Annotated in this window: 81 protein-coding genes; 40 read left to right on the top strand and 41 right to left on the bottom strand. The window is 59.3% G+C overall.

What is annotated here, in order from left to right; genetic code table 11:
- Positions 1–410 precede the first annotated feature (410 nt).
- Together ACIOWE_RS13240 and ACIOWE_RS13235 are read left to right on the top strand one after the other, a co-directional pair.
- Positions 411–734 (top strand): hypothetical protein, encoded by a 324-nt coding sequence (locus tag ACIOWE_RS13240; RefSeq protein WP_201236680.1) that lies wholly within the window; start codon positions 411–413, stop codon positions 732–734.
- Positions 735–839: 105 nt separating this feature from the next.
- Positions 840–1,619, top strand: coding sequence for a YdcF family protein (locus ACIOWE_RS13235; protein ID WP_401391860.1), 780 nt, complete (start codon positions 840–842; stop codon positions 1,617–1,619).
- 106 nt (positions 1,620–1,725) lie between these two features.
- On the opposite strand, the gene lnt is transcribed toward ACIOWE_RS13235, so the two are convergent.
- From lnt to miaB, 5 genes are all read right to left on the bottom strand, one after another.
- Positions 1,726–3,249 carry an apolipoprotein N-acyltransferase gene (gene lnt / locus ACIOWE_RS13230; protein WP_401391857.1) on the bottom strand — a complete coding sequence of 508 codons (1,524 nt, stop codon included), beginning with the start codon at positions 3,247–3,249 and terminating at the stop codon, positions 1,726–1,728.
- Positions 3,250–3,266: 17 nt separating this feature from the next.
- Positions 3,267–4,106 carry an HlyC/CorC family transporter gene (locus tag ACIOWE_RS13225; protein WP_007909641.1) on the bottom strand — a complete coding sequence of 280 codons (840 nt, stop codon included), beginning with the start codon at positions 4,104–4,106 and terminating at the stop codon, positions 3,267–3,269.
- A gap of 5 nt (positions 4,107–4,111) precedes the next feature.
- On the bottom strand, positions 4,112–4,606 hold the full coding sequence (ybeY, locus tag ACIOWE_RS13220; protein ID WP_179693633.1) for an rRNA maturation RNase YbeY: 495 nt from the start codon (positions 4,604–4,606) through the stop codon (positions 4,112–4,114).
- Entirely contained in the window at positions 4,599–5,597 is a 999-nt protein-coding gene (locus ACIOWE_RS13215) for a PhoH family protein (RefSeq protein ID WP_401391853.1), read from the bottom strand. Before ACIOWE_RS13215 ends, ybeY begins: the two co-directional genes overlap by 8 nt.
- Before the next feature lie 257 nt (positions 5,598–5,854).
- Positions 5,855–7,183, bottom strand: coding sequence for a tRNA (N6-isopentenyl adenosine(37)-C2)-methylthiotransferase MiaB (miaB, locus tag ACIOWE_RS13210; protein WP_095190302.1), 1,329 nt, complete (start codon positions 7,181–7,183; stop codon positions 5,855–5,857).
- Positions 7,184–7,316: 133 nt separating this feature from the next.
- On the opposite strand from miaB, the gene ACIOWE_RS13205 reads away from it, so the two are divergent.
- Complete coding sequence (locus tag ACIOWE_RS13205) at positions 7,317–7,646, top strand: DUF1820 family protein (protein WP_003185742.1); 330 nt, start codon at positions 7,317–7,319, stop codon at positions 7,644–7,646.
- Positions 7,647–7,811: 165 nt separating this feature from the next.
- On the opposite strand, the gene ACIOWE_RS13200 is transcribed toward ACIOWE_RS13205, so the two are convergent.
- The 4 genes from ACIOWE_RS13200 to ACIOWE_RS13185 form a co-directional block, all read right to left on the bottom strand.
- Positions 7,812–8,366, bottom strand: a complete 555-nt coding sequence (locus ACIOWE_RS13200) for a tetratricopeptide repeat protein (RefSeq protein ID WP_003228518.1) — start codon at positions 8,364–8,366, stop codon at positions 7,812–7,814.
- A 225-nt stretch (positions 8,367–8,591) separates the two neighbouring features.
- Positions 8,592–9,875: a glutamate-1-semialdehyde 2,1-aminomutase gene (gene hemL / locus ACIOWE_RS13195; protein ID WP_401391850.1), complete on the bottom strand. Its 1,284-nt coding sequence runs from the start codon at positions 9,873–9,875 to the stop codon at positions 8,592–8,594.
- 17 nt (positions 9,876–9,892) lie between these two features.
- Positions 9,893–10,516, bottom strand: a complete 624-nt coding sequence (gene thiE, locus ACIOWE_RS13190) for a thiamine phosphate synthase (RefSeq protein WP_401391847.1) — start codon at positions 10,514–10,516, stop codon at positions 9,893–9,895.
- Between the two features lie 17 nt (positions 10,517–10,533).
- Positions 10,534–11,331, bottom strand: coding sequence for a hydroxymethylpyrimidine/phosphomethylpyrimidine kinase (locus ACIOWE_RS13185; RefSeq protein ID WP_047303578.1), 798 nt, complete (start codon positions 11,329–11,331; stop codon positions 10,534–10,536).
- Between the two features lie 347 nt (positions 11,332–11,678).
- Between ACIOWE_RS13185 and ACIOWE_RS13180 the strand changes: the two genes are divergently transcribed.
- From ACIOWE_RS13180 to ACIOWE_RS13165, 4 genes are all read left to right on the top strand, one after another.
- Positions 11,679–14,033 carry a 7TM diverse intracellular signaling domain-containing protein gene (locus tag ACIOWE_RS13180; protein ID WP_401391844.1) on the top strand — a complete coding sequence of 785 codons (2,355 nt, stop codon included), beginning with the start codon at positions 11,679–11,681 and terminating at the stop codon, positions 14,031–14,033.
- A gap of 94 nt (positions 14,034–14,127) precedes the next feature.
- Positions 14,128–15,777, top strand: a complete 1,650-nt coding sequence (locus ACIOWE_RS13175) for an acyl-CoA dehydrogenase family protein (protein WP_401391842.1) — start codon at positions 14,128–14,130, stop codon at positions 15,775–15,777.
- 180 nt (positions 15,778–15,957) lie between these two features.
- Positions 15,958–17,457, top strand: a complete 1,500-nt coding sequence (amn, locus tag ACIOWE_RS13170) for an AMP nucleosidase (RefSeq protein ID WP_401391839.1) — start codon at positions 15,958–15,960, stop codon at positions 17,455–17,457.
- A 72-nt stretch (positions 17,458–17,529) separates the two neighbouring features.
- A complete protein-coding gene (locus tag ACIOWE_RS13165) occupies positions 17,530–18,165 on the top strand; it encodes a pseudouridine synthase (RefSeq protein WP_401391836.1) in 636 nt (211 codons plus the stop codon).
- On the opposite strand, the gene ACIOWE_RS13160 is transcribed toward ACIOWE_RS13165, so the two are convergent.
- Both ACIOWE_RS13160 and ACIOWE_RS13155 read right to left on the bottom strand, forming a co-directional pair.
- Positions 18,160–18,369, bottom strand: coding sequence for a DUF2788 domain-containing protein (locus ACIOWE_RS13160; RefSeq protein ID WP_003228500.1), 210 nt, complete (start codon positions 18,367–18,369; stop codon positions 18,160–18,162). The genes ACIOWE_RS13165 and ACIOWE_RS13160 overlap by 6 nt on opposite strands.
- 231 nt (positions 18,370–18,600) lie before the next feature.
- The gene (locus ACIOWE_RS13155; protein WP_007909658.1) at positions 18,601–19,080 is read right to left on the bottom strand and encodes an Lrp/AsnC family transcriptional regulator; all 480 of its coding nucleotides are present in this window, start codon (positions 19,078–19,080) and stop codon (positions 18,601–18,603) included.
- A gap of 461 nt (positions 19,081–19,541) precedes the next feature.
- Between ACIOWE_RS13155 and ACIOWE_RS13150 the strand changes: the two genes are divergently transcribed.
- Positions 19,542–20,639: a DUF6515 family protein gene (locus ACIOWE_RS13150; protein WP_401391833.1), complete on the top strand. Its 1,098-nt coding sequence runs from the start codon at positions 19,542–19,544 to the stop codon at positions 20,637–20,639.
- Here the strand turns inward: ACIOWE_RS13150 and ACIOWE_RS13145 are convergent.
- Positions 20,633–21,529, bottom strand: coding sequence for a cation diffusion facilitator family transporter (locus ACIOWE_RS13145; RefSeq protein WP_401391830.1), 897 nt, complete (start codon positions 21,527–21,529; stop codon positions 20,633–20,635). The genes ACIOWE_RS13150 and ACIOWE_RS13145 overlap by 7 nt on opposite strands.
- Before the next feature lie 12 nt (positions 21,530–21,541).
- Positions 21,542–21,961 (bottom strand): polyribonucleotide nucleotidyltransferase, encoded by a 420-nt coding sequence (locus ACIOWE_RS13140; RefSeq protein WP_401391827.1) that lies wholly within the window; start codon positions 21,959–21,961, stop codon positions 21,542–21,544.
- A gap of 110 nt (positions 21,962–22,071) precedes the next feature.
- Between ACIOWE_RS13140 and hrpB the strand changes: the two genes are divergently transcribed.
- Positions 22,072–24,591 carry an ATP-dependent helicase HrpB gene (gene hrpB / locus ACIOWE_RS13135; protein WP_401391824.1) on the top strand — a complete coding sequence of 840 codons (2,520 nt, stop codon included), beginning with the start codon at positions 22,072–22,074 and terminating at the stop codon, positions 24,589–24,591.
- Between the two features lie 178 nt (positions 24,592–24,769).
- Here the strand turns inward: hrpB and ACIOWE_RS13130 are convergent, their stop codons facing one another.
- Positions 24,770–25,684 carry a LysR substrate-binding domain-containing protein gene (locus tag ACIOWE_RS13130; RefSeq protein ID WP_201231420.1) on the bottom strand — a complete coding sequence of 305 codons (915 nt, stop codon included), beginning with the start codon at positions 25,682–25,684 and terminating at the stop codon, positions 24,770–24,772.
- A gap of 222 nt (positions 25,685–25,906) precedes the next feature.
- On the opposite strand from ACIOWE_RS13130, the gene ACIOWE_RS13125 reads away from it, so the two are divergent.
- From ACIOWE_RS13125 to ACIOWE_RS13110, 4 genes are all read left to right on the top strand, one after another.
- The gene (locus ACIOWE_RS13125; protein ID WP_401391820.1) at positions 25,907–27,397 is read left to right on the top strand and encodes an aldehyde dehydrogenase; all 1,491 of its coding nucleotides are present in this window, start codon (positions 25,907–25,909) and stop codon (positions 27,395–27,397) included.
- A 763-nt stretch (positions 27,398–28,160) separates the two neighbouring features.
- Positions 28,161–29,147 carry an ABC transporter substrate-binding protein gene (locus ACIOWE_RS13120; protein WP_401391817.1) on the top strand — a complete coding sequence of 329 codons (987 nt, stop codon included), beginning with the start codon at positions 28,161–28,163 and terminating at the stop codon, positions 29,145–29,147.
- Positions 29,148–29,157: 10 nt separating this feature from the next.
- Positions 29,158–29,961: an ABC transporter permease gene (locus ACIOWE_RS13115; RefSeq protein WP_103303657.1), complete on the top strand. Its 804-nt coding sequence runs from the start codon at positions 29,158–29,160 to the stop codon at positions 29,959–29,961.
- Positions 29,949–30,785 (top strand): ABC transporter ATP-binding protein, encoded by an 837-nt coding sequence (locus ACIOWE_RS13110; RefSeq protein ID WP_401391814.1) that lies wholly within the window; start codon positions 29,949–29,951, stop codon positions 30,783–30,785. The genes ACIOWE_RS13115 and ACIOWE_RS13110 overlap by 13 nt, the downstream gene beginning before the upstream one ends.
- Before the next feature lie 131 nt (positions 30,786–30,916).
- Here ACIOWE_RS13110 and ACIOWE_RS13105 read toward each other — a convergent pair whose 3' ends face one another.
- Both ACIOWE_RS13105 and ACIOWE_RS13100 read right to left on the bottom strand, forming a co-directional pair.
- Positions 30,917–31,996, bottom strand: a complete 1,080-nt coding sequence (locus ACIOWE_RS13105) for an endonuclease/exonuclease/phosphatase family protein (protein WP_401391811.1) — start codon at positions 31,994–31,996, stop codon at positions 30,917–30,919.
- 75 nt (positions 31,997–32,071) lie between these two features.
- Positions 32,072–32,746, bottom strand: a complete 675-nt coding sequence (locus tag ACIOWE_RS13100) for a YciC family protein (protein WP_201236695.1) — start codon at positions 32,744–32,746, stop codon at positions 32,072–32,074.
- A gap of 178 nt (positions 32,747–32,924) precedes the next feature.
- Here ACIOWE_RS13100 and ACIOWE_RS13095 point away from each other — a divergent pair, with 178 nt between their 5' ends.
- From ACIOWE_RS13095 to ACIOWE_RS13085, 3 genes are all read left to right on the top strand, one after another.
- Positions 32,925–33,665 carry a DUF2076 domain-containing protein gene (locus tag ACIOWE_RS13095; RefSeq protein ID WP_401391808.1) on the top strand — a complete coding sequence of 247 codons (741 nt, stop codon included), beginning with the start codon at positions 32,925–32,927 and terminating at the stop codon, positions 33,663–33,665.
- Between the two features lie 216 nt (positions 33,666–33,881).
- The gene (locus ACIOWE_RS13090; protein ID WP_007949802.1) at positions 33,882–34,361 is read left to right on the top strand and encodes an NYN domain-containing protein; all 480 of its coding nucleotides are present in this window, start codon (positions 33,882–33,884) and stop codon (positions 34,359–34,361) included.
- Between the two features lie 37 nt (positions 34,362–34,398).
- Positions 34,399–35,004: a PolC-type DNA polymerase III gene (locus tag ACIOWE_RS13085; protein WP_401391805.1), complete on the top strand. Its 606-nt coding sequence runs from the start codon at positions 34,399–34,401 to the stop codon at positions 35,002–35,004.
- Positions 35,005–35,245: 241 nt separating this feature from the next.
- On the opposite strand, the gene ACIOWE_RS13080 is transcribed toward ACIOWE_RS13085, so the two are convergent.
- Entirely contained in the window at positions 35,246–36,250 is a 1,005-nt protein-coding gene (locus tag ACIOWE_RS13080; RefSeq protein WP_401391802.1) for a hypothetical protein, read from the bottom strand.
- 452 nt (positions 36,251–36,702) lie between these two features.
- Here ACIOWE_RS13080 and ACIOWE_RS13075 point away from each other — a divergent pair, with 452 nt between their 5' ends.
- Entirely contained in the window at positions 36,703–37,215 is a 513-nt protein-coding gene (locus ACIOWE_RS13075) for a Bro-N domain-containing protein (protein WP_401391799.1), read from the top strand.
- Positions 37,216–37,369: 154 nt separating this feature from the next.
- Here ACIOWE_RS13075 and ACIOWE_RS13070 read toward each other — a convergent pair whose 3' ends face one another.
- Positions 37,370–37,825: an Lrp/AsnC family transcriptional regulator gene (locus ACIOWE_RS13070; RefSeq protein ID WP_401391796.1), complete on the bottom strand. Its 456-nt coding sequence runs from the start codon at positions 37,823–37,825 to the stop codon at positions 37,370–37,372.
- 163 nt (positions 37,826–37,988) lie between these two features.
- Here ACIOWE_RS13070 and yedA point away from each other — a divergent pair, with 163 nt between their 5' ends.
- Together yedA and ACIOWE_RS13060 are read left to right on the top strand one after the other, a co-directional pair.
- Positions 37,989–38,924 carry a drug/metabolite exporter YedA gene (gene yedA / locus ACIOWE_RS13065; RefSeq protein WP_401391793.1) on the top strand — a complete coding sequence of 312 codons (936 nt, stop codon included), beginning with the start codon at positions 37,989–37,991 and terminating at the stop codon, positions 38,922–38,924.
- A 65-nt stretch (positions 38,925–38,989) separates the two neighbouring features.
- Positions 38,990–40,327: a DEAD/DEAH box helicase gene (locus tag ACIOWE_RS13060; protein WP_401391790.1), complete on the top strand. Its 1,338-nt coding sequence runs from the start codon at positions 38,990–38,992 to the stop codon at positions 40,325–40,327.
- 230 nt (positions 40,328–40,557) lie between these two features.
- Here the strand turns inward: ACIOWE_RS13060 and ACIOWE_RS13055 are convergent, their stop codons facing one another.
- Positions 40,558–41,805: a TIGR03862 family flavoprotein gene (locus ACIOWE_RS13055; protein ID WP_401391787.1), complete on the bottom strand. Its 1,248-nt coding sequence runs from the start codon at positions 41,803–41,805 to the stop codon at positions 40,558–40,560.
- A 294-nt stretch (positions 41,806–42,099) separates the two neighbouring features.
- The gene (locus ACIOWE_RS13050) at positions 42,100–43,020 is read right to left on the bottom strand and encodes a histone deacetylase (RefSeq protein ID WP_401391784.1); all 921 of its coding nucleotides are present in this window, start codon (positions 43,018–43,020) and stop codon (positions 42,100–42,102) included.
- A gap of 83 nt (positions 43,021–43,103) precedes the next feature.
- Between ACIOWE_RS13050 and ACIOWE_RS13045 the strand changes: the two genes are divergently transcribed.
- From ACIOWE_RS13045 to ACIOWE_RS13035, 3 genes are all read left to right on the top strand, one after another.
- Positions 43,104–43,673 carry a GNAT family N-acetyltransferase gene (locus ACIOWE_RS13045; RefSeq protein WP_401391781.1) on the top strand — a complete coding sequence of 190 codons (570 nt, stop codon included), beginning with the start codon at positions 43,104–43,106 and terminating at the stop codon, positions 43,671–43,673.
- A gap of 109 nt (positions 43,674–43,782) precedes the next feature.
- Positions 43,783–44,652 carry an acyl-CoA thioesterase II gene (gene tesB / locus ACIOWE_RS13040; RefSeq protein ID WP_401391778.1) on the top strand — a complete coding sequence of 290 codons (870 nt, stop codon included), beginning with the start codon at positions 43,783–43,785 and terminating at the stop codon, positions 44,650–44,652.
- Entirely contained in the window at positions 44,649–45,242 is a 594-nt protein-coding gene (locus tag ACIOWE_RS13035; RefSeq protein WP_401391775.1) for an HAD family hydrolase, read from the top strand. Before tesB ends, ACIOWE_RS13035 begins: the two co-directional genes overlap by 4 nt.
- Before the next feature lie 206 nt (positions 45,243–45,448).
- On the opposite strand, the gene ACIOWE_RS13030 is transcribed toward ACIOWE_RS13035, so the two are convergent.
- From ACIOWE_RS13030 to ACIOWE_RS13020, 3 genes are all read right to left on the bottom strand, one after another.
- Positions 45,449–46,402 carry an alpha/beta hydrolase gene (locus ACIOWE_RS13030; RefSeq protein WP_401391772.1) on the bottom strand — a complete coding sequence of 318 codons (954 nt, stop codon included), beginning with the start codon at positions 46,400–46,402 and terminating at the stop codon, positions 45,449–45,451.
- A complete protein-coding gene (locus ACIOWE_RS13025; RefSeq protein WP_201236705.1) occupies positions 46,403–47,293 on the bottom strand; it encodes a neutral zinc metallopeptidase in 891 nt (296 codons plus the stop codon).
- 298 nt (positions 47,294–47,591) lie between these two features.
- On the bottom strand, positions 47,592–48,260 hold the full coding sequence (locus ACIOWE_RS13020) for a neutral zinc metallopeptidase (protein WP_401391864.1): 669 nt from the start codon (positions 48,258–48,260) through the stop codon (positions 47,592–47,594).
- Positions 48,261–48,807: 547 nt separating this feature from the next.
- Here ACIOWE_RS13020 and ACIOWE_RS13015 point away from each other — a divergent pair.
- Positions 48,808–49,686, top strand: a complete 879-nt coding sequence (locus ACIOWE_RS13015; RefSeq protein ID WP_401391769.1) for a DMT family transporter — start codon at positions 48,808–48,810, stop codon at positions 49,684–49,686.
- A 130-nt stretch (positions 49,687–49,816) separates the two neighbouring features.
- On the opposite strand, the gene ACIOWE_RS13010 is transcribed toward ACIOWE_RS13015, so the two are convergent.
- Positions 49,817–51,154: an MFS transporter gene (locus ACIOWE_RS13010; RefSeq protein WP_401391766.1), complete on the bottom strand. Its 1,338-nt coding sequence runs from the start codon at positions 51,152–51,154 to the stop codon at positions 49,817–49,819.
- 269 nt (positions 51,155–51,423) lie between these two features.
- Here ACIOWE_RS13010 and quiC point away from each other — a divergent pair, with 269 nt between their 5' ends.
- Positions 51,424–53,325, top strand: a complete 1,902-nt coding sequence (quiC, locus tag ACIOWE_RS13005; RefSeq protein WP_401391763.1) for a 3-dehydroshikimate dehydratase QuiC — start codon at positions 51,424–51,426, stop codon at positions 53,323–53,325.
- Positions 53,326–53,427: 102 nt separating this feature from the next.
- Positions 53,428–54,105: a TetR family transcriptional regulator gene (locus ACIOWE_RS13000; RefSeq protein ID WP_201236709.1), complete on the top strand. Its 678-nt coding sequence runs from the start codon at positions 53,428–53,430 to the stop codon at positions 54,103–54,105.
- Between the two features lie 116 nt (positions 54,106–54,221).
- On the opposite strand, the gene ACIOWE_RS12995 is transcribed toward ACIOWE_RS13000, so the two are convergent.
- Together ACIOWE_RS12995 and aroQ are read right to left on the bottom strand one after the other, a co-directional pair.
- A complete protein-coding gene (locus tag ACIOWE_RS12995) occupies positions 54,222–55,076 on the bottom strand; it encodes a shikimate dehydrogenase (protein WP_401391760.1) in 855 nt (284 codons plus the stop codon).
- Positions 55,073–55,522: a type II 3-dehydroquinate dehydratase gene (aroQ, locus tag ACIOWE_RS12990; protein WP_401391757.1), complete on the bottom strand. Its 450-nt coding sequence runs from the start codon at positions 55,520–55,522 to the stop codon at positions 55,073–55,075. Before aroQ ends, ACIOWE_RS12995 begins: the two co-directional genes overlap by 4 nt.
- A gap of 329 nt (positions 55,523–55,851) precedes the next feature.
- Between aroQ and ACIOWE_RS12985 the strand changes: the two genes are divergently transcribed.
- Together ACIOWE_RS12985 and ACIOWE_RS12980 are read left to right on the top strand one after the other, a co-directional pair.
- Positions 55,852–56,280, top strand: a complete 429-nt coding sequence (locus ACIOWE_RS12985; RefSeq protein ID WP_401391754.1) for a DUF4160 domain-containing protein — start codon at positions 55,852–55,854, stop codon at positions 56,278–56,280.
- Complete coding sequence (locus tag ACIOWE_RS12980) at positions 56,277–56,723, top strand: DUF2442 domain-containing protein (protein ID WP_401391751.1); 447 nt, start codon at positions 56,277–56,279, stop codon at positions 56,721–56,723. The genes ACIOWE_RS12985 and ACIOWE_RS12980 overlap by 4 nt, the downstream gene beginning before the upstream one ends.
- A gap of 55 nt (positions 56,724–56,778) precedes the next feature.
- On the opposite strand, the gene trmA is transcribed toward ACIOWE_RS12980, so the two are convergent.
- Positions 56,779–57,858, bottom strand: a complete 1,080-nt coding sequence (gene trmA / locus ACIOWE_RS12975; RefSeq protein WP_401391748.1) for a tRNA (uridine(54)-C5)-methyltransferase TrmA — start codon at positions 57,856–57,858, stop codon at positions 56,779–56,781.
- Positions 57,855–59,150 carry an NCS2 family permease gene (locus ACIOWE_RS12970; RefSeq protein ID WP_401391745.1) on the bottom strand — a complete coding sequence of 432 codons (1,296 nt, stop codon included), beginning with the start codon at positions 59,148–59,150 and terminating at the stop codon, positions 57,855–57,857. The genes trmA and ACIOWE_RS12970 overlap by 4 nt, the downstream gene beginning before the upstream one ends.
- Before the next feature lie 222 nt (positions 59,151–59,372).
- Here ACIOWE_RS12970 and ACIOWE_RS12965 point away from each other — a divergent pair, with 222 nt between their 5' ends.
- Complete coding sequence (locus tag ACIOWE_RS12965) at positions 59,373–59,822, top strand: DUF4879 domain-containing protein (RefSeq protein WP_401391742.1); 450 nt, start codon at positions 59,373–59,375, stop codon at positions 59,820–59,822.
- Between the two features lie 66 nt (positions 59,823–59,888).
- Positions 59,889–60,440 (top strand): DJ-1 family glyoxalase III, encoded by a 552-nt coding sequence (locus ACIOWE_RS12960; RefSeq protein ID WP_401391739.1) that lies wholly within the window; start codon positions 59,889–59,891, stop codon positions 60,438–60,440.
- A gap of 6 nt (positions 60,441–60,446) precedes the next feature.
- On the opposite strand, the gene ACIOWE_RS12955 is transcribed toward ACIOWE_RS12960, so the two are convergent.
- The 3 genes from ACIOWE_RS12955 to ACIOWE_RS12945 form a co-directional block, all read right to left on the bottom strand.
- Positions 60,447–60,734 (bottom strand): HigA family addiction module antitoxin, encoded by a 288-nt coding sequence (locus ACIOWE_RS12955; RefSeq protein ID WP_401391736.1) that lies wholly within the window; start codon positions 60,732–60,734, stop codon positions 60,447–60,449.
- Positions 60,735–60,748: 14 nt separating this feature from the next.
- Positions 60,749–61,027: a type II toxin-antitoxin system RelE/ParE family toxin gene (locus tag ACIOWE_RS12950; RefSeq protein ID WP_401391733.1), complete on the bottom strand. Its 279-nt coding sequence runs from the start codon at positions 61,025–61,027 to the stop codon at positions 60,749–60,751.
- 99 nt (positions 61,028–61,126) lie between these two features.
- The gene (locus ACIOWE_RS12945; RefSeq protein WP_401391730.1) at positions 61,127–62,365 is read right to left on the bottom strand and encodes an MFS transporter; all 1,239 of its coding nucleotides are present in this window, start codon (positions 62,363–62,365) and stop codon (positions 61,127–61,129) included.
- Between the two features lie 551 nt (positions 62,366–62,916).
- Here ACIOWE_RS12945 and ACIOWE_RS12940 point away from each other — a divergent pair.
- The 3 genes from ACIOWE_RS12940 to ACIOWE_RS12930 all read left to right on the top strand — a co-directional run bounded on the left by ACIOWE_RS12940 (position 62,917) and on the right by ACIOWE_RS12930 (position 65,620).
- Positions 62,917–64,359 (top strand): cytochrome ubiquinol oxidase subunit I, encoded by a 1,443-nt coding sequence (locus ACIOWE_RS12940; RefSeq protein ID WP_401391727.1) that lies wholly within the window; start codon positions 62,917–62,919, stop codon positions 64,357–64,359.
- Positions 64,360–64,362: 3 nt separating this feature from the next.
- The gene (gene cydB, locus ACIOWE_RS12935) at positions 64,363–65,370 is read left to right on the top strand and encodes a cytochrome d ubiquinol oxidase subunit II (RefSeq protein WP_401391724.1); all 1,008 of its coding nucleotides are present in this window, start codon (positions 64,363–64,365) and stop codon (positions 65,368–65,370) included.
- A gap of 82 nt (positions 65,371–65,452) precedes the next feature.
- The gene (locus ACIOWE_RS12930; protein WP_401391721.1) at positions 65,453–65,620 is read left to right on the top strand and encodes a DUF2474 domain-containing protein; all 168 of its coding nucleotides are present in this window, start codon (positions 65,453–65,455) and stop codon (positions 65,618–65,620) included.
- Between the two features lie 71 nt (positions 65,621–65,691).
- Here the strand turns inward: ACIOWE_RS12930 and ACIOWE_RS12925 are convergent, their stop codons facing one another.
- Entirely contained in the window at positions 65,692–66,816 is a 1,125-nt protein-coding gene (locus ACIOWE_RS12925) for a methyltransferase (protein ID WP_401391718.1), read from the bottom strand.
- Positions 66,817–66,990: 174 nt separating this feature from the next.
- Positions 66,991–67,704, bottom strand: a complete 714-nt coding sequence (locus ACIOWE_RS12920; RefSeq protein ID WP_401391715.1) for an autoinducer binding domain-containing protein — start codon at positions 67,702–67,704, stop codon at positions 66,991–66,993.
- Between the two features lie 321 nt (positions 67,705–68,025).
- On the opposite strand from ACIOWE_RS12920, the gene ACIOWE_RS12915 reads away from it, so the two are divergent.
- Positions 68,026–68,802, top strand: a complete 777-nt coding sequence (locus tag ACIOWE_RS12915) for a ferredoxin--NADP reductase (protein ID WP_401391713.1) — start codon at positions 68,026–68,028, stop codon at positions 68,800–68,802.
- Between the two features lie 44 nt (positions 68,803–68,846).
- Here the strand turns inward: ACIOWE_RS12915 and mscL are convergent, their stop codons facing one another.
- The gene (mscL, locus tag ACIOWE_RS12910) at positions 68,847–69,260 is read right to left on the bottom strand and encodes a large-conductance mechanosensitive channel protein MscL (RefSeq protein WP_103303624.1); all 414 of its coding nucleotides are present in this window, start codon (positions 69,258–69,260) and stop codon (positions 68,847–68,849) included.
- A gap of 285 nt (positions 69,261–69,545) precedes the next feature.
- On the opposite strand from mscL, the gene katB reads away from it, so the two are divergent.
- Genes katB through radA form a run of 3 tightly spaced genes read left to right on the top strand, consistent with a single transcriptional unit; the run spans position 69,546 to position 73,106 of the window.
- Positions 69,546–71,087 (top strand): catalase KatB, encoded by a 1,542-nt coding sequence (gene katB / locus ACIOWE_RS12905; RefSeq protein ID WP_401391710.1) that lies wholly within the window; start codon positions 69,546–69,548, stop codon positions 71,085–71,087.
- A gap of 60 nt (positions 71,088–71,147) precedes the next feature.
- A complete protein-coding gene (locus ACIOWE_RS12900; protein WP_401391707.1) occupies positions 71,148–71,693 on the top strand; it encodes an ankyrin repeat domain-containing protein in 546 nt (181 codons plus the stop codon).
- Positions 71,694–71,738: 45 nt separating this feature from the next.
- On the top strand, positions 71,739–73,106 hold the full coding sequence (radA, locus tag ACIOWE_RS12895) for a DNA repair protein RadA (RefSeq protein ID WP_007963764.1): 1,368 nt from the start codon (positions 71,739–71,741) through the stop codon (positions 73,104–73,106).
- A 149-nt stretch (positions 73,107–73,255) separates the two neighbouring features.
- Here the strand turns inward: radA and ACIOWE_RS12890 are convergent, their stop codons facing one another.
- Positions 73,256–73,624 carry a PilZ domain-containing protein gene (locus tag ACIOWE_RS12890; RefSeq protein WP_401391704.1) on the bottom strand — a complete coding sequence of 123 codons (369 nt, stop codon included), beginning with the start codon at positions 73,622–73,624 and terminating at the stop codon, positions 73,256–73,258.
- 159 nt (positions 73,625–73,783) lie between these two features.
- Between ACIOWE_RS12890 and ACIOWE_RS12885 the strand changes: the two genes are divergently transcribed.
- The 3 genes from ACIOWE_RS12885 (at position 73,784) to yjiA (ending at position 77,195) form a co-directional block, all read left to right on the top strand.
- Complete coding sequence (locus ACIOWE_RS12885; RefSeq protein ID WP_201236724.1) at positions 73,784–75,850, top strand: carbon starvation CstA family protein; 2,067 nt, start codon at positions 73,784–73,786, stop codon at positions 75,848–75,850.
- 15 nt (positions 75,851–75,865) lie between these two features.
- Positions 75,866–76,063, top strand: coding sequence for a YbdD/YjiX family protein (locus ACIOWE_RS12880; protein WP_003228401.1), 198 nt, complete (start codon positions 75,866–75,868; stop codon positions 76,061–76,063).
- Positions 76,064–76,223: 160 nt separating this feature from the next.
- Positions 76,224–77,195: a GTPase gene (gene yjiA, locus ACIOWE_RS12875; protein ID WP_401391700.1), complete on the top strand. Its 972-nt coding sequence runs from the start codon at positions 76,224–76,226 to the stop codon at positions 77,193–77,195.
- 98 nt (positions 77,196–77,293) lie between these two features.
- Here the strand turns inward: yjiA and ACIOWE_RS12870 are convergent, their stop codons facing one another.
- The 6 genes from ACIOWE_RS12870 to morA form a co-directional block, all read right to left on the bottom strand.
- The gene (locus ACIOWE_RS12870) at positions 77,294–78,004 is read right to left on the bottom strand and encodes a GntR family transcriptional regulator (RefSeq protein ID WP_401391697.1); all 711 of its coding nucleotides are present in this window, start codon (positions 78,002–78,004) and stop codon (positions 77,294–77,296) included.
- Between the two features lie 24 nt (positions 78,005–78,028).
- Entirely contained in the window at positions 78,029–78,733 is a 705-nt protein-coding gene (locus tag ACIOWE_RS12865) for a FadR/GntR family transcriptional regulator (protein WP_401391694.1), read from the bottom strand.
- Positions 78,734–78,817: 84 nt separating this feature from the next.
- A complete protein-coding gene (locus tag ACIOWE_RS12860) occupies positions 78,818–80,131 on the bottom strand; it encodes a C4-dicarboxylate transporter DctA (RefSeq protein WP_103303615.1) in 1,314 nt (437 codons plus the stop codon).
- Positions 80,132–80,505: 374 nt separating this feature from the next.
- A complete protein-coding gene (locus tag ACIOWE_RS12855) occupies positions 80,506–81,036 on the bottom strand; it encodes a hypothetical protein (RefSeq protein ID WP_401391690.1) in 531 nt (176 codons plus the stop codon).
- Between the two features lie 227 nt (positions 81,037–81,263).
- On the bottom strand, positions 81,264–82,517 hold the full coding sequence (gene glyA / locus ACIOWE_RS12850) for a serine hydroxymethyltransferase (protein WP_401391687.1): 1,254 nt from the start codon (positions 82,515–82,517) through the stop codon (positions 81,264–81,266).
- Between the two features lie 240 nt (positions 82,518–82,757).
- Positions 82,758–86,606 carry a cyclic di-GMP receptor MorA gene (morA, locus tag ACIOWE_RS12845; RefSeq protein WP_401391684.1) on the bottom strand — a complete coding sequence of 1,283 codons (3,849 nt, stop codon included), beginning with the start codon at positions 86,604–86,606 and terminating at the stop codon, positions 82,758–82,760.
- A gap of 285 nt (positions 86,607–86,891) precedes the next feature.
- On the opposite strand from morA, the gene ettA reads away from it, so the two are divergent.
- The coding region (ettA, locus tag ACIOWE_RS12840) for an energy-dependent translational throttle protein EttA (RefSeq protein ID WP_401391681.1) at positions 86,892–88,291 on the top strand (1,400 nt) is incomplete at its 3' end.

Genomic DNA, 88,291 nt, shown 5'->3' with positions numbered 1-88,291 from the left:
GTGCCCCATTTGTAGATTGCCGCTTGGGTAATGGAACATCGACAGGAAGTAGAAAGTCTCCTTTCCTGGCTGTTCACTGACTTCAAAGGACTTTTGCTCGTCCCAGAACGACTGGGCGGCGGCTTCGATTTCACGGGGCTGATATTGTTCGTGCATGGCTACTTTTGTACTGGATAGGGGTGGCCTAATCCTCTTCAACGCAGGTTTCGGGATGGCCCGGACGAGCTGGAAGTGGAATTACAGGAAGCGCCGTAGCATACATGACCGCGCTTGGCCTAGGGAAACCCTGATTACAGCTGTTTGGCCCGGTCAATCCGTGGCGAGGGCCGTTGGTCGCGGCGTGCAGCCGGTTTGTGCAGCGAAGCTAAGCTCTAACTGGGGAGTGAGTCTTATCTTCAATGAGGTGAGGGATGGTGGAGCAACAGCAAAGAAACGTCACGAAACCTGAGTTGTACGAGCGGTTGATGAACCGTCTGGGCATGGCCCTGGATGCCGCAAAAACCGCTGACCGGCTGCGCGATGAGCGCCCCCTGGAACTGGAATTGCGTGGCTTGAGCCCCGCCGAGTTCAAACTGGTCAAGGCCTATCTGGATCGCAGTGAACGTGAAACGCACGGATGCTTGTCGCAAGCAGTGAAGCAACTCGATGCAGCACATTCGGCCAAGGTCATCTGGCTCAAGGACAAGGCGCCCCGCAAAGACACCGTCAAGGTGCGGGCTTTGCAGGCCAAGTAAGCGCATGGCAGGTCAAGAAACGGATCTTTTTCAACAGGATCCCACCCTATCGGTTGTCGCGTTGTATTAACCCACTTAGGCTTCGGGCATCTTTGGAGATGCCCGATGCCTTTTCGTTATTTCATCAAACAACTTTTATTGCCGCCCGGCATTCTTTTACTGCTGTTGCTGCTGGCCTGGTGGCTGCGCCGCTCACGGCCGCGCCTGGCTGGACTGTGTTTTGCCCTTGGTTTTGGCGGGTTCTGGCTGATGAGCTTGCCGGTGGTTGTGCAGTGGGGCGCCAAGGCGCTGGAGCGCGAGCCGCCGCTGGCCCGTGAAGAGTGGGCGATGCTGGCGCAACGGGCCGATGCCATTGTGGTGCTGGGTTCCGGGCGCGAGCGTGGTGATCTGGCCTGGGGTGAGGATCAGCCGACCGGTGTGGGACTTGAGCGTCAGCGCTATGCGGCGCGGTTGGCCAAGGCCTCGGGATTGCCGATTCTGACCAGTGGCGGCCTGCATTACGGTACGCCGCCGACCGAAGCGAAGTTGATGGCGGATTCGTTGCTGGATGATTTCGGCGTGAGCGTGCGTTGGCAGGAAGGCGAAAGCCGCACCACGTGGGAAAACGCGAAGTTCAGCGCCGACATGCTGTTGCCGCAAGGGGTCAAGCGTGTGGTCGTGGTGACGCAGGCGTGGCACATGCCGCGCGCAGTGTGGTGTTTCGAGCAGGCCGGATTCGAAGTGGTGCCGGCGCCGGTAGGTTTTCTCGGCACTGACAATGCGCGGCCATTTGGTGGCTGGCTGCCGGAGTTCAAGTCGATCTGGCAGAGCGGGCAGTTGCTGAATGAAGCGGTGGGGCAGGTGGGGTACTCGTTGTTCTATCGAGGTGACGCCACACCGGATTGATTTGGTGCTTTTTGATGCCCTCTTCGCGAGCAGGCTCGCTCCCACATTGAAGTCCATTCCAAATGTGGGAGCGACGGTGCGACGATTCGACCTGCTCGCGAAGCTTTTAAAGGGTCTTGGACATCCGGCTGGCCATCAGTGCCCAGCCAAACAGCAGTAAGCACACAATGATCAGCGGCCACGAACGCCATTGCAGATACGGCGTCAGGTTATGCATCGGCACCACTTCGCCGTACAGAATGCCTTGTTCGAACTGTGGAATCTGCTCGGTGATCTGCCCGAACGGGCTGATCAGTCCGGTCACACCGTTGTTGGTGGCGCGGATCATCCAGCGTCCGGCCTCCAGTGCACGCATCTGTGCCATCTGCAAATGTTGCAGCGGGCCGATCGAGGTGCCGAACCAGGTGTCGTTGCTGATCGTCAGCAACAGATCGCTACGCGCCGACAGGCTGGCGGCGAACTCGGGGTACACCACTTCGTAGCAGATAAACGGCGCAATCTGATAACCCTTGGCTTGCAACAGCGCCTGATCGGCCGGGCCACGGGCAAAGTCGGACATCGGCAGGTCGAAGAACGCGATCAGCCCACGCAACACGTCCTGCAATGGCACGTATTCGCCGAACGGCACCAGTTTTTGCTTCAGGTAAGTACCGTCGCCTTCGCCCACGACAGTGATACCGTTGAAAAAGCGTTTTTCGTGGCGCACCGTTTCGCGGATTGGCACGCCAGTGATCAGCGCCGATTTACGCTCGGCGGCGAAGTTGCCCATCATGCTCAGGTAGCCCTCGGCGGACTCCTTGAGCACCGGCACGGCGGTTTCCGGCCAGATCAGCAGGTCCACCGGTTTCGAACGGAAACTCAGGTCGCGATAAAGCGCCAGTTGCGCGTTGAGCTGCGCCGGGTCCCACTTCATGCTTTGTTCGACATTGCCCTGGATCGCGGCAACGGTCAGCGGCGCGCCGGACGGGCTGGTCCAGGCGTGGCCCTTGAGTGCAATGCCCGCCACCCATGGCCCGACCAGCAACAATAGACCCACTGCAACAAAAACTTTGCGGCCGGTTTGCAGCAGACGCGGCGCGTTGTAGATCAGTGCCGCGGTCAGTGCCAGAACAAATGACACCAACCACATGCCGCCGACTGGCGCGAGACCGGCCAGTGGGCCGTCGAGTTGACTATAGCCGGAATACAGCCACGGGAATCCGGTGAGGAACCAGCCGCGAAACGCTTCCTGGCCCACCCACAACGCAGCAAACGCCAGAGCGTCGGCCAGTGGCGCCTCGTTGCGACGCAGCCAGCGCGCCCAGAGCCAGGCGGGCAGGGCGAAGAACCAGGCAATCGCCGCCGTGAACAGCAGCATCAGGAACCCGGCCAGCAGAACCGAAGCGCCGCCGAAGTGGTGGATGCTGTAGTAGATCCAGCTGGTCCCGGCGCCGAACAGACCGAAACCGAAGCACCAGCCACGGCCGAGTGCCTGACGTGGACTCAGCTCGCGCAAACCGGCATAGAACAAGCCGACCGCCAGCAAAGCCAGCGGCCAGATATCGAACGGTGCCAGCGCGAAAGTGGTGATTGCACCGGCCGCCACGGCCAGCAGGTTACCGGGCCAGCCGGGGCGGGTTGTCCAGCGCATTTCAGTCCTTAGATTTTTTACCGGGCGATTGGGGTCAGTCGCAGCAAATGAATCCGACGGCTGTCGGCATTCAGGATGCGGAAACGATAGGCGCCGATTTCAGTGATTTCATTGCGTTTTGGCAAGTGCCCGAACGCGCTCATCACCAGGCCGCCGACGGTATCGAACTCGTCGTCGGAGAATTCGCTGTCGAAAAACTCGTTGAAGTTCTCGATCGGCGTCAGGGCCTTGATCAGGAAGTCACCGCTTGGCAGCGGCTTGATGTAGCTGTCTTCTTCGACGTCGTGCTCGTCTTCGATGTCGCCGACGATCTGTTCCAGCACGTCTTCGATGGTCACCAGACCCGCCACACCACCGTATTCGTCGATGACGATGGCCATGTGATTGTGGTTGGCGCGGAACTCACGCAACAACACGTTCAGACGCTTGGACTCCGGCACGAAAGTGGCCGGGCGCAGCAGATCCTTGATGTTGAAGCTGTCGCCATTCTCTTTAAGGATCAGCGGCAGCAGATCCTTGGCCAGCAGCACGCCCATCACGTCATCGTGGCTTTCGCCGATGACCGGGTAGCGCGAGTGGGCCGAGTCGACCACGGCGGGGAGGAATTCACGGGGTGTCTGGGTCGCCTTGATGCTGATCATCTGCGAACGCGGCACCATGATGTCGCGTACTTGCAGATCAGCCACCTGAATGGCGCCTTCGACGATGGCCAGCGCTTCGCTGTCCAGCAGCTTGTTTTGATGTGCATCGCGCAGCAGCTCAAGCAGCTCCTGACGGTTCTTCGGCTCGTGGGCAAAAGCCTGGGTCAGTTTACCCAGCCAGGACTTCTGCCCGTTGCTCGATCGATCTTCGCTCATAGCGATTACTCTGAATCCTTTGTTGTAACGATAGGGGATGTTTCGGTTTCGTCGTCCGCGTACGGATCGGGATACCCGAGTTCAGCAAGCAACTCGCGTTCCAGTGCTTCCATTTCTTCGGCTTCTTCGTCATCTATATGGTCGTAACCCAGCAGATGCAAGCAGCCGTGAATGACCAGATGTGCCCAGTGCGCCTTTAGTTCCTTGCCTTGTTCAGCGGCTTCGCGCTCGACCACGGCCACGCAGATCACCAGATCGCCCAGCAGCGGGATGTCGAGAAACTCGTCGGGTACTTCGGCGGGGAACGACAGGACGTTGGTCGCGTAATCCTTGTGACGCCAGGTGTGATTGAGCTCGCGACCTTCTTCCTCGTCGACCAGGCGAATGGTCATTTCCGAGTCGGCGGTGCGTTGGCGCAGCGCCAGTTCGCACCATTGGCGGAACTCGGCTTCACTCGGGGCGCTCGCTTCAGTGGCGATTTGCAGGTCTAGCTCAAGCATTTCGCGAAGTGTCCTTGGGCGCGTCGTCACGGTTTTCGAAGCGCTCGTAAGCTTCGACAATTCGCTGCACCAACGGGTGGCGCACAACGTCTTTGGGCATGAAATGCGTGAAGCTGATGCCCGGTACGTCCTTGAGCACTTCGATCACATGGTGCAGACCGGACTTGGTGCCTTTCGGCAGGTCGACCTGGGTGATGTCACCGGTGATGACCGCTGTTGAGCCGAAGCCGATCCGGGTCAGGAACATCTTCATTTGCTCGACGGTGGTGTTCTGGCTTTCGTCGAGAATGATGAAGCTGTTGTTCAGCGTACGGCCGCGCATGTAGGCCAGCGGTGCGACTTCGATCACCTGACGTTCGATCAGCTTGGCGACGTATTCGAAGCCGAGCATTTCGTAAAGTGCGTCGTAGAGCGGGCGCAGGTACGGGTCGATTTTCTGCGACAGGTCACCGGGCAGGAAACCGAGTTTTTCACCCGCTTCAACCGCCGGACGCACCAGCAGGATACGGCGGATCTGCTCGCGCTCTAGGGCATCGACGGCGCAAGCCACGGCCAGATAGGTCTTGCCGGTACCGGCCGGGCCAATGCCGAAGTTGATGTCGTTGCCGAGGATTTCCTTCACGTAGCGCAGCTGATTCAAGCCGCGAGGGCGAATCATGCCTTTCTTGGTACGCAGGGCGACGGAAGCTTCGGCGGGGGCATGGTTGTCCAGTTCGACGACGGCCGATTCCTGGAGGAACAGGTGCACCATGTCTGGCGACAGCTCGGTACCCTTGGTTTCCCGGTACAGGCGGCGCAGCAGGTTTTCCGCAGACGTGGTGTGCTTGGGGTCGCCGATCAGCTCGAACTGGTTTCCGCGGTTGCGGATCTCGATGGTCAGGCGCTGTTCGATCAAGCGCAGATGCTCGTCGAACTGCCCGCACAGATTGGCGAAGCGGCGAGCCTCAAAGGGCTCGAGGATAAAACGATGTGGTTCTATGGGTGCGTTCAAGGTCGTATTTAGCCGCCCTGGGGCAATTAAGATGAAATCAAGGATAACGCCAGAGGCTTGGGTGCGAAAGCTCTTAAAACAGTCTCACCAGATAACTGTGGCGAGGGAGCTTGCTCCCGCTGGAGTGCGAAGCACTCCCAAATCCTCCAGCCTCAATCTTTCAGGATGATTGCGGCGTCTGGTTTGCGGCTGCTGCGCAACCGAGCGGGAGCAAGCTCCCTCGCCACAAAAGCGATCTATCCCCGCATGTTCCTGTGTTACTGGATCAGCGAGCCGCGCAGCGAGTGCGGTTGTGCCGCGTCGATGTGCACGTCGGCGAACTGACCGATCAGGGTTGGATTGTCGCAGCGGAAGTTGACGATTCGATTATTCTCGGTGCGCCCTTGTAACTCGCCCGGGTCTTTCTTCGAGTAATCTGTCACCAGAATGCGCTGGATCGAACCGACCATTTGTCGGCTGATCTCGAAACCTTGCTGATTCAAGCGATGCTGCAGCGCGTTCAGACGTTCTTTCTTCAGCTCTTCCGGCGTGTCGTCCGCCAGATCGGCAGCCGGGGTGCCCGGGCGCTGGCTGTAAACGAACGAGTAGGAAAAGTCGAAACCGACGTCGGCAATCAGCTTCATGGTCTGTTCGAAATCTTTCTCGGTCTCGCCGGGGAAGCCGACGATGAAGTCCGAACTGATGCAGATGCCCGGCACCGCCGCGCGCAGTTTGCGTAGCTTGGATTTGTACTCAAGTGCCGTGTGGTTGCGTTTCATCGCCGCCAGAATCCGGTCCGAACCCGATTGCACCGGCAAGTGCAGGTGCTTGACCAGTTCCGGCACGTCGGCGTGGGCCTGGATCAGGCTGTCGGAGAACTCCAGCGGGTGCGAGGTGGTGTAGCGGATGCGGTCGATGCCATCGACGGCGGCAACCACGCGGATCAGTTCGGCGAGATCCGCCAGGCGACCGTCGTGGGTGGTGCCGCGATAGCCGTTGACGTTCTGCCCCAGCAGGGTCACTTCACGCACACCGTTTTCGGCGAGGTGAATAATTTCGGCGATCACGTCGTCGAACGGCCGGCTGACTTCTTCGCCACGGGTATAAGGGACCACGCAGAACGTGCAGTACTTGCTGCAGCCTTCCATCACCGACACATAGGCGCTCGGGCCGTCGATGCGCGGTTCGGGCAAGTGGTCGAATTTTTCGATTTCAGGGAATGACACGTCGACCTGCGGCAGCTTGGTGCTGCGCGCGGCGTCGATCATTTCCGGCAAGCGGTGCAGGGTCTGCGGGCCGAACACCACGTCGACGTACGGGGCGCGATCACGGATCGCCGCGCCTTCCTGGCTGGCCACGCAACCGCCGACCGCGATTACCATCTCCGGGTTGGCCAGTTTCAGTTCGCGCCAGCGGCCGAGCTGTGAGTACACGCGATCCTGTGCGCGCTCGCGGATCGAGCAGGTGTTGAGCAGAATCACGTCGGCGTCTTCCGCACGCGCGGTGACTTCCAGGGCCTGATGTTCACCCAGCAGATCGACCATGCGCGAGCTGTCGTACTCGTTCATCTGGCAACCGTGGGTTTCGATGTAAAGCTTCTTGGCCATGGATTAGTGTCGTCACGTGATTCAAAGAACCGCGCATTATAGGGAACAAGCCCTCAGGTTCCTACCGCTGTGCGTCCGGTGGCTATGCTATAGTTTGCGCCCTCATTTTTATCCCCGACGTTATCCCCCCGCCATGACCAAACGCGAAGCTCCAATCTATAAGGTGATTTTCCTCAACCAGGGCCAGGTGTTCGAAATGTACGCCAAGCAGATCTATCAAAGTGATCTGTGGGGTTTTCTGGAAGTGGAAGAGTTCGTCTTTGGCGAGCGCACGCAAGTGGTCGTCGATCCGAGCGAAGAAAAGCTCAAGGCGCAGTTCGAAGGCGTGGTGCGCAGCTTTGTGCCGATGCATTCGATTGTGCGCATCGACGAAGTGGAACGTCTGGGCACCCCGAAAATCAGCGAAGCCCGCGGCGCGGTCGGCAACGTCATGCCGTTCCCGATGCCGATGCCTGAGAAGTAACAGCAGATTCTGGATTGGAATCAATCTGTGGCGAGGGAGCTTGCTCCCGCTCGGCTGCGCAGCAGTCGCAAAGCCAGGCTCTGCGGTCTATCAGGAAAAGGTGATTGCATGGTTTAGGGCTGCTTCGCACCCCAGCGGGAGCAAGCTCCCTCGCCACAAAGGCCCTTAAGGCAATGGCGAGAACGGCGTACGCCCATCGGCGCTCTGCAATTCCATCAGGTATTTACGGAAAATTTGCCCGAGCACCTGAGTAGCGGTTTCGAGATCTTCGCGGGACATTTTCTCGGAGACTTCGTCGGCCGTATCCAGCGCATCTTCGGCGCCGTTGACCGCGGCCATCTTCAGCACGATGTACGCCTGAATATTGTTGGCCTGCACGCCTTCGCCGTGGAAGAACATGGTGCCGAGCTTGAATTGCGCCTGAGCGTGGCCTTGCAGCGAGGCCTTTTCGAAATAGCTCAGGGCTTGATTGAGGTCGCGCGGCGCGTTCTTGCCGTCGTAGTAGAACTCACCCAACTCGTATTGCGCTTGCGCATCCCCTTCGTCCGCCGCTTTCTGGCAGGCGGCCAGTGCCTGCGTGACGTCTTGCGGCTGAGTATTGAGGGTGCAACGACCCATCGCCGGGATCAACAACGAGTTGCCGCCTGCTTGTGCATGCGCGAGCAGGGGCTGAAGGAGCAACAGGCAGCCCAAGGCAAGGGTGCGGCCGGTGCGGTTCATGGGAATCGACTTACCTCTGAAGGGCACGCGGACCCATCGAGGGATCCAATAAGCGCGCATTATGAAATAAGCAGGGCCAACCTTACAAAGTCTTTACTCGTTTTTCTGCTGCGCGGGGAATATATCGCCCACTTTCTGGCGGTTTCCTGGCAGAGGCGTGGGAAAAACGGCGTGGACGTAGGTAAAAGCTGACGCTGGCGATAGCCAACGTCAGCGGTACGGCAATTACTTCAGTGCCGCGAAGGCGCGCTCGGCAGCGTCCAGGGTGATTTTCAACTCAGCCTCGCCATGAGCGATCGAGGTGAAACCGGCTTCGAAAGCGCTCGGTGCCAGGTACACGCCGCCTTCCAGCATCAGGTGGAAGAAACGCCCGAACAGGGCTGCGTCGCTGGCCATCACGTCTTCAAAAGTGACGATGTCGTCAGCGCCGCTGAAGTACAAACCGAACATGCCGCCCGCCTGCGTGGTCACGAACGGAATGCCTGCGGCATCAGCACGTTGTTGCAGGCCGTCGAGCAGGCGCGTGGTGTAGTCGGTCAGCTCGGCGTGGAAACCCGGGCGGCTGATCAGGCGCAGGGTGGTCAAACCGGCAGCCATGGCCAGCGGGTTACCCGACAGCGTGCCGGCCTGATACACCGGGCCCAGTGGCGCGATGCGCTCCATGATTTCGCGTTTGCCGCCGAAGCAGCCGACCGGCATGCCGCCACCGATGATCTTGCCAAACGTGGTCAGGTCAGGGTTGACGCCGTAGTGCGCCTGGGCACCGCCGAGGGCAACGCGAAAACCGGTCATCACTTCGTCGAAAATCAGCACCACGCCGTGCTTGTCGCACAGCGAGCGCAGGCCTTCGAGGAAACCTGGCGCCGGTGGCACGCAGTTCATGTTGCCGGCCACTGGCTCGACGATGATGCATGCCACGTCCTGGCCGACTTCACCGAGCATTTTCTCAACGGCATCGATGTCGTTGAACGGCAGGGTCAGGGTGTGTTTGGCGAATGCCGCCGGTACGCCTGCCGAACTCGGCACGCCTTGAGTCAGTGCGCCGGAACCGGCCTTGACCAGCAGGCTGTCGGAGTGGCCGTGGTAGCAGCCTTCGAACTTGATGATGCTGTCGCGGCCGGTGTAACCACGGGCCAGACGGATTGCACTCATGGTCGCTTCGGTGCCGGAGCTGACCATGCGTACCATGTCCATCGATGGCACCAGCGAGCAGACCAGGTCGGCCATCTCGGTTTCCATCGCAGTCGGCGCGCCGTACGACAAGCCGTGTTGCAGCTGATTGCGCACCGCGTCCAGCACGTCCGGGTGGCTGTGGCCGAGGATCATCGGACCCCACGAGCCCACGTAATCGACATAACGCTTGTCGTCTTCGTCAGTGACGTAGGCGCCTTCGGCGTGTTTGAAGAATAGCGGCGTGCCGCCAACGCTCTTGAATGCGCGAACCGGCGAGTTCACGCCACCGGGAATGTGTTTCTGGGCATTGGCAAACAGGGTTTCGGAACGAGACATGATCGGGCTCTCAAAAATCAGGATTTGAACAATTCGTTGAATGCGCGGGCGCGGCGCGTCACTTCGGCGGTGCTTTCAGCGCCGAACAGGCCATGCACGACGGCCAGCAGATCAACGCCGTGGGCGACTAATGGCGCCGCGTTGTCGAGGGTGATGCCGCCGATCGCGCAGATTGGCAGGTGCAGCGTGCGCTTGGCTTCGTCGAGCAGATCAAGGCTGCACGTCGGCGCGCCGGGTTTGGTGTTGGAGTTGAAGAAGCGACCGAAGGCGACGTAACTCGCACCTTCCTTGGCCGCTTGTTCGGCCAGGGCGATTTGTGCGTGGCAGGTCGAACCGATGATCGCTTTTGAGCCGAGCAGGGCGCGGGTCGGCGACAGCGGGCCGTCGGACTGGCCAAGGTGCACGCCGACGTTGAGGCGTGCAGCCAGTTCGGCGTCATCGTTGATGATCAACTGCGTCTTGTAGCGCTCGCACAGATCGCGCAGCGCTTCGGCCTCACGCAAGCGGCGGGCTTCGTCACTGCTCTTGTCGCGGTATTGCAGCAGAGTGACGCCGCCTTCCAGCGCCGCCTCCACGTAAGACAGAAACTTGCCGGCCAGCAATTCGCTGTCGGTGATGGCATACAGGCCACGTAGTTTCATGGGCAGACCTCACGACGTCACGAGCAGAAATCCAGCGGCAGGCGACGCGGCACGAACTGGCCTTTGCCCAGTTGTTCGGCATCGCGCAGGGTGCGCCAGGTGTAATCCAGAGCAGAGCGCACGGCGCTTGCGAGGTTTTCGCCTTGTGCCAGACGACCGGCCAGCGCACTGGCCAGGGTACAACCGGAACCGTGATAACTGCCCGGCAAACGCTGGCAGTAGAAGGTTTCACGCAAGCCATCACGGCTGTACAGGCGATTGTGGATTTCAGTTTCGTCGCCGTGGCCGCCAGTGATCAGCAGGTTTTTGACGAACGGCAGGAGTTTTTCAGCGCACTCGTCCGCGGTGCCTTCGGGCAGTTCTGCGAGGATGCGGGCTTCGGGAAGGTTAGGGGTGGCAATGATCGACAGCGGCAGCAGACGCTCGCGCATCGCATAACCGACTTCGTCCTTGCCCAGTCGTCCGCCGCCACCGGCGCGCAGCACCGGGTCGCAGACCACCGGCAAGTGCGGGTGCGCAGAAAGCAGTTCGACAACGGTGTCGACCATCTCCAGCGAACCGAGCATGCCCAGTTTGACTGCAGCGACTTCGGAGTCGTTGAGCACGGCATTGGCCTGGGCCAGTACCCACTCACGGTCGAGGACGCGAAAGTCAGTGACATTGACGGTGTCTTGCACGGTCAGGGCGGTGACGGCCGGAGCCGCATGGCAACCCTGCGCGAGCAGGGCTTCGATATCTGCCTGCAAGCCGGCGCCACCACTGGGGTCGTGGCCGGAGAGACAGAGGACAACGGGGCGGGAGCTGTAGATATTCATGGTGCGCGAGCTTACCACCAAAGCTGATTTTCGGGGGTAGGTGACAGAGCAAGATCAAAAGATCGCAGCCTTCGGCAGCTCCTGCAGGGAACGTATTCCAATGTAGGAGCTGCCGAAGGCTGCGATCTTTTGATCTTCCTGACCAATCCAACAGCTCTAGCTCGCTGCTTTGCTCTGAAACGCCCGTTCTAGAGCCTTTGTTGGGAAAATTTCGATGGTGCTCAATGGCCATCAACGGCTATGCTAGTCTGGATCCAAACCAATAACAGGTAATACCGGTTTTACGTCTACTCAAAGGGAATGGGGGGGCTTCCTGACACAACCGGACGAGCCACGCTGGGGCTTCAATGCGCTATTTGCTGATGTTGTTGTTCTGCTTGCCCCTCATGGCGAGCGCCGTCGAATTCGACGAATTCACCCAGAGCCTCCCTCTGGGCCGGTCGCTGCAAGTGTTCGAAGACCCGAGCGGTCAGGCGAGCATTGCCGATGTCCGCGCGCAAGCGGCTGCCGGCAATTTCAAACCCCACGACAAAGCCACGCTCAATGCCGGGTATTCGCGTTCGGCGTTCTGGCTGAAAATCGATCTGCATTACCGCCCGAGCAATCCGGCCGCGCAGCGCACCTGGCTGCTGGAATTGGCCTATCCGCCGCTCGACCACCTCGACCTGTACCTGCCCGATGCCAATGGCGACTATCGTCTGATCCGGCAAACCGGTGACGCCTTGCCGTTCGCCAGTCGCGAGATCCGCCAGAACAATTACCTGTTCGACCTGGCCTTCGAACCGGATCAACAACAGACCGTCTACCTGCGACTGGCCAGCGAAGGCTCGATCCAGGCGCCAGTGACCTTATGGTCGAGCACCGCGTATCTCGAAGACCAGCCAGTGCGCCTGTATGTGCTGGGCATCATTTATGGTGTGCTGCTGGGGATGCTGGTCTACAACCTGTTCATCTACCTCAGTGTGCGCGACACCAGTTACCTCTATTACATCTTCTATATCGCCTCGTTCGGCCTCTATCAATTGTCGGTGAACGGCGCGGCGGTCGAGTATTTCTGGCCAGATAACCCGTGGTGGGCCAACGCCGCGACGCCATTCTTCATCGGTTGCGCCGGGCTTTTCGGCAGCCAGTTCGCCCGCAGCTTTTTGCAGACCAAGACCCACAGCCCCTGGCTCGACCGCTTGTTGATCGGACTGATCGCGTTCGGTGCATTGGTCATTGGCCTGTCGCTGATGACCAGTTACGCCTTGGCTCTGCGCCTGGCGACAACACTGGCGTTGACCTTCACCGTGGTGATCTTCGCCGCCGGGATTCTCGCCTGGTGGCGCGGCCTGCGTGTGGCGCGTTACTTCATCATCGCCTGGTCGGCGTTCCTGCTCGGTGGCGTGATCAACACGCTGATGGTCTTGGGTTTACTGCCGAACGTGTTCCTGACCATGTACGCCAGCCAGATCGGCTCGGCCATCGAAGTGGCGCTGCTGTCGCTGGCGCTGGCCGATCGCATCAACGCGATGCGCGAGCAACAGGCGCAGACATTGTTCGACGCCGGTCAGAAACTCGAAGTGCTCAACCAGCAACTGGCCCACAGCAACAAGCTCAAGGACGAATTCCTCGCGACCCTGACCCACGAACTGCGCACCCCGATGAACGGCGTGATCGGTTCGCTGGAACTGATGCAGACCGTCGAACTGGATCCCGAGCTTGAGCAATATCAGCAGACCGCCGCCGGTTCTGCCCGGGACATGATGCGTATGGTCAACGGGATCCTCACTCTCACTGAATTGCAGGCCGGCAAGCTCAAGGCCTCGCCGGGCAGTTTCAGCCTGCGCGGTGTGGTCGAGGCCTTGCGCGTGCAGTTCGATGGCAACGCCAGCAGCAAGTCGCTGGACTTCAAGGTCGACGTGCTGCCGACCCTGCCGGATCGTTTGCACGGCGACAGCGCGAAACTCGCGCAATGTCTGGAATGCCTGCTCGATAACGCGATCAAATTCACCCGCGTCGGTGGTCTGGCGCTGCGAGTGACGGGCAAACCGTCGACGGATAATCGTCTGGCGCTGTCGTTTGCGGTGATCGACACCGGCATCGGTTTTACCGATCTCGGCGAGGCGACCATGTATCAGCGTTTCTTCCAGCTCGACGGCTCGATGACCCGCGAATACGGCGGTCTGGGTGTCGGGTTGGCGATCTGCCGACAATTGGTCGAACTGCTCGGCGGCAAACTGACCCACCGCTCCGAGCCGGGGCGTGGCAGCCGTTTTCAGCTGGACGTCGAATTTGACCTGCCGGTGGTCGAGCCCGCGCCAATCCCCGCGTCTTCGCGTGATTGCCTGCGCGCGCCGCAGGACTGCACGGTGCTGCTGGTGGATGACAACAGCGTCAACCAACTGGTGATGCGCGGCATGCTGCTCAAACTCGGTTTCCGCGTGCGCACCGCTGACAACGGCGCGGCGGCGCTCGATTGCCTGCAGCGCGAAATCGTCGATGCTGTGCTGATCGATTGTCAGTTGCCGGCTCACGACGGTGCGTCGTTGTGCTGCCAGATTCACGCCTTGCCGGGCTGTGCGCACCTGCCGGTGTTCATGCTGGCGCTGAGCGCGGATCGTGAACTCTGCACCACGGGCGCGGTGATCGACTACTTGAACAAGCCAGTGAAATTCGAAGATTTGCAGTCAGCGCTGACGCGACGGGTTTTGTGTTGTTGATAGGGTAAAAGCGCCGCAAATTCGGCGGATATGACACTTTGTTCGGCGTTTGGGCGGTGCTTAACTGACCTTCTCGCTGAAGAAGGAGCCCGTCATGAACCTGCATCAGTTCGCCGAAACCCACGAAGTCACTAACCAGCCGCCGTCGCTGGACGGCACCAACCTCTATCGCATCGACCTGCCTTTGCAGGAGTGGTCGCGCAGGTTCGGCGCCGGTTGGGCCGAGTCGCGGATCGACGCTTACGGCGCACTGGCCGGCGGGCCGTTGATGGAAGCCGGGTTCCTCGCCAATCAGAACAAACCAACGTTCGCCAGCCATGACCGCTACGGTCATCGCATCGATCTGGTGGAATTTCATCCGGCCTATCACGAGCTGATGCGCACCGCGATCGAGCATGGCCTGACCTCGCTGCCCTGGACCCATCCGCAGGATGGCGCGCATGTCGCCCGCGCCTCCATGAGCTACCTGCACAGTCAGGCCGAGGCTGGCAGCGGTTGCCCGTTGACCATGACATTCGCCAGTGTCCCGGCCTTGCGTTTGCAGCCGGATCTGGCCGGGCAGTGGTTGCCGAAAGTCCTCGCCACCGAATACGACCCGCGAAATGTCGGCATGGCGCACAAGGCTGGTGTCACCATCGGCATGGCCATGACCGAAAAACAGGGCGGCACCGACGTGCGCGCCAACACCACCAAGGCTTATCCAGTAGGCGCCAGTGGTCCGGGCCAAGCCTATGAGCTGGTCGGGCACAAATGGTTCTGCTCGGCGCCGATGTGCGATGCATTCCTGACCCTGGCGCAGACCGACAAAGGCCTGACTTGTTTCCTCCTGCCACGCCATCGCCCCGATGACACGCGCAATCAGTTCTACATCCAGCGGCTGAAAAACAAACTTGGCAACCAGTCCAACGCCTCCAGCGAAGTCGAGTTTCGCGGGGCGCTGGCATGGATGGTCGGGGAGGAGGGCCGTGGTGTGCCGACGATTATCGAGATGGTGGCGATGACCCGTTTTGATTGCATGGTCGGTTCCAGTTCGTTGATGCGCCAAGCCCTGACCCAGGCCAGCCATCACTGCGCGCATCGCCAAGTGGGCGGCAAATTGCTCAGCGAACAGCCGTTGATGCAAAACGTGCTGGCCGATCTGGCCCTGGAAAGCGAAGCCGCACTGGCGCTGAGCCTGCGCATGGGCAAGGCGCTGGATCATCTGGATGATCGCCACGAAGCGCAATTCGCCCGGCTGGTGACGGCGGTGGGCAAATACTGGATCTGCAAACGTGCGCCGGCAATGATCAACGAAGCCGCTGAATGCATGGGCGGCGCGGGGTATGTCGAGGAGAGCATTCTGCCGCGGCTGTATCGTGAAGCGCCGGTGAATTCGACGTGGGAAGGCTCGGGCAACGTGCAGTGCCTCGACGTGTTGCGCGCGCTGTCGAAAGAACCGGGTGTACTGGATGTACTGTTCAGCGAACTCGGTGACGGGCATGGCGACAAACGGCTTGCCGCACACATTCAGCAGTTGCAGGCGCAGTTCAAGGATACGAGCGACATTCAGTATCGGGCGCGGCAGTTGACCGAGGACATCGCCCTCGGCTTGCAGGCGAAGTTATTGCTGGAGGCGGGGAATTCGGCGGTGAGTGATGCCTTCATTGCCAGCCGCCTGAGCGGTGGTGGCCGCGCCTACGGCGCTTTACCGCGAGGCCTCGACATCGAATCCATCGTCGCCCGCTCGACCCCACAAGGTTTCTGACCCAACACAAATCCCCTGTAGGAGTGAGCCTGCTCGCGAAAGCGGTGTACCCGCCAATGCAAATGTCGACTGATACATCGCTATCGCGAGCAGGCTCACTCCTACAGGGATAGCGTGTGAATGACATATTGTGGCGTTGCCAACATGCCACTGTTCCCGTGACGCCACGATGCAGGCAAGATGAAGCTCTGCAAGTCAGAACACAGGAAGCTGATCGTGACCGAAGCGTTTATTGTCGTTCAAACCGCCGAACAAGCCGTGGATCGTCTGGCCGAGCTGCATGAGCAGGCCACTACAGCGCTGAACTCGGCGCTCAAGCGTTATCTCAAGGATCGCGTCGAGCCCGACGCGGCGCAGCGTGCTCTGTTCCGCTATCCCGAACTGCGACTGACCTATCACTGCCAGGGCGAAGTCCCGCAGACCACTCGCGCCTACGCCAAGGTGCAGTTGCCGGGCACTTACAGCGTCACCGTCACCCACCCGAAAGCGTTCCGCAAATACCTGCTGGAACAGCTGGTGCCGTTGATGCACGACTTCACCGTGACCGTGGAAGTCGGCGTCAGTCAGCAAAATATTCCGTACCCGTACGTGGTCGAGCAGGGCGATGAGCTGGCCGGCTCCGGCGTCACCGCTGCCGTGCTGGCGCGGGTGTTCCCGAGTACCGACCTGTCTGCGGCCACCGATGGCATCGCCGACGGTCTCTACGACTGGGAAAACACCGATCCGCTGCCGCTGGCGCTGTTCGATGCGGCGCGCGTCGACTTCTCGCTGCGCCGACTGGTGCACTACACCGGCAGCGACTGGCGTCATGTGCAGCCGTGGATTCTGCTGACCAACTATCACCGTTATGTCGACCAGTTCATCGTCCATGGTCTGGAGCAACTGCGCCGCGACCCGCGTTTTGTACGCATGGTGTTGCCGGGTAACGTGATCATCGAGAAGGGCATGGATCACGGCGAGGCCTCGGCGATTGCCGCCGGTGTGGTCTGGCACCGTTACCAGATGCCGGCTTATCACCTGATCGCCAGCGATGGCCACGGTGTGACCCTGGTGAACATCGGCGTCGGCCCGTCCAACGCCAAGAACATCACCGACCACCTCGCGGTGCTGCGTCCGCATTGCTGGCTGATGATTGGTCACTGCGGCGGCCTGCGTCAGTCGCAGACCATCGGCGACTACGTGCTGGCGCACGCTTACATGCGTCGCGACGGCATTCTTGATCGCGTCGTACCGCCGAACATTCCGATCCCGGCGCTGGCTGAAGTGCAGATGGCGCTGCAACAAGCCGCCGCCAATATCACCGGCGAGAAGGGCGACGACCTGAAAAAACGCCTGCGCACCGGCACCGTGCTGACCTACGACGACCGTAACTGGGAACTGCGCTGGGCGCAGGAACGTCCGCTGATCAACCTGTCGCGTGCTGTCGCGGTGGACATGGAAAGCGGCACCATCGCTGCCCAGGGTTATCGCCTGCGGGTGCCGTACGGCACGTTGCTGTGTGTCTCGGACAAACCGCTGCACAGTGAAATCAAGCTGCCGGGTTCGGCCAACGCGTTTTACGAGCGCGCGGTCAGCCAGCACTTGAAGATCGGCATCGAAGCGGTGGACCTGCTGCGTACCGAACTCAACTCGCTGCACTCGCGCAAACTGCGCAGCTTCGACGAGCCGCCGTTCCGTTAACGGTTAGTCGTGGTCATTTGGCGGTCGGGGCACTAGCATTAGCAGCCTCGACCGCTAGATGTTCTTTTCGCCATGTCCCGTCCCCCGCGTCCACCTTCCCGCCATCCCGGCGCGAAGCCTCAGTCTTCCTCCCCGCGGCGTGTCGCCAAAGCGCCACCGGCCGAGCCGAAGCTGATCCTGTTCAATAAACCGTTCGATGTGCTGACGCAATTCAGCGACGGTGAAGGGCGGGCGACCCTCAAGGATTACATTGATGTGCCCGGCATCTATCCGGCCGGACGTCTTGATCGCGACAGCGAAGGTCTGTTGCTGCTGACCAATGACGGCCAGTTGCAGGCGCGGATCGCCGACCCCAAACACAAACTGGCGAAGACGTATTGGGTTCAGGTCGAAGGCGTACCGACGGCCGAGCAGTTGCAGCGTCTGCGTGAAGGTGTCGAACTGAATGACGGCATGACTTTGCCCGCTGAGGCGCGGCAACTGGATGAGCCGCAGTTGTGGCCACGCAATCCGCCGGTACGCTTTCGCATGACCGTACCGACCACTTGGCTGGAATTGGTGATTCGCGAAGGACGCAACCGCCAAGTGCGCCGGATGACGGCGGCGGTCGGCCTGCCGACGTTGCGCCTGGTGCGGGTGAAGATTGGTGACTGGTCGATCGAAGGGCTTGATCAGGGCCAGTGGAAAGAAGTGCCGGCGCGCTTATAAAGCGCCGGACTCGATCAGGCCGATCACCACGCTTTTGATGATGAACGCGGCCACGCCCAAACCCAGCACGAAGAACAGAATGAACGAGCCGAAACGTCCGGCCTTGGACTTCTTCGCCAGATCCCAGACGATAAAACCCATGAAAATGATCAGGATGCTGACCAGTCCGGTCATCATCCACTCTTCAAATACGGCTGGATCCATCGGGCATCTCCGGCGCAGGCGCGGCTAAAAGGGCGCGGCGAGTATACGCCAAGGTCGAACGGCGGGGCATTGACCTGCGTCGGTGTGCCGCAGTCATTGGTCTGTAACCCTGTGGCGAGGGGATTTATCCCCGACGGGTTGCGAAGCGACCCCAAAAATATCCGCCTCGCTGCAAAATCTTGCCAGTGCTGCGCACTGGATCGGGGATAAATCCCCTCGCCACGAAAGCAATCAGCTACGCAGGTGGGTCAAGGGCAGTTCAGTGCTGTTGAGCACCTGATTCAGCACAAAACTCGAACGCACGCTGGTCACGCCTTCGATACGGGTCAGATGCCCCAGCAGCAGCTTCTGATAGTGATCCATGTCCGGCACCACTACCTTCAACTGATAGTCAGCGTCCACGCCGGTCACCAGGCTGCACTCCAGCACCTGCGGCAACGTGCGGATCGCCGCTTCGAAGTTCTCGAAGCGCTCCGGCGTGTGTCGGTCCATGCCGATCAGCACATACGCGGTCAGGCTCAGGCCGAGCATCTTGCGATCGAGCAAGGCCACCTGACGCGAGATATAGCCGTCGTCCTCTAGTTGCTTGACCCGGCGCGAGCACGGCGATGGTGACAGACCGATGCGCTCGGCCAACTCCTGGTTGGAGATGCGGGCATCGCGCTGCAATTCCGCCAAAATGCTCAAGTCGTAACGGTCGAGTTTGCTCATCAATCTGTCCTTGGTTGTAACTATTGCGGCGGATTATCTATCCAGGGTTAAAAATTGCGCAAGTGGTGTTTATTTCAGCAATCTTCGCAATCCTCTGCCACCGCCTCGGGCCTATTCTTATCACCAGAATCACTGCTCGGTAATACAGTCCACTGCGGCCCGCCTATCAGGCCCGCCGCGGCCGCCACCCCCACCGGGGTTGTGCCGGCCCCCGAGCTGCACACTGTCCAGAAGACGGCGTGAGGTGAGCCGACGTCAAAAGCGTCGAGCCAGGACGAAGTTCTCTAGAAGGGAGGCCGACGGGTCTCCCTTTTTTCTTGCCTGCGATTTATGCCGCGTTGCGCCGACGTCCTCAATAAATAAGTTTCGTGACTGATAACCTGTTGCAGAACCGGGCATGTACATTTCCGGTCTTAGTTACAAGCCCTCTTACATTTGCAGGTCCCGCAGTGAGGAAAAGCATGAATTCGCGCATCTGGCGTCTGGCCGGTGTTGGTTTGCTGTGTGTGAGTGTCAGTGTGCAAACGCTTGCCGATGATCCGCAGAATCGTGGACCCGATGGCGGTGGCCACGGTCAGGAGCATCAGGGTAACAATCAGGGCCATGGCGGCAACAACCAGCCGCGTCCGCAGAATAATCAGCAACAGAATCAGCCCCGCCCGCAGAATAATCAGCCGCCGCAAAATCAGCCGCGCCCGCAGAACAACGAAATCATCCGTGGCGATAACAGCCGCCAGTTCGAGCACAACGGCCAGCAGCACAACAACAATGGCCAATGGCAGAACCACGACCAGAACCGGCCAGCGTATAACCCCAACCCGGTGCGTCAGCCGCCGCCACCGCCGCAGTTGCCGGCCAACAACCTGCCGATCCAGCCGCGGCCCGATGCCGTGCGCCAGACTCAGGAACCGCGTCAGGGTTACTACCGCGACGAGCGTCCGCAGAACGGTTACAACAACCAGCATTGGCAAACCAACAATCGGCCCAACGACAACCACTGGCCGGGACGTCCGGACGGGCATGGCAACGGCTGGGGCCCGGGTCCGCAATATCGGCCGGGGCATGTGATCGACCGTTTCCCGGATCGCGACTACCGCGTGCCATATCGTGGTCAGGATTATTTCTATTCCGGCGGCTACTGGTATCGCCCGCAAGGCCCGCGCTACATCGTCGTGCAGCCGCCACGTGGGATCCGCATCCAGTACTTGCCGGACTACGCCCGCGAAGTATGGATCGGTGGATCGCTGTTGTTCCTCGCGGCTGGTTCCTACTACGCCTATCAGGAAGCGACCCAGGACTACGTGGTGGTCGAGCCGCCAGTGCAGCAACAACAGCCGCAGCCGCAATCCCAGGGTTATGACGTCGAGGCTTATCCGGCCAACGGCCAGTCACCGGAGCAAGTGCAGCAGGACGGTTATCAGTGCTACCAGTACGCCGTGCAGCAAAGCGGTTTTGACCCGCGCACCGCGACTTATCAACCGGCGCCCGAAGTGGTTCAGGCGTACCGTCAGGCGCAGGGCAATTGTCTGAGCAGTCGCGGTTATCAGGTCAGTTACTGATTCCGCGCAGCGAGCACCACTTCCTGCGGGTCGGCGTGCACCAGCACTTCGGCTCGCGGGTAGGCTTGGTGGATGGCATCCGCCGCCTGATCGCTGATGCCGTGCGCCACTGACAGGGTCAGCTCACCCGGCAATTCCAGATGCAGTTGCACAAACCAGTGGTTGCCGGAGATCCGCGTGCGCAAGTCATGCGCGCCCAGCACCCCCGGCACGCTGCACGCCAGTTCGAGCATGTGCTGACTGACATCCGCCGGCAGCTCTTCATCCATCAACACTGAAAAACTTTCCCGGGCGATCTGGATCGCGCTCCACAAAATGTAGCCGGCGATCCCCAGACCGAACCACGCATCCAGTTGCTCAAAGCCAAATCCGGCCAACACCAGCGCAATCAGAATGCTGCCGTTGAGCAGCATGTCCGAGCGGTAATGCAGCGAGTCGGCGCGCACGGCGTTGGAACCGGTCTGCTTGATCACCCGATGTTGCAACATCAGCAGCGCCGCGGTCAGCAGCAGCGAAAATACGATTACGCCGATGCTTAGCCATGGCGCGCCCAGCGGCTGTGGATCATTCAGTCGCTCATAAGCCTGAAACGCAATCAACACCGCACTGCCACCAATGAACAACGCCTGCGCCATGCCCGCCAGCGATTCAGCCTTGCCGTGACCATAACGGTGATCGTCATCCGCCGGGCGCAGCGCGTAATGCACCGCCAGCAGATTGAGCATCGAAGTAATGCCGTCCAGCGCCGAGTCGGTGAGGCCGGCGAGCATGCTGACGGATCCACTCAGCCACCACGCAATGGCTTTGGCGATGATCAACGTGCACGCCACCGCCACCGAGGCGCGGGTCGCCAACCGCAGCAGGCGGGCGTGTTCGGGGCTGGAGGTCATTGCGTTTCCTTTTTAGGCGGCGGGTTGCAGGCCGAACATCGCCAGTTGTTGAGTGCTGCCCTTGTGCTGAATCAGGCGTGGATCGTCGAGAGGAAAATCTCTGCCCAACTCGCTTTCGAGAATAGCCTGCAGCTTGTGAATATCGACCTGACCGTCCGGGCCGATGGCTTGCTTGAGTTTGGCCGGATCGATCTGCGCGGTGTGGCCCGGTTCGAAATAGATCGCGCCGGTGGCGAAGTCGACAGCGAACGCGATCAGCCCGGGAATGATGTAGAACAACAGGCCCACGGCATCGAGCACAGCAATCGCCGGGTCGATCTTGCCGTCGATCTGGCCGCGCCGGTCCGGATAGAAAATCGAACCGCACGCAGTGATTTGCGTGAGCAGGGTGGCGACCAGTACACCGCCGATCAGGCGAAAAGGTAAGCGCATGGGAAAATCTCCTGAGTCATCTGATAACGAAGCTTCGTCGAGTGAGTTTAAGACCCTGACGAAGGCTTTGCAGTTCGCCGTTATACTCGCCGCTCTGTTTGGGAGCCAGCATGAATTCTTTGCCGATCGACGACGTTTTACCCGCCCTGCGTGAAGCCTTGGCGACACGCCACGAAGCCGTGCTCGAAGCACCGCCCGGCGCCGGTAAAACCACCCGTGTGCCGCTGGCCTTGCTCAATGAAGCTTGGCTCGACGGGCAGACCATTCTGATGCTTGAACCGCGCCGGCTCGCCGCGCGTGCAGCCGCAGAACGACTGGCCAGTGAGCTGGGCGAGAAGGTCGGTGAAACCGTCGGTTATCGCATCCGTCTCGACAGCAAGGTCGGCCCCAACACCCGCATCGAAGTGGTCACCGAAGGCATTCTCACCCGCCGCTTGCAGGATGACCCGGCGCTGGAAGGCGTGGGTCTGCTGATCTTCGACGAATTTCACGAGCGCAGCCTCGATGCCGATCTGGCGCTGGCCTTGAGTCTGAACGGTCGCGAACTGTTTCGAGCTGAACAGCCGCTGAAGATTTTGCTGATGTCCGCCACGCTGGAAGGCGAACGTTTGGCCGGGTTGCTCGATGACGCGCCGATCCTGCGCAGCGAAGGTCGCATGTATCCGGTGACGATGCGCTGGGGCCGTCCGTTTCAGCCCGGCGAATACATCGATCAGCGCGTGACCTCAACCGTACTCGAAGCGCTTCACGATGAGACCGGCAGCCTCTTGGTGTTCTTGCCGGGGCAGGCGGAAATCCGTCGCGTCCATCAACAGTTGGCCGATGCCATTGGTGAGCGCAAAGATGTGTTGCTCTGCCCGTTGCACGGCGAACTCGACCTCAACGCCCAGCGTGCCGCCATCGATCCGGCACCGGCCGGCCAGCGTAAAGTGGTGCTCGCCACCAACATCGCCGAGACCAGCCTGACCATCAACGGTGTGCGCGTCGTCATCGACGCCGGGCTGGCGCGGGTGCCGCGTTTTGATCCCGGCAGCGGCATGACCCGTCTCGATACCCAGCGAATTTCCAAGGCCAGTGCCACCCAGCGTGCCGGTCGGGCAGGGCGTCTGGAGCCGGGTGTTTGTTATCGTTTGTGGTCGCAGGATCAGCACGAACAACTGGCGGCGTATGGCAGCGCGGAAATTCTCTCGGCGGATCTGGCCAGCCTCGCGCTACAACTGGGGCGTTGGGGTGTGACGCCGGGCGAACTGGTCTGGCTGGATGTTCCACCCGCAGCGGCTTATGCCCAGGCGCAGGATTTGTTGCAGCGACTCGGCGCACTGGAAGGCAAAGCGCTGACCTCTCACGGTCAGGCCATGGCTGAATTGCCGGCGCATCCACGCATCGGCCATTTGCTGTTGCGCGGTCAGGCGTTGGGTCTGGCCAACATGGCGTGCGACGTTGCTGCGTTGCTCGGCGAGCGCGATATCTTGCGCGGTGCCGGGGCGGATTTGCACAGTCGCCTGGTGCTGCTCTCTGGCGAAGAACGCGCCGCCAGGGGGGCGCAGGGCGGCGTGCAGCGTGCCCGGCAACTGGCGCGGCAATATCGCGGCTATTTGCGCGGCAAGGCGAGCGAACCGGTCAGCGACCCCGATCATCCGCGCTGGCTCGGCGCGTTGCTGGCGCTGGCCTACCCGGATCGCGTCGCGCAACAGCGGCGTGCCGGTGGTGCCGAATATCGACTGGCCAACGGCCGCGCTGCGTTGTTCGCTGAAGCCGACAGCCTGATGAAAGAGCCGTGGATCGTCATTGCTGATCTCGGCAGCCGTCAGGGCCAACGTGAAGAACGGATTTATCTGGCGGCGGATTTCGATCCGGCGCTGTTCGATTCCGTGCTCGCCGAACAGGTGCGCAACGTCGATCAACTGGACTGGGACGAGCGCGAAGGCGTGCTGCGCGCCGAGCGTCAGCGCAAGGTTGGCGAGCTGATCCTGAGTCGCGAACCATTGACCGGTCTCGATGAAGCCGCACGCAGTCAGGCGCTGGTCAATCTAGTGCGGCGCAAAGGTCTGGAGCTGCTGCCGTGGACGCCGGAACTGCGCCAGTGGCAGGCGCGGGTGGCGTTGTTGCGGCAGTTGGAATTGGGTTCGCAAGCTGAAAGCCAGTGGCCGGATGTCAGCGATGCGACGCTGCTGGATACCCTGGAACATTGGCTGATGCCGTATCTGGGCAAGGTCTCGCGACTCAGTCATTTTGCCAGCCTCGATCTGTCGAGCATCGTTCGCAATCTGCTGCCATGGCCGTTGCCGCAACGCCTGGACGAGCTGGCGCCGCATCATCTGAGCGTACCGTCGGGGTCGTCGATTCGTCTGGATTACAGCGAGTTCCCACCGATTCTCGCAGTGCGTTTGCAGGAGTTGTTCGGCCTGGCCGAGACCCCGCGAATCGCTGGCGGCCGGCAAGTGGTCAAATTGCATCTGCTATCGCCAGCGCGGCGACCGGTGCAGGTGACGCAGGATCTGGCCAACTTCTGGCGCAGCACCTATGCCGAGGTGAAGAAGGATCTCAAGGGACGCTATCCGAAACATTACTGGCCGGATGATCCATTGGTGGCCGAGGCGACCGCGCGGGCGAAACCACGCGGTACGTAAAGATCAAAAGATCGCAGCCTGCGGCAGCTCCTACAGGGCTGGAATCGTTGCAGCACCTATCTACTGTGGGAGCGAGCCTGCTCGCGAAGGCGCCGTGTCAGTCGCTAGATTCGTTGCCTGAAAGTCTGCATTCGCGAGCAGGCTCGCTCCCACAGGGTTTTGTTGCGATCTTTCGATTTTAAAAACGGCTCTTGGCGGTCAGTTGCTCGCGGCAGTAATCGGCAAACAACTGCGCCGGTTTGGTCAGTTGCCCGCGCTTGAGCCACGCGGCCACCAACCCTGAGCCGGTGACGTCCTCGGCAATTTCCACGCACACGACTTTCTTGCCATCGTAGGTGCATTCCGAATGCGGCCGCGTCACCAGTATCGAGAAGCCGAAGCCCTGGCCGACCATCCCGCGCACCATCTCGATTGACGGTGAGCTGAAGTCGATGCGCGGCGTCAGGCCCAGTTCCTCGAACAGGCTGACGAAGTAGGTCCGGCTCGGTTGTACGTCGAGCAGAATCATCGGTTCCAGGCACAGATCGCGCAGCGACACTTGCTTGTACTCGGCAAAACGATGATCGGCCGGCAGTAACGCATAAGGCCGTTGCGCCGGCATCAACGGTTCGGTCTGAATCGTCGCGTCGAGTTCGTGTTCATAAAGTATCACCAGATCAAACGCCCCCGAGGTCAGGCCTTGCACCAGTTCCTGTTGCTCGCCGTCGCGGATGCGGATTTTTACCCCCGGGTACAGGGCCGAAAAACCGGCGATCAATTGCGGCAGGTACAACGGCGCGACGGTTTCGAAACAGCCGATGTCGATTTGCCCGGCGACCACGTCATTATCGGCCAATGCGTTCTGCTCGAACTCCTTGGCCATGCGCAGCAGTTCCTGAGCCTTGCGCAAGAAACGCGCGCCACTTGGTGTGAGAGAAACGCCTTGGGCGTGATGACGGATCAGCAGTTGCACGGCGAAGCTGTCTTCCAGCGCTTTGATCGCCGTGGAGATCGCCGGCTGAGCGATGTACAGCTTGCGTGAAGCCTCGGCAACGCTGCCGCATTCGACGGTTGTGATGAAGTATTTCAACTGACGCAAATTGTAGGCGGCCACGGCAAACCTCAGGACGAGCGGACTCGACTTCCAAGCAATTTGTGCGCCGCCGCGTCCGCTGCGCGACGTTGTTCTTATCCTTGAACCATAGCCATCTGCGCGGCTTTTGGGGAAACCGTCTGGCCAGTTTTTTCATTGCCAGCGAAGACATTTTTACTATTTTTAGCCCGCGCAGGCCTGAGCGACCATCGATTGCACAATAAAGCCCAAGGAGCATCCGACGTGTTCGAGTTTGCAGAGTGGCAGCGCCAGGCCGTTGCATTGAAGTTTCCCGATCAAGCCGTGATCAACGGCCAACACTGCGCGGCGCAGTCGGGGCAGACCGTTGCCGCGATCAACCCGGCTACCGGCCAGTTACTGGCCAACGTTGCCGCGTGTGGCGAGGCTGATGTCGAGGTGGCGGTGCGCAATGCCCGACAGGTGTTCGAGGCCGGGGCTTGGTCGCAACGCTCGCCGGCCGAGCGCAAGCAAGTGCTGTTGCGTCTGGCCGATCTGCTGATGAGCCATCGCCAAGAATTGGCGTTGCTCGACTCGTTGAACATGGGAAAACCGGTGATGGATGCCTACAACATCGATGTGCCGGGTGCCGCCGGGGTGTTCCGCTGGTACGCCGAAAGTGTCGACAAGCTCTACGATCAGGTAGCGCCGAGCGCGTCCAACGTGCTGGCAACCATTACCCGCGAAGCCCTCGGCGTGGTTGCCGCCGTGGTGCCGTGGAATTTCCCTTTGGACATGGCTGCGTGGAAACTCGCGCCGGCGCTGGCGGCGGGCAATTCGGTGATTCTCAAACCGGCCGAGCAGTCACCGTTTTCGGCGTTGCGTCTGGCCGAGCTGGCGCTGGAGGCGGGCCTGCCGCCGGGTGTGCTGAACGTACTGCCGGGGCTTGGTGAGCAGGCCGGCAAGGCCTTGGGGCTGCACTCGGATGTCGACTGTCTGGTGTTTACCGGCTCGACGCAGGTCGGCAAATATTTCATGCAATACGCAGCGCAATCCAACCTCAAACAGGTGTGGCTGGAGTGCGGCGGCAAGAGCGCCAATCTGGTCTTCGCCGATTGCCGGGATCTGGATCTGGCGGCGGAGAAAGCCGCGTTCGGGATCTTCTTCAATCAGGGCGAAGTCTGCTCGGCCAACTCGCGGTTGCTGGTGGAGCGTTCGATTCATGATGAGTTTGTCGAGCGCCTTAAAGCGCAAGCTGAACGTTGGCTGCCGGGTGATCCGCTGGATCCGCAGAGCCGCGCTGGCGCCATCGTCGATCAGCAGCAGACGGCGAGCATCATGCGCGCCATTCACCAGGCACAAGAGCAGGGCGCGACGCTGATATGCGGCGGTCAGCAACGGCGTTTCAATGGTTCGGACAATTTCATCGAGCCGACGATTTTCACTGGTGTGAAAGCCGACATGTCGCTGTTTCGTGAAGAGGTGTTCGGGCCGGTGCTGGCGGTCGTGCCGTTCGACGACGAGGAGGAGGCGGTGCGGCTGGCCAATGACAGCGTGTACGGCCTGGCGGCATCGCTGTGGACCGATGATCTGCATCGAGCGCACCGCGTGGCGCGACGGTTAAGGGCCGGCACGGTATCGGTGAATACGGTGGATGCGCTGGACGTGACAGTGCCGTTCGGCGGTGGCAAGCAATCGGGTTTTGGCCGCGATTTGTCGCTGCATTCATTCGACAAATACACCCAACTGAAAACCACCTGGTTCCAATTGCGCTGATACCGCGTCGCCCCTTTCGTGAGCAGGCTCACTCCTACAAGGGTTTTGTGTCGATCACACATCCCCTGTAGGAGCGAGCCTGCTCGCGATAGCGGTGGGTCAGGCAGCAAAGATATCGACTGACCGGACGCCATCGCGAGCAGGCTCACTCCTACAGTATTCAGCGGTGTGCACAAACTCCAGGCACATCCGAGATCCATGTAGGAGCGAGCCTGCTCGCGATAGCGGTGAGTCAGGCAGCAAAGATATCGACTGACCGGACGCCATCGCTGGCAAGCCAGCTCCCACAGGTTTCAGTGGTGTTCACAAAATCCGGGCACACCTTAGATCCCTGTAGGAGTGAGCCTGCTCGCGATAGCGGCAGGTCAGGCAGCAAAGATATCGACTGACCGGGCGCCATCGCTGGCAAGCCAGCTCCCACAGGTTTCAGTGGTGTTCACAAAATCCGGACACACCCTGGATCCCTGTGGGAGCTGGCTTGCCAGCGATGGCATTCTTTCTGTCACAGAAAATCCCCGACTTGCACCGACCTCGAACATCCGCGCAAGCCCCGCTCTTTTGCAGTGCGCACTAAGCAGTTTTTTCATTGTTCGCAGCCAACTATTTCCTGATTTTCCTCACCGCGCACATGGGCCACCATCGATCTCGCCAGCCCAAGCCTTTCACGTCAGAGTCCAGCAGAGACCGCAGCGTGGATTCTCATCATTTGGCGCTGGCCGTACTGCCCATGACAAAACTAAATCAACAGCGTCGGGAGTGCTCCATGATCAAGTCCTTGTGTATCCGTCTCGCTCATCCTCTGGCGATCACCGCCCTTGCCGCCACCGTCGCGACCAGCGCCCAGGCCGGTACGCTGTCCATCGGCCACACCACGTGGGTCGGTTACGGCACGCTTTATCTGGCTCAGGACCTGGGCTATTTCAAGGAAAACGGCCTGACCGTCGAATTGCCGGTGGTTGAAGAAGCCTCGATGTACATGGCCGCGCAGGCGTCCGGGCAACTCTCGGGTTCGGCGTCGACCATCGACGAAGTGCTCAAGTACCGCCCGCAATTCTGCTTCAAGGCGGTCGCGGCGCTGGATGACAGCCATGGCGGCGACGGCGTGCTGGTCGGCAAGGATGTGCAGAGCCTGCAAGAACTCAAGGGCAAATCCGTGGCGGTGAACGAAGGCTCCACTTCACAGTTTTGGCTCTCGTATCTGCTGAAAAAGAACGGCATGAAAATGAGCGACATCACCGTGCAGAACATGACCGCTGACGATGCCGCCACCGCGTTCATCGCCGGTCGCGTGCCGGCGGCGGTGACCTGGGAACCGCATCTGTCGATGGTCCGCGACAAGCAGCAAGGCAAGGTGTTGATCGACAGCAGCACCACGCCCGGGGTGATCGTCGATGTGGTGGCGCTCAACTGCAGCGTCATCGAAAAGCAGCCGGAGGATGTCAAGGCGCTGGTCGCCGGTTTGTACAAAGCCGTGCAGTACACCAAGGATCACCCTGAGGACGCTTACAAAATCATGGCCAAAGGCGTCGGCGGTTACCTGTCCGATCCCAAGGAACTGGCCGCCGCCGCGCAAGGCGTGCGCTTCTACGATCAGGCCATGAGCGAGAAGCTCTTCGGCTCGCCGGGCCAGCCGGGTGACAGCGCCGCGTTGATCAAACTGGCCAACGAAACCGCCAGCGAGTTGCAAGGCAAACCCTACAACGTCAGCCATGACGAGCTGGTCGACAACCGTTTCGTCAGCCCGCTCTAGGAGGTCTGCAATGTTCAAGCGCAATTCGTGGCTGAGCCGCAGCCTCACGCCGAAAACCGCTTTGCCGGTACCCGTGGTGTGGAGCGCCAGCGGTCTGGCCTGGGTGTTGTTGGTCGGTCTGTGGGCCGGGTTGTCTTACGGCGGTATCGTGCCGGGGATGTTCTTGCCGACGCCGGGCGCGGTGGTCGAAGCGGCCGTGCGGTTGAGTCGCGACGGCACCCTCGGTACGCATGTGTGGGCCAGCGTCGAAGTGGTGATGGTCGGCTTCATTGTGTCGTCGCTGGTGGCGGTGCCGCTGGGGTTGCTGATGGGCAGCTTCCGCATCGTCCAGGCGTTTCTGGAACCGTTGGTGAACTTCATTCGCTATCTGCCGGTGACCTCATTCGTGCCGCTGTTCATCCTGTGGATCGGCATCGGTCTGGAACAGCGCGTATCGGTGATTATCTTCGGTGTGTTCTTCCAGCAACTGGTGATGATTGCCGATGTGTCGAAAGGCATCTCCAAGGACTTGATCAACGCCTCCTACACCTTGGGTTCCAACCGCCGCGATGCGGTGTTGCATGTGATCGCCCCGGCCTCGGTGCCCGGCGTGCTCGACACCTTGCGGGTGACCATGGGCTGGGCCTGGACGTATCTGGTGGTGGCCGAACTGGTCGCGGCGTCCAGTGGCCTCGGTTATTTGAGTCTGAAAGCCATGCGCGGCTTTCAGGTCGACGTGATTTTCCTCGCCATCGCGATCATCGGCCTGCTCGGTCTGGTGACTGATCAACTGTTCCGTTTTCTCCGCTTGAGGGTTGCCGCATGGGCTCAGTGACTGCTGCCAATCATCGTTTTATCGAACCGGTCGCGGCACCGGCACAAGCCGCGCCACGCTTGCAGGTGGACAAGGTCAGCCTGCGCTACAAGAAGCCCGATGGCGGAACGTTTACCGCGCTGGAAGAGGTTTCGTTCGAGGTGCCGGATCAGCAGTTCGCAGTACTGGTCGGACCGTCGGGTTGCGGCAAGTCGAGCCTGTTGTACCTGACCGCCGGCCTGGCCGAACCGACCTCCGGCGAGATCTACGTCGGCGGCCAGCAAGTGCAAGGTCCTGGCGCGGATCGCGGCATGGTCTTTCAGAGCTATACGTTGTTCCCGTGGCTGACGGTACGACAGAACGTCGAGTTCGGCCTCAAGCGTCGTGGCATGCCGGCGGCGCGGCGCAAAGAGATAGTCGATTACTACGTCAACGAAGTCGGCCTCGCCGGGTTCGCCGACAACTACGCCAAACAGCTCTCGGGCGGAATGATGCAGCGCGTGGCGATTGCGCGGGCGCTGGCCAATGATCCGCAGATTCTGCTGATGGACGAACCATTCGGTGCGCTGGATAGCCAAACGCGTTTGCAGATGCAGCAGTTGTTGCTGCGGGTGTGGGGCAACAGCAAGAAAACCGTGTTGTTCGTCACCCACGACATCGACGAAGCGATTCTGCTCGGTGACCGGGTCTATGTGATGGGCGCCAAACCGGGGCGGATCAAGCAAATTCTCGACGTACCGATCGAGCGCCCGCGCTCGCTGGACATGGTCATGGAACGCTCATTCATCGACATGAAACGACAGATCTTCGGCCTGCTTCACGACGATCTGGAAGAAGTGCACTGATCACCCGGTATCCTCAAATCCTGTGGGAGCTGGCTTGCCAGCGATGGGGTCAGTAGCGTCGATATCAATGTTGGCTGATCGACCGCTATCGCTGGCAAGCCAGCTCCCACAGGGTTTTGTGGTATTGCTGGTTAAGGCGCGGCGGGGAGCAGGAAGCGGGCGATCACTGGCAGGTGATCGGAGATGCGCAACGTATCGTCTTGGCGCACCGTCGCCTCGATCCGCTTGATCTTCGGGCTGTAGAACAGATAGTCGACCGTGCGATCCGGGCCATTGAGGCCGGGGTCGTTCGGGTAGTGGGTCAGCCACTGCGCACGGTCGATGCCGCTGGCTTCGTTGTTGGTCGGGATCATCGGGTATTTGTCCCACAGCAGGTGCAACTCGCTGTCGGCGGAGTACGGCCGGCGTTGTTCGGCAGGCAAGCGACGATATTGGCCGAGTGGCAACAGATTGAAATCGCCACCGATCAGCCACGGCAAGCCCTGGCTTTCATACTTGTCGAGCACTTTGGCCACTGCGCTCACTTGCGCCTGCAAGGTGTCGTCCGGTTGGCGGGCGCGCTCAAGATGGGTATTGAATACGGTGAGTTGCCCGCCGTCGCTGAGCGGCAGTTTGGTCGCCAGCAGCGCATCTTTCGGCTGGAACTGACGGCTGATGAAATTGGCCGATGCCACTGGCAGTTGCAGGCGTTCGGCATGCTCGATGCGGTAGCGGCTGAGTGTCGCCAGTTGTCGGCCAACGCTGCCGAAGATATGCGGTTCCGGGACGAAATCGGCCTTCCAGTCAAACGCGCTGGCGCTGCACGGATACAAATCAGCGACGCGTTCCTGCAACAGTTTGAGCTGGTCCTGATAGTCGCTGGCCTTGGCGCCGTCATCCAGTTCCTGCAACAGCACGACATCCGGCTGCTCGTCGCGGATCACCCGTGCCACTTCATCGAGGCTGAAGGCCATGTCTTCCAGCGTTGGCGCTTCATCGTCACCCTGAGCCAGGTCGTTCCAGAACACGTAACGCTTGCCGGCGAGGTACTGCACGTTCCACGTCATGATTTTCAGCGCCTGCCCGGGCACCAGCATCGGCGGTGTTCCGGTACAGCTGACCGGCAGGGTTTCCCGGGCGTCGGGGCGCCAGGTCAGGCCGAAGATGAGCCCGCCGATCAGAACGATGGCGAGCACAATGAGGAGCAGGGTGTAGCGCAGTAGGCGGGTCATGGCTCGACTTATAGCGTTACAAAAAGTGGCCCCGAGCATACCCGAGTGCGCCGCCATCGCCCAAGACCAAAGCAGTCAGACCGAACTGTCGCGCTTGTCAGGAAGTTCACTGATCAGCATGAACAGCCGGAACAGCACCACGCTGGTGAACAGTTGCAGGAAACTGTGCGCACTGTCGATCAGTACGGCAAGCGCCGGGTTCTGCGGGTCGGGATAGACCTGCAGGGTCAAACCCTTGAGCAGCCACAACGGCCCCATCACACAGAGAATGCACAGCAGGATTCGCCAGAAATGCCCACGGGTCAGGCGCAGGCTTTCTTTCATCGCGTGCAATGGGTTGAGGCCACGCAGCACCAGCAGGTACTCGCCGAACGCCAGCATCACCATCAGGATCAGGCCCGGCAGGAAATACAGCGAAAGCCCCAGCAGAATCAGCAACGTGTTGAGCGCCGTCAGCAGGGCGAAGCGCGGCCACAACCGGGCGGACATGGCCAGCAGGTCGAGGGTGCGCGGCGCTTCGCCACGGGTACGGGCATCGAGAAACAGGATCAGTGCAGCGGTGTACAACGGATAGACCAGCAACCCGACAATGATGCTGTAAGCCGAGAAGCTGTCCGGATCGCTGGCGCGATCGACCACTTGTTGCAGCAGCGCTTCGACAATCACCAGCGGCAGGCACAGCTGCACGATGCTGGCCAAATGGCGTTTGAAAAAATACAGGGAGTCGCGCAGCACTTCGAAGGCATTCATCAGTCGGTATCGCAGGTCGAAAACAGTGGCTCACTTTAACCGATGATGCGCGGACGGACACAAACGTAAACATTCGGTAAAGGTCGTTGAAACATCCTGTCACTGTCTCCATTACAGGAGAGCACCTTGTCCACAGTGGACGAGGGCAACGTTATCCCCGGCAATCTACGAGGTCGCCATGAACAGCGAAGAGCAAACCCTGATCGATGGACTGTTTTCCCGGCTGCAACAGGCAGAAACGGAGGCAGCCCCGCGTGACGCCCAGGCTGAGGCGCGGATCAAGGAACACCTGACGCGCCAACCGGCGGCAGGTTATTTCATGACCCAGGCGATTCTGGTGCAAGAGGCTGCGCTCAAGAGCCTCGACGAGCAAAACAAGCAACTGACCCAACAAGTCCAGCGTTTGCAGGCCGAACTGCAATCTGCCAAGGCGCAGAGCGCAGCACCGGCGCCAAGTGGCGGCGGTGGTTTCCTGTCGAGCATCTTTGGTGGCAGCCCGCGTCCGGCGCCGACCCAGAGCGCCCCGGCATCCAGCGGTGGCTGGCGCGAACCGGCGCCGCAGCAGAACTTCAATGCGCCCGCGCCACAACAGAATTTCGGCGCACCGCCACCGAACTACGCACAGCAAGCGGCCCCGGCGGCAGGCAGCAGTTTCCTCGGCGGCGCATTGAAAACCGCCGCCGGTGTGGCCGGTGGCGTGATGCTGGCGCAGGGCATCAGCAGCCTGTTTCATCACAATCAGCAGCCGGAAGAAATTGTTGAAGTGATCAAGGAAGAGCCAGCGCAGGTGGCTGATCAGAGCAACAACGACTGGGGCAACGATCAGCGCATGGCCGGCAATGACCAGGGCGGACTCACCGACACCGACTACAGCGATGACAACTCATCGTTCTTCGATGACGACGATTCCTTCGTCTGACTAACGGTCAATCACCAGGCAACACAATCCTTGTGGCGAGGGAGCTTGCTCCCGCTGGGGCGCGTAGCGGCCCTTTCTTTTAAAAGAAGGGCCTGCTGCGCAGTCCAGCGGGAGCAAGCTCCCTCGCCACAGTGCTTTTTACTGGCATACTGGGCGCCTTTTTCGGGCCTGGCGCCTGATCCCGCTTCGGGCGCTTGCGCGCTCACAGGAACTCCGGTGAAAAAAATCGCAGTGTTCGCCGACGTGCAGAACCTCTACTACACCGTGCGTCAGGCCTATGGTTGCCACTTCAACTACGCCGCACTGTGGGCTGACATCAGCAAGGACGGGCAGATCGTCGAGGCCTACGCCTACGCCATCGACCGTGGCGACAGCAAACAGCAGCAGTTTCAGCAGATCCTGCGCAACCTCGGTTTCACCGTGAAGCTCAAGCCTTACATCCAGCGCAGCGACGGCTCGGCCAAGGGCGACTGGGACGTGGGCATCACCCTCGACATCATGGACGCTGCCGACCACGTCGACGAAATCGTCCTGGCTTCCGGTGACGGCGATTTCGACATGCTGCTCGAACGCATCATCAGCAAACACGGTGTGCAAGCGGTGGCCTACGGTGTGCCCGGCCTGACCGCCAACTCGCTGATCCGCGCCGCCAGCCGTTACGTGCCGATCGAAGGCGCGTTGCTACTGAAGAATTAAGCAGTTACTGAAGAATTTGTACGGAGTTGAACCCGGTTTGGAACGCATTGCAGTCATCGACTTTGAAACCACCGGCCTGTCGCCGAACAGCAGCTGTCGCGCCACGGAAATCGCCGTGGTCATGCTGGAAAACGGTCGCATCGTCGAGCGCTACCAGAGCCTGATGAACGCCGGCGTGCGCGTCCCGGCCTTCATCGAGCAACTGACCGGCATCAGCAACGCCATGCTGCGCACCGCGCCGTCGGCTGAACAGGTGATGAACGAGGTCAACGAATTCGTCGGCTGCACGCCACTGGTCGCGCACAACGCTTCGTTCGACCAGAAATTCTGGGACTTCGAACTGGGGCGGATCAAGCGCACGCGCTTGCAGAACTTTGCCTGTTCGTTGCTGCTGGCTCGTCGTTTGATGCCGGCCGCGCCGAACCACAAACTCGGCACCCTCACCACCTTCGCGCGCCTGCCGCACACCGGCCAGGCTCACCGGGCCATGGCCGACGCCGAGATGGCGGCCAACCTGATGGCGCATCTGGCTGAAGAGTTACGCCACAAGCACGGCGTGCGCGAGCTATCGCACGACCTGCTGTGCAAATTGCAGAAAGTCCCCGCCGCCAAAGTCAGCGAACACCTGCAGCGCTATCGCTGATCCCGCACCCCACACAGAAACCCTGTAGGAGTGAGCCTGCTCGCGAAAGCGGTCTGTCATTCGACATCATCGGTGACTGGCACACCGCTATCGCGAGCAGGCTCACTCCTACATTGGATCTGTGTTGGTTTGATCTATTTGCCGTTGCTTTCGATGTGACCGAGCGGCACGCGTTTTTCGAACGAGCTCGACAGCACAATCAAACTCTGTAGGAACTGCCGAAAGCTGCGATCTTTTTACGTCAGGCCAGACTGGCGAATTGTTGACTATCAACCTTTTCCACCGGCATAAATCCGGTTGGTTTCTTGAAATTCATCGTGTGTACGAAGTTCTTCATCGAATCGGATGGATCGATGCTTTGCATGTTGAGCTTTGATAGCGTTTCGCGTGCAAGCGCGACACTGAGGATCGGTTGATCTTCGAGATGGCCGGTTGCGGAGTTGAGAAGTGAGTCAACCGCCGTAACAATGACGAGGCGCTCGGGAAGAATACTCAGCAGTTCCTGACCTACCCGCAAAACACAGCTCGATACGTAGTCCTGTAACAGCTCATTGAACCTGCTGATCGGCATTTTTTTTACCGATAGTTTTCCGCTCTGCAGTAGCGATTTGATCTCTTGAGGGATCACTTTGGTCCCGTGTACCGAGAGCGTGCATTCGAGAATGCCGGTGTCTGCAACCGAGACATTAATTGACGTGCCCAGGTGCGAAATATCCGTAAACGGATTCACTCGCAAAACTGCATCAATTTTCGCTTGGCCATTACCGGCGAGAATTCCCAGTGCGAGGTCGTGATCGGTTTTCCAGTCTTGATGCTGCGCTTCCCACTCACTTAACTCTTGAGCTAGCTCCTGCGTGTCTTCGGCAACGGCTGCTTGAATGGCTAATTCAAGTTTTCTGCGTTGTCTGGCCTCAAGTTTTAAAGCGCGCGCAATTAAGCCAGGCTTATAACCGGACTCTCTCGCCCTGGCTTTGTTTTCATGAGTATTGAGTGCTTCCGGTTTTGTAGGTGGCGGGTGATTTGCGTACTCACTCCAGTCGATCCCCTCGCCGCAGTCTTTATGCACGGACAGCAGTAGATCTATGTGGTTTTCGTAGACTTCAACTTCATACGCGGCCTGCTCAAGGGCCTCCATTTTTGCGTATTCTTTTTGACGCACCTGCAATTCGCGTTGGCGCCTTTTGGAGTTGCGTTCAGCTCTTCTGGCTGACGCCTGCATCGAACGTAGCGTTCCCTTCCAAGTCATCTCTGAGCTCCTCTCACTTCTATTGGATTTTTATTTTTTTGAGAAAGACCGATTGTCGGCATGTTGAAGACATTAGCTGCTGCGCTTGGTGGCGTCCATCGGCCGAAAGTATCGAGTAATCGAGTTGTTTATCTGTGTGTAGAGTTTGACGAAGCATCCTACTGAAGTTTAGGGATAATCCGTCTTGAGCTTCGATAACCCCGCCGCTAACCTCTGTTCGTCGCTGCAAATTCAGCGATTGGGACTGCAAGCCCACCGATAGTTTGTTAGGAGACCACTGGCAAACCTATAATCGCGTCGCTTCAATTAGCGACTATCGATTTATGGTAGCTGTGTGCGGGAGACCTTTGGGTCTGCCGGGGTCTCCTACTCGGTCTTGCAGACCCGTGCACAGCTGCCACCCATCATCTGCAAGTGATGGGGGCAGCTCCGATGTTCAAAGGAGATTTGTCATGGTCAAGGTTGTCCGCACACCGTCAGAAAATTTCGGTTCAGTAATCACTCGTGAGCCGCTCATACAGCCCCAATCGTTTATCCATTATCACACTCAGCTACGGGCTACTCTGCAACATGCAGAGGCTTGGTTCTGTGCCCGAGACATCGGTCGTCTCATGGGGCTGGAAATCAATGCGCGGCAAGTCCTCAAGCTGGATGAGGATCAGCGGCAGATGATGTATCTGTCAGGTAGTGATGGTGCTCAAGAGACTTTGATGCTGAGCGAATCCGGGGTTTACGCAATGCTGGTTTATCACTACTCCCCAGAGAACCGTCACTTGCGTCGTTGGTTGACGCATCAAGTTGTGCCGATACTTCGTCAAAACTCCAAGTCAGTTCCAGACCCACATATGCGTTTGATCATGTGTGCCGGGGAAACGTTGAGGCTTCTGCATTGGCGCAATGAGCCATGGATACGCATGCGAGACATGCCGTATATGTTGACTCAGGAAGGGGCCAGCTACAGCTGAAGGCCTCTTGTTGATTTAGGATTGGAAGATTGATTTCTGATCAGTTGAAACAACTGTAAATCCGCTCGCGATGCCGGTGTGTCAGTCAGCATTTGTGTCGACTGATGTTCCGCCATCGCGGGCAAGCCCGCTCCCACAGGGGACATAATCGTCCTCAGGATTTGCCGTTGTTTTCGATGTGGCCAAGCGGCACGCGTTTTTCGATGGCGCTGGACAGCACTATCGACGTCTTGCTGAAGCCGAATTTCGCCACCCGGTTGATCAACTCCTCCAGTTCCGGCATCGAACCCACCGCGCCCTTCATGATCACGCACGGATCGCCCGTGACCCGGAAGCACTCGGTCAGTTGCGGGATTTTCACCAGTTCGTCGTAGACCTTCTGACTGCCGTTCTGATGCAGACGCAGTTCAATCACGCACTGGATCGGCAGACCGATTTTCGACAGGTCGATTTTCGCCTCATACCCGGTGATTACCCCGGAAGCCTCAAGCTTGGCCACGCGCTCGGCGACGGCTGGGGCGGAGAGGTTCACTTTGCGTGCCAGATCAGCGTAGGACGCGCGACCGTTTTCGAGCAGGGCACTGAGCAGCATGCGGTCGTATTTGTCCAAGGCCGGACTCCTGAAAATGCCAGACTTTCGAAATCGCGGCTTATCCCGCCGATCTCCGTGTTTTCAAAAGTGTACCGGCGCGATAAACAGGTTTTGTAACTTATTTTTGCCTGCGTGCCTTTCTAGAATAATCAATCCCCTGACTCTGACGTTCGAGCTGCCCATGCCTGCCTTGCGCCGTTTTTCCTTGCCCCTGATTGCCGCATTTTTTGCGTTGTATGTGATCTGGGGATCGACCTATCTGGTGATTCGCATCGGCGTCGAGTACTGGCCGCCGCTGATGCTCGGCGGTGTGCGTTTTGTCATCGCGGGGACGTTGATGTACGCGTTCCTTCGCTGGCGCGGGGCACCTGCACCGACCTGGGCACAGTGGAAAGCTGCGGGGATCATCGGCATTTTGCTGCTCAGTTTCGGTAACGGCGCGGTCAGTGTTGCCGAGCACACCGGGGTGGCTTCCGGCGTTGCGGCATTGGCGGTGGCGACGGTGCCGCTGTTCACTTTGCTCTGTGGATATTTCTGGGGCGCGCGCAATACACGCCTCGAATGGGCCGGGGTGGCGTTGGGGATCATCGGTATCGCCATGCTCAACATGGGCTCCAACCTGCAATCGAGTCCGATGGGTGCGGCGTTGCTGATTTTCGCGGCGGCGACCTGGGCCTTCGGTTCGGTGTGGAGCAAACATCTGCCGTTGCCGCAGGGCGCGATGGCCAGTGCCGTGGAAATGCTGGTCGGCGGTGTGGTCCTGCTGATCGGCAGCGCAGTGAGTGGCGAACGCCTGCAAGCGGTGCCGCCCGTTGAAGGCTGGCTGGCGCTGGCGTACCTGATCTTTTTCGGCTCGATCATCGCCTTCAATTCCTACATGTATCTGCTCAAGCACGTGCGTCCGGCAGCGGCGACCAGTTATGCCTACGTCAACCCGGCGGTGGCGGTGTTGCTGGGGATTGTGTTTGTCGGCGAGACCATCGGTATCGAAGAAGCACTGGCGATGCTGGTGATCATCAGCGCCGTGGTGTTGATTGGCTTGCCGCAGTGGCGTCGGCCAGCACAGCCGCCGGTCGTGGCGCCGACAGCCGTTCACGAAGAACAGCGGGCGAATTAGGGTAAACTGCGCGGCATTGCACACTTGTTTTGCGCAACCGCGCTGATTTTTCCTACGGTACTCCCATGACTTTCGCCTCTCTTGGCCTGATCGAACCCTTGCTGCGCTCCCTCGAGACGCTCGGCTACCAGACCCCGACGCCGGTTCAGGCGCAAGCCATTCCGGCCGTTCTGGCCGGTCGCGACCTGATGGCTGCGGCCCAGACCGGCACCGGCAAAACCGCCGGTTTCGCCTTGCCGCTCCTGCAGTTGCTGGCTATGGAAGGGCCGAAAGTCACCGCCAACTCGGCGCGTGCGCTGATTCTGGTACCGACCCGCGAGTTGGCCGAGCAGGTTCATGAATCCGTGCGCCAGTACGCCGAAAACCTGCCACTGCGTACTTATGCGGTGTACGGCGGCGTCAGCATCAACCCGCAAATGATGAAGCTGCGCGGCGGCGTTGATGTGCTGGTTGCCACGCCTGGTCGCCTGATCGACCTGTTCCGCCAGAACGCGCTGAAACTCGATCAGTTGCAAACTCTGGTGCTGGATGAAGCTGATCGTATGCTCGACCTCGGTTTCTCCGAAGAGCTGGCGAACATTTACCGCATGCTGCCGAAAAAACGCCAGACTCTGCTGTTCTCTGCGACCTTCTCCGATGACATCCGCCTGCTGGCCGGGCAGATGCTCAACGATCCGCTGAGCATTGAAGTCAGCCCGCGCAACGTCGCCGCCAACACCGTCAAGCAATGGGTGGTGACGGTGGACAAGAAGCGCAAGGCCGAATTGTTCGTGCACCTGATGCGCAAGAACAAGTGGAAGCAGGTGCTGGTGTTCGCCAAGACCCGCAACGGCGTCGATGCACTGGTGGAAAAACTTCAGGGCTTGGGCGTCAACGCCGATGGCATCCACGGCGACAAGCCGCAGGCGACGCGTCAGCGTGCACTGGATCGTTTCAAGCTCAGCGAAGTGCAGATTCTGGTCGCGACTGACGTTGCCGCCCGTGGTCTGGACATCGAAGATCTGCCGCTGGTGGTCAACTTCGATCTGCCGATCGTGGCCGAGGATTACATTCACCGGATCGGCCGTACCGGTCGTGCGGGCGCAACCGGCGAGGCGATTTCGCTGGTGTGTGCCGATGAGGTGAACATGTTGTCGGCGATTGAAATGCTCACGCGTCAGACCCTGAAGCGCCAGAACGAGCCGGATTTCGAACCTGAGCACCGTGTGCCGGACACCGATGCCAGCGGTCAGGTGATCAAGAAGCCGAAGAAACCGAAAAAACCCAAAACCTCTGGCGGTGGCGGCAAGCGCAATCTCGGTAAGTGGGTCGACAGCGGCGAGACCCAGGCGCCGGAGCCTTCGATCAAGCCCGTGCGCAAGGTGCCGGTGTTCAACACCGGGCCGCGCAAGCGCAAGCCTTGAACATCAAAAGCTAAAAGCCAAGAGCCCCTCACCCTAACCCTCCCGAAACGTCGGACCGCCCCGAGGGAGAGGGGACTGATTGGGGAATGCTCTCGAAATACGCTGACCTGATTCTGCTGTTGTGAATCCATAATCGGCTCGATCCTTCAGTCGATGTTGTACGCGCGACAACTCGGTAGGCTCCCTCTCCCTCTGGGCGGTCCGACGTTTCGGGAGGGCTGGGGTGAGGGTCAGGCAGGCGACTTGGACTTGAGCCACTCCAGCATCCCAAAACCCGCAGCCCGGCCACTGGCAAAACACCCCGTCAGCAGATATCCCCCGGTCGGCGCTTCCCAATCCAGCATTTCTCCCGCACAGAACACCCCCGGCAACGCCTTGAGCATCAGTTGCTCGTCCATTGCTTCGAACGTCACTCCACCAGCGCTGCTGATCGCCTCGTCCAGCGGTCGGGTTTTGATCAATGTCAGCGGCAACGCCTTGATCGCCCGGGCCAGCAGCGCTGGATCGGCAAAGGTGGCGGGGTCAGTGAGTTCACGCAACAACGCGGCTTTCACCCCGTCAATCCCGACCTGGCTGTGCAGATGCTTGGCCATCGAGCGCGAACCCCGCGGTTTGCTCAACGCAGCCTGCAATTTATCCACAGGTCGGCCCGGCAGCAGATCGATGTGGACAGTGGCTGAGCCCTGCGCGTTGATCGCTTGCCGAATCGGTGCCGACAGCGCGTAGATCAAACTTCCTTCAATCCCTGTCGCGGTGATGACGCATTCGCCGAGGCGCGGGATGTCGTCGTTCAAGCCAATGGCGATGTTTTTCAGCGGCGCCCCGGCGAATTTATTGACGAGTAATTCGCTCCAGGCTTGCACCTCGAAGCCACAATTGCTCGGCTGCAACGGCGCCAGTCCTACACCGCGCTGTTCCAGTGGCAGCATCCACGCGCCGTCGGAACCCAGTCGCGACCAACTGCCGCCGCCAAGGGCGAGCAGAGTGGCGTCCGGTTTGAGGGTTATTTCGCCGTCGGGGCAGGCGATGCGCAGTGCGCCGGTTTCATCCCAACCGAGCCAGCGATGGCGGGTGTGGATAACTACGCCACTGTCGCGCAGGCGCTTGAGCCAGGCACGCAGTAGCGGGGCGGCTTTCATGTCGGTGGGGAATACTCGGCCCGAGCTACCGATAAATGTCTCAATGCCCAGGTCGTGAATCCAGCGGCACAGTGCGTCGGCATCGAAGCCGCGCAGGAGCGGAGCGATGTGTGGTGCGCGTTCGGCGTAGCGCGAGAGGAACGCCGGATAAGGTTCGGAGTGGGTGATGTTCATGCCGCCGACGCCGGCCAGCAGAAACTTGCGGCCCACCGAGGGCATGCCGTCGTAGAGGTCGACGCGCACTCCGGCCTGACTCAGCACTTCGGCGGCCATCAGGCCGGCGGGGCCACCGCCGATGATGGCGATGTGAGCGGGGGAGGAGGCGGAGGTCTGGGTCATGGCGTGCGCTGCGGTCTGGCGGGATAAGGCGCGCATTCTAACAGCGCAAACCAATGTGGGAGATCCTTGTGGGAGCGAGCCTGCTCGCGAAAGCGGTAGGTCAGTCAGTTAAATCTTGAATGTCCGGACACCTTCGCGAGCAGGCTCGCTCCCACAAGGGAATTTTCGTTCGATTCAATAACTGGTTGAAAATTGATCAGCGTACTGCAGGCCTTAGCCAGCATGGCCTGTAGTCCCTTTCGCTCAGGTTATCCACAGGCCGTTCCACAGCGATTGTGGGTAACGCAGCACAACTCAATGACAGCCGTGTGACTGCCAGACCCGCTGCGCGCTGTGATGAAGAATGCCGTGGCGGCGGGCGAGGGCGTGGCGGTCTTTGCTGTAGCCGCCGCCAATGACGCCGACCACCGGGATGTCGCGACCCAGGCAGTGGCGCATCACGCTTTCATCGCGGGCGGCGACGCCTTCATCGGTCAGTTGCAGATAACCGAGGGCGTCGTCCTTGTGCACATCGACGCCAGCGTCGTACAGCACCAGATCCGGTTGATACAGCGGCAGTAAATAGTTGAGGGCGTCGTCCACCACGCGCAAATACTCGGTGTCGCCCATGCCTTTGGGCAGCGGAATGTCCCAGTCGCTTTCTGCTTTGCGTGCAGGAAAGTTCTTCTCGCAGTGCAGGGAAACGGTGATCGCCTCCGGGGTGTCGTGGAGAATCCGCGCAGTCCCGTCACCCTGATGCACATCGCAGTCGAAGATCAGCACCCGGTTCACCCGACCGCTTTGCAGCAGATAGTGGCTGATGATCGCCAGGTCATTGAAGATGCAAAAACCGGCCGGGTAGTCGTAATGGGCGTGATGCGTGCCGCCCGCCAAGTGGCAGGCCAAACCATGCTCCAGGGCTTTTTCCGCCGCCAGTATCGAACCGCCGACTGCGCGTACGGTTCGCCGGGCCAACGCTTCGTTCCATGGCAGGCCGAGGCGCCGCTGGTCTTCGCGGGACAACTCGCCGCTCATGTAACGTTCGATATAGCTACGGTCATGGGCGAGGGCGAGGATGTCGTTGGGACAGATTTGCGGACGCAGCAACTCGGCGTCGCTGGTCAGGCCGCTGTCGACCAGGTGATCGCGCAGCAAGCGGAACTTGTCCATGGGAAAGCGGTGATCCGCCGGGAACTCCGGGCTGTAGTCTTCGTGGTAGATCAGCGGCAGTGGCATGGTGATTTCATGTAGGAAACGTAGGAAAGAGTGAAGGATCCTACCAGCGATGTAGACTTGCGGCATGGAAACGGAGGGGCACGATGGAGCCGATACTGCAACTTGAAAGCGCACGCCTGCTGATGCGTCAGTGGCAGGACGAGGATTTGCCGGCATTTGCCGCGATGTGTGCCGATACTCAGGTGATGCGCTACTTTCCGGCCCCGTTGAGTCGACTGGAAAGCGCCGCGTTGATCGGCCGCGTGCGTGGGCATTTTGCCGAGCACGGTTACGGCCTCTGGGCACTGGAGCGCAAGGACAGCGGCGAATTTATCGGTTTCACCGGCCTGGGCGTGGTCGGTTTCGATGCGCCGTTTACCCCGGCGGTGGAAATCGGCTGGCGTCTGGCCAAGGAACATTGGGGCCTCGGTTACGCCAGTGAAGCGGCCTGGACCGCTCTGCGCTGCGGGTTTGATCGGTTGGCCCTGAAGGAGATCGTGGCCTTCACGGCACAAAGCAATCTGCCGTCGGAAAAAGTCATGCAGGCGATCGGCATGCATCACGATGCGGCCAATGATTTTGATCATCCGAAACTCGCCGCCGATCATCCTTTACAAAGACATGTGCTGTACCGCATTACCCGGGAGCAGTGGCTGCAAACCTTGCATGGATAAGCCGACACGGACGTTTACAATGGCCGCCAAATCATTGGCCCGCGCCAGAACCAGAATCGGCCGCCGCAGCCAAGACTGCGCGGCATAGCTTTGTGTGAGGAGAGTCTGAATGAGCCAAGTGTTGGAAGATCTGGTCGATTTGCTGACCCTGGAACCGATTGAAGAAAACCTCTTCCGAGGCCGCAGCCAGGACCTGGGGTTCCGTCAGTTGTTCGGTGGTCAGGTGCTCGGTCAGTCGCTATCGGCGGCCAGTCAGACTGTTGAGGAAGCCCGCCATGTGCATTCCATGCACGGCTATTTTCTGCGCCCCGGCGACGCGAAGTTGCCGGTGGTGTATTCGGTTGACCGCGTGCGCGACGGTGGCAGTTTCAGCACCCGTCGCGTGACGGCGATTCAGAAGGGACATCCGATCTTCACCTGCAGCGCTTCGTTTCAATACGACGAAGAAGGCTTCGAACATCAGAGCCAGATGCCGGTTGTGGTCGGCCCGGAAAACCTGCCGTCGGAGCTGGAGCTGACCCAGCAGCGTGCGCACCTGATCCCGGAGCACATGCGTGAAAAACTGTTGTGCCCGAAACCGATCGAAGTGCGCCCGGTCACCGAAAAAGACCCCTACAACCCGCAGCCAGCGGATCCGGTGAAATACGTGTGGTTCCGTGCCGATGGCGCACTGGCCGACATTCCGGCACTGCACAAATACCTGCTGGCTTACGCTTCGGATTTCGGTCTGTTGACCACTTCGATGCTGCCCCACGGCAAATCGGTCTGGCAGAAAGACATGCAGGTTGCCAGCCTCGATCACGCGTTGTGGTTCCACAACGATCTGCGCGCCGATGACTGGTTGCTCTATGCGATGGACAGTCCGTGGGCCGGCAACTCTCGTGGTTTTTCCCGTGGTAGCGTGTACAACCGTGCCGGACGACTGGTGGCCTCGGTAACCCAGGAAGGCTTGATCCGTCATCGCAAGGATTGGGCATGAGTCTGACTGAAGTTCGTCATTGGGTGTTCGACATGGACGGCACGCTGACCGTCGCCGTGCATGATTTTGCGGCGATTCGCGTGGCACTGGCGATTCCGCCCGAGGACGACATCCTCACGCATCTGGCTGCGCTACCGGCGGATGAAGCCGCGGCGAAACATGCCTGGTTGCTCGAGCATGAGCGCGATTTGGCACTGGGTTCGAAACCGGCCACGGGTGCTGTGGAACTGGTGCGCGATCTGCACTCGCGCGGGTATCGCCTCGGCATTCTGACGCGCAATGCCCGGGAGCTGGCGCATGTCACCCTTGAGGCCATCGGCCTCGCTGAATGTTTTGCGGTGGACGATGTGCTGGGTCGCGATGAAGCACCGCCGAAACCGCATCCGGGTGGATTGCTGAAGTTGGCTGAGGCGTGGAAAGTGCCGGCCAGTGAGATGGTGATGGTGGGCGATTACCGCTTTGATCTGGATTGCGGGCGAGCGGCGGGCGCGCGGACGGTGCTGGTGAACCTGCCGGATAATCCGTGGCCGGAACTGACGGATTGGCATGCGCAGGATTGTCTCGAATTACGGCGGATGCTTCTGGCCTGAGACCTGTGTTGTCTGTAATTGCCCCATCGCTGGCAAGCCAGCTCCCACAGGATTTCATGTGAATACATGAACTTCATTCGACGCAGATACTGCAGGAGCTGGCTTGCCAGGTCCCACAGGTTCTCAAGTGAATACAGAATTGCATTCGGCATAGATATTGTGGGAGCTGGCTTGCCAGCGATGAGGCCGGTTCAGCTCCCACAAAATTACTGTTCGAACAGAGCCTTCTGCCCCTCCGCCGACGTCAGCATCCCATCGCCGTTATGCCCGACCCCGGGCACTTCCACCAGCCGCTGATTGACCCCTTCCGGATGGCGGCGCAGTAAATAGCCGAAGTACAACTTGCCGCGCTCGAGCCGATACGCACCTTGCGCCTCAGCGGCACAGCTCTTGTCCAGCGCCGGATGTTGCGGGTCGATGTCCTGCTGCCCAAGCAGATAAATCACCTCGCGCTTGATGTAACTGCTTTCAAGCTGCAACGGCGTTTGCCCGCCGGCGTACACCGGCATGTCTGACAGACCGTACTTCCAGCGATTGAAACCCACGCACTTCGCGTGATCGAACGCCACCGGCCGTTGCTCGTTGAAATAAGCGTAGGAAGACGGGTTGGCCACTACATAACGCAAGCGAATGCCGTTGGCCTTCAGCGCCGGTTGATCCTTGGCGAGCAGGGCATATCGCTGCACCACTTGGCCACCGCCGGAGTGGCCGAAAATCACGATCTGCTTGACGTCCGGAAACTGCTTGCGGTCAGTTACGCGCGCGACGATTTCATCCAGCGCGGCGTAGGAACTCAACGGATTCGGCCCTGTGGATAAACCACCGCCCATCCACTCGTTACCCTTCCAGCGCAACAATGTTGCGGGAAGCGAGTACAGGGCGACATCACTTTCATTGAGAAACTGCGGCGCGATCACCAGCGTGTGCGTGGTTTGACCGGCCAGTTCGGCGGCGCTCTCGGCGCTCTTGCGATAGGTTTCGGCGTTGCGCAAACGGCCATGAATGACGATCAGCACCCGCTCGATTTTTTCAGGCGCCGGGCCGATGCCCACTGCCATTTCCCCGGCCTTCAGTTGCAAGCGCCCGGGACTGATCGCGTCGACGCCGGCCGCTTGAGCGGTGCTGCCAATGATCAGTAAAGCCAAAAGCCATTTATGCATTTACAGGTTTTTCGCCGCGAAGGTGTCGCACTGGCCGACCTGGCCCTGCGCGAATCCGGTTTTGAACCAGCGCACCCTTTGCGCCGACGTACCGTGGGTGAACGAGTCTGGCACCACACGGCCCTGACCCTGTTGCTGCAAGCGATCATCACCGATGGCGTTGGCGGCGTTCAAGGCTTCTTCGATGTCGCCCGGTTCCAGCCAGTTCAGACGCTTCTGCGCGTTGTAGGCCCAGACGCCGGCCAGGCAGTCGGCTTGCAACTCTTGGCGCACCAGTAAGCCACCGTCACCCTCCATCTGCCGACCTTGCTGGCGGGCTGCCTGGATTTTTGCCGAGACACCGAGAAGCGTCTGCACATGATGTCCGACTTCGTGAGCGATCACGTAGGCCTGGGCGAAGTCGCCCGCGGCCTTGAAGCGTTGCGACATTTCCTGGAAGAACGCCATGTCCAGATAAACCTTCTGATCCGCCGGGCAGTAGAACGGTCCGGTGGCGGAAGTTGCCAGACCACAGGCGGAGTTGACCCGATTGCTGAACAGCACCAGGGTCGGATCCTTATATTGCCGGCCGGCCTGCTGGAAAATCGAGCCCCAAGTGTCCTCGGTGTCGCCGAGAATCGAGCGCACAAACTCCGCCTGTTCGTCGTTGGCAGGCGGTGCCTGGCGGGTTTGCGAGGTGGGCGCCGACTGCTGTCCCGATTGCCCGACGAGCTGACCGAGAATTTGCAGAGGATCCTGGCCGGTAATCCAGCCGATGCCGACGATCAACAGGATGGCGCCCAGACTCAGGCCCTTGCCGCCGCCAAACCGCATCCCGCCACCGCCACCACCGGTATCATCACCACGGGCATCGACGACGTTGTCACTGCGTCGGCCTTTTTTCCATAGCATGTGGGAATCCTCTGAATAAACGTGATGATGAGTGTTGCTGGTGTGCGAGAGCGGCGCCAGTCCGGTCGTCAGACACCTGAACGGCCCCGGCGGTTCGACGGCCAGGCAAGGATCATATGCCCGACGAGAACTATAACGGTGTGCCGTCAGGCTTGCTGATTTTCATGAGCTTCACTTCCAGCGATTGAAACCCGTGAATCGCGTGTGATTGAACGTCACGGGTCGCTGTTCATTGAACCAGTTGCACGAGTAAACACTCACGACCACATTACGCAGGTGCCAAAAGCCGTTAATGCATTTACAGGTCGTTCGCCGCGAAGGTGTTGCACTGGCCAACCTGGCCCTGCGCGAATCCGGTGTTGAACCAGTTCACCCTTTGCTCCGATGTACCGTGAGTAAACGCATCCGGGTCCAGATCCTCCTCATCCCGCAGTTGCAGGTAATCATCACCCCCGTCGTGGACGGTCTTCAGGGCTTCTTCGATGTCGCCGGATTCCAGCCAGTTCAGACGCTTCTGAGCGTTATAGGCCCAGACTCCGGCCAGGCAGTCGGCCTGCAATTCCAGGCGCACACTGAGTCCACTCTCTCCGTCGACGGGTTCACCTCGCGCTTCAGCCTCATTTAATTCCCTATCGCTTCCCAACAAGGCTTGGACATGGTGCCCGACCTCATGAGCGATGATGTAGGCCTGCGCAAAGTCGTACACGGTTGAGGACGTTGTCGTATCTTTATCCAGATCGCGCAGATCGATATAAAGTTTCTGATCATGTGCGCAATAGACTGTACCGTCCTCTTGCGGGTCCATTACACCGCAGGCCGACGGGGTTTCTTCGTTGTACAAAACCAGAGTCGGTGCGGAATATGCCTGACCTGACTCGGCGAAAAACTCAGTCCATACCTCTTCGGTACTTCCCAGTACCGCCTCGATGAATACGCGATGCGGATCGTCTTTTAAAAGGACGGCGATCTATGCGTCGTGCTGCGCCTTGACTACGGCCGCCGCCGCAGGACCGACGGTAGTTTCAAGCGCTGCCCAGTAACCTCCGTAGGCGACTGCAAGGGAGGCAACCAGGCCTGTGGCCAAGGCTATCCCTGTCGCGCTACGGCGCTCCTTGTGCTTTCGCTGATCGTCCACATTGTTGCTGCGTTCAGATTTGTTCCATAACATTTTGCTTATCTCTCATAGGTTTATGGGCGTTTATTGCCCGGCCTATGAATATCCGCATGTGAAGGGTGTTTGCAGGCGCAATGTGTAAGAGCGCGTAAGCCACTTTCGGCTGAAGAAATAAATGTCGTTCTTTTCAGTATTAACTTGTCGAAAATGCCTACGTCCGGATGTAATCCGGAAAGGGCTTCTCTATGCGCCCAAGAAACCTTTCAGCCATTGCCCTGCAAGTGTCAGAAGCGTTGTGTTCGAATGAAGCTGTGCGCTGTTCGCCCGGTATTTCGAATGTTGTCTGTAAGAGACGGAACTCCGACTCTAGATTGTTGCGCAGTATTTACAGGGAGGTCCCATGACCGTCAGCACACCGTTATCCGGAATAAACCAGCCCTTCAAAGGGATCTTGCTGATCGTCGTCGCGACCTTCCTGTTCTCCAGTCATGACGCCCTGTCGAAGTACCTCTCGGGCTTCTATCCGATCGTGATGGTGGTGTGGGCGCGATATGTAGTGCACACGTTGTTGATGGCGGGGATTTTTCTGCCGCAGTCCGGTCTACGTGTCCTGCGCACAAAAAAGCCGTTGTGGCAGCTGGCCCGCGCACTTTGCCTGCTGGGCACCAGCCTTTTTTTCACCACGGCGCTGTTGTACATCCCGCTGGCGGAAGCCACAGCGGTGAACTTCCTGGCACCCGTGCTGGTGACGGCGTTGTCGGTGCCGCTGCTGAAGGAACGGGTCACGCGGGGGCAGTGGATTGCGGTGATTTGCGGCTTTGTCGGCGTGCTGATCATCGTCCACCCCGGCGGTGAACTGTTTACGCCGGCGGTGTTGCTGCCGTTCTGCTCGGCACTGTTTTTCTGTTTTTATCAATTGCTGACACGCAAGCTCGCGGCAATCGACAGCCCGACCACCAGCAACTTTTTTGCCGGGTTGTGCAATACGTTGGTGATGAGCGCGCTGGTACCGTTCTTCTGGCAAGTGCCGACCTTGACTCACGCCGGGCTGATGCTGGCGCTGGGTACGTGCGGGATGACCGCGCATTTGTTTCTTACCCAGGCGTTCCGGCACGCCGCGCCGGCATTGCTGGCGCCGTTCGGTTATTGCCAGATCGTCTTTGCGGGGTTGTTGGGGTGGCTGCTGTTCAACCACACACCGAGCCTGTTAACGGTAATCGGCATAGCGGTGATCTGTTGCAGCGGCCTGGCGGCGGCGTGGCAGCAGAGCCGCCGTTGAAGCACCGCAAACCCCTGTAGGAGTGAGCCTGCTCGCGATGGCTTCTTATCAGTCAACATAGTCATCGACCGACCGACAGACCGCCATCGCGAGCAGGCTCACTCCTACAGGAGAGGCTTGTGTAGGCAGGTTACTCGGTGATGGTTGGAATCTTGCGCGGCGCCATGAAGTACATCCAGGTCAGCGCGAGGAAGTACATCGCCGGAATCAGCGTGAACAGCACCGTGTAGTTATTGTTGGTGACCGTCAGGATATGGCCGACGATCTGGGTCATGAACATCCCGCCGATCGCCGCGCACATGCCGCCGAAACCGAACACCGTGCTCATCATGTGCTTGGGCGTGTAGTCCATCACCAGGCTCCAGATGTTCGCCGTCCATGCCTGATGCGCGCCGATCGCCAGAGAGATGGCTGCCACCGCAACCCACAGATTGGCGGAACCGGCGGCCATGACCACGCCGATGATGCAGCAGGCAAACAGAAACATCGACAACAGCCGCGCCTTGATCGAGTTCATCCCGCGACCGATCAGGAACGAAGACAGAATGCCGCCGCCCACGCTGCCGAAGTCGGCGGTTACGTAGATGATGATCAGCGGGATGCCCATCTGGGTCACGTTGATGCCCAGGTTGTATTGCTGATTGAGAAACGGCGGCAGCCAGTACAGGTAGAACCAGAACACCGGCGCAGTCAGCGAGTAGGCAAGGGCGAAGGCCCAGGTGCCACGCATCCGCAGTATTTTCGAGAACGGCACGCGGGCCTGTTCTGGTTCGACTTCCTGCTGGATGTAATCCAGTTCCGATTGTTTGACGCTCGGATGGTCTTCTGGATTGAAATACTTCAGACCCCAGAACAACAGCCAGATGCCGCCCAGCGCCGACATGCACAGGAACGCGGCCTGCCAGCCCCACACATGCAGCACCAGAGGCAACAGCATCGGCGTGAACATCGCGCCGACATTGGTCCCGGCGTTGAAGATGCCGGTGGCGACTGCACGTTCGCCGGCAGGGAACCACAAGCGCGTGGTTTTTACGCAGGCCGGGTAGTTCGCCGCTTCCGTCAGACCGAGGATAAACCGGCAAACCATGAAGCCGACTGCCGAGGTCGCCAGACCGTGAGCGCCAGTGGCCAGGCTCCACAACAAGACTGCGCAGAAGAACACGCGTTTGACGCCGACCCGGTCGATCAACCGCCCTTGCAGCACGAAGCCGATGGCGTAACCGACCTGAAACCAGAAATTGATGTTGGCGTAATCCATCGCCGTCCAGCTCATTTCCTTGGCGAGGATGGGCTGCATGACGCCGAGCGCGGCGCGGTCGATGTAGTTCAGGGTCGTGGCGAAAAACACCAGCGCCAGCATCCCCCAACGGGTTTTGCCGACCGCCATGGCGCCGCGGATCTTGTCGCCGATGCCACCCGTGGCAGTGCTCATGGCCGGAGCCATGCGGGAAGTCTGTGAAGGAATCATGTGTTCCACCCGTTTTTGGATTTTTTATTTGGTGTGCTTTTTCTTGCACGCTGCGACCGGTGGTTCAGATCCGGACTCAATGTGCGGTCGATGTTGGGCAGTGGACGAAAAACCGTCAATTCGCCAAACCGCCATTGTGTTCGATAATCGCACGCAAAACTAACCGGGTAGTACACTTTAAATTGCTGCGCGAAGGGATGCAGCCAATAATTTCCCCCACGACAAAAACGATCCCCCGCCATACAGCGGCGCAGTCCGGGAGTTGAAGTATGCAGCGTTCCATTGCCACCGTTTCCTTGAGCGGCACCCTGCCGGAAAAACTCGAAGCCATCGCCGCCGCCGGGTTCGACGGGGTGGAGATTTTCGAAAACGACCTTCTGTACTACGACGGCAGTCCACGGGAAATTAAACAGATGTGCGCCGACCTCGGCATCGCCATCACTCTGTTTCAGCCATTCCGCGATTTCGAAGGCTGCCGCCGTGATCGTCTGGCGCGCAACCTTGAGCGGGCCGAACGCAAGTTCGACCTGATGCAGGAATTGGGCACCGACCTTGTGCTGGTGTGCAGCAACGCGTCGGCCGACAGCGTTGGCGATCAGCAAATCCTGATCGACGATTTGCGCTTGCTCGCCGAACACGCCGGTGCCCGCGGTTTGCGCATCGGCTACGAAGCGTTGGCCTGGGGCCGTTACGTGAATACTTATCAACAGGTCTGGGACATCGTGCGCCAAGCCGATCACCCAAGCCTTGGCGTGCTCCTCGACAGCTTTCATGCCCTGTCGCTGAAAGGCGATCCGCGCGCCATCGCCGACATTCCCGGCGATAAGATTTTCTTCGTGCAAATGGCCGACGCGCCGATCCTGGCCATGGACGTGTTGGAGTGGAGCCGACATTTCCGTTGTTTCCCGGGGCAGGGCGAGTTCGATCTGCCGGGGTTTCTCGCGCCGATCATCAAGAGTGGTTACACCGGGCCACTGTCGCTGGAAATCTTCAACGACGGTTTCCGCGCCGCACCGCCACGGGCCAACGCGGCAGACGGCTTGCGTTCGCTGTTGTACCTGGAGGAGAAAACCCGGCAACGCTTGGAACAGGAAACCCAGCCTGTCTCCAATCGCGAAATCCTCTTCGAAACACCGCAGGCCAGCGAATACAACGGCATCGAATTTCTCGAGTTCGCTGTCGATGAAAGCCTCGGCGCCAAGCTTTCGAATTGGCTGGAGCGTCTGGGCTTCGTCAAGGCAGGGCAACACCGCTCGAAGAGTGTCAGCCTGCTGCGCCAGGGCGATATCAACCTGATCCTCAACTCCGAGCCGTACTCGTTTGCACACAGTTTTTTCGAGGCTCATGGCCCATCGTTGTGTGCCACCGCCGTACGGGTCAACGATAGCGCCAGCGCGCTGGCGCGTGCCGTGGCTTATAAAGGCCAACCGTATCGCGGACTGGTTGGCCCCAATGAACTGGAGCTGGCGGCAGTGCGTGCACCGGATGGCAGCCTGATTTATCTGGTGGATGAGGAAGCCGATGTCTACGGCACCGATTTCAATCTGCTGTCAGGCGCGGTAGCCCGTGGTGGTCTCAAGCGTATCGATCATATGGCCATGGCGCTGCCGGCGGACAGCCTCGACAGTTGGGTGCTGTTCTACAAGAGCCTACTGGATTTCGAGGCTGACGACGAAGTGGTGCTGCCCGACCCGTACGGTCTGGTGAAAAGCCGCGCCCTGCGCAGCCGCGACAGTTCGATCCGCCTGCCGCTGAACATTTCCGAAAACCGCAACACCGCGATTTCGCATGCGCTGTCGAGTTACCGTGGCTCCGGAGTGCATCACATCGCCTTCGATTGTGATGACATCTTCGCTGAAGTCAGGCGTGCCAAAGAAGCCGGCGTGCCGTTGCTGGATATCCCGCTGAATTATTACGACGATCTGGCTGCACGCTTCGATTTCGACGACGAATTTCTCAGCGAGCTGGCGTACTACAACGTCCTCTATGATCGCGACGCGCAGGGCGGCGAACTGTTCCACGTGTACACCGAGCCGTTCGAAGGGCGCTTCTTTTTCGAGATCATCCAGCGTAAAAATGGCTATGCCGGTTACGGCGCGGCCAACGTCGCAGTGCGTCTGGCGGCGATGGCCAAATCACGCAGTGGTGCCGTACGTCAGGCGAAGTTGTAGGAAATTCGTAAACGCGGGATTAAACACGGGTCGCGCAGCTTCCTTCACTGTGCTGCGCGGCCCATAATCGCCAGCCTGTGCAGTGATGGCCGTGAGCCCGCAATGACAATGACATCAGAACTCCCCGCAGCCCCCGTCGTACCCGCCGTAGAGCCGCGCAAGAGTCGCAAGAACAATCCGGAAAAGACCCGCGAGAACATCCTGCAGGAGGCGATCGTCGAGTTCGTCCAGCAAGGATTGTCCGGCGCCCGCGTCGACGCGATCGCCGAACGTATCCATACCTCCAAACGCATGATCTATTACTACTTCGGCAGCAAGGAGCAGTTGTACGTCGAGGTGCTGGAGAAGCTTTACGGCGACATTCGCAGTACGGAAAACCGCCTGCACCTGGCTGAGCTGCCGCCGGTGGTGGCGATTCGACGGCTGGTGGAGTTCACCTTTGATCATCACGACCGCAACGTCGATTTCGTGCGGATCGTCTGCATCGAGAACATCCACAACGCCGAGTTCGTGAAGCGATCCGATGCCATCAAGGCAATGAACAACACTATCCTCGATTCACTCGGCGAGATTCTCCGTCGGGGCGCCGAGGAAGGCGTGTTCCGCAGCGGCCTCGATGCGCTGGATGTGCATCTGCTGATCAGCTCGTTCTGCTTCTATCGTGTGTCTAACCGTCACACATTCAGTGAGATTTTTCAGATCGATCTGCCGGACGAGAGCATCAAGCAGCGCCACCGCGAGATGATTTGCGAGTCGGTGTTGCGGTATCTGCAAGCCTGACACTGAACCCCTATAGGAGTGAGCCTGCTCGCGATAGCGGTGTGTCAGGCAACTAATGTGTTGGCTGACAGGACGCCATCGCGAGCAGGCTCACTCCTACAGGGAAGCAAATTGTTTCAACCCTTCATGCTTTGAAAATGCGCCAGCATTCGCTGCGCATCCGGCACCACGCCACTGAACAACTCAAACGCCTTCACCGCCTGAAACACCGCCATGTTGCCACCGTCCAGTGTGCGGCAACCCAATGCGCGGGCGTTGCGCAGCAGTTCGGTTTCCAGCGGGAAATACACGATCTCCGCCACCCACAGTTGCTTGCGCAGCAACTTGGCCGGCACGGGCATGCCCGGCAGTTTGGCCATGCCCATCGGCGTGGTGTTCACCAGACCGTCAGCCAGACTCATTGCACTCGGCAAATCGTGCCCGGCAACCGCGCGGCCAAATCCGAAATGTTGATTGAGATTGTTCGCCAGGCTTTCGGCGCGATCAGTGTCGACGTCGAAAATGCTCAATTGCTCTACGCCTTCGCTCAACAGCGCGTGGGCCACAGCCGCGCCTGCACCCCCGGCGCCCATCTGGACGACACGTTTACGGGCAGCGTCATGCAAGCCACGGCGAAAACCTTCGGCGAAACCCAGGCAATCGGTGTTGTGGCCGACGCGTTTGCCATCCTTCAGCACCACGGTGTTGACCGCGCCGATGCCTTTGGCTTCCGGCGACAATTCATCTAGCAGCGGAATAATTGCTTGTTTGCACGGGAAGGTAATGTTCAGACCGGTGTAGTTCATTCGCTCGGCCGCCAGCAACAAGTCGGGCAGGGCGGTGACGTCCATGCGCAGTTGATCAAGATCGATCAATCGATACAGATAACGCATGCCCTGCGCGTCACCTTCGTGCTCATGAAGTGCAGGAGTGCGCGAGGCTTGAATGCCAGCGCCGATCAGCCCGGCCAGGATCACGTTGTGACGACTCATGCCGCTTGCCCCTTCAGCCGCTGGCTGAAATGTTCCAGCGCCAGGCGATAGCCATGGCTGCCAAACCCGCACATCACCGCAGTGGCAATCGCCGAGACAAACGAGTGATGACGAAACGGCTCACGCGCGTGGACGTTGGACAGATGCACTTCGATCACCGGCAACTCACTGGCAACCAGAGCGTCGCGGATCGCCACCGAGGTGTGCGTCCAGGCCGCCGGATTGATCACGATTCCAGCGCAACGGCCGCGTGCCGCATGAATCCAGTCGAGCAATTCACCTTCGTGATTGGTCTGGCGAAACTCGACGGTCAGGCCGAATTCTTCGGCAGCGCGACCACACAAAGCCGAGATGTCAGCCAGGGTTTCGTGGCCGTAAGTCGCGGGTTCGCGGGTGCCGAGCAGGTTCAGGTTCGGGCCGTTGAGCACCAGAACGATAGGGCGCATGGGGGATAACTCCACTTATTGTTTTTGGCTTTGGCCGAGGGTTTCAGCCTGTGGAGATAAAATGTACTAGATGGTTACATCGGTCAATTGAACGAAGATTACCTACACGTATTGTGTTCGGTGATCGCACACAAGCAAATTTCAGATTCAGTTTTGATCACGATGTAACGACAGCTTTGCTTACGTTTTTTGCTGAAGATCGGGCACCTCTACGCCTGCTCCGACGCTAGCCTCAAAGCAGTGTGGCGAGTCGTGTGCTCGTTCACCAGTCGTCGGATTTGAAAGGAATATCGAATCCTGAAGTTTATTAACCTAACGGATGGGTTAGCATGAAGGTGTGCAGCTACAAAGGATTGTCGATCGTCATCATGTTGCGAGATGAGCATTGCCCGCCGCACGTTCACGTGAATGCGGGCAGTTGGAGTGCCCGGTTACAGTTCAGTTTCTGGCATAACGATATTGAGCTTTGGGATGTCGTTCCACTCTCTCGTCGGCCACCGTTGGCAGTGCTGGAAGGCTTGTGCCGATCCTTGGAACAGCCCGCTCACTTGCGACGGGCACGAGGGATCTGGTGGGCAGGATTGCAAACAGTCTGTCTCGACAATCAGTTGTGGGATAGCCAATCAAACGAAGTGTTGACGATGCAACTCGTCACCGGCACGACGTACAGAGTGGGTTCAGCGCGTTATGAGCCAGAAGAGGGCAAGACCCTCCTGACATTGATAGGCGCATTGGAAGGGGTCGAAATCGAATTATGACAACCATCAAGGCAAAGCCGTCCGCACGTCGACCGCTGACGGAGGAAATGATTGATACCGCGATCCAGCGCGGGGAAGCACGACGAGCGAACAGTTTGCAGGCTGTCTCCGTAACCTTCGAAAAGACTTCTCTGGTCATTCGTTTTGAAGATGGCAGCGGTGTGTTGCTACCGGTGAATCGCTATCCGGAGTTCGACGGATTCGACGCAGATGATTATGAGAGCTTGGCAATCGACTTCGCCGGCACGGCTCTTCGCCACGAAGGCAAAGATCTCGACGTTTCCATCGCCGGAATGATTTTGGCGAGTCCGTCACTGATGCTGATGGCCGCCTCGGTAGTAGCTTCGCGCAACGGTCGGCAGAGCAGTGCGGCAAAGTCCGCCGCCGCACGGGCAAACGGCAAAAAAGGCGGACGCCCACGCAAGGCCGATCCTGCGCTGTAATCGCCCACAAAAAAGCCGTCAATCACGACGGCTTTTTCGTATCTGGCATCTGCACTCAGCGCCGGGTCAGCAACACACCCGATTCCATGTGATGCGTCCACGGGAACTGATCGAACAATGCGCAGCGGGTGATGCGGTGCGTATCGTGCAATTGGGCGATGTTGGCCGCCAGGGTTTCCGGGTTGCAGGAGATGTACAGGATGTTGTCGAAGCGCCGGGTCAGCTCGCAGGTATCCGGGTCCATGCCGGCGCGCGGCGGGTCGACGAACACGCTACCGAACTCGTAGCTTTTCAGGTCGATGCCGTGCAGGCGACGGAACGGACGCACTTCGTTGAGCGCTTCGGTCAGCTCTTCGGCGGACAGGCGCACCAGCGTGACGTTATCCACAGCGTTTTCGCTGAGATTGCTCAATGCAGCGTTGACCGAGGTCTTGCTGATTTCGGTGGCCAGCACCTTGCGCACGCGGGTGGCGAGCGGCAGAGTGAAGTTGCCGTTGCCGCAATACAGCTCCAGCAGATCGTCAGTGCGATCGCCCAGTGCTTCGTAAGCCCAGTTCAACATCTTCTGGTTCACGGTGCCGTTCGGCTGGGTGAACGCGCCTTCCGGCTGCCGGTAGCTGAAGGTGCGACCGCCGACTTCGAGTTTCTCGACGACGTAATCGAGGCCGAGCACTTCGCGTTTGCCCTTCGAGCGACCAATGATGCTGACCCCAAGATCAGCCGACAACTGGGTCGCTGCCGTATGCCAGTGTTCGTCCAGTGGACGGTGATAGCACAGGGTGATCATCGCATCGCCGGCCAGCGTGGTCAGGAACTCGACCTGAAACAGCTTGTGGCTCAGCGCCGAACTGGCCTGCCATGCAGCCTTGAGTTGCGGCATCAACTGGTTGATGCGCAGGCTGGCGATCGGGAACTCTTCGATGAGGATTGGCGTACGTTTGTCGTCCTGCGAGAACATCGCGTAATGCCGCTCGCCGGCCTCGCGCCACAGGCGGAATTCAGCACGCAGACGGAAGTTCTGCAGCGGCGAGTCGAACACGGTCGGCTCTGGCGCATCGAACGGGGCCAGCAGGTCACGCAAACGCGTGACCTTGTCTTCTAGCTGTGTGGCGTAGGCCTGGGAATCGAAAGTCATGCGTTGAACCAACCCAACTTGATCACAAACAGAATCGACAGAATCACCAGCGCCGGGTTCAGTTCACGGGCGCGGCCCGACAGCAACTTGATCACGGTCCAGGAGATGAAGCCAAACGCGATGCCGTTGGCGATGGAGTAGGTGAACGGCATGGCCAGCGCAGTGACTACAACCGGTGCGGCAACGGTGATGTCGTCCCAGTCTATTTCTGCCAGGCCCGACATCATCAATACGGCGACGAACAGCAGCGCCGGTGCGGTGGCGAAAGCGGGAACGCTGGCCGCCAGCGGCGAGAAGAACAACGCCAGCAGGAACAGAATTGCCACGACGACGGCCGTCAGACCGGTACGGCCGCCAGCACTCACGCCGGCAGCCGACTCGATGTAACTGGTGGTGGTCGAGGTGCCCAGCAGCGAACCGGCCATGGCGGCGGTGCTGTCGGCGATCAGTGCGCGACCCATTTTCGGCATGTGGCCGTCCTTGCCCATCAGGCCGGCGCGCTTGGCGACGCCGATCAGCGTGCCGGAGTTGTCGAACAGGTCGACGAACAGGAAGGCGAAAATCACGCTGACCAGACCGATGTCCAGTGCACCTTTGATGTCCAGTTGCATGAAGGTAGGGGCCAGCGAAGGTGGCATCGACATCACGCCACCGAACTCGGTGAAACCGAAGGCGATAGAGACGATCGTCACCGCCAGAATGCCGATCAATACCGCGCCGCGCACTTTCAGCGCTTCGAGGGCGACGATCAGGGCGAAACCGAGGGTGGCAAGGATCGGTGCCGGTGCTCTCAGCTCTCCGAGGCCGACCATGGTTGCCGGGTTGCTGACCACGATGCCGGCGTTATGCAGGGCGATCAGCGCCAGGAACAGGCCGATACCGGCCGCAATCGCCGAGCGCAGCGGCAGCGGGATGCTGTTGATGATCCATTCGCGGATGCGGAAGATCGACAGCAGGAAGAAACATACGGCCGAGATGAACACCGCGCCCAGCGCCACTTGCCAGGTGTGGCCCATGTGCAGCACGACGGTATAAGTGAAGAAGGCATTCAGGCCCATGCCCGGAGCGAGGGCGATCGGGTAGTTGGCGATCAGGCCCATGACCGTCGAGCCGATGGCGGCTGCCAGACAGGTCGCGACGAACACCGCGCCCTTGTCCATGCCGGTCTCGCCGAGAATGCTCGGGTTGACGAACAGAATGTAGGCCATGGCCAGGAAAGTCGTGATGCCCGCGAGAATCTCGGTGCGCACGTTGGTGTTATGTGCCTTGAGTTGAAACAGCCTTTCCAGCATGTCTGCTCCCCGTGGCGCGCGTGGCGCCGTGAATGTATCGACCTCAACAGCAAAGCACAGACCGTCGCAAGCGCCTGGAAAATTGTGGTGGGCCGGAAAAAGCCGCGCATCATACCAGCAGCGTGAGGAATATGGCGGTTGTTGGTGTCGATCGTCGTCGAAGTTTTGCGCTGGAGCCAACTGCGCCATACTGCGCGCAGTTTTTTTGAGGATATGCAACGCATGAGCAAGCGCTGGATGACGGCTTTCGGATTAATCGCAGGACTGATGACTGGAGCCTCTGTTGCGTTCGCGGCATCGGCACCGCCATTGACCCAGGTGAAAGTGATCAAGGTGCAATCGCCGGCCTGCGGTCTTGAAGACATTGGCGATGGACAGACGCAGACCCAATGCAATCACAGCGGACCGAACATCAAGGTCTACGTGCTCGAAGTCGGCTATGGCAAGAGCCAGCCTCAGGTCGCACTGGACGGCTTTGAAGTCAACGGCACCCGCGCCCCGGTGTGTGCCTTTGATAACGGCAACCTGACCGAATGCACTCCCGGCAACAAAACCGTCGGTTCTCTTTATACCTTCGATCTGGCGGGCAAACAGGAAGGCACCTTCACCTTCAGCAACACCTCGATCAACGCGCCACGCAACACGATGTCGACTCAGCTTTACATCAAGTAACGGCTGCTGCAGCGCGATCCCGTTGAAGCTGACTACGCTTCAAGTATCACCCAGCGGAAAGCGCCCATGACCTTTAGAGCCCTGATTACCCTCGCCGAGGGCATCGATGATCTGCAAAGCGTGACCCTGATCGACGTGTTGCGCCGCGCCGGCATCGAAGTGGTCGCGGCGAGCATCGAAGGACGGCGCATGCTGACCTGCGCACGCGGCACTCGTTTGACCGCCGATGGCATGCTGGTCGATGTGCTGGCACAAACCTTCGACCTGATCGTTCTGCCCGGTGGAGCCGTCGGTTCACAGCACCTGGCGGCGCATCAACCTCTGCAACAACTGCTCAAGGACCAGGCCAGCGCCGGACGCCTGTTCGCCGCTATCGCCGAAGCCCCCGCGGTCGCCCTGCAAGCCTTCGGCGTATTGCGCCAGCGCCGTATGACCTGCTTGCCGAGTGCCAGTCATCAACTCTCCGGTTGTACATTTGTTGATCAACCGGTGGTGGTCGACGGCAACTGCGTCACCGCCCAAGGTTCAGGCGCCGCACTGGCGTTTGCGCTGGAGTTGGTGGAGCAACTCGGCGGCAAGGCCATGCGGTCGAAAGTGGCGGGGGAGTTGCGGGCTTGAAGGGGATCAGGCGTGCGCGGCGATAGGTTCAATCGCCGGTTGCTCCCGATGTTCCGCTTGCCAGAGATCGTAATCGGTTTGAACACCTAGCCAAACACGTGCCCTGCCAATGCCTGCTCGCTCCAGCCGCACGGCCAGATCCGGGCTGATCGGCGCATGCCCATGCAATACACGGGAAAGATGCGGGCGAGCGAAGCCGAGGTGCCGTGCCAGTTCGGTCACGCTGATGCCAAGCTCGGGCAAGACATCCAGCAGCAGTGTTTCACCGGGGTGTGGCGGGTTGTGCATGGGCATGAGCCTGCCTCCTGTCAGTGGTAGTCCAGATAATCGACCAGTTCGATGTCCGAACCGACAAAACGAAAGATAACCCGCCAGTTGCCTGAAACACTGAGCGACCAGTATGCCGACAGTTCCCCCTTCAGTGGATGCAAACGCCAGCCTGGAAGATCAAGATCTCCGGGGAGCGCTGCGCGATCCATGAATTGCAGCATGCGCGCTAACCGTTTTGCGTGATCGGCGCGAATTCCGCGAGTCGAACCTGTTTCATAGAAGCCACGAAGGCCTTTGTGCTGAAAGGATTTGATCATGCCAGCGAGTGTAAGGCGATACATTACACTCGATGCGGTATCTATGTACCGCACCTTTTCGATTAATTTGTGTTGGCGTGCTGTATTGGCAAACGAGAACTAAGCCTCCGCCTCTTCCACCAACTCTGTCATCCGGTCCCGTCTGGCCAAAGTCGGGAACAGCTTGATCCACGTCCCCGTTACCACCAACGTACCAATCCCGCCCATTACCACCGCCGGCACGGTGCCGAACCAGTGGGCGGTGAGGCCGGATTCGAATTCGCCCAACTGGTTCGAGGCGCCGATGAACAAGCCGTTCACCGCGCTGACCCGGCCGCGCATTTCGTCCGGGGTTTCCAGTTGCACGAAGGAGGCGCGGATCACCATGCTGATCATGTCCGCCGCGCCGAGCACCACCAGCACCGCCAGCGAAAACCAGAACGAGGTCGACAGGCCGAAGGCAATCGTTGCGACGCCAAATACACCGACCGCAGTGAACATCACCCGACCGACGTTGCGTTCCACGGCAAACCGCGCCAGAAACAGCGACATCCCCAGTGCGCCGACTGCCGGTGCCGAGCGCAGCAGGCCCAGGCCCCACGGTCCTGTCAGCAGAATGTCTTTAGCGAACACCGGCAGCAGCGCAGTGGCGCCACCGAGCAGTACGGCGAACAGGTCCAGCGAAATCGCGCCGAGGATGTCCGGACGGCTGCGAATGAAGCGAATCCCTGCCAGCAGCGAATCCAGCGTGGCTTTGCCTTTGTTCAAGGGTGTCTGCCGCGCTGGCAGGTTGAGCATCAGCGAGCAGGCAATCACATACAGAAGCACCGTCGGGCCATAAACCCAGACGCTGCCGAATGCGTAGAGCAACCCGCCGAGGGCTGGCGCGACGATGGTTGCCGATTGTTGCGCCGATTGCGCCGCGGCAACGGCTCGAGGGAACAGCGCAGTGGGCACAATGCTCGGCAGTAGCGCCTGGGTGGTCGGCATTTCGAACGACCGCGCCGCGCCAAGCAGGAAGGCGAGGATGAAGATCATTTCCCGGGTGACGTGATCGGTGGCACTGCCGATCGCCAGTGCCAGTGCGATCAATGCCTGCAATGACTGACAGATCGCCGCGACTTTACGCCGGTCGTAGCGATCGGCGACATGTCCGGTGTGCAGCATGAACAGCACACGCGGGGCGAACTCGACCAGACCGACCAGACCCAGATCGAGCACGTTGCCGGTCAGTTGGTAGAGGTTCCAGCCAATCGCCACGGTGAGCATCTGAAAACCGCTGGCGGTAAAGATCCGGGCGAACCAGAACGCAAGGAATGGACGATGGTGACGTAACAGCAAAGGCTCTTGGCTGGGCATCTGAAGGCAGGTCTGGCTCGGGGGGGAACCGCGAGGTTATCACCAGTCTGTAACAGGAAGTTGCTATGACAAAAAATTTAGTTAGGAAGACATCGATTTTCCGTGCCTGTGAGATTTCCCTTGTGGTGAGGGGATTTATCCACGATGGGGCGCGAAGCGGCCCCGATAGCATTCAACTCAGTTGTTTCAGATGAATAACGTGGTCGGATTTGCGACTGCTGCGCAGCCGATCGGGGATAAATCCCCTCGCCACAGGGGACTTCATTCATCTGAAAAATACATTTCAGAGTGTTGCCAAGGCTGTGAGGCAACTTGTCACGCGGCAAACGACCACGCGGTTCTTCGTCTGAAATGGGACTACTCTTTCAACGTTGCTTGATCCAGATCAAGACCCCAGAAGGAATTGATCCGGTGGCCCGTTGGCCAGACTCCCTGCGTTGCGATGGTTGTTTAAAAAGAACGAATCAGAATTCGCCGCACTCCATATCCGTGGGGGCAGTGGGTGCAGGCTTCCGGGTCCGCAGCCGGTATTACCTGACAGAGGAAGCCATATGTTCGGTTTAGAGGCACTCGATCTCGCCCGAATTCAGTTCGCGTTCACCATCTCGTTCCACATCCTGTTCCCGGCCATCACCATCGGTCTGGCGAGTTACCTCGCGGTACTCGAAGGCCTGTGGTTGAAAACCCATAACGACACCTACCGTGACCTCTACCATTTCTGGTCAAAGATCTTTGCCGTCAACTTCGGCATGGGCGTGGTTTCAGGGTTGGTCATGGCCTATCAGTTCGGCACCAACTGGAGCCGATTCTCCGACTTCGCCGGTTCCGTCACCGGGCCTTTGCTGACGTATGAAGTGCTCACGGCGTTCTTCCTCGAAGCCGGTTTCCTGGGGGTCATGCTGTTCGGCTGGAACAAGGTCGGGCGCAAACTGCACTTCTTCGCCACGGTCATGGTCGCCATCGGCACGTTGATTTCGACCTTCTGGATTCTTGCATCCAACAGCTGGATGCAGACACCTCAAGGCTTCGAGATCGTCAATGGGCAAGTGATTCCAACCGACTGGTTCGCGATCATTTTCAACCCGTCGTTTCCGTACCGCTTGATGCACATGGCCACTGCGGCGTTCGTTGCCACGGCATTTTTTGTCGGCTCGTCGGCGGCCTGGCACCTGCTGCGCGGCAAGGACAATCCGGCGATCCGCACCATGCTGTCGATGGCGATGTGGATGGCACTGATCGTCGCGCCGATTCAAGCCGTCATCGGCGACTTCCACGGCCTCAATACCCTTGAGCATCAACCGGCGAAAATCGCCGCGATCGAAGGCCACTGGGAAAACAAGGGCGACGAAGCGACGCCGCTGATCCTGTTCGGCTGGCCCGACATGAAAGAGGAAAGAACCAAATTCGCCGTGGAGATTCCGTACCTCGGCAGCCTGATCCTGACCCACTCGCTGGACAAACAGGTGCCGGCGCTCAAGGAATTCCCGCCGGAAGACCGGCCGAATTCGACCATCGTGTTCTGGTCGTTCCGGATCATGGTCGGCCTCGGTTTCCTGATGATCTTCACCGGTCTGTGGAGTCTTTGGCTGCGTAAACGCGACACCCTCTACACCTCGCGTCCGTTCCTTTATCTGGCGCTGTGGATGGGACCGTCCGGCCTGATCGCGATCCTCGCGGGCTGGTTCACCACTGAAATCGGCCGTCAGCCGTGGGTGGTCTACGGGCTGATGCGTACAGCGGATGCCTCCTCAAACCACAGCTTCATGCAAATGAGCATCACGCTGATCATGTTCGTGGTGGTGTATTTCGCCCTGTTCGGGGCCGGTCTCGGCTACATGATGCGTCTGGTGCGCAAAGGGCCGAAAACCGACGAAGGCAAGGAAACCAACGACGGTGGTCCTGGCCAGAAACGCACACCGGCCCGGCCGTTGTCTGCTGCTGACGACGATGGCGCCGACGCTGACCACAGCCCCAGCCTGACCAAGGAGATTTAAGCCATGGGTATTGATCTTCCGCTGATCTGGGCCGTGATCATCATCTTCGGCATCATGATGTACGTGGTTATGGACGGCTTCGACCTCGGGATCGGGATTCTCTTCCCGTTCATCCCGGGCAAGGTGGACCGTGACGTGATGATGAACACCGTCGCCCCGGTATGGGACGGCAATGAAACCTGGCTGGTGCTCGGTGGCGCGGCGTTGTTTGGCGCGTTTCCGCTGGCGTATTCGGTGGTGCTGTCGGCGCTGTACCTGCCGCTGATCTTCATGCTGATCGGGCTGATTTTCCGCGGCGTGGCGTTCGAATTCCGCTTCAAGGCCAAGGACGACAAACGTCATTTGTGGGACAAGGCGTTCATCGGCGGTTCGGTCGCTGCAACGTTCTTCCAGGGTGTGGCACTCGGTGCGTTCATCGATGGCTTGCCAGTGGTCAATCGGCAGTTCGCCGGCGGCTCGCTGGACTGGCTGACACCGTTCACGATGTTCTGCGGCGCCGCACTGGTGGTGGCTTACGCCTTGCTCGGCTGCACCTGGCTGATCATGAAGACCGAAGGCAAGCTGCAAGAGCAGATGCACAATCTGGCGCGACCACTGGCCTTTGTGCTGCTGGCGGTGATTGGTGTGGTCAGCCTGTGGACCCCATTGGCGCACCCGGAAATCGCCACACGCTGGTTCAGCATGCCGAATCTGTTCTGGTTCATGCCGGTGCCGATTCTGGTACTGGTGACCATGTACGGCCTGATTCGCGCCGTAGCGCGCAATGCCAACTACATGCCGTTCCTGTTGACCCTGGTGCTGATCTTTCTTGGCTACAGCGGTCTGGGCATCAGTCTGTGGCCTAACATCGTCCCGCCATCGATCTCGATCTGGGACGCCGCCGCACCGCCGCAAAGCCAGGGCTTCATGCTGGTGGGCACGTTATTCATCATTCCGTTCATCCTGGGTTACACCTTCTGGAGCTACTACGTGTTCCGCGGCAAGGTCACCCATGAAGACGGTTATCACTAAACCTGTGGGAGCGGGCTTGCCCCTGGCGGCGTTCCGACGATGGCGTCGGCTGCGACGCCCGCTCTGAATGAGGATCGAAACAATGACCGGCAAACATTCCCTGCACGACATTGAAGAATCCGAAAAAAAGCCGCTGTGGCAGCGGCTTGGCTGGTTGGCGTTGATTTGGGCAGGCAGTGTCGGCGTGCTGTTTATCGCCGCCAGCCTGATGCGCATGTTCATGAATGCGGCAGGCCTGACCACTCACTGAAAGATTCCGTCCCGGCGCCTTCGGGCACGGATTTGTGACCCTCCTCACGGAGGGTTTTTTTTGCCTGAAGGTTACTTGCGGGCCTTGAGGATCACGAATTTCGGCGTGGCAGCCACTTGCTCGACGCCGCGAAACAGCCGCGCCAGCTTGCTGTGATAACCCAGATGACGGTTGCCGACGATGTACAGCGCGCCGCCCACCACCAGCGCTTCGCGCGCCTGCTGGAACATGCGCCAGGCAAGGAAATCGCCGACCACCTGCTGTTGATGGAACGGCGGGTTGCACAGCACCACGTCCAGCGATTGCGGCTCTTGACCGGCCAGACCATCCCCGGCTCGCACGATCACCGCGCGATCGCCTAGCGCAGCCTGCCAGTTCTCGGCAGCCGATTGCACCGCCATGAACGATTCGTCAACCAGCGTGTAATGGGCATCGGGGTTTTGCAAAGCGCTCGCAATCGCCAGAACACCGTTGCCACAACCGAGATCGGCGACGCGTGCGCTGCCAAGGTTCTTCGGCAAATGCGGGAGAAAGGCACGGGTGCCGATGTCCAGTCCCTCGCGGCAGAACACATTGGCATGGTTGAGCAGTTCAATGGCCGGTGTGTCGAGGCGATAACGGCTCGGGTAGGGCGATATCGCCGGTGCCTTCGGCTCTGGGGTGGCAATCAGCAAGCGGGCTTTTTTCACCGCCAGTGATGCCTGCACCGGACCGATATAGCGTTCCAGCAAATCGCCAGCGGCGCGCGGCAAATGCTTGATCATCGCCGCCGCAATCACTTCAGCGCCGGGTGCCAGTTGCCCTTGCAGCCGAATCAGTTGTTCTTCCAGCAAGGCGAGGGTTTTCGGGACGCGGATCAGCACGCGGTCGAATGGCCCGCGCAACGGCTCGCTGGCCGGGATCCCGCGAATCGCGTCGAATGCCTGGCCATTGCGCAGCAGATTCTTTTCCAGCCCCTGAAAACCCAGAAACGAATCACCGCTGCTGGTGACGTCAATCTTGCCCAGCAAACTGGCAGCCAGCGCGCCGAAGCTGTCGTTGAGCACCAATACCCGGGTGTCGGTCGTCGGTTGCTGCGCAGCCAGATGATTGAGCAGGTATTCGTCGGCGGCATCGAAAGCTTGCAGCGGTTCGTTCTGCTGTTCGGGCTGGCGGATCAGATCGAGTTGGGCAAAGGGCGTTTCAAACAAAGGCATGGGGCGGGACTCAGGGTAATCGACGGGTGTCCCGCAGCCGTTGAGTTGTGCGGCGGAACCGACCGAGTGGACTGCAGCGTGGGGAAATCACGCCATCACTCAGGAAGGCCACAAATGGTACGTTTTTTTTCAGCGAAATACCCGCAGGTTTTCAGGCGGTGACAAGGGCACCACTCAGATAATCCCGGCTCTGGCGGCCGCGATGACAGCAGAGATCTTGTTACAGACGTTGAGCTTCTCGATCACGTTTTGCACGTGGTAGTTCACGGTGCGTTCGCTCAGGCTGAGGATCTTCGAGATCTCATAGGCCGTCTTTCCGCCGGCGGACAATTGCAGAACCTCCAGTTCTCGTGGCGAAAGATTTGGCTGTCGGGGTTTGGCAGGTTGCTTGGGCAGGGTCCGGGCGAACAATTCGCTGAGGTGGCTGGCGGCGTAAAAGATGTAGCCAAAATGCTCATACAGCTCAAGCGGGCTGATCGGGCAGTGTTTGCGCGCCAGGCTGAGAATGCAGCACAAGCCGCTTTCCTCATGGTGGAAAGATTGCGACCAGCCATGTTGCAGGCCCTGTTGCTTCAAGCCTTGCCATAATTGTGGTGCATTTGAGAATGCCTTTTCATTCCAGACGATGGGAATCATTGAATGATTGCAGTGTGCTATTACCGGGTCGATTTGATTGAAGTTGTCTTTTTCATATTGTTTGTTCCAGTCTTGAGGGTAGTTGTTGATTTGCAGCGCGTTTAATTGCGTGACCTGCCGGGGCGAAGTAACTGAAATTGCACAAAAGTTAAAACCCAGATTTTCGGCAAATCTGAGCAATATCGGATATGCCGTATCTATACCCTTGGCGAAAGTCAGTTGCTTTAATTGCGACTCCTTCCACGTTTCCATACCAATGCTCCAAGCAATGACCGGGGTGCTTTTTTGGATCCAACCGAATCCGCACGCCACCGAGTGTAGGACTTTTCCTACGTACTGTTTTAATTTTTTTGCACTTGAGTTGAGCGAAAACTGAATAACTAGTTCTTAAGTACATATTGTTTTATATGGGGGTTGACATGTTTTGAGAATCTTTTACTAATTAGTGATAAATGTCATGGGCTTGTACAGCTTTTACCAATTGCAAGATGTACTGAATACCATTACAAAACAGTGGTATTTAAGCGCGTGACTTTGCGGGAAACTGGTGGCAATCGTTGAATGGAGTGCCCTATGACAGCCAGCGCAGAGAAGTTCACCCGTCAGACTCTGGTGGACATACAACCCTTGACCCCCAGCCTGTTCACCTTGCGTACAACCCGTGACACGGGGTTTCGTTTTCGGGCGGGTCAGTTCGCTCGGCTCGGCGTGACCAAGGCCGATGGCAGCACCGTGTGGCGTGCCTACTCCATGGTGTCATCACCGTTCGACGAGTTTCTCGAGTTCTTTTCCATTGTGGTGCCCGGGGGCGAGTTCACCAGTGAGCTGAGTCGGCTTGAGGTCGGGGATACCCTGCTGGTCGATCGCCAGGCTTTCGGCTATCTGACCCTTGATAGGTTTGTCGACGGTCGGGATTTATGGCTGTTGTCCACAGGTACAGGGGTGGCGCCCTTCCTGTCGATCCTGCAGGACTTCGAAGTGTGGGAGAAATTTCAACGCATCATCCTGGTGTACAGCGTCAGGGAGGCGCGCGAACTTGCCTACCAGACTCTGATCGCCGAACTGGCACAGCGTGATTACCTTGCCGAGCATATTCACAAATTGCAGTTCATTCCCACCGTCACCCGTGAGGAGCACCCCGGCGCGTTGCATGGCCGGATCACTACACTGATCGAGAACGGTGAGCTGGAGCGTGCAGCGGGCCTCGAGCTGACTGCCGAACACTCGCGGGTCATGTTGTGCGGTAATCCGCAGATGATCGACGACACTCGTGCGCTGTTGAAAAAGCGTCACATGAGCCTCAGCCTGACCCGCAGACCTGGTCAGGTCGCGGTGGAAAATTACTGGTAAAAACACGGCGCCCCACAGGCGCCGTTGTTTATCGTGCAGAAGGTTCAGGGCCGAGTGTTCTGGGCCTTGAGCAGATCGCGGATCTCGCCCAGCAATTCTTCTTCCTTGGTCGGAACAGGTGGCAGGGTAGGCGCCACGGCTTCTTCGCGTTTCAGGCGGTTGATGGCTTTGACGCCCATGAAGATCGCGAAAGCAACGATCACAAAGTCGAGGATGCTCTGGATGAACTTGCCGTAAGCCAGCATCACCGCAGGGGCGTTGCCCTCGGCGGCTTTGAGCGTAATGGCCAGATCGCTGAAGTCGACGCCGCCGATCAGCAGGCCGATTGGCGGCATGATCACATCACCGACAAAAGACGAAACGATTTTGCCGAACGCGGCACCGATGATGATCCCGACGGCCATGTCGACCACATTGCCTTTGACCGCGAAGGCCTTGAACTCACTTAGCACGCCCATAGGTTATTCCTTGTTACAGATGAGTTTGGTGTACGCAGTGTAAATCAGCAAAACGCGTTCTGCGCGAAACACCTTCTTACAATGCCCGTTTTTATCGACACATCAATCGACGATTAGTTTACAAAGTGCCACTAATCGCGCGCGAAATACGCCGTAAGCCAATGATCGGGAAGCCAAATTTATCAATCATGGGGTTGCGTTCTTTCTATTTATGTTCGGTGGCACAGGCCTCTAGCCTTGGTGTGGCGCACCTGGATGCGCCCAAAAAAAATAGAGGATCCTGATATGAATTCCGCTCTTGGACTGGGGGCTTTTCCCCAACGCCGTACGTTTGGCTTACTCACCGCCAGCCTGCTGACTTTCTCCGTGCATGCTGCTCCCCTGACCCGCGACAACGGTGCCGCGGTTGGCGACAACCAGAACTCGCAAACCGCAGGTGCCAATGGCCCGGTGCTGCTTCAGGATGTGCAACTGATCCAGAAGCTGCAGCGTTTCGACCGTGAGCGCATCCCGGAGCGTGTGGTGCACGCACGCGGCACGGGTGCCCATGGCACCTTCACCGTCACCAATGATCTTGGCGATCTGAGCAAGGCCAAGGTGTTTGCCGCCGGCCAGAGCACACCCGTATTCGTGCGTTTTTCTGCCGTGGTTCATGGCAACCACTCTCCGGAAACCCTGCGTGACCCGCGCGGCTTCGCCACCAAGTTCTACACCGCCGATGGCAACTGGGATCTGGTCGGTAACAATTTCCCGACTTTCTTTATTCGCGATGCAATCAAGTTTCCGGACATGGTGCATGCGTTCAAACCCGACCCGCGCACTAACCTGGATGATGACTCGCGCCGCTTCGACTTCTTCTCTCATGTTCCGGAAGCCACGCGTACGCTGACCGAGCTGTATTCCAACTCGGGAACTCCCGCCAGTTATCGAGAGATGGATGGCAACGGTGTACATGCTTACAAGTTGGTCAATGCCAAAGGCGAAGTTCACTATGTGAAGTTCCATTGGAAGAGTTTGCAAGGGATCAATAATCTGACGCCTAAGCAAGTCGCAAAAGTTCAGGGGCAAGACTACAGTCACATGACGAATGACTTGGTCACGCATATCAATAAAGGCGACTTCCCTAAATGGGACTTGTACGTTCAAGTGCTGAAACCACAAGATTTGTCCAAGTTTGATTTTGATCCGCTGGATGCGACGAAGGTCTGGCCGGGTGTTCCTGAGCGAAAAGTTGGACAGATGGTGTTGAACCGTAATCCGGCAAACGTCTTCCAGGAAACCGAGCAAGTTGCCATGGCGCCTTCCAATGTTGTGCCAGGTATCGAGCCTTCGGAAGACCGTTTGTTGCAAGGACGGGTGTTCTCTTACGCCGATACGCAAATGTATCGCCTCGGTGCCAACGCCCTGCAATTGCCGATCAACGCGCCGAAAATAGCGGTGAATAATGGCAATCAGGATGGTGCGATGAACCTGGGCGCGAGCAACTCCGGCGTGAACTATCAGCCGAGTCGTTTGCAACCGCGTGAAGAAACGCAAACCGCGCGTTACAGCCAATCGGCACTGTCGGGCAGTACTCAACAAGCGAAAATCCAGCGTGAACAGAACTTCAAGCAGGCCGGTGATCTGTATCGCTCGTTCAGCAAGACAGAACGTCGCGATCTGATCGAAAGCTTCGGTGGCTCGCTGGCCAGCACGGATGACGAGAGCAAGCACATCATCCTGTCCTTCCTTTATAAGGCTGACCCGGAATATGGCACCGGCGTGACCGACGTGGCCAAGGGAGATCTCAGCCGGGTCAAGGCACTGGCGGCCAAACTGGTCGACTGATCCAGCGCCAATACGACGCGGGGCCTGAGCCAGGCCCCGTTTCGCTCAAGGAGATCGCTGATGCGTATCTGTCTTTTACTGTTAGCCAGTTGCTGGTCATTCACTGCGTGGGCGGCAACACCTGCGCAGCGCCCTGACGCGATCCAGCTTCAGTTGCAAAACTACTATTTCGACGCTGCCCGGCGCGGTGATGTGCCGATGCTCGAGACTTTCATCGAATCGGGTTATTCCCTCGATACCCGTGACGACAAGGGCTACACCGCGCTGATTCTGGCGGCATATCACGGTCAGGCGCCGGCGGTTGAACGATTGCTGGCCGCCGGGGCTGACGCCTGTGCCCAGGATCAGCGCGGTAACACGGCGTTGATGGGCGCGATTTTCAAGGGCGAGTTACAGATTGCCCGGCGCTTGATGGCCACCGATTGCAGCCCCGACCAACGCAACGGTGCCGGTCAGACGGCAGCGATGTATGCCGGTCTGTTCAAGCGCCTGGAGTTGCTCGACGCACTCAAGGCCAAAGGTGCCGACCTGGACGCGCAAGATCCGCTGGGCAACAGCGCCGCGCGTCTGGCCAACGGGGAAATCCGCACCGCTGCGCCGCGCTGATTGGCGGTACGTGCGTTATCATCGCGGTTTTTATCGGGGGTTCTGATGGCCAAGGCCAAGCGCATGTACGGCTGCACCGAGTGCGGCGCAACCTTTCCCAAGTGGGCCGGCCAGTGTGGCGAGTGCGGTGCCTGGAATACCCTGACTGAAACCATGATCGAGAGTGGCGGCGCCACGGCGCCCACTGGCCGCACCGGTTGGGCCGGGCAACAGGCGCAGATCAAGACCCTGGCCGAAGTCAGCATTGAAGAGATTCCACGGTTTTCCACAGCCTCCGGTGAACTGGATCGCGTGCTCGGCGGTGGGCTGGTGGATGGTTCGGTGGTGCTGATCGGCGGTGATCCGGGGATCGGCAAGTCGACAATTCTGTTGCAGACCCTGTGCAATCTCGCCAAAAGCATGCCGGCGCTGTACGTCACCGGCGAAGAATCCCAACAGCAGGTGGCCATGCGCGCCCGACGCTTGGGCTTGCCGCAGGACCAACTGCGAGTGATGACCGAAACCTGCATCGAAACCATCATCGCCACCGCCCGTCAGGAAAAGCCCAAGGTGATGGTGATCGACTCGATCCAGACAATCTTCACCGAGCAACTGCAATCGGCGCCCGGCGGCGTTTCCCAAGTGCGCGAAAGTGCTGCGTTGCTGGTGCGCTATGCCAAACAGAGCGGTACAGCGATTTTCCTTGTCGGTCACGTCACCAAAGAGGGCGCGCTGGCAGGTCCGCGCGTGCTGGAACACATGGTCGATACCGTGCTGTATTTCGAAGGTGAATCCGACGGGCGTTTGCGTTTGTTGCGAGCGGTGAAAAACCGTTTCGGTGCGGTCAACGAGCTGGGTGTGTTTGGCATGACGGACAAAGGCCTGAAGGAAGTCTCCAACCCTTCGGCGATTTTCCTCACCCGTGCCCAGGAAGAAGTCCCGGGCAGCGTAGTGATGGCAACGTGGGAGGGCACGCGACCGATGCTGGTGGAAGTGCAGGCACTGGTCGATGACAGCCACTTGGCCAACCCGCGACGGGTGACGCTGGGGCTGGATCAGAATCGCCTGGCGATGTTGCTCGCGGTTTTACACCGCCATGGTGGCATTCCGACCCACGATCAGGACGTGTTCCTCAATGTGGTCGGCGGGGTAAAAGTGCTGGAGACCGCATCCGACCTGGCGTTGATGGCGGCCGTGATGTCGAGCCTGCGCAATCGGCCATTGCCGCATGATCTGCTGGTGTTTGGTGAAGTCGGCCTGTCCGGCGAGGTGCGCCCGGTGCCGAGCGGTCAGGAACGCTTGAAAGAAGCGGCCAAGCATGGCTTCAAACGGGCGATCGTGCCCAAGGGCAATGCGCCGAAAGAAGCGCCTCCGGGCTTGCAGATCATCGCCGTCACTCGCCTCGAACAGGCCCTCGACGCACTCTTCGAATAAAAAACTACCTTCTGGTGAATTCTGTGGCGAGAGGATTTATCCCCGATGGCTGCGCAGCAGCCCCTTTTTTTGGGGCCGCTACGCGACCCATCGGGGATAAATCCCCTCGCCACAGAGTCCGCCACAGGGCAGATTGATTTGTGTTGGCGCTAGATTTCGATCAGGGCGCCGAGTTCGCGCTCAAGCTCCGCTTCGTCGGCCAGGTTGAGCTCAATCAGCCGCCGCAGACGCTGGATCGACTCAAGACTGATGTGTTGGCAGACGAACCCCAGCTGTCCGTGATCATCGTGTTTGAGCAGCACATCCATATCGATGTGGACGTCAGCACTCAGATGAATGTCGACATAAAAAGTCTTCTCGGCAATGCCCAGCCAAGGCTCTGGCTTCTCGATCAACAGCCCCTTGAGTGACAGGTCGATCAGCTTCACCGGCCAAATATATTCACCTTGGCGCAATTCTGTTCTGGCATCGAACGCAATTCGTTTAAAACGGCGACGATTGGCAGGGTGCTCGCTCATGGCGCAATCCTCTGGATGTTCGCTGACTATAGACCCGCATTCTTCAACCGTGCCAGTGCAGACAGGCGTCTAGACCAATGTCGGGGTATGGTCTTTGGCGCCAGTAGCGCTAAACTCGGGGTGGCTGTCTTTCTTGTCCACCCTGGCTGGAATAATAAAATGAAAAATAATAATAGCCTGCTACGCCACTTACCCTGGCTAGTGCTGGCAATCGTAGGAGCGTGCGCCCTGGGCGTAGTGGCATTGCGCCGAGGCGAGGCGATTAACGCCTTGTGGATTGTGGTCGCTGCCGTGGCCATTTATCTGGTTGCGTACCGTTACTACAGCCTGTTCATCGCAAACAATGTGATGCAACTCGATCCGCGTCGGGCCACCCCCGCCGTAATCAACAACGACGGTCTGGATTACGTTCCGACCAACAAACACATTCTCTTCGGTCACCACTTTGCAGCGATTGCTGGCGCAGGCCCTCTGGTCGGCCCGGTACTGGCGGCGCAGATGGGTTACTTGCCCGGCACGCTATGGCTGATTGCCGGGGTGGTGCTGGCGGGCGCGGTGCAGGACTTCATGGTGCTGTTCATGTCGACCCGTCGCAACGGCCGTTCCCTGGGCGACATGGTGCGTGAAGAAATGGGCCGGATCCCCGGCACCATTGCCCTGTTTGGCTGCTTCCTGATCATGATCATCATCCTTGCGGTGCTGGCGCTGATCGTGGTCAAGGCACTGGCCGAGAGCCCGTGGGGCATCTTCACCGTGATGGCAACCATCCCGATCGCGATGTTCATGGGCATTTACATGCGCTACATCCGCCCGGGCCGCATTGGCGAAATCTCCGTGGTCGGCGTGTTGCTGCTGCTCGGTTCGATCTGGCTGGGTGGGCAGATTGCTGCTGATCCGGTGTGGGCCAAGGCCTTCACGTTTACCGGTGTGCAGATTACCTGGATGCTGGTCGGTTACGGTTTCGTGGCGGCATCGCTGCCGGTCTGGCTGATTCTGGCGCCGCGTGACTACCTCTCCACCTTCCTCAAGATCGGCACCATCATCGCTCTGGCAATCGGCATTCTGGTGACCATGCCCGAGCTGAAAATGCCCGCGCTGACCCAGTTCGTCGACGGCACCGGCCCGGTGTGGAAGGGTGGTCTGTTCCCGTTCCTGTTCATCACCATTGCCTGCGGTGCGGTTTCCGGTTTCCACGCACTGATTTCTTCAGGCACCACGCCGAAGCTGCTGGATAACGAAACCAACGCCCGTTACATCGGTTACGGCGGCATGCTGATGGAGTCGTTTGTCGCCATCATGGCCATGGTTGCCGCTTCGGTAATCGAGCCTGGCGTGTACTTCGCCATGAACAGCCCGGCCGCCGTGGTTGGCAGTGATGTCGCCTCGGTTGCACAAGTGGTCTCCAGCTGGGGCTTCGCGATCACGCCGGAAGCGTTGCAAGCGGTCGCACACGACATCGGCGAAACCACCATCCTGGCCCGTGCCGGTGGTGCGCCGACCCTGGCAGTCGGTATCGCGCAGATCCTGCACAGTGTCCTGCCGGGTGAAAACACCATGGCGTTCTGGTACCACTTCGCGATTCTGTTCGAAGCGCTGTTCATCCTCACAGCGGTAGACGCCGGTACCCGTGCCGGACGTTTCATGCTGCAGGACTTGCTCGGCTCTTTCGTTCCGGCACTGAGACGTACCGAATCGTGGACTGCCAACCTGATCGCCACCGCCGGTTGCGTAGCGATGTGGGGCTGGTTGCTGTATCAGGGCGTGATCGACCCACTGGGCGGCATCAACACCTTGTGGCCTCTATTCGGTATCTCCAACCAGATGCTCGCCGGTATTGCGCTGATGCTCGGCACCGTTGTGCTGATCAAGATGAAGCGTCAACGCTACATCTGGGTGACCTTGCTGCCAGCCGCCTGGCTGCTGATCTGCACCACGACCGCAGGCTTCATCAAGCTGTTCGACGCCAACCCGGCGATCGGCTTCCTGTCGCTGGCCAAGAAGTACAGTGATGCACTGGCCGCCGGTCAAGTGATCGCTCCGGCCAAAAGCATCGATCAGATGCAGCACGTGATCTTCAACGCTTACACCAACGCAACGCTGACGGCGCTGTTCCTGTTCGTGGTCTTCAGCATCCTGTTCTATGCGCTCAAGGTCGGCATTGCCGCCTGGGGCAAAAAAGAGCGTACGGATAAAGAATCGCCATTCCAGGCTCTGCCGGATGCGTAACCAGAGGATTGCACCATGTTCAATGACCTGAGTCGCCTCGGTAAATACCTCGGTCAGGCCGCGCGCCTGATGGTCGGCATGCCCGACTACGACACCTACGTCGAGCATATGCAAACCAAGCACCCGGACAAACCGGTGATGAGCTACGAGATGTTCTTCCGTGAACGTCAGGAAGCCCGTTACGGTGGCAAGGGTGGGCCGAAGTGCTGTTGAGCTGACAGCCAGAGGCCAGTGCTGACCCTGTGGGAGCGAGCCTGCTCGCGATGAGGGCGTGTCAGTCGACAGCAATGTTGACTGGCACACCGCTTTCGCGAGCAGGCTCGCTCCCACATTTGTTTTGTGTTGTTCATTCATTTTGTGAAGGGGATCTGTTTTGTCTTCTCCGATACCTGTAACGGTACTCAGCGGTTTCCTCGGTGCCGGCAAGACCACCTTGCTGCGTCACCTGTTGAAAGCCGAGCACGGCCTGAAAATCGCCGTGATCGAAAACGAATTCAGCGACGCCGGTATCGACACCCAGTTGTTGGGCGACGAGCCGGTGCAAGTCATGACGTTGGCCAACGGCTGCGTCTGCTGCACCATTCACACCGACCTGACCAAAGCGCTTTACCTGCTGCTCGAACGGCTGGACAGCGGCGAAATTGCCTTTGATCGTCTGGTGATCGAATGCACCGGGCTGGCCGATCCGGCGCCAGTGGCGCAGACCTTCTTCATCGACGAAGAACTGCGCGAGCGTTATCTGCTCGACGGCATCATCACCCTGGTCGATGCTGCGCATGCGGAGCATCATCTGACCCAGACCATTGCCCAGGCGCAGATCGGTTTCGCCGACCGCTTGCTGGTGAGCAAAACCGATCTGGTCGACGCAGCGGCGTTCACTGCGTTGAGCGAGCGTCTGACCCGGATCAATCGTCGTGCACCGATCCGCGTGGTCGAGCACGGCAACATCGATCTGGCCGAACTGCTCGACGTTCGTGGCTTCAACCTCAATGCCGATCTCGGTGGAGGGTTGAGCCTGCGGCCGGTGAACAAAGCGCCGTCCATCGATCGCATCTCCAGCCTGGTGCTGCGTACCGACCAGCCGCTGGATATCGATCAGCTCAGCGAGTTCATGAATGAACTGCTGGAAGAGCACGGCAAGCAATTGCTGCGTTACAAAGGCGTGCTGAATATTGCCGGGGAAGATCGCCGGTTGGTGTTTCAGGGCGTTCTGAAGTTGTACGGTTTCGACTGGGACACCGAATGGACCGAGGGTGAGGCGCGGGAAAGCGTGATTGTGTTTATTGCCGATGATCTGCCGGAAGAGAAAATTCGCGCGGGGTTTGCGCGGGTGGCGGCAGGCTGATGGGTTTGTATAGCCAATGATGACGCCATCGCGAGCAGGCTCACTCCTACAGGGGGACGCATTTCAACTGTAGGAGCGAGCCTGCTCGCGATGGCCATCTAACCGGCAACCCAACCTTCATTGGCTGAATCCAGCAATGTCTGCTCCAGATGAGACAGGTGTTGATTCATCAGCATGCTGGCTCTGCACACATCCCCACACTCTACCGCCTCGACAATCGCCAAATGCTCCTGCCAGGCACAACAACTGTGCGTTTTGCGCGAGCTTCGCGCAATCGCCAGCGACGTCAGCGGCACCAGACTGCCAAGAAAATGCGCCAACGGTGCATTCCCCGCCATCTGCGCCAATTGCAGATGAAATTCCCCCGACAAGCGAATCGCCGCGCCACGCCGATCCTGCTCCACGGCCTGACGCTCACGTTCGATCAAGGCTCGCAGACGCTTCAGCCCTTCAACCGAAGGCCGCTGACAGGCCAGCCGCACCAGTGTGTTTTCGGCTAGTCGCCGGGCGTGCAACGTCTGCCGGGTGTGCTCGGCATCCAGTTCGGCAACGCGTGGCCGATGATTGGCGCGCAGCACGATGATGTGCTCATGCGCCAGTTGCGTCAGCGCCCGCCGCACATCCGCGCGGCTGACACCGAACATCTGCTTGAGACTCTCTTCGGTGAAGCGGCTGGCCGGTGCGATGCGCTGTTCCAGAATTGCATCGAACAGCCGTGGATACAGGTCCTCCACCGGTGCCCGCAGGCGGGAGAAGGGCAGGGCAGCCGACATCTGGCGGTTGTGCGACGGCGTGGCAAGGCTGTTCATGGCCGGTCTCCAGTGTGAAGGGGTTCAGTTGCTCAAGTTGTCTTCCGGAATGTTCAGCTCGATGCCCATCCGCTGACCTTCACGCAGAATGTGCCGGCGCATTTCGGCGCTGGCCTGCGCGCTGTTCTTGCTGCGGATCGCGCGGACCACGGCTTCGTTTTCCTCCAGCCGTTCGGCCAGATGCTCCGGGGAGTTGCGTAGCACTTCGGCGCTTTGCTTGAGGGCGTTGCTGGTTTGTTGCACCACGCTCTGGAAAATCGGGTTCGAGGTCAGGGTGAACAACTCCTCATGGAACGCGATGTAGGCGCTGACTCCGGCTTCGCTGTCGCCCGCGTCAAGGGCTTCGCGCATGTCCATCAGGGTCAGGCGCAACTGGCCGACTTCCTTGCTGCTGATCGACTGTGCAACCAGCCCGACGATGAACGGTTCAAGGGTGTAACGCAGTTGCAGCACGTCTTCGAGGCTGGCGCCGGCGACAGCGCTGTCGTGGTTTTGGCTGTCGCTCAGTTGCGCCTCAAGCACGACTACGCCTTTGCCCGGCATCGAACGGACGAGGCCGAGGGTTTCCAGGACGATCACCGCTTCGCGCAGGCTCGGGCGGCTGATGCCCAGTTGTTCGGCCAGTTCGCGCTGACCCGGCAGCATGTCGCCGGAGCGCCACTGACCACGGGCCAATGCTGCGCGGAGTTTCTCTACCACTGAGTTGACGACGGTTGATGTGGTTATCACTTGTCTAGCTCCATGTGCCTGCATGAGATGCCGCAGGCCAGATCAAAAGATCGCAGCCAGCGGTCATCCCGGCAGGGTTGAAAATCAGAACTCTTGCTGGTGCGCCGGAGTTGCTGTTTTACGCGGCTGAAAGGTGTAGCCCTGCTGGCCGCTCAATACTTTGTTGGCTCTTTGTACGTCGATGTCTTTTTCCCAGCGGGCGATGGCCACGGTGGCAACGCAGTTGCCGATCAGGTTAGTCAGTGCCCGACCGATGCCCATGAACCAGTCCACCGCCAGCACCAGCACCAGGCCGACCACCGGAATTGCCGGGATCGCTGTCAGCGTCGCCGCGAGAATCACCAGCGCCGAACCGGGAATCCCATGGGCGCCTTTGGAGGTGATCAGCGACACCAGCAGGATCGTCAGCAAATCGGTCATGGCCAGCGGCGTGCCGGTGGCGTTGGCGATGAACACGATGGCCAGGGTCAGGTAGATCGAGAAACCGTCGAGGTTGAATGAGTAGCCGGTGGGAATCACCAGGCCGACCGTCGAGCTGCCGATGCCCAGGTGTTCCAGTTTGCGCATGATCTGCGGTAGCACGGCGTCGGACGATGCGGTGCCCATGACGATCAGCAATTCTTCGCGCAGGTATTTCAGCAGCGGCCACATGCGCAGGCCGGAGGCACGCATCACCAGACCGAGAATCACGCTGACGAACGCGATGCAGGTCAGATAAAACAGGCCGACCAGACTGCCCAGATGTTGCAGCGAATCGAGGCCATATTTGCTGGTGGTGAAGGCGATGGCACCGAACACACCGATCGGTGCCAGGCGCACGATCATGCCCATGATCCGGAAGATCACATGGCTCAGTTCGTTGATCAGCCGCGAGATGCCCGAGGCCGCTTCGCCGACCAGATTCAACGCACTGCCGAACAGCACCGAGAACAGCAGCACTTGCAGGATGTTGTTGTCGGCAAACGCGCCGATCACCGAGGTCGGGATCAGGTCCATCAGGAACTGCGTGGTGGTGTGCATGTGCTGGCCGCGTTCGGCGATGTCGCCCATGTCCGCAGCGGACAGCTGCTCCAGATGGATATTCGCGCCGCTGCCGATACCGGTGCTGAAGGCGAATACCAGGCCGATCACCAACGCGATGGTGGTCAACACTTCGAAGTAGATAACCGATTTGAGGCCGATGCGGCCGACCTTCTTCAGGTCGCCGGCGCCGCTGATGCCGCTGACCACCACGCAGAACACGATCAGACCGATGAGCATCTTGATCAGTTTGATGAAGCCGTCGCCGAGCGGTTTGAGCTGGGCCGAGTATTCAGGAAGGGTCAGCCCGCAGACGATGCCGAGCATCAGTCCGAGAACCACTTGGAGGAAGATTGAACGCGAGCACCATCTGAGCATGGGAGGAATCCTGGTCGGTGTCCTGGCTGCCGTGTGCGGAGCACATCAGATTCAGAACTTAATTATTGTGGTCTTACCGGTATGTCCAGTGCGGGTGCAGTGTAGGCGTGGTTTTTTGATGATCGCAAGTGAAAAATGACAAATTGGTTTGACCGGTCTGACCAGATGGTCTGTGAGACCCATTCCTGGGCGGACAGGGCGTGAAGACAATTTTTGTTGGCGATCGGCAGTTCCGGAATGTGTATGCCGCTCCGTTGACAGGATGAAGTCGCGAAAATGCTTGTCGAGGGTTGTTGTCGAAGTCCTCACCGCGGACTTTAAAGCGCAGTGGCGGTGAGTACTTCTTCCGATTTTATTGAAATTGTATGCGGTCGTTATTTAGCGCCGCGCTTGATGATGTCGAGTTTAAAATCAAGTACCTGCCCGCCTTCTTTGCCAGTGCACACCAGTCCACCCACTTTTGAGTTTTCACGAACACTGAGTTTACGGCCGCCGCGGGTTTGAATTTTCAGGTTGTGTGTGTCCCCATTGAGTTGGTCGAGGGTGACAATCCGGTTGTTGGCATCCAGCAAGTTGTATGAGGTTTGATCGGCATTGTCGGTAAAGGCACTGATCAGGTCACGGTGCTCGTTACTTATGGCGTAATTGTGATAGTGACTGGCCGTCAGCAAATAAATGAAGTAGTAGTCTTCAATACAGCGGAAGTGGAATCGGAGCTGGTCTGCCGGCGCTTCCGGATGCACGCACAGTGTGTTGGATACATCGACGTGGGCGTCGAAGGTGAAGGCTTCGTAGTACCAGCGTTTTATGAAGGTCTTTTGTCCATAGGAAATGCGCGGCACGTGCAAGTTGCCATACTGGGTCTGCAGACGTGCAGTGAAAGACTTTTCTATATTCGTGCTCATGGGTATCTCCATCCATAGATGATAGGTAAAAGGCATTTTTTAAGTGCGGTTTGTGCTGAAGGAAACTTACCAGCGTTCGTGCTGGTTGTTTTTTTTATGCTGTTTCCGTGTTTTACAACAGTCGGCAAGTTGCCGTTGATGTGTTCAATTGTTTTTCTTGTGTGGTTTATTTAGGGCAAAAAAAAGCCCGGCCAATTGGCCGGGCTTTGTGGTTCAGTTGCTAACTATCAAGCGCCGTATACCGGCAGTTTCTTGCAGATGGCTTTGACTTTCTCACGAACGGCGTCGATCACCGCTTCGTTGTTCAGGTCAGCCAGGATGTCGCAGATCCAGCCGGCCAGCTCTTTGCACTCGGCTTGCTTGAAGCCGCGAGTGGTTACAGCCGGAGTACCGAAGCGCAGGCCGGAAGTGACGAACGGCGAGCGTGGATCGTTAGGTACGGAGTTCTTGTTCACGGTGATGAACGCTTTGCCCAGAGCGGCGTCGGCGTCTTTACCGGAGATGTCCTGCTTGATCAGCGACAGCAGGAACAGGTGGTTCTTGGTACCGCCGGACACTACGTCGAAACCGCGCTCGATGAACACTTCGGCCATGGCCTGGGCGTTCAGCACCACTTGTTCCTGGTACGCCTTGAACTCAGGCTGCAGTGCTTCCTTGAAGCAGATCGCCTTGGCGGCGATTACGTGCTCCAGCGGGCCACCCTGGGCGCCCGGGAATACTGCGGAGTTGAGCTTCTTCTCGATGTCGGCGTTGGCGCGAGCCAGGATCAGGCCGCCACGTGGACCGCGCAGGGTCTTGTGCGTGGTGGTGGTCACGACGTCAGCGAATGGCACCGGGTTCGGGTAGACGCCAGCGGCGACCAGACCGGCCACGTGAGCCATGTCGACGAACAGGTAAGCGCCAACCTTGTCAGCGATTTCGCGGAAACGCGGGAAGTCGAGGATCTGCGAGTAGGCAGAGAAACCGGCAACGATCATTTTTGGCTTGTGTTCAACAGCCAGACGCTCGACTTCGTCGTAGTCGATCAGGCCGTTGGCGTCGATGCCGTACTGGATAGCGTTGTACAGCTTGCCGGAGGAGGAAACGCTGGCGCCGTGGGTCAGGTGACCGCCGTGAGCCAGGCTCATGCCCAGAATGGTGTCGCCACCTTGCAGCAGTGCCAGATAGACCGCAGCGTTGGCTTGCGAACCGGCGTGTGGCTGAACGTTGGCGTAATCGGCACCGAACAGCTCTTTGGCGCGGTCGATGGCCAGTTGCTCAACGATGTCGACGTACTCGCAACCACCGTAGTAGCGCTTGCCCGGATAACCTTCGGCGTACTTGTTGGTCAGAACCGAGCCTTGAGCTTCCATCACCGCTGGGCTGGTGTAGTTTTCCGAAGCGATCAGCTCGATGTGTTCTTCCTGGCGCTGAGCTTCTTGCTCCATGGCGGCAAAAAGATCGGCGTCGTACTTGGCAATAGTCAAATCACGGCTGAACATGGCGGTCCTCAAGGATCGGGGGCAGAAAAGGGGGGCATTCTAACCCAATGGGTTTTGGATGGCATATGAAACGACATCATGTCGCAGACAAGTGGCGTTCATGACAGATGTGCGGTGCTTTTGAAGGCCTCTTCGCGAGCAGGCTCGCTCCCACAGTAACCGAGGCAGGCCTGCGATTTTGTGATCGACATCAATTCCTGTGGGAGCGAGCCTGCTCGCGAAAAGCCGCGCCACAGATTTTCAGTCAAACATGAAGAGCGCATCATTGCTGAACTGCGCCTCAAACCGGCTCGCGGGCATCGGCCGTCCGAACAGATACCCCTGAACCTCATCGCAACCATGCTCGCGCAGGAAGTCCAGTTGCTCATGGGTTTCCACACCTTCGGCGATGACCGCCAGATTGAGGCTGTGCGCCATGGCGATGATCGCGCGGGCGATCTGCGCGTCCTGCTCACCCGACGGCAAGCCATCGACGAAGGTGCGGTCGATCTTCAGCACGTCGATCGGGAATTGCTTGAGGTAGTTCAGCGATGAGTAACCGGTGCCGAAGTCGTCGACCGCAATGCTCAGGCCAAGGTTTTTCAGACCGGCGAGAATCTGCATCGCCTCGCTGACTTCACGCATCAGAATACTTTCGGTCAGCTCCAGCTCCAGACACGCCGGCGGCAGACCGGTTTCGCGCAGGATCGTGGCGATCCGCGTGCCGAGCTGGCCGTCGGAGAATTGCCGCGCCGAAATGTTTACCGACACCTTCGGTACACGCACGCGGTTCTGGTGCCAGGTCTTGAGTTGACGACAAGCCTCGCTGATCACCCAGTCGCCGACGTCCACCACCAGCCCGAGCTCCTCCAGCACCGGAATGAAATCCCCCGGCGGCACCAGCCCGCGACGCGGATGGCGCCAGCGCAGCAGGGCTTCGGCACCGGTCAGGCGTTTGCCGTCGCCGCTGAACTGCGGTTGGTAATACAGCACGAATTCGTTTTGCTCCAGGGCGTGACGCAGATCGCTTTCCAGCTCCAGACGTTCGAGCGCACTGGCGTTCATGTCGGCCTGATAGAACTGGAAGTTGTTCTTGCCGCGCTCCTTGGCGTGGTACATCGCGGTGTCGGCGTTCTTCATCAGTTGGCTGAGTTCATTGCCATCCTGCGGGCTCAGCGCGATGCCGATGCTCGCGGTGACGAAGAACTCACGCCCTTCGAGCACGAACGGCCGCACCAGGCTGGCCAGAATCTGCTCGGCGACATGAATTGCCCGATTCAGCGCCAGTTCGCGGCTGGAACGGTGTTGCAGGAGCAAGGTGAACTCGTCGCCGCCCATCCGCGCCACGGTGTCGTCATCGTCGACGCAGGCCAGCAAGCGCGTGGCCATGTCTTTCAACATGCGGTCGCCGGCGGCATGGCCGAGGGAGTCGTTGATCGGTTTGAAGCGGTCGAGGTCGAGGAACATCAGCACCACCCACGACTTCTGCCGCTCGGCCGATTGCAGCGCGGTGTGCAGGCGATCCTGGAACAGTGTGCGGTTGGGCAGATGGGTCAGGGCGTCGTAGTAGGCGAGGCGGTGGATGCGCTGCTCGCTGGCCTTGCGCTCGCTGATGTCACTGAAGAAACACACGTAACTGGCCAGGTCGCCCTCGTCGTCGAGCACGGCGGTGATGCCGACCCACGCCGGGTAATGCTCGCCATTACGGCGCTTGAGCCAGACTTCGCCTTCCCAGGTGTTGTGCTGGTGCAATTGCTTGAGCACGTAGCGCAAGTGCGCGTCCTGCTGTTCGTCGACGGTGAGCATGTTCGGCAACTGGTCGAGCACTTCAGTGACCGCGTAACCGCTGACGCGACTGAACGCCTCGTTGGCCTGAACGATGTAACCGGCCGGGTCGGTGATCAGGATCGCCGAGGTCGAATGTTCGAAAACCGTGGCGGCCATGCGCAGGTCTTTCTCGGCGCGGCGCTGCTGGCTGATGTCGCGGCCGACGCCGAGCACGCCTTCGAATGCATTGTGTTCGTCCCAGACCAACACCAGACGCAGTTCGATCGGGATCTTGCGACCGTCGGCGCGCAGGCAGTCGAACAGGAACATCTGCGTCTGCACCTGGCTGCGCAACAGCGCCAGTTGCTCAGGCTTGTCCAGCGCTTTGCTGACCCGATCCATGAGCTGATAAATACCGCTCAGTTGCTGCGGGTTGGCAATGGTCGATTGCCAGCCGTTCTGGAAAATCCATTCAGCGTCGTAGCCCAATACCGCCTGCACCGACGGGCTGACGTAGTTCAGCGAGAGTTTGCTATCGGTGGAGAAGATCACGTCGCTGATGCTTTCGGCGAGCATGCGATAGCGCTGCTCGCTGTCACGCAGCGATTCGCTGGCCTCGATCTGTTCGGTGATGTCCTTGGCCACGCCGATGATCCGCGTCACCTGATCGTGCTTGTCGCGAGCCAGTGCCTGTTCGCGAATATCGAAACGCCGCCATTTGCCGTCGCGATGACGGAAGCGCAACTGGCATTGCAACAACTGGCTGTAACCGGCGTGGCGCTGCATCTGGCGCGAGCGGTGGTAGTAATCGGCGTCTTCCGGGTGCAGGAGGATTTCCCAGAAGTACTCGCCCATCTGATGCAGCTCGGAGCGGTTGTAACCGAGGGTCTGGCCGAGGTGATGGTTGCTGAAAATCATCCGCTGGCTGATCACGTCCTGCACGTACAGGTGATCCGGCACCGTGCGCACCACGTCCGACCAGAAACCTTCGCGCTCCAGCAGCGACAACTCGATCAGCTTGCGGCTGGTGATGTCGTTGATGCTGAGGATCACCGCTTTGTAATCGTGCTGCTCAGTCGGCAGGCGCAGAACCATCCACAGGTGCTGGTCGCGACCGTTGATGTCCGGCAGTTTGATTTCCAGTTCCAGCTGTTTTTGCTGCTGGAGCACGGCGTCGAGCACCTGATTGCCGATCGCGCAGTGACGATGCGGATGGCCGTCGATCAGCAACTGCCAGGCGTGATCGCAGGAATTGACGTTGAGCAGTTGCAGCGCCACCTGATTGACCTCGGTGATGCGCAGCTCCTGCAACAGCTGCTGGCGCTGCTGCGGTTGGTCGAGCCAGGCCTTGAGTTGATCGCTGGTCTGGATCTGTGCCTTTTCGAATACCTGTTTCAGTCCGGACAGGTCGAGCACGCACAGGGCGACGCCGGTGCCTTCGAAGATGTCCTGATAACGTCGACGCCCTTCATGCAACTGGCGCTGCCGGCGGCGCATGTTCAGCAAGGCGATCACGGGCAGCATCGAGAAGGCCAGGCCCAGCAGGCATTTACCAATGAACGCCGGCAGCAGTTCTTCGAGCACGCGCTGGCGGTCGAACAGCCCGCGCAATTGCCAATCACTGCTGCTCAGCGGCACGGTGAGTACAGTGTTGGCCAGATCGTCGGGACTGAGGACGCCGGGCTTGGCCGAAGGCAGGGCTTCGTCGCGGCTGATGATCTGGTGGTTGATGCGGTTTTCCACCAGCCACAGCGGGCGCAGTCCGGTTTCACTCTGTTTGGTCAGTGAGTCGAAGAACGTCGGTGTCAGGCGCAAGGCCCAATAACCTCGGGTGCTGCCGCTGGCCTGATGGAGTAACAGATGCACCGTCGAACCGTCGTCGGCATTGCTGAAGTAATGCGCCTGGGCGTGGCTGCGCCGCACCAGTTCGGTGAGGTACTCGGCGTCGGAGCTGTCGGCAGCGCTGTCGCTGATGATTCTGCCGGAAGGGCTGAGCAACGCCAGGCTGCGCAGGTCCGGTAGCGATTGCTGGAGCTTGCGCAGCAATTGCTGCTGTTCGTCGGCCGATTGCGGTTGCTCGACGATCGGTAGCAGGTTGAGGGCGATTTGCGCGTTCAGCGCCATGTTCAGGCTGACCTGCGAGGCGAGGTCGGCGGTGTAATCGATGGTGTACTGGCGCTGGTTTTTCTGGGTTTCGCGCAGTTGGTCAAGCAGTTGCCAGAACAGCAAGGCCAGCAACAAAAGCACGAGCGTCGCCAGCGCACCCTTTAATGTTCCGCGCAGGGGCGAGCCGGGCGCCGGTTGGGTGCTGCTCACAGAGGCTGGCGGAGTGACGTTGGACAAGCTGTAATCCTGCGGTTTGGCTGGACTGGCGCGACGTGCACTATAAGCCGGACGCCCGAAGGGCGGCTAGCATGCCTTGAGTTGTGGCGAAGTGCCAGCCCCTCGCGGCTGGACTGCCTTCCGTCATTCAGGTAGCTTTGCCGGTTACGCGGGAGCGTTCCAGCTCCTAGACTCAGACTTTTTCAGCGCGCACGCATTGATAACCATCAAGTGAACGACGCGCATGGTCTGGCCGGGCATCGCCTGCGCTGCAATCATTCATCTGTCACTGACCCAAGGTTCTCCATGGCTCAATACGTCTTCACCATGCATCGGCTGGGCAAAGTTGTTCCGCCGAAGCGGGAAATCCTCAAAAACATTTCGCTGTCCTTCTTCCCCGGCGCCAAGATCGGCGTACTCGGCCTCAACGGTTCGGGTAAATCCACGCTGCTGAAAATCATGGCCGGCGTCGATACCGAGTTCGAGGGCGAAGCCCGTCCGATGCCGGACCTGAACATCGGTTATCTGCCGCAAGAGCCACAACTTGATCCGACCAAGACCGTACGTGAAGTGGTCGAGGAAGCGGTCAGCGTGATCAAGGATGCGCAAGCGCGTCTGGACGAGGTTTACGCCGCGTACGCCGACCCGGATGCCGACTTCGACAAGCTGGCCGCCGAGCAGGCCAAACTCGAAGCGATCTTGCAGGCCAGTGATGGTCACAACCTCGAGCGCCAACTGGAAGTCGCCGCCGATGCGCTGCGTCTGCCGGCATGGGACGCCAAGGTCGAGCACCTGTCCGGTGGTGAAAAACGTCGTGTGGCCCTGTGCCGTCTGCTGCTGTCCGCCCCGGACATGCTGCTGCTCGACGAACCGACCAACCACTTGGATGCCGATTCCGTGGCGTGGCTGGAGCACTTCCTGCACGACTTCCCGGGTACCGTGGTAGCGATCACGCACGACCGTTACTTCCTCGACAACGTCGCCGGCTGGATTCTCGAACTCGACCGCGGCGCGGGCATTCCTTACGAGGGCAACTACTCGGGTTGGCTCGAAGCCAAGTCCGATCGTCTGGCGGCCGAATCCAAACAGCAGTCGGCTCACGAAAAAGCCATGAAAGAAGAACTGGAGTGGGTGCGCAAAGGCGCCAAGGCCCGCCAGTCGAAATCCAAGGCTCGTCTGCAACGCTTCGAAGAAATGCAATCGCAGGAATTCCAGAAGCGTTCGGAAACCAACGAGATCTACAGTCCGGCCGGTCCTCGCCTGGGCGACAAGGTCATCGAATTCAAGAACGTCACCAAGGGCTACGGCGATCGCGTACTGATCGACAACCTGTCGTTCTCGATGCCGAAAGGCGCCATCGTCGGCGTGATCGGCGGTAACGGTGCCGGTAAGTCGACGCTGTTCCGCATGCTGATGGGCAAGGAAACACCGGATTCGGGCAGTATCGAAGTCGGTGAAACCGTGCAACTGGCGTGCGTGGACCAGAGCCGCGATGACCTGGATGGCAGCAAGACTGTGTTCCAGCAGATTTCCGACGGTTCCGATCAGATCCGCATCGGCAACTACGAGATCCCGTCGCGTACCTACGTCGGTCGCTTCAACTTCAAGGGCGGCGATCAGCAGAAGTTCGTCATGGACCTGTCCGGTGGTGATCGATGTCGTCTGCACCTGGAGCTGACCTTGAATGAGGTTGGATACGTAATTCT

Origin of the sequence: Pseudomonas sp. NPDC087598 (assembly GCF_044743525.1) — a bacterium.
GTDB lineage: Bacteria > Pseudomonadota > Gammaproteobacteria > Pseudomonadales > Pseudomonadaceae > Aquipseudomonas.
Note: the sequence above shows the minus strand (reverse complement) of the source record. Positions and strands in the feature narration are given on the sequence as shown.

What these genes read in the sequence shown, in the direction of transcription:
- katB (WP_401391710.1), top strand. Translation starts at nt 69,546, where the DNA reads ATGAATTCCGCTCTTGGACTGGGGGCTTTTCCCCAACGCCGTACGTTT.
- ACIOWE_RS13115 (WP_103303657.1), top strand. Translation starts at nt 29,158, where the DNA reads ATGTTCAAGCGCAATTCGTGGCTGAGCCGCAGCCTCACGCCGAAAACC.
- ACIOWE_RS12960 (WP_401391739.1), top strand. Translation starts at nt 59,889, where the DNA reads ATGACCTTTAGAGCCCTGATTACCCTCGCCGAGGGCATCGATGATCTG.
- ACIOWE_RS12985 (WP_401391754.1), top strand. Translation starts at nt 55,852, where the DNA reads ATGAAGGTGTGCAGCTACAAAGGATTGTCGATCGTCATCATGTTGCGA.
- ACIOWE_RS13165 (WP_401391836.1), top strand. Translation starts at nt 17,530, where the DNA reads ATGTCCCGTCCCCCGCGTCCACCTTCCCGCCATCCCGGCGCGAAGCCT.
- glyA (WP_401391687.1), bottom strand. Translation starts at nt 82,517, where the DNA reads ATGTTCAGCCGTGATTTGACTATTGCCAAGTACGACGCCGATCTTTTT.
- ACIOWE_RS12965 (WP_401391742.1), top strand. Translation starts at nt 59,373, where the DNA reads ATGAGCAAGCGCTGGATGACGGCTTTCGGATTAATCGCAGGACTGATG.
- ACIOWE_RS12950 (WP_401391733.1), bottom strand. Translation starts at nt 61,027, where the DNA reads ATGATCAAATCCTTTCAGCACAAAGGCCTTCGTGGCTTCTATGAAACA.
- ACIOWE_RS13080 (WP_401391802.1), bottom strand. Translation starts at nt 36,250, where the DNA reads ATGACTTGGAAGGGAACGCTACGTTCGATGCAGGCGTCAGCCAGAAGA.
- ACIOWE_RS12885 (WP_201236724.1), top strand. Translation starts at nt 73,784, where the DNA reads ATGAAAAATAATAATAGCCTGCTACGCCACTTACCCTGGCTAGTGCTG.
- ACIOWE_RS13205 (WP_003185742.1), top strand. Translation starts at nt 7,317, where the DNA reads ATGACCAAACGCGAAGCTCCAATCTATAAGGTGATTTTCCTCAACCAG.
- ACIOWE_RS13095 (WP_401391808.1), top strand. Translation starts at nt 32,925, where the DNA reads ATGAACAGCGAAGAGCAAACCCTGATCGATGGACTGTTTTCCCGGCTG.
- ACIOWE_RS12940 (WP_401391727.1), top strand. Translation starts at nt 62,917, where the DNA reads ATGTTCGGTTTAGAGGCACTCGATCTCGCCCGAATTCAGTTCGCGTTC.
- ACIOWE_RS13240 (WP_201236680.1), top strand. Translation starts at nt 411, where the DNA reads ATGGTGGAGCAACAGCAAAGAAACGTCACGAAACCTGAGTTGTACGAG.
- cydB (WP_401391724.1), top strand. Translation starts at nt 64,363, where the DNA reads ATGGGTATTGATCTTCCGCTGATCTGGGCCGTGATCATCATCTTCGGC.
- ACIOWE_RS13180 (WP_401391844.1), top strand. Translation starts at nt 11,679, where the DNA reads ATGCGCTATTTGCTGATGTTGTTGTTCTGCTTGCCCCTCATGGCGAGC.
- ACIOWE_RS12920 (WP_401391715.1), bottom strand. Translation starts at nt 67,704, where the DNA reads ATGGAAACGTGGAAGGAGTCGCAATTAAAGCAACTGACTTTCGCCAAG.
- ACIOWE_RS13150 (WP_401391833.1), top strand. Translation starts at nt 19,542, where the DNA reads ATGAATTCGCGCATCTGGCGTCTGGCCGGTGTTGGTTTGCTGTGTGTG.
- ACIOWE_RS13225 (WP_007909641.1), bottom strand. Translation starts at nt 4,106, where the DNA reads ATGAGCGAAGATCGATCGAGCAACGGGCAGAAGTCCTGGCTGGGTAAA.
- ACIOWE_RS12890 (WP_401391704.1), bottom strand. Translation starts at nt 73,624, where the DNA reads ATGAGCGAGCACCCTGCCAATCGTCGCCGTTTTAAACGAATTGCGTTC.
- ACIOWE_RS12995 (WP_401391760.1), bottom strand. Translation starts at nt 55,076, where the DNA reads ATGAGTCGTCACAACGTGATCCTGGCCGGGCTGATCGGCGCTGGCATT.
- amn (WP_401391839.1), top strand. Translation starts at nt 15,958, where the DNA reads ATGAAGCTCTGCAAGTCAGAACACAGGAAGCTGATCGTGACCGAAGCG.
- ACIOWE_RS12915 (WP_401391713.1), top strand. Translation starts at nt 68,026, where the DNA reads ATGACAGCCAGCGCAGAGAAGTTCACCCGTCAGACTCTGGTGGACATA.
- ACIOWE_RS12955 (WP_401391736.1), bottom strand. Translation starts at nt 60,734, where the DNA reads ATGCCCATGCACAACCCGCCACACCCCGGTGAAACACTGCTGCTGGAT.
- ACIOWE_RS12970 (WP_401391745.1), bottom strand. Translation starts at nt 59,150, where the DNA reads ATGCTGGAAAGGCTGTTTCAACTCAAGGCACATAACACCAACGTGCGC.
- radA (WP_007963764.1), top strand. Translation starts at nt 71,739, where the DNA reads ATGGCCAAGGCCAAGCGCATGTACGGCTGCACCGAGTGCGGCGCAACC.
- ACIOWE_RS13105 (WP_401391811.1), bottom strand. Translation starts at nt 31,996, where the DNA reads ATGACCCGCCTACTGCGCTACACCCTGCTCCTCATTGTGCTCGCCATC.
- ACIOWE_RS13155 (WP_007909658.1), bottom strand. Translation starts at nt 19,080, where the DNA reads ATGAGCAAACTCGACCGTTACGACTTGAGCATTTTGGCGGAATTGCAG.
- ACIOWE_RS13015 (WP_401391769.1), top strand. Translation starts at nt 48,808, where the DNA reads ATGACCGTCAGCACACCGTTATCCGGAATAAACCAGCCCTTCAAAGGG.
- ACIOWE_RS13000 (WP_201236709.1), top strand. Translation starts at nt 53,428, where the DNA reads ATGACAATGACATCAGAACTCCCCGCAGCCCCCGTCGTACCCGCCGTA.
- ybeY (WP_179693633.1), bottom strand. Translation starts at nt 4,606, where the DNA reads ATGCTTGAGCTAGACCTGCAAATCGCCACTGAAGCGAGCGCCCCGAGT.
- aroQ (WP_401391757.1), bottom strand. Translation starts at nt 55,522, where the DNA reads ATGCGCCCTATCGTTCTGGTGCTCAACGGCCCGAACCTGAACCTGCTC.
- miaB (WP_095190302.1), bottom strand. Translation starts at nt 7,183, where the DNA reads ATGGCCAAGAAGCTTTACATCGAAACCCACGGTTGCCAGATGAACGAG.
- ACIOWE_RS12870 (WP_401391697.1), bottom strand. Translation starts at nt 78,004, where the DNA reads ATGAACAGCCTTGCCACGCCGTCGCACAACCGCCAGATGTCGGCTGCC.
- quiC (WP_401391763.1), top strand. Translation starts at nt 51,424, where the DNA reads ATGCAGCGTTCCATTGCCACCGTTTCCTTGAGCGGCACCCTGCCGGAA.
- mscL (WP_103303624.1), bottom strand. Translation starts at nt 69,260, where the DNA reads ATGGGCGTGCTAAGTGAGTTCAAGGCCTTCGCGGTCAAAGGCAATGTG.
- ACIOWE_RS13060 (WP_401391790.1), top strand. Translation starts at nt 38,990, where the DNA reads ATGACTTTCGCCTCTCTTGGCCTGATCGAACCCTTGCTGCGCTCCCTC.
- ACIOWE_RS12860 (WP_103303615.1), bottom strand. Translation starts at nt 80,131, where the DNA reads ATGCTCAGATGGTGCTCGCGTTCAATCTTCCTCCAAGTGGTTCTCGGA.
- ACIOWE_RS13045 (WP_401391781.1), top strand. Translation starts at nt 43,104, where the DNA reads ATGGAGCCGATACTGCAACTTGAAAGCGCACGCCTGCTGATGCGTCAG.
- yedA (WP_401391793.1), top strand. Translation starts at nt 37,989, where the DNA reads ATGCCTGCCTTGCGCCGTTTTTCCTTGCCCCTGATTGCCGCATTTTTT.
- hemL (WP_401391850.1), bottom strand. Translation starts at nt 9,875, where the DNA reads ATGTCTCGTTCCGAAACCCTGTTTGCCAATGCCCAGAAACACATTCCC.
- lnt (WP_401391857.1), bottom strand. Translation starts at nt 3,249, where the DNA reads ATGCGCTGGACAACCCGCCCCGGCTGGCCCGGTAACCTGCTGGCCGTG.
- ACIOWE_RS13200 (WP_003228518.1), bottom strand. Translation starts at nt 8,366, where the DNA reads ATGAACCGCACCGGCCGCACCCTTGCCTTGGGCTGCCTGTTGCTCCTT.
- trmA (WP_401391748.1), bottom strand. Translation starts at nt 57,858, where the DNA reads ATGACTTTCGATTCCCAGGCCTACGCCACACAGCTAGAAGACAAGGTC.
- ACIOWE_RS13235 (WP_401391860.1), top strand. Translation starts at nt 840, where the DNA reads ATGCCTTTTCGTTATTTCATCAAACAACTTTTATTGCCGCCCGGCATT.
- hrpB (WP_401391824.1), top strand. Translation starts at nt 22,072, where the DNA reads ATGAATTCTTTGCCGATCGACGACGTTTTACCCGCCCTGCGTGAAGCC.
- ACIOWE_RS12900 (WP_401391707.1), top strand. Translation starts at nt 71,148, where the DNA reads ATGCGTATCTGTCTTTTACTGTTAGCCAGTTGCTGGTCATTCACTGCG.
- ACIOWE_RS13185 (WP_047303578.1), bottom strand. Translation starts at nt 11,331, where the DNA reads ATGAATATCTACAGCTCCCGCCCCGTTGTCCTCTGTCTCTCCGGCCAC.
- ACIOWE_RS12945 (WP_401391730.1), bottom strand. Translation starts at nt 62,365, where the DNA reads ATGCCCAGCCAAGAGCCTTTGCTGTTACGTCACCATCGTCCATTCCTT.
- ACIOWE_RS13140 (WP_401391827.1), bottom strand. Translation starts at nt 21,961, where the DNA reads ATGCGCTTACCTTTTCGCCTGATCGGCGGTGTACTGGTCGCCACCCTG.
- ACIOWE_RS13120 (WP_401391817.1), top strand. Translation starts at nt 28,161, where the DNA reads ATGATCAAGTCCTTGTGTATCCGTCTCGCTCATCCTCTGGCGATCACC.
- thiE (WP_401391847.1), bottom strand. Translation starts at nt 10,516, where the DNA reads ATGAAACTACGTGGCCTGTATGCCATCACCGACAGCGAATTGCTGGCC.
- ACIOWE_RS13035 (WP_401391775.1), top strand. Translation starts at nt 44,649, where the DNA reads ATGAGTCTGACTGAAGTTCGTCATTGGGTGTTCGACATGGACGGCACG.
- ACIOWE_RS12855 (WP_401391690.1), bottom strand. Translation starts at nt 81,036, where the DNA reads ATGAGCACGAATATAGAAAAGTCTTTCACTGCACGTCTGCAGACCCAG.
- ACIOWE_RS13100 (WP_201236695.1), bottom strand. Translation starts at nt 32,746, where the DNA reads ATGAATGCCTTCGAAGTGCTGCGCGACTCCCTGTATTTTTTCAAACGC.
- ACIOWE_RS12880 (WP_003228401.1), top strand. Translation starts at nt 75,866, where the DNA reads ATGTTCAATGACCTGAGTCGCCTCGGTAAATACCTCGGTCAGGCCGCG.
- ACIOWE_RS12980 (WP_401391751.1), top strand. Translation starts at nt 56,277, where the DNA reads ATGACAACCATCAAGGCAAAGCCGTCCGCACGTCGACCGCTGACGGAG.
- ACIOWE_RS13175 (WP_401391842.1), top strand. Translation starts at nt 14,128, where the DNA reads ATGAACCTGCATCAGTTCGCCGAAACCCACGAAGTCACTAACCAGCCG.
- ACIOWE_RS13055 (WP_401391787.1), bottom strand. Translation starts at nt 41,805, where the DNA reads ATGACCCAGACCTCCGCCTCCTCCCCCGCTCACATCGCCATCATCGGC.
- ACIOWE_RS13050 (WP_401391784.1), bottom strand. Translation starts at nt 43,020, where the DNA reads ATGCCACTGCCGCTGATCTACCACGAAGACTACAGCCCGGAGTTCCCG.
- ACIOWE_RS13110 (WP_401391814.1), top strand. Translation starts at nt 29,949, where the DNA reads ATGGGCTCAGTGACTGCTGCCAATCATCGTTTTATCGAACCGGTCGCG.
- ACIOWE_RS13010 (WP_401391766.1), bottom strand. Translation starts at nt 51,154, where the DNA reads ATGATTCCTTCACAGACTTCCCGCATGGCTCCGGCCATGAGCACTGCC.
- ACIOWE_RS12930 (WP_401391721.1), top strand. Translation starts at nt 65,453, where the DNA reads ATGACCGGCAAACATTCCCTGCACGACATTGAAGAATCCGAAAAAAAG.
- ACIOWE_RS12925 (WP_401391718.1), bottom strand. Translation starts at nt 66,816, where the DNA reads ATGCCTTTGTTTGAAACGCCCTTTGCCCAACTCGATCTGATCCGCCAG.
- ACIOWE_RS13075 (WP_401391799.1), top strand. Translation starts at nt 36,703, where the DNA reads ATGGTCAAGGTTGTCCGCACACCGTCAGAAAATTTCGGTTCAGTAATC.
- tesB (WP_401391778.1), top strand. Translation starts at nt 43,783, where the DNA reads ATGAGCCAAGTGTTGGAAGATCTGGTCGATTTGCTGACCCTGGAACCG.
- ACIOWE_RS13030 (WP_401391772.1), bottom strand. Translation starts at nt 46,402, where the DNA reads ATGCATAAATGGCTTTTGGCTTTACTGATCATTGGCAGCACCGCTCAA.
- ACIOWE_RS13145 (WP_401391830.1), bottom strand. Translation starts at nt 21,529, where the DNA reads ATGACCTCCAGCCCCGAACACGCCCGCCTGCTGCGGTTGGCGACCCGC.
- ACIOWE_RS13160 (WP_003228500.1), bottom strand. Translation starts at nt 18,369, where the DNA reads ATGGATCCAGCCGTATTTGAAGAGTGGATGATGACCGGACTGGTCAGC.
- ACIOWE_RS13025 (WP_201236705.1), bottom strand. Translation starts at nt 47,293, where the DNA reads ATGCTATGGAAAAAAGGCCGACGCAGTGACAACGTCGTCGATGCCCGT.